The 114,927-nt window shown below is 60.4% G+C and carries 113 protein-coding genes and 1 pseudogene (1 of these 114 only partly in view); 23 read left to right on the top strand and 91 right to left on the bottom strand.

Annotation, left to right across the window (positions count from 1 at the left end):
- From KW849_RS28200 to ccmA, 6 genes are all read right to left on the bottom strand, one after another.
- Positions 1–952: the 5' end (the start) of a heme lyase CcmF/NrfE family subunit gene (locus KW849_RS28200; protein WP_218432744.1), read on the bottom strand. The gene continues 1,037 nt to the left of window position 1, outside the view; only the first 952 of its 1,989 coding nucleotides appear in the window; its start codon is at positions 950–952; its stop codon lies off the left edge, out of view.
- Between the two features lie 3 nt (positions 953–955).
- A complete protein-coding gene (gene ccmE / locus KW849_RS28195; protein ID WP_218432743.1) occupies positions 956–1,411 on the bottom strand; it encodes a cytochrome c maturation protein CcmE in 456 nt (151 codons plus the stop codon).
- Positions 1,408–1,584, bottom strand: coding sequence for a heme exporter protein CcmD (gene ccmD / locus KW849_RS28190; protein ID WP_007939192.1), 177 nt, complete (start codon positions 1,582–1,584; stop codon positions 1,408–1,410). The genes ccmE and ccmD overlap by 4 nt, the downstream gene beginning before the upstream one ends.
- On the bottom strand, positions 1,581–2,336 hold the full coding sequence (locus KW849_RS28185) for a heme ABC transporter permease (protein WP_218432741.1): 756 nt from the start codon (positions 2,334–2,336) through the stop codon (positions 1,581–1,583). Before KW849_RS28185 ends, ccmD begins: the two co-directional genes overlap by 4 nt.
- Before the next feature lie 89 nt (positions 2,337–2,425).
- Complete coding sequence (ccmB, locus tag KW849_RS28180) at positions 2,426–3,094, bottom strand: heme exporter protein CcmB (protein WP_007980754.1); 669 nt, start codon at positions 3,092–3,094, stop codon at positions 2,426–2,428.
- Complete coding sequence (gene ccmA, locus KW849_RS28175) at positions 3,091–3,726, bottom strand: cytochrome c biogenesis heme-transporting ATPase CcmA (RefSeq protein WP_108218669.1); 636 nt, start codon at positions 3,724–3,726, stop codon at positions 3,091–3,093. The genes ccmB and ccmA overlap by 4 nt, the downstream gene beginning before the upstream one ends.
- 199 nt (positions 3,727–3,925) lie before the next feature.
- Here ccmA and KW849_RS28170 point away from each other — a divergent pair, with 199 nt between their 5' ends.
- Both KW849_RS28170 and KW849_RS28165 read left to right on the top strand, forming a co-directional pair.
- On the top strand, positions 3,926–5,500 hold the full coding sequence (locus tag KW849_RS28170) for a flagellar hook-length control protein FliK (RefSeq protein WP_218432739.1): 1,575 nt from the start codon (positions 3,926–3,928) through the stop codon (positions 5,498–5,500).
- Entirely contained in the window at positions 5,497–5,826 is a 330-nt protein-coding gene (locus KW849_RS28165) for an EscU/YscU/HrcU family type III secretion system export apparatus switch protein (RefSeq protein ID WP_218432737.1), read from the top strand. Before KW849_RS28170 ends, KW849_RS28165 begins: the two co-directional genes overlap by 4 nt.
- Positions 5,827–5,856: 30 nt before the next feature.
- Here KW849_RS28165 and KW849_RS28160 read toward each other — a convergent pair whose 3' ends face one another.
- From KW849_RS28160 to KW849_RS27810, 71 genes and pseudogenes are all read right to left on the bottom strand, one after another.
- Positions 5,857–6,378, bottom strand: coding sequence for a hypothetical protein (locus KW849_RS28160; RefSeq protein ID WP_218432735.1), 522 nt, complete (start codon positions 6,376–6,378; stop codon positions 5,857–5,859).
- A gap of 275 nt (positions 6,379–6,653) precedes the next feature.
- Positions 6,654–7,046, bottom strand: a complete 393-nt coding sequence (locus tag KW849_RS28155) for a DUF2802 domain-containing protein (RefSeq protein ID WP_218432726.1) — start codon at positions 7,044–7,046, stop codon at positions 6,654–6,656.
- On the bottom strand, positions 7,047–7,532 hold the full coding sequence (locus KW849_RS28150; RefSeq protein ID WP_007980742.1) for a chemotaxis protein CheW: 486 nt from the start codon (positions 7,530–7,532) through the stop codon (positions 7,047–7,049).
- Positions 7,533–7,606: 74 nt separating this feature from the next.
- Positions 7,607–8,548: a CheW domain-containing protein gene (locus tag KW849_RS28145; protein WP_218432724.1), complete on the bottom strand. Its 942-nt coding sequence runs from the start codon at positions 8,546–8,548 to the stop codon at positions 7,607–7,609.
- A gap of 123 nt (positions 8,549–8,671) precedes the next feature.
- A complete protein-coding gene (locus KW849_RS28140; RefSeq protein ID WP_218432721.1) occupies positions 8,672–9,460 on the bottom strand; it encodes a ParA family protein in 789 nt (262 codons plus the stop codon).
- A gap of 43 nt (positions 9,461–9,503) precedes the next feature.
- Complete coding sequence (gene motD, locus KW849_RS28135) at positions 9,504–10,394, bottom strand: flagellar motor protein MotD (protein WP_108218661.1); 891 nt, start codon at positions 10,392–10,394, stop codon at positions 9,504–9,506.
- A 13-nt stretch (positions 10,395–10,407) separates the two neighbouring features.
- Positions 10,408–11,148, bottom strand: a complete 741-nt coding sequence (locus tag KW849_RS28130; protein WP_085716992.1) for a flagellar motor protein — start codon at positions 11,146–11,148, stop codon at positions 10,408–10,410.
- On the bottom strand, positions 11,148–12,272 hold the full coding sequence (locus tag KW849_RS28125; protein ID WP_218432719.1) for a chemotaxis response regulator protein-glutamate methylesterase: 1,125 nt from the start codon (positions 12,270–12,272) through the stop codon (positions 11,148–11,150). The genes KW849_RS28130 and KW849_RS28125 overlap by 1 nt, the downstream gene beginning before the upstream one ends.
- Positions 12,273–12,320: 48 nt before the next feature.
- The gene (locus KW849_RS28120) at positions 12,321–14,579 is read right to left on the bottom strand and encodes a chemotaxis protein CheA (RefSeq protein WP_218432718.1); all 2,259 of its coding nucleotides are present in this window, start codon (positions 14,577–14,579) and stop codon (positions 12,321–12,323) included.
- A 47-nt stretch (positions 14,580–14,626) separates the two neighbouring features.
- The gene (locus KW849_RS28115) at positions 14,627–15,415 is read right to left on the bottom strand and encodes a protein phosphatase CheZ (protein WP_218432717.1); all 789 of its coding nucleotides are present in this window, start codon (positions 15,413–15,415) and stop codon (positions 14,627–14,629) included.
- A 21-nt stretch (positions 15,416–15,436) separates the two neighbouring features.
- Positions 15,437–15,808: a chemotaxis response regulator CheY gene (locus KW849_RS28110; protein ID WP_003183998.1), complete on the bottom strand. Its 372-nt coding sequence runs from the start codon at positions 15,806–15,808 to the stop codon at positions 15,437–15,439.
- A gap of 168 nt (positions 15,809–15,976) precedes the next feature.
- Positions 15,977–16,717, bottom strand: a complete 741-nt coding sequence (fliA, locus tag KW849_RS28105) for an RNA polymerase sigma factor FliA (protein ID WP_218432715.1) — start codon at positions 16,715–16,717, stop codon at positions 15,977–15,979.
- Positions 16,714–17,544 carry a flagellar synthesis regulator FleN gene (gene fleN / locus KW849_RS28100; protein ID WP_008001746.1) on the bottom strand — a complete coding sequence of 277 codons (831 nt, stop codon included), beginning with the start codon at positions 17,542–17,544 and terminating at the stop codon, positions 16,714–16,716. The genes fliA and fleN overlap by 4 nt, the downstream gene beginning before the upstream one ends.
- Before the next feature lie 116 nt (positions 17,545–17,660).
- A complete protein-coding gene (gene flhF, locus KW849_RS28095; RefSeq protein ID WP_218432713.1) occupies positions 17,661–18,989 on the bottom strand; it encodes a flagellar biosynthesis protein FlhF in 1,329 nt (442 codons plus the stop codon).
- A gap of 11 nt (positions 18,990–19,000) precedes the next feature.
- Positions 19,001–21,130, bottom strand: a complete 2,130-nt coding sequence (gene flhA / locus KW849_RS28090) for a flagellar biosynthesis protein FlhA (RefSeq protein ID WP_218432711.1) — start codon at positions 21,128–21,130, stop codon at positions 19,001–19,003.
- 228 nt (positions 21,131–21,358) lie between these two features.
- Positions 21,359–22,498, bottom strand: coding sequence for a flagellar biosynthesis protein FlhB (flhB, locus tag KW849_RS28085; RefSeq protein ID WP_218432709.1), 1,140 nt, complete (start codon positions 22,496–22,498; stop codon positions 21,359–21,361).
- Positions 22,499–22,501: 3 nt separating this feature from the next.
- On the bottom strand, positions 22,502–23,284 hold the full coding sequence (gene fliR / locus KW849_RS28080; RefSeq protein WP_218432707.1) for a flagellar biosynthetic protein FliR: 783 nt from the start codon (positions 23,282–23,284) through the stop codon (positions 22,502–22,504).
- Between the two features lie 3 nt (positions 23,285–23,287).
- Positions 23,288–23,557 carry a flagellar biosynthesis protein FliQ gene (gene fliQ, locus KW849_RS28075; protein WP_007983364.1) on the bottom strand — a complete coding sequence of 90 codons (270 nt, stop codon included), beginning with the start codon at positions 23,555–23,557 and terminating at the stop codon, positions 23,288–23,290.
- Entirely contained in the window at positions 23,554–24,312 is a 759-nt protein-coding gene (fliP, locus tag KW849_RS28070) for a flagellar type III secretion system pore protein FliP (protein ID WP_218432705.1), read from the bottom strand. The genes fliQ and fliP overlap by 4 nt, the downstream gene beginning before the upstream one ends.
- Entirely contained in the window at positions 24,312–24,755 is a 444-nt protein-coding gene (gene fliO / locus KW849_RS28065; RefSeq protein ID WP_218432703.1) for a flagellar biosynthetic protein FliO, read from the bottom strand. Before fliO ends, fliP begins: the two co-directional genes overlap by 1 nt.
- Positions 24,756–25,202, bottom strand: a complete 447-nt coding sequence (gene fliN / locus KW849_RS28060; RefSeq protein WP_218432701.1) for a flagellar motor switch protein FliN — start codon at positions 25,200–25,202, stop codon at positions 24,756–24,758.
- A gap of 66 nt (positions 25,203–25,268) precedes the next feature.
- Complete coding sequence (fliM, locus tag KW849_RS28055; RefSeq protein WP_103394738.1) at positions 25,269–26,237, bottom strand: flagellar motor switch protein FliM; 969 nt, start codon at positions 26,235–26,237, stop codon at positions 25,269–25,271.
- A gap of 9 nt (positions 26,238–26,246) precedes the next feature.
- Entirely contained in the window at positions 26,247–26,750 is a 504-nt protein-coding gene (gene fliL / locus KW849_RS28050) for a flagellar basal body-associated protein FliL (RefSeq protein ID WP_218432699.1), read from the bottom strand.
- A 183-nt stretch (positions 26,751–26,933) separates the two neighbouring features.
- On the bottom strand, positions 26,934–28,292 hold the full coding sequence (locus tag KW849_RS28045) for a flagellar hook-length control protein FliK (protein WP_218432697.1): 1,359 nt from the start codon (positions 28,290–28,292) through the stop codon (positions 26,934–26,936).
- A gap of 99 nt (positions 28,293–28,391) precedes the next feature.
- Positions 28,392–28,751 (bottom strand): Hpt domain-containing protein, encoded by a 360-nt coding sequence (locus KW849_RS28040; protein ID WP_108218648.1) that lies wholly within the window; start codon positions 28,749–28,751, stop codon positions 28,392–28,394.
- Positions 28,752–28,781: 30 nt separating this feature from the next.
- Entirely contained in the window at positions 28,782–30,488 is a 1,707-nt protein-coding gene (locus KW849_RS28035) for a fused response regulator/phosphatase (RefSeq protein WP_218432695.1), read from the bottom strand.
- Positions 30,489–30,493: 5 nt separating this feature from the next.
- Positions 30,494–30,799, bottom strand: a complete 306-nt coding sequence (locus KW849_RS28030; RefSeq protein ID WP_218432693.1) for an STAS domain-containing protein — start codon at positions 30,797–30,799, stop codon at positions 30,494–30,496.
- Between the two features lie 130 nt (positions 30,800–30,929).
- On the bottom strand, positions 30,930–31,379 hold the full coding sequence (gene fliJ, locus KW849_RS28025; RefSeq protein WP_218432692.1) for a flagellar export protein FliJ: 450 nt from the start codon (positions 31,377–31,379) through the stop codon (positions 30,930–30,932).
- 6 nt (positions 31,380–31,385) lie between these two features.
- Positions 31,386–32,744, bottom strand: coding sequence for a flagellar protein export ATPase FliI (fliI, locus tag KW849_RS28020; protein ID WP_218432690.1), 1,359 nt, complete (start codon positions 32,742–32,744; stop codon positions 31,386–31,388).
- Positions 32,734–33,531, bottom strand: a complete 798-nt coding sequence (fliH, locus tag KW849_RS28015; RefSeq protein WP_218432688.1) for a flagellar assembly protein FliH — start codon at positions 33,529–33,531, stop codon at positions 32,734–32,736. The genes fliI and fliH overlap by 11 nt, the downstream gene beginning before the upstream one ends.
- Before the next feature lie 4 nt (positions 33,532–33,535).
- Entirely contained in the window at positions 33,536–34,555 is a 1,020-nt protein-coding gene (fliG, locus tag KW849_RS28010) for a flagellar motor switch protein FliG (RefSeq protein ID WP_007983391.1), read from the bottom strand.
- Positions 34,548–36,335: a flagellar basal-body MS-ring/collar protein FliF gene (gene fliF / locus KW849_RS28005; protein WP_218432685.1), complete on the bottom strand. Its 1,788-nt coding sequence runs from the start codon at positions 36,333–36,335 to the stop codon at positions 34,548–34,550. Before fliF ends, fliG begins: the two co-directional genes overlap by 8 nt.
- A gap of 16 nt (positions 36,336–36,351) precedes the next feature.
- Entirely contained in the window at positions 36,352–36,678 is a 327-nt protein-coding gene (fliE, locus tag KW849_RS28000) for a flagellar hook-basal body complex protein FliE (protein WP_108218641.1), read from the bottom strand.
- A 231-nt stretch (positions 36,679–36,909) separates the two neighbouring features.
- Positions 36,910–38,295: a sigma-54 dependent transcriptional regulator gene (locus KW849_RS27995; RefSeq protein WP_218432683.1), complete on the bottom strand. Its 1,386-nt coding sequence runs from the start codon at positions 38,293–38,295 to the stop codon at positions 36,910–36,912.
- Positions 38,296–38,300: 5 nt separating this feature from the next.
- Positions 38,301–39,512, bottom strand: a complete 1,212-nt coding sequence (locus KW849_RS27990) for a PAS domain-containing sensor histidine kinase (RefSeq protein ID WP_371319189.1) — start codon at positions 39,510–39,512, stop codon at positions 38,301–38,303.
- A 110-nt stretch (positions 39,513–39,622) separates the two neighbouring features.
- Positions 39,623–41,098: a sigma-54 dependent transcriptional regulator gene (locus tag KW849_RS27985; RefSeq protein WP_218432682.1), complete on the bottom strand. Its 1,476-nt coding sequence runs from the start codon at positions 41,096–41,098 to the stop codon at positions 39,623–39,625.
- A 172-nt stretch (positions 41,099–41,270) separates the two neighbouring features.
- A complete protein-coding gene (locus KW849_RS27980) occupies positions 41,271–41,567 on the bottom strand; it encodes a flagellar protein FliT (protein WP_218432679.1) in 297 nt (98 codons plus the stop codon).
- A 10-nt stretch (positions 41,568–41,577) separates the two neighbouring features.
- Positions 41,578–41,973, bottom strand: a complete 396-nt coding sequence (fliS, locus tag KW849_RS27975; RefSeq protein ID WP_218432677.1) for a flagellar export chaperone FliS — start codon at positions 41,971–41,973, stop codon at positions 41,578–41,580.
- 128 nt (positions 41,974–42,101) lie between these two features.
- Positions 42,102–43,538, bottom strand: a complete 1,437-nt coding sequence (fliD, locus tag KW849_RS27970) for a flagellar filament capping protein FliD (RefSeq protein WP_218432674.1) — start codon at positions 43,536–43,538, stop codon at positions 42,102–42,104.
- A gap of 82 nt (positions 43,539–43,620) precedes the next feature.
- Complete coding sequence (locus KW849_RS27965) at positions 43,621–43,974, bottom strand: flagellar protein FlaG (RefSeq protein ID WP_218432673.1); 354 nt, start codon at positions 43,972–43,974, stop codon at positions 43,621–43,623.
- Between the two features lie 72 nt (positions 43,975–44,046).
- Positions 44,047–44,898 carry a flagellin domain-containing protein gene (locus KW849_RS27960; RefSeq protein WP_057715895.1) on the bottom strand — a complete coding sequence of 284 codons (852 nt, stop codon included), beginning with the start codon at positions 44,896–44,898 and terminating at the stop codon, positions 44,047–44,049.
- 243 nt (positions 44,899–45,141) lie between these two features.
- Positions 45,142–45,408: a hypothetical protein gene (locus tag KW849_RS27955; RefSeq protein ID WP_218432670.1), complete on the bottom strand. Its 267-nt coding sequence runs from the start codon at positions 45,406–45,408 to the stop codon at positions 45,142–45,144.
- Entirely contained in the window at positions 45,405–46,697 is a 1,293-nt protein-coding gene (locus KW849_RS27950; protein ID WP_218432668.1) for a motility associated factor glycosyltransferase family protein, read from the bottom strand. Before KW849_RS27950 ends, KW849_RS27955 begins: the two co-directional genes overlap by 4 nt.
- A gap of 90 nt (positions 46,698–46,787) precedes the next feature.
- Positions 46,788–47,714, bottom strand: a complete 927-nt coding sequence (locus KW849_RS27945; RefSeq protein ID WP_218432666.1) for a ketoacyl-ACP synthase III — start codon at positions 47,712–47,714, stop codon at positions 46,788–46,790.
- Positions 47,715–47,940: 226 nt separating this feature from the next.
- On the bottom strand, positions 47,941–48,993 hold the full coding sequence (pseI, locus tag KW849_RS27940) for a pseudaminic acid synthase (RefSeq protein WP_218432663.1): 1,053 nt from the start codon (positions 48,991–48,993) through the stop codon (positions 47,941–47,943).
- Positions 48,986–50,491: a UDP-2,4-diacetamido-2,4,6-trideoxy-beta-L-altropyranose hydrolase gene (gene pseG, locus KW849_RS27935; RefSeq protein ID WP_218432661.1), complete on the bottom strand. Its 1,506-nt coding sequence runs from the start codon at positions 50,489–50,491 to the stop codon at positions 48,986–48,988. Before pseG ends, pseI begins: the two co-directional genes overlap by 8 nt.
- Complete coding sequence (pseF, locus tag KW849_RS27930) at positions 50,488–51,195, bottom strand: pseudaminic acid cytidylyltransferase (RefSeq protein ID WP_218432659.1); 708 nt, start codon at positions 51,193–51,195, stop codon at positions 50,488–50,490. Before pseF ends, pseG begins: the two co-directional genes overlap by 4 nt.
- Positions 51,192–51,368: pseudogene (locus KW849_RS27925) on the bottom strand (pseudaminic acid biosynthesis-associated methylase); the annotation flags it as partial. The pseudogene KW849_RS27925 and the gene pseF, both read right to left, overlap by 4 nt.
- Before the next feature lie 80 nt (positions 51,369–51,448).
- The gene (gene pseC / locus KW849_RS27920; protein WP_218432655.1) at positions 51,449–52,639 is read right to left on the bottom strand and encodes a UDP-4-amino-4,6-dideoxy-N-acetyl-beta-L-altrosamine transaminase; all 1,191 of its coding nucleotides are present in this window, start codon (positions 52,637–52,639) and stop codon (positions 51,449–51,451) included.
- 126 nt (positions 52,640–52,765) lie between these two features.
- Complete coding sequence (locus tag KW849_RS27915) at positions 52,766–55,690, bottom strand: TIGR00180 family glycosyltransferase (protein WP_218432653.1); 2,925 nt, start codon at positions 55,688–55,690, stop codon at positions 52,766–52,768.
- Between the two features lie 52 nt (positions 55,691–55,742).
- Positions 55,743–56,471, bottom strand: coding sequence for a cephalosporin hydroxylase family protein (locus KW849_RS27910; RefSeq protein WP_218432646.1), 729 nt, complete (start codon positions 56,469–56,471; stop codon positions 55,743–55,745).
- Positions 56,472–56,501: 30 nt separating this feature from the next.
- Complete coding sequence (locus KW849_RS27905; protein WP_150724443.1) at positions 56,502–57,167, bottom strand: acetyltransferase; 666 nt, start codon at positions 57,165–57,167, stop codon at positions 56,502–56,504.
- Positions 57,164–58,285, bottom strand: coding sequence for a DegT/DnrJ/EryC1/StrS aminotransferase family protein (locus KW849_RS27900; RefSeq protein ID WP_218432644.1), 1,122 nt, complete (start codon positions 58,283–58,285; stop codon positions 57,164–57,166). Before KW849_RS27900 ends, KW849_RS27905 begins: the two co-directional genes overlap by 4 nt.
- Positions 58,282–59,508, bottom strand: coding sequence for a class I SAM-dependent methyltransferase (locus KW849_RS27895; RefSeq protein WP_218432642.1), 1,227 nt, complete (start codon positions 59,506–59,508; stop codon positions 58,282–58,284). The genes KW849_RS27900 and KW849_RS27895 overlap by 4 nt, the downstream gene beginning before the upstream one ends.
- Positions 59,505–60,065, bottom strand: a complete 561-nt coding sequence (locus tag KW849_RS27890) for a dTDP-4-dehydrorhamnose 3,5-epimerase (protein WP_218432641.1) — start codon at positions 60,063–60,065, stop codon at positions 59,505–59,507. The genes KW849_RS27895 and KW849_RS27890 overlap by 4 nt, the downstream gene beginning before the upstream one ends.
- On the bottom strand, positions 60,062–61,144 hold the full coding sequence (rfbG, locus tag KW849_RS27885) for a CDP-glucose 4,6-dehydratase (RefSeq protein ID WP_218432639.1): 1,083 nt from the start codon (positions 61,142–61,144) through the stop codon (positions 60,062–60,064). The genes KW849_RS27890 and rfbG overlap by 4 nt, the downstream gene beginning before the upstream one ends.
- Positions 61,126–61,899 carry a glucose-1-phosphate cytidylyltransferase gene (gene rfbF, locus KW849_RS27880; RefSeq protein WP_108218616.1) on the bottom strand — a complete coding sequence of 258 codons (774 nt, stop codon included), beginning with the start codon at positions 61,897–61,899 and terminating at the stop codon, positions 61,126–61,128. Before rfbF ends, rfbG begins: the two co-directional genes overlap by 19 nt.
- Before the next feature lie 278 nt (positions 61,900–62,177).
- The gene (locus KW849_RS27875) at positions 62,178–65,771 is read right to left on the bottom strand and encodes a glycosyltransferase (protein WP_218432637.1); all 3,594 of its coding nucleotides are present in this window, start codon (positions 65,769–65,771) and stop codon (positions 62,178–62,180) included.
- A gap of 115 nt (positions 65,772–65,886) precedes the next feature.
- Complete coding sequence (locus KW849_RS27870) at positions 65,887–67,458, bottom strand: flagellar hook-associated protein 3 (RefSeq protein WP_218432635.1); 1,572 nt, start codon at positions 67,456–67,458, stop codon at positions 65,887–65,889.
- A 13-nt stretch (positions 67,459–67,471) separates the two neighbouring features.
- Complete coding sequence (gene flgK, locus KW849_RS27865) at positions 67,472–69,517, bottom strand: flagellar hook-associated protein FlgK (protein ID WP_218432634.1); 2,046 nt, start codon at positions 69,515–69,517, stop codon at positions 67,472–67,474.
- Positions 69,518–69,541: 24 nt separating this feature from the next.
- On the bottom strand, positions 69,542–70,828 hold the full coding sequence (flgJ, locus tag KW849_RS27860; protein WP_218432633.1) for a flagellar assembly peptidoglycan hydrolase FlgJ: 1,287 nt from the start codon (positions 70,826–70,828) through the stop codon (positions 69,542–69,544).
- 11 nt (positions 70,829–70,839) lie between these two features.
- Positions 70,840–71,928 (bottom strand): flagellar basal body P-ring protein FlgI, encoded by a 1,089-nt coding sequence (locus tag KW849_RS27855; protein WP_218432802.1) that lies wholly within the window; start codon positions 71,926–71,928, stop codon positions 70,840–70,842.
- Positions 71,929–71,955: 27 nt separating this feature from the next.
- Entirely contained in the window at positions 71,956–72,651 is a 696-nt protein-coding gene (gene flgH / locus KW849_RS27850) for a flagellar basal body L-ring protein FlgH (RefSeq protein ID WP_108218610.1), read from the bottom strand.
- 51 nt (positions 72,652–72,702) lie between these two features.
- Positions 72,703–73,488 carry a flagellar basal-body rod protein FlgG gene (gene flgG / locus KW849_RS27845; protein ID WP_150724431.1) on the bottom strand — a complete coding sequence of 262 codons (786 nt, stop codon included), beginning with the start codon at positions 73,486–73,488 and terminating at the stop codon, positions 72,703–72,705.
- Between the two features lie 45 nt (positions 73,489–73,533).
- Entirely contained in the window at positions 73,534–74,274 is a 741-nt protein-coding gene (locus KW849_RS27840; RefSeq protein WP_059181392.1) for a flagellar basal body rod protein FlgF, read from the bottom strand.
- A gap of 203 nt (positions 74,275–74,477) precedes the next feature.
- On the bottom strand, positions 74,478–75,074 hold the full coding sequence (locus KW849_RS27835; protein WP_218432632.1) for a cytochrome c3 family protein: 597 nt from the start codon (positions 75,072–75,074) through the stop codon (positions 74,478–74,480).
- Positions 75,075–75,083: 9 nt separating this feature from the next.
- A complete protein-coding gene (locus tag KW849_RS27830) occupies positions 75,084–75,575 on the bottom strand; it encodes a nitrate reductase cytochrome c-type subunit (RefSeq protein ID WP_218432631.1) in 492 nt (163 codons plus the stop codon).
- Positions 75,576–75,586: 11 nt separating this feature from the next.
- Positions 75,587–78,091 (bottom strand): nitrate reductase catalytic subunit NapA, encoded by a 2,505-nt coding sequence (gene napA, locus KW849_RS27825; protein WP_218432630.1) that lies wholly within the window; start codon positions 78,089–78,091, stop codon positions 75,587–75,589.
- On the bottom strand, positions 78,082–78,348 hold the full coding sequence (locus tag KW849_RS27820) for a chaperone NapD (protein ID WP_095058996.1): 267 nt from the start codon (positions 78,346–78,348) through the stop codon (positions 78,082–78,084). The genes napA and KW849_RS27820 overlap by 10 nt, the downstream gene beginning before the upstream one ends.
- A 37-nt stretch (positions 78,349–78,385) precedes the next feature.
- Positions 78,386–78,553, bottom strand: a complete 168-nt coding sequence (locus KW849_RS27815; RefSeq protein ID WP_218432629.1) for a periplasmic nitrate reductase, NapE protein — start codon at positions 78,551–78,553, stop codon at positions 78,386–78,388.
- A gap of 157 nt (positions 78,554–78,710) precedes the next feature.
- Complete coding sequence (locus KW849_RS27810; RefSeq protein WP_218432628.1) at positions 78,711–80,270, bottom strand: sigma-54-dependent transcriptional regulator; 1,560 nt, start codon at positions 80,268–80,270, stop codon at positions 78,711–78,713.
- A gap of 279 nt (positions 80,271–80,549) precedes the next feature.
- Between KW849_RS27810 and phhA the strand changes: the two genes are divergently transcribed.
- The 5 genes from phhA to KW849_RS27785 all read left to right on the top strand — a co-directional run bounded on the left by phhA (position 80,550) and on the right by KW849_RS27785 (position 84,923).
- On the top strand, positions 80,550–81,341 hold the full coding sequence (gene phhA / locus KW849_RS27805; RefSeq protein ID WP_108218607.1) for a phenylalanine 4-monooxygenase: 792 nt from the start codon (positions 80,550–80,552) through the stop codon (positions 81,339–81,341).
- Between the two features lie 104 nt (positions 81,342–81,445).
- A complete protein-coding gene (locus tag KW849_RS27800) occupies positions 81,446–81,802 on the top strand; it encodes a 4a-hydroxytetrahydrobiopterin dehydratase (protein ID WP_218432624.1) in 357 nt (118 codons plus the stop codon).
- Positions 81,802–82,995 carry an amino acid aminotransferase gene (locus tag KW849_RS27795; RefSeq protein ID WP_218432623.1) on the top strand — a complete coding sequence of 398 codons (1,194 nt, stop codon included), beginning with the start codon at positions 81,802–81,804 and terminating at the stop codon, positions 82,993–82,995. Before KW849_RS27800 ends, KW849_RS27795 begins: the two co-directional genes overlap by 1 nt.
- Before the next feature lie 443 nt (positions 82,996–83,438).
- A complete protein-coding gene (locus KW849_RS27790) occupies positions 83,439–83,624 on the top strand; it encodes a hypothetical protein (protein ID WP_108218605.1) in 186 nt (61 codons plus the stop codon).
- Positions 83,625–83,723: 99 nt separating this feature from the next.
- On the top strand, positions 83,724–84,923 hold the full coding sequence (locus KW849_RS27785) for an MFS transporter (protein ID WP_218432622.1): 1,200 nt from the start codon (positions 83,724–83,726) through the stop codon (positions 84,921–84,923).
- On the opposite strand, the gene arfB is transcribed toward KW849_RS27785, so the two are convergent.
- The 7 genes from arfB to KW849_RS27750 all read right to left on the bottom strand — a co-directional run bounded on the left by arfB (position 84,920) and on the right by KW849_RS27750 (position 92,568).
- Positions 84,920–85,333 carry an alternative ribosome rescue aminoacyl-tRNA hydrolase ArfB gene (gene arfB / locus KW849_RS27780; protein WP_108218603.1) on the bottom strand — a complete coding sequence of 138 codons (414 nt, stop codon included), beginning with the start codon at positions 85,331–85,333 and terminating at the stop codon, positions 84,920–84,922. The genes KW849_RS27785 and arfB overlap by 4 nt on opposite strands.
- Before the next feature lie 158 nt (positions 85,334–85,491).
- Positions 85,492–86,904 (bottom strand): amino acid permease, encoded by a 1,413-nt coding sequence (locus tag KW849_RS27775; RefSeq protein ID WP_218432621.1) that lies wholly within the window; start codon positions 86,902–86,904, stop codon positions 85,492–85,494.
- 870 nt (positions 86,905–87,774) lie between these two features.
- Positions 87,775–88,986, bottom strand: a complete 1,212-nt coding sequence (gene rluB, locus KW849_RS27770) for a 23S rRNA pseudouridine(2605) synthase RluB (protein ID WP_218432619.1) — start codon at positions 88,984–88,986, stop codon at positions 87,775–87,777.
- Between the two features lie 273 nt (positions 88,987–89,259).
- Entirely contained in the window at positions 89,260–90,231 is a 972-nt protein-coding gene (gene scpB / locus KW849_RS27765; protein ID WP_218432617.1) for an SMC-Scp complex subunit ScpB, read from the bottom strand.
- A gap of 11 nt (positions 90,232–90,242) precedes the next feature.
- Positions 90,243–91,001 carry a ScpA family protein gene (locus tag KW849_RS27760; RefSeq protein WP_218432798.1) on the bottom strand — a complete coding sequence of 253 codons (759 nt, stop codon included), beginning with the start codon at positions 90,999–91,001 and terminating at the stop codon, positions 90,243–90,245.
- A 60-nt stretch (positions 91,002–91,061) separates the two neighbouring features.
- Positions 91,062–91,691: an L-threonylcarbamoyladenylate synthase gene (locus KW849_RS27755; protein ID WP_108218704.1), complete on the bottom strand. Its 630-nt coding sequence runs from the start codon at positions 91,689–91,691 to the stop codon at positions 91,062–91,064.
- A 13-nt stretch (positions 91,692–91,704) separates the two neighbouring features.
- On the bottom strand, positions 91,705–92,568 hold the full coding sequence (locus tag KW849_RS27750) for a PHP domain-containing protein (protein ID WP_218432616.1): 864 nt from the start codon (positions 92,566–92,568) through the stop codon (positions 91,705–91,707).
- An 87-nt stretch (positions 92,569–92,655) separates the two neighbouring features.
- On the opposite strand from KW849_RS27750, the gene KW849_RS27745 reads away from it, so the two are divergent.
- The 6 genes from KW849_RS27745 (at position 92,656) to KW849_RS27720 (ending at position 97,006) form a co-directional block, all read left to right on the top strand.
- Positions 92,656–93,252 (top strand): septation protein A, encoded by a 597-nt coding sequence (locus KW849_RS27745; RefSeq protein ID WP_102699472.1) that lies wholly within the window; start codon positions 92,656–92,658, stop codon positions 93,250–93,252.
- A gap of 1 nt (position 93,253) precedes the next feature.
- A complete protein-coding gene (locus tag KW849_RS27740) occupies positions 93,254–93,553 on the top strand; it encodes a YciI family protein (protein WP_108218598.1) in 300 nt (99 codons plus the stop codon).
- Between the two features lie 123 nt (positions 93,554–93,676).
- Positions 93,677–94,090 (top strand): translation initiation factor 2, encoded by a 414-nt coding sequence (locus tag KW849_RS27735; protein WP_218432615.1) that lies wholly within the window; start codon positions 93,677–93,679, stop codon positions 94,088–94,090.
- A 7-nt stretch (positions 94,091–94,097) separates the two neighbouring features.
- Positions 94,098–94,775 (top strand): response regulator transcription factor, encoded by a 678-nt coding sequence (locus KW849_RS27730; RefSeq protein WP_218432614.1) that lies wholly within the window; start codon positions 94,098–94,100, stop codon positions 94,773–94,775.
- Between the two features lie 255 nt (positions 94,776–95,030).
- A complete protein-coding gene (locus KW849_RS27725; protein WP_218432613.1) occupies positions 95,031–95,480 on the top strand; it encodes a Spy/CpxP family protein refolding chaperone in 450 nt (149 codons plus the stop codon).
- 182 nt (positions 95,481–95,662) lie between these two features.
- Positions 95,663–97,006, top strand: a complete 1,344-nt coding sequence (locus KW849_RS27720) for a HAMP domain-containing sensor histidine kinase (protein WP_218432612.1) — start codon at positions 95,663–95,665, stop codon at positions 97,004–97,006.
- A gap of 32 nt (positions 97,007–97,038) precedes the next feature.
- On the opposite strand, the gene KW849_RS27715 is transcribed toward KW849_RS27720, so the two are convergent.
- Positions 97,039–97,605 (bottom strand): NAD(P)H nitroreductase, encoded by a 567-nt coding sequence (locus KW849_RS27715; RefSeq protein WP_218432608.1) that lies wholly within the window; start codon positions 97,603–97,605, stop codon positions 97,039–97,041.
- A gap of 121 nt (positions 97,606–97,726) precedes the next feature.
- Between KW849_RS27715 and KW849_RS27710 the strand changes: the two genes are divergently transcribed.
- Positions 97,727–99,181: a TrkH family potassium uptake protein gene (locus KW849_RS27710; RefSeq protein ID WP_218432606.1), complete on the top strand. Its 1,455-nt coding sequence runs from the start codon at positions 97,727–97,729 to the stop codon at positions 99,179–99,181.
- On the opposite strand, the gene KW849_RS27705 is transcribed toward KW849_RS27710, so the two are convergent.
- Positions 99,138–100,199 carry an AraC family transcriptional regulator gene (locus KW849_RS27705; RefSeq protein ID WP_218432604.1) on the bottom strand — a complete coding sequence of 354 codons (1,062 nt, stop codon included), beginning with the start codon at positions 100,197–100,199 and terminating at the stop codon, positions 99,138–99,140. The two genes, KW849_RS27710 and KW849_RS27705, sit on opposite strands and share 44 nt — an antisense overlap.
- Positions 100,200–100,358: 159 nt before the next feature.
- On the opposite strand from KW849_RS27705, the gene KW849_RS27700 reads away from it, so the two are divergent.
- Complete coding sequence (locus KW849_RS27700) at positions 100,359–100,670, top strand: DUF962 domain-containing protein (protein ID WP_218432602.1); 312 nt, start codon at positions 100,359–100,361, stop codon at positions 100,668–100,670.
- A 27-nt stretch (positions 100,671–100,697) separates the two neighbouring features.
- Entirely contained in the window at positions 100,698–101,288 is a 591-nt protein-coding gene (locus tag KW849_RS27695) for an HD domain-containing protein (protein ID WP_218432600.1), read from the top strand.
- 144 nt (positions 101,289–101,432) lie between these two features.
- On the opposite strand, the gene KW849_RS27690 is transcribed toward KW849_RS27695, so the two are convergent.
- The gene (locus tag KW849_RS27690; RefSeq protein ID WP_218432598.1) at positions 101,433–102,248 is read right to left on the bottom strand and encodes a UDP-2,3-diacylglucosamine diphosphatase; all 816 of its coding nucleotides are present in this window, start codon (positions 102,246–102,248) and stop codon (positions 101,433–101,435) included.
- 134 nt (positions 102,249–102,382) lie between these two features.
- On the opposite strand from KW849_RS27690, the gene KW849_RS27685 reads away from it, so the two are divergent.
- Positions 102,383–103,147: an AraC family transcriptional regulator gene (locus KW849_RS27685; RefSeq protein ID WP_218432596.1), complete on the top strand. Its 765-nt coding sequence runs from the start codon at positions 102,383–102,385 to the stop codon at positions 103,145–103,147.
- Between the two features lie 150 nt (positions 103,148–103,297).
- A complete protein-coding gene (locus KW849_RS27680) occupies positions 103,298–104,191 on the top strand; it encodes a DMT family transporter (protein ID WP_218432594.1) in 894 nt (297 codons plus the stop codon).
- Here the strand turns inward: KW849_RS27680 and KW849_RS27675 are convergent.
- The 4 genes from KW849_RS27675 to recQ form a co-directional block, all read right to left on the bottom strand.
- Positions 104,185–104,472 carry a SelT/SelW/SelH family protein gene (locus KW849_RS27675; protein ID WP_056721456.1) on the bottom strand — a complete coding sequence of 96 codons (288 nt, stop codon included), beginning with the start codon at positions 104,470–104,472 and terminating at the stop codon, positions 104,185–104,187. The genes KW849_RS27680 and KW849_RS27675 overlap by 7 nt on opposite strands.
- Positions 104,473–104,505: 33 nt before the next feature.
- A complete protein-coding gene (locus KW849_RS27670; RefSeq protein WP_218432593.1) occupies positions 104,506–105,753 on the bottom strand; it encodes a FimV family protein in 1,248 nt (415 codons plus the stop codon).
- A gap of 127 nt (positions 105,754–105,880) precedes the next feature.
- On the bottom strand, positions 105,881–106,315 hold the full coding sequence (locus tag KW849_RS27665) for a MarR family transcriptional regulator (protein WP_150724407.1): 435 nt from the start codon (positions 106,313–106,315) through the stop codon (positions 105,881–105,883).
- A 119-nt stretch (positions 106,316–106,434) separates the two neighbouring features.
- Positions 106,435–108,561, bottom strand: coding sequence for a DNA helicase RecQ (gene recQ / locus KW849_RS27660; RefSeq protein WP_218432592.1), 2,127 nt, complete (start codon positions 108,559–108,561; stop codon positions 106,435–106,437).
- Between the two features lie 373 nt (positions 108,562–108,934).
- Here recQ and KW849_RS27655 point away from each other — a divergent pair, with 373 nt between their 5' ends.
- From KW849_RS27655 to KW849_RS27635, 5 genes are all read left to right on the top strand, one after another.
- Positions 108,935–109,522 carry a YecA family protein gene (locus KW849_RS27655; RefSeq protein ID WP_095058966.1) on the top strand — a complete coding sequence of 196 codons (588 nt, stop codon included), beginning with the start codon at positions 108,935–108,937 and terminating at the stop codon, positions 109,520–109,522.
- 10 nt (positions 109,523–109,532) lie between these two features.
- A complete protein-coding gene (locus KW849_RS27650; protein ID WP_218432590.1) occupies positions 109,533–109,928 on the top strand; it encodes a YbaN family protein in 396 nt (131 codons plus the stop codon).
- 101 nt (positions 109,929–110,029) lie between these two features.
- Positions 110,030–110,737, top strand: a complete 708-nt coding sequence (gene lapG, locus KW849_RS27645) for a cysteine protease LapG (protein ID WP_218432588.1) — start codon at positions 110,030–110,032, stop codon at positions 110,735–110,737.
- A 22-nt stretch (positions 110,738–110,759) separates the two neighbouring features.
- Positions 110,760–112,700 carry a cyclic di-GMP receptor LapD gene (gene lapD, locus KW849_RS27640; RefSeq protein ID WP_218432584.1) on the top strand — a complete coding sequence of 647 codons (1,941 nt, stop codon included), beginning with the start codon at positions 110,760–110,762 and terminating at the stop codon, positions 112,698–112,700.
- Positions 112,701–113,186: 486 nt separating this feature from the next.
- Positions 113,187–114,677: a carboxypeptidase-like regulatory domain-containing protein gene (locus tag KW849_RS27635; RefSeq protein WP_218432583.1), complete on the top strand. Its 1,491-nt coding sequence runs from the start codon at positions 113,187–113,189 to the stop codon at positions 114,675–114,677.
- Positions 114,678–114,927: the final 250 nt, after the last annotated feature.

Raw genomic sequence — 114,927 nt, 5'->3', positions numbered from 1 at the left:
CCCCGCGCTCCGGATCGGACGCAAAGGCGTGCACCGAGGTCAGCACGCCGGAACGCACGAGGAAGGTTCCGAGCAGGCTCAAGGAGAATGCGGCGATGGCCAGCAACACGGTCCAGCTCTTGAACACGCCACGTTTTTCCGTGACCGCCAGCGAGTGAATCAGCGCAGTGCCCACCAGCCATGGCATGAACGAGGCGTTTTCCACCGGGTCCCAGAACCACCAGCCGCCCCAGCCGAGTTCGTAGTACGCCCACCACGAACCGAGGGTGATGCCGATACCGAGGAACGCCCAGGCAACGATGGTCCACGGACGCGACCAGCGTGCCCATGCAGCATCCAGGCGACCGCCCATCAGCGCGGCGATGGCGAAGGCGAAGGCCACCGAGAAACCGACGTAGCCCATGTACAGCATCGGCGGGTGAACGATCAGGCCGATGTCTTGCAGCAGCGGGTTGAGGTCGGCACCATCGGTGGGCATTTGCGGCAGGATTCGCTTGAACGGGTTGGAGGTCATGATCAGAAACAGCAGGAAACCGGTGCTGATCATGCCCATCACCGCCAGCACGCGGGCCAGCATGACCTGCGGCAACTGCCGGGAAAACACCGACACCGCGAAGGTCCAGCCGCCGAGAATCAAGGCCCACAACAACAGGGAACCTTCGTGGGCACCCCACACGGCGCTGAACTTGTAGTACCACGGCAACGCGCTGTTGGAGTTGTTAGCCACATAGGCCACGGAGAAATCGTCCGCCATGAAGGCGTAGGTCAGGCAACCGAAGGCAAACAGCAGAAAGGTGAATTGCCCCCACGCCGCCGGCTGGGCCAGGCTCATCCACAGGCGGTCACCGCGCCAGGCACCGAACAATGGCACCACCGCCTGGGCCAGGGCGAAGCACAGGGCCAGGATCATCGCCAGGTGGCCAAGCTCGGGAATAAAGATGCCGGATGTCATGGATCAACCCTCCTTCGCGGGCGTTGGAGCCGATTGACCGCTGTCTTTCAACGCCTTGGTCACTTCCGGCGGCATGTACTTCTCATCGTGTTTGGCCAGTACTTCATCGGCCACCACCACGCCATCGGCATTGAGCTTGCCCAGGGCGACGATGCCCTGTCCTTCGCGGAACAGGTCCGGCAGGATGCCGCGATAAGTGATGGTGACCGACTTGTTGAAGTCGGTGACGACGAACTTCACGTCCAGGGAATCACTGGAACGCTCCAGCGAGCCCTTCTCGACCATGCCGCCGGCACGAATGCGCGTGTCCTGCGGGGCTTCGCCGTTGGCGATCTGGGTCGGTGTGTAGAACAGATTGATGTTCTGCTGCAGGGCGCTCAGGGCCAGGCCGACGGCAGCGCCGACCCCGACCAGGATCGCGAGAATGATGACAAGACGCTTTTTGCGCAGCGGATTCACTGGCCGTTCTCCCGGCGCAGACGACGCGCCTCTTGTTGCAGATACCGCTTGCGGGCCAGGATCGGCGCCGCCACGTTGAGGGCCAATACCGCCAGGCAGATGCCATAGGCTGACCAGACATACAGGCCATGATGACCCATGGCGAGAAAGTCGCCGAATGAAGCAAAACTCATCGAGCGACCTCCAGGCTGTTTTCCACTTCGACTTTGACCCAACTGGTCCGGGCTTCGCGCTTGAGCACTTCAAGACGCATGCGCAGCAGCAGGACCGCGCCGAAGAAACAGTAGAAACCCAGCGCCGTCAGCAGCAATGGCAGCCACATCTCGGCGGGCATCGCCGGTTTTTCGGTGAGGGTGAAGGTCGCGCCCTGGTGCAGGGTGTTCCACCACTCCACCGAGTACTTGATGATCGGGATGTTGATCACGCCGACGATCGCCAGCACCGCGCAGGCCTTGGCCGCGCTGTCACGATTGCTGATTGCGTTGCCCAGCGCAATGAGACCGAAGTACAGGAACAGCAGAATCAACATGGACGTAAGGCGTGCATCCCAGACCCACCACGAGCCCCAGGTCGGCTTGCCCCAGATCGCCCCGGTGACCAGCGCCACCGCGGTCATCCAGGCGCCAATGGGCGCCGCGCATTGCAGGGCGACATCGGCCAGTTTCATCTTCCAGACCAGCCCGACGATGCCGCACACGGCCAGCATCACATAGATGGACTGCGCCAGCATGGCGGCCGGGACGTGGATATAGATGATGCGAAAGCTGTTGCCCTGCTGATAGTCCGGCGGCGCGAAGGCCAGGCCCCAGACCACGCCAACGCTGATCAGCAGCAACGCCGCGATGCTCAGCCAGGGCAGCAGTTTGCCGCTGATGCCGTAAAACCATTTGGGCGAGCCGAGCTTGTGAAACCACGTCCAGTTCATACTCTGTTTCCGTCACGGTTGCTCTTTACTATGAAGAGCCAGGGCCTGCTTTTTTTTTAAAAGAGTGGTCAAAATTTAACCAGACCTCATTATTCGCCGACGCTGATCTTCAGGCCAGCGGCTATTGCAAAGGGTGTCAGGGTTATCGCCAGGGCGGTCAGGCTGCCAAGCCACAACAGATAACCGGTCGCCGGCATCCCCTGCAAGGCAGCCTGCAAGGCGCCACTGCCAAGGATCAATACCGGGATGTACAGCGGCAGAATCAGCAGTGCCAGTAACAGGCCACCGCGCTTCAAGCCCACCGTCAGCGCTGCACCCACCGCACCGAGCAGGCTCAGTACCGGTGTACCGAGCAACAACGAAAGCAGCAACACTGGCAGACAGGCGGCAGGCAAACCGAGCATCAACGCCAGCAAGGGTGCGAGCAAAACCAGTGCCAGGCCGGAAAAAGCCCAGTGTGCCAGCACCTTGGCCAAAACCAGAAGAGCCAGGGGGTGCGGCGAAAGGACCCACTGCTCGAGCGATCCATCTTCGAAATCACTGCGGAAAAGCCCGTCCAGCGAGAGCAAGACCGATAAAAGCGCTGCGACCCAGACCAGCCCCGGAGACAAGGTTTGCAACAATTGAGACTCAGGACCGACCGCCAGCGGGAACAGGGAAACGACGATGGCAAAGAACACCAGTGGATTGGCCAGCTCCGCCGGACGGCGGAACAGCAGACGAGCCTCGCGGGCGACCAGCAGGCCGAAAACACTCATACGGCCCAGCTCCCCAGATCGATGTCGCGATAACCGGCCGGCATCCGGCTCAGCGTGTGATGAGTGGTCAACACCACCATCCCGCCGCGTTCGCAGTGGCCGGCCAGATGAGATTCAAGCTGTGCCACGCCCTGCTTGTCGAGGGCGGTAAAGGGTTCATCGAGGATCCACAGCGGCGGGCTGTCCAGATACAGGCGCGCCAGGGCGACACGGCGCTGTTGACCGGCTGACAGGGTGTGGCAAGGCACATCCTCGAATCCCCGCAGCCCGACTGCGGCCAGCGCCTGCCAGATCGCCTCATGGGTCGCCGGATGATGCAAGGCACACAGCCAGCTCAGATTCTCTTCCGGCGTCAGCAAATCCTTGATCCCGGCCGCGTGGCCGATCCACAGCAAGTTGCGCGCCAGCTCAAAGCGTTGCTCGTTCAGCGGCTGGCCGTTGAGCAGCACTTGACCGGCAGTCGGCTGCATCAGCCCCGAGAGCAGGCGTAGCAGGCTGGTCTTGCCACTGCCGTTGGGGCCGCTGATTTGTACCATTTCGCCACTGGCCAGTCTCAAATCGAGATTTTCGAAGAGCAGCCGAAGGTCTCGCTCACAGGCAAGGGCAACGGTTTGCAGAACAGGACTGGTCAAGGGTTCACGGGCCTTATACGGTTCAAGTCGGCACTGGCGCGGCCGTTAAAGAGATGCAGCATAGATGCAATGACGTCTTGTTCTAGAGAGCTGCGTCAAACAATTGCAAAGTTTTCGCCATTTTTGGATACAACGGCGCGGCATTATACATGCCAGGCCTTACTCTAAAGAGTGGATTTTCCTCAGGTTGTGACCGCGTATGACAGGCGAAATGAACATCCTCCCGCTACCGCAAACCGTCCCGGTGACATCACGCCCGCCGGTGGTCAGCGGTGAATTGCTCAAGTTGCTGACGCCGGTGGAGGGGCTGATCAGCGTCGGTCAAACCGCCCAGGCCGAAGTCTTGTCGCTCAAGCAGGCGGATCAGACTTTCCAGATGCTGCTCAAGGTCACCCTCGACAGCGGCCGCCAGACCACGGTCCAGACCACCAGCAATCAACCGCTGGCCCAGGGCACCACGCTGGTCGTCACCCAACCCTCGGCTGGCAGTCTGGCCGTGACGGTGCAACAGGCCATCGCCTCCAGCGTCGCCACCCTCACCCGCCTCGACACCGCGCAACTGCCCATTGGCACCCTGCTGCAGGGCAAAGTGCTGACCTCGCAAGTGCTGCCCCTGGTGCCCGGCCAGCCCATGGTGTTTCGCTCGATGGTGAGCCTGCTCAATACTGCACTGAGCGGCAGCACCCTGAGCATCGACAGCCCGCAGCCCTTGCGCATCGGCACCTTGTTGAGTGCACAGGTGCACGACAGCCAGACATTGAAGTTCGTGCCACTGAGCAGCCGTCAGGAACAACTGGCCGTGACCCGGCAACTGGTCGACCAGCAAAGCCGCCAGGGTTCGCTGGATGGCTTGCTCAAGCTCTTGCAAAACCTGCCGCCCTCGGACCAGACATCCGTTGAATTGCGTAGCGCCGCGAGCAGACTGCTCGCCGGCTTGCCGGATGTTCAGCAACTGAGTACCCCCAAGGGCCTGGCCCAGGCCCTGGCCAGCAGTGGCGTGTTTCTCGAAAGCAAACTGCTGACCGGGCAAAACCCGACGCTCGCACCGGACATGAAAGGCGACCTGCTCAAACTGGTTGCGCAATTGAGTCAGGGCTTGCCGGCCAACACCAGCCTCGGCGCGATCATCGCCGCCAATACCCTGGCCCAGGCCATGCCGAATTTTGTCCGCAATGCCCTGGGCATGCTCGGTCAGGTCAGTGCCAAACCCTCGCCGAGCGGTTTCCCGCTGCCCGAACGCCTGTTGCAAAGCGTCGATGCTGAAAACGACCTCGAACACCTGCTGCGCCTGGCCGCCGCCGCGGTTTCACGCCTGCAAAGCCATCAGCTGTCGAGTCTGGAACAAACCGGCGTAACCGCCGACGGACGGCTGATGAGCACCTGGCAGCTGGAAATCCCGATGCGCAATTTGCAGGACATCGTGCCCTTGCAGGTCAAGTTCCAGCGTGAAGACTCACCCGAAAAAGAACAGCCGAAGGAACGTCGCGAAGAACGCGAACCCAAGCAACAGCTGTGGCGTGTGGAACTGGCCTTCGCCATGGAGCCTTTGGGGCCGCTGCAAATCCAGGCGCAACTGATCAATGGCAGCCTCTCCAGCCAGCTATGGGCCGAGCGGCCCTACACCGCCAGCCTGATCGAAAGCAATCTGAGCGGGTTGCGTGACCGCTTGCTGTCCGCCGGCCTGAACGTCGGCGACCTGGACTGCCACCTCGGCACCCCGCCCCAAGGCCCGCAAACCCGCCTCGAACAACGCTGGGTCGACGAAACCGCATGAAAAACCCCAATGCCCCACGCCAGGCCATCGCCCTCAAATACGACGGCACCCACGCCCCCACCCTCACCGCCAAGGGCGACGAAGAGCTGGCCGAAGAAATTCTGCGCATTGCCCGCGACTGCGAAGTACCGATCTACGAAAATGCCGAACTGGTGAGATTGCTGGCGCGGATGGAGCTGGGGGACTGCATTCCTCAGGAGTTGTACCGCACGATTGCCGAAATTATTGCGTTCGCGTGGAATCTGAAGGGCAAGTTTCCCGAGGGGCAGAATCCGGATGCTCCGAGGGTGGAAAAGGATGTCACCGAACGCGGGGATGATTATTGAATCTGTGTTGGCTGCGATCTTTTGATCTATTCAGTTCTTGTGCAACTTACTCATCAACTCTGCCGGCGTCACGTCATCAGACCTGAAAATGCGCAAAAGCTTGAGACTGCGACCGACAATCAAACCATTGATAAGGCCAGCCCCCAGTGCCGACCATGCCGTCATCGGCAATTCATTGGCCATTTCCGGATACATCGCTGCCTGATAGCCAAGGTAATAACGCCAGGCAAAAAAGCCCCAATACACAATCAGCACCTTGATCGTGCCAGGCAGAACCAGATGTTCCCCCTCGCACTGCACATTGCTGTACGGAAAAAAGCGCAGTGCCAGCAACCATCCCGCCAATAACCCGATTACATAGGCCGAGAGTGGAATGACTACACCTTGGGAGATATTCAGCGAAGCCAGGGACAGGGTCACGAATATCACCGGCGTGATTTGCAATGACCTTTTCGACACGTGAATCTTGAAGCAGGCAATGACACCGTAATAAGTCAGGATCAGAAAAACCGCATAAACCCACAGCGGTGTACCGCGCACAATGTCGATCATAAGCCTTCCTGGCAGTGGATAGGTTTGAACAAGATGCTCAACCTACTGATGGCGGGTTGCGATCACAAGATAGCGGTATCTGAAAAAGCTATTGGCAGGAGGCCACGACGGCGTAGTACCCGTCTGAGGATAGAGAGTAATGCGTCGGATGATAGCTGCGCATTCGAAGACGCCATCGCGAGCAGGCTCGCGATGGAGGTATGAGCGCCGCGTTTCTCCAGGAAGCTCGTGTCATCGTTAACGACCATCGCGAGCAGGCTCGCTCCTACAGGCTGTCAGTTCTTGTGCAACTTACTCATCAACTCCGCCTCAGCCTGGGTCAAGCCGCAGGACTGGGTCAGTTCGTTGACGCTGGCGCCCATGCCGACTAACCGCGCTGCCTGAGCAAACGACAGGCTTGAGGGATCGCGTTGTTCCAGCTGGGCGAGTTTGTCCGGCAAGGGCGCAACGATCGCCCGCAGTTCATGCAAGTCTTCCCCCATGCACACATTACCGTTCTGGTAATCGTCGACACGCTTGGCCAGGTCCTTGATGCGCTGATCGCGCAGCGCATCACCCTTGGCCTGTTGCGCGGCGATCTGCTTTTGAGCGCGAATGTACGCCAGGAACATTGCCAGCGTGCCTGCCCAGAACAGGAACAGGACAATGACCGCAACCTCGAGAATCAATCAGATACTCTCCAGTTCCGACCATTCTTCTTCGCTCATCATCTTGTCGAGCTCGACCAGGATGAGCAATTCGTTGTTCTTGTTGCACACGCCTTGAATGAACTTGGCGGACTCTTCGTTACCCACGTTCGGCGCGGTTTCGATTTCCGACTGACGCAGGTAAACCACTTCGGCCACGCTGTCGACCATGATCCCGACCACCTGCTTGTCGGCTTCGATGATGACGATACGGGTGTTGTCGCTGATCTCGGCATTCATCAGGCCGAAGCGCTGGCGGGTGTCGATCACGGTGACGACGTTGCCGCGCAGGTTGATGATGCCCAGCACGTAACTCGGGGCACCCGGGACCGGAGCGATTTCGGTGTAGCGCAGGACTTCCTGGACGCGCATCACGTTGATGCCGTAGGTCTCGTTGTCCAGCTTGAAGGTGACCCATTGCAGGATCGGATCTTCGGAACCCTTTGCCGCCGTCGCCTTGTCATTCATACCCTGATCCCCTCAAGAAACCGCCCTGGCGGTGTGTGTTCCGTGCAACGCCATCGAGTGGCGTCGCCTGTTGTTTATTTAACGTGTGTCGGTGTGTGGTTCGGCTTGTTGCCAGACATGTGCTTTGCCCCGCCGCTGGCGATCAACTCGGCCAGCGCGGAAACGTCGAGCAAGGCACACATGTGTTCAATCACCGTGCCGGCCAGCCATGGCCGCTGGCCTCGGTGACTTCGCCATTTGATTTCATTCGGGTCCAGGCGCAACGAGCGGCTGACCTGATGCACCGCCAACCCCCACTCGTAGCCTTGCACCGAAATCACGTATTGCAGACCCTGCTTGAAATCGTCGCGATAACGGTCGGGCATGACCCAACGCGCGGTATCCAGCACTTTCAGGTTGCCCACCTGACTCGGCAGGATGCCCAGGAACCATTCCGGCTGGCCGAACAGCGGCGTCAACTCGTGACCGGCCAGGGAGTAAATCGAACCCAGGCACACCAACGGCACCGCCAGGGTCAACCCGGCGACATCGAACAGCAGGCATTCGAAGGGTTCGGCAGCCCAGGACGGACGACCGTCGGTTTGTACCGGTGGCGGCGTGTTCGCGGGTGGCAGATGCACTTCGACCACCGGCGCCACCAGAATCCGCTGCACCTCGACCGCCACAGGCTCTGGTGCTGGCGGCACTTCGGCGACAGACGCCACCAGTGTTTGCAGCAACGGCGCAATGGTCGATACCGGCGCCAGGACCGGTGCCGGCGCTTCGATCACGGCCACTGGTGCTTTTGCCACTGGCACAACGACGGGGGCAGCAGCCAATGCTGGTTTTTGCGCATCACGAGCCTGCTCTTCAAGCACGGCCGCCTGGAACTCATCCAGCGCAGCTGCAACCTCGACCACCTCGGGCAGCGCTTCAATTTCCGGTGGCAATTCTTCGGTTGCGTCCTGCAGCAAGTTGTCCAGATACGACTGCAGCGCCAGTTGCGGGCGCGACGTGACCTTCACCGGCCGATTCATGCGCACACCATCGTAGGAGCTGCCACAGGCTGCGATCTTTTGCTCTTGATCTTTTCAAGGACGCCACAAAGCAAGATCAAAAGATCGCAGCCTGCGGCAGCTCCTACAGGGATTGAATTCATCTCAAGCCACCTGCGGAACGAGTTGTGCCGCCAGCAGATGCTTGAGCAATGCGCGGTAAGCGAGAACGCCACGGCTCTTGCCGTCGAATTGCGAAGGCGTCAGGCCGGCGCGACTGGCATCGCGCAGGCGCGTGTCCACCGGGATGTAGCCTTGCCAGATTTCGTCGGGGAATTTGTCGCGCAGCACGCGTAAGGTTCCGAGGGACGCCTGGGTGCGGCGGTCAAACAGCGTCGGCACGATGCTGAACGGCAACGCCTGTTTGCGCGAGCGGTTGATCATCGCCAGGGTGTTGACCATGCGCTCCAGGCCTTTGACCGCCAGGTGTTCGGTCTGCACCGGGATCACCAGTTGCTGGCTCGCCGCCAAGGCGTTGACCATCAGCACACCGAGCAATGGCGGGCTGTCGATCACGGCGTAATCGAAGTCCTGCCACAGTTGCGCCAGGCTCTTGGCAATCACCAGGCCTAGACCGCTCTGCCCCGGCGACTGGCGCTCAAGGGTGGCCAGCGCGGTGCTGGACGGCAACAGGGAGATGCGTTCGTCACTGGTCGACAGCAGCAGTTGACCCGGCAGGCCTTGGGGCACGCTGCCCTTGTGCAGGAACAGGTCGTAGTTGCTGTGTTCCAGGCTGTCGGGATCGTAGCCGAAATAGCTGGTCATCGAGCCGTGGGGGTCGAGATCGACCACGACCACGCGCTTGCCCGCCTCCGCCAGTAAACCGGCTAAAGCGATGGAGGAAGTGGTTTTACCGACACCACCCTTTTGATTGGCGACTGCCCAGACTCTCATTCGGATTGTTCCTCCCGGCCGAACGGATCGACCGAGAAATAGCTCAACGTATTAATGCGGGCGACGGAGAATTGACGGCGCTCTCTCGTACCGGCGACTTGACCGGGGTCGGTGCAGTTTGTGTGCCAGCACGCTTCAATGCTGCATCCGGTTGCGCATGGGCGGTTCCGGTGCCGGTCAGGCTGCGACGCACATCGAGGTTGCGCGACACCACCAGCACCACGCGACGGTTGCGTGCGCGGCCTTCAGCCGTGGCATTGTTGGCCACCGGCTGAAACTCGCCGTAGCCCACCGACGCCAGGCGACCGGGGTTCACCCCCTGCATCGCCAGCATGCGCACGATGCTGGCCGAGCGGGCCGAGGACAGTTCCCAGTTGGTCGGGTACTGCGCGGTGCGGATCGGTTGGTCGTCGGTGAAACCTTCGACATGAATCGGGTTGTCGAACGGTTTCAGGATCGCCGCGACCTTGTCGATGATGTTGAACGCGATGTCGCTGGGCATGGCGTCGCCGCTGCCGAACAACAGGCTGGAATTGAGCTCGATCTCGACCCACAGCTCGTTGCCGCGCACAGTCATCTGGTTGGAGCTGATCAGGTCACCGAATGCCGCGCTGATGTCATCGGCGATGCTTTTGAGCGGATCGCTGGCGCCAGCGACACCGGCATCGACCTGGTCACTGTCCTTGACCAGCGGCTTGGCCGGGGTCACGGTCTTCGGCCGCTCGTCACCGATGGGGATCGGCTTGAGCGAACGATCGGAATCGGTGAAGACGCCGATCAGCGCTTCGGAAATGACCTTGTACTTGCCTTCGTTGATCGACGAGATCGAGTACATCACCACGAAAAAGGCAAACAGCAAAGTGATGAAGTCGGCATAGGAAACCAGCCAGCGTTCGTGGTTTACATGCTCTTCTTGCTGGCGACGACGGGCCATGAGTTTTTTTCCCTTAATCCATGAAGCCCTGAAGCTTCAACTCAATGGAACGAGGGTTTTCACCTTCCGCGATCGACAGCAGCCCTTCCAGCAGCATTTCGCGATAACGCGACTGACGCAACGCGATGGATTTGAGTTTCGCGGCAATCGGCAACAGCACCAGGTTGGCACTGGCCACGCCGTAGATGGTGGCGACGAAGGCCACGGCGATGCCGTTACCCAGTTGCGACGGATCACCCAGGTTGCCCATGACGTGAATCAGGCCCATCACCGCACCGATGATGCCGATGGTCGGCGCGTAACCGCCCATGCTTTCGAAGACCTTGGCCGCTTCGACATCGCGGCTTTCCTGGGTGTAGAAATCCACTTCCAGAATGCTGCGGATCGCTTCCGGCTCGGCGCCGTCGACCAGCAGTTGCAGGCCTTTGCGCGCGTAGTTGTCGGGTTCTGCGTCGGCGATGCCTTCAAGGCCCAGCAGGCCTTCCTTGCGGGCGGTCAGGCTCCAGTTCACCACGCGATCGATGCCACCGGCCAGGTCAACGCGAGGCGGGAACAGGATCCAGGCGAGGATCTGCATCGCACGCTTGAAGGCACTCATCGGCGATTGCAACAGCGCGGCGCCAATGGTGCCGCCGAGCACGATCAACGCTGCCGGACCGTTGGCCAGGGCGCCGAGATGACCACCTTCGAGATAGTTGCCGCCGATGATGGCGACGAAGGCCATGATGATGCCGATCAGGCTTAGAACATCCATCAGATACAGGCCTCGACCAAGTGCTTGCCAATGTCATCGAGGCTGTACACCGCGTCGGCGAGCTCGGCTTTGACGATGGCCATCGGCATGCCGTAGATCACGCAACTGGCTTCGTCCTGTGCCCAGATCGAACTGCCGCCCTGCTTGAGCATACGCGCACCTTCTCGACCATCGGCGCCCATGCCGGTGAGGACGACCGCCAGAACTTTGTCGCCATAGGACTTGGCTGCCGAACCGAAGGTGATGTCCACGCACGGCTTGTAATTCAGACGCTCGTCACCCGGGAGGATTTTCACCGCGCCGCGGCCGTCGACCATCATCTGCTTGCCACCCGGCGCCAGCAACGCCAGGCCCGGACGCAGGATGTCGCCATCCTCGGCTTCCTTGACGCTGATGCGGCAGAGCTTGTCCAGGCGCTCGGCGAAAGCCTTGGTGAAGGCGGCCGGCATGTGTTGAACCAGCACGATCGGTGCCGGGAAGCTGGCCGGCAGCTGGGTCAACACCCGCTGCAGGGCAACCGGGCCGCCGGTGGACGTACCGATGGCCACCAGTTTGTAGGCTTTGCGTTTCGGCGCGGGCGACGACGCAGTGGCCGCATGCGTACGCACCGGAATTGGTGCCGGACGCACGGGCGCGCTGCTGCCGTAACTGCCGACGCTCGAAGACGCAGGTGTTGGAGCGGGTGCGGCCACAGGGGCCGGAGCGCTGTAAGTGCTGACGCGACGATTGCTGCGCGAGATGCTCAGGATCTTTTCGCACAGCAGTTGCTTGACCTTCTCGGGGTTGCGCGAGATGTCTTCGAAGTTTTTCGGCAGGAAGTCCACCGCGCCGGCATCCAGCGCATCGAGGGTGACGCGGGCGCCTTCGTGGGTCAGCGAGGAGAACATCAGGACCGGGGTCGGGCAGCGTTGCATGATGTGCCGTACGGCAGTGATGCCGTCCATCATCGGCATCTCGTAGTCCATGGTGATCACGTCGGGCTTGAGGGCCAGCGCCTGATCGATCGCCTCTTTGCCGTTGGTCGCCGTGCCGACGACCTGGATATTCGAATCCGCTGAAAGAATTTCCGAGACGCGGCGGCGGAAAAACCCCGAATCGTCCACCACCAGGACTTTGACTGCCATAAACACTCCATTAGATGGAGCGAGGCCAGGCGCCTCGCTCCACCAGAATCAAATACGCCGTGTGGCGTAACGCTTGAGCATGCTCGGAACATCGAGAATCAGCGCGATGCGGCCGTCACCGGTGATGGTGGCGCCGGACATGCCCGGCGTTCCCTGGAGCATTTTGCCCAATGGCTTGATGACCACTTCTTCCTGGCCCACCAGTTGATCGACGACAAAGCCGATCCGCTGCGTGCCCACCGAAAGGATCACCACATGGCCCTCGCGCTGCTCTTCGTGAGCGGCGGAGCTGACCAGCCAGCGTTTGAGATAGAACAATGGCAGTGCCTTGTCCCGCACGATCACCACTTCCTGGCCGTCCACGACGTTGGTGGTCGACAGGTCGAGGTGGAAGATCTCGTTGACGTTCACCAGCGGGAACGCAAACGCCTGGTTGCCGAGCATGACCATCAGCGTCGGCATGATCGCCAGGGTCAGCGGCACCTTGATGACGATCTTCGAACCCTGTCCCTTGGCCGAATAGATGTTGATCGAGCCGTTGAGCTGGGAAATCTTGGTTTTCACCACGTCCATGCCCACACCGCGACCCGATACGTCGGAGATCTCGGTCTTGGTCGAGAAACCCGGGGCGAAGATCAGGTTGTAGCACTCGGTGTCGCTCAGGCGGTCCGCCGCATCCTTGTCCATCACACCGCGCTTGACCGCGATGGAACGCAGGACGTTCGGGTCCATGCCTTTGCCGTCATCGGAGATCGACAGCAGGATGTGATCGCCTTCCTGCTCGGCCGCCAAGATGACCTTGCCGCCCCGGGCCTTGCCCGAGGCTTCGCGTTCTTCCGGCGATTCGATGCCGTGGTCGACTGCGTTGCGCACCAAGTGGACCAACGGGTCGGCCAGGGCTTCGACGAGGTTCTTGTCGAGGTCGGTTTCTTCGCCGACCAGTTCCAGGTTGATCTCTTTCTTGAGCTGGCGAGCCAGGTCGCGAACCAGGCGCGGGAAACGTCCGAAGACTTTCTTGATCGGTTGCATCCGGGTCTTCATGACCGCGGTTTGCAGGTCGGCCGTGACCACGTCGAGGTTCGACACAGCCTTGGACATGGCTTCGTCGCCGCTGTTGAGACCCAGACGGACCAGGCGGTTACGCACCAGCACCAACTCGCCGACCATGTTCATGATCTCGTCGAGACGCGCGGTATCGACGCGCACGGTGGTCTCGGCTTCGCTGGCCGGTTTTTCCGCCGGTGGCGCGGCCGGAGTACGGGCGACTGCAGGTGCAGCGGCAGCAGTCGGCGTTTCGGCTTTTGGCTCGGGTGCCTTGGCCACCGGTTTCGGCGCCGCCGCCTTCGCGGCCGGCGCGGCAACGGACGCGTTCGATCCGCTGGCAACTGTCGCTTTGCCGACTTCGCTGAACTTGCCCTTGCCGTGCAACTCGTCGAGCAGCGATTCGAATTCGTGATCGCTGATCAGATCGCTGCCGGCCGCCGCAGCGGCTGGCGCGACAGGAGTCGGCACAGAAGCAATGGCCGATTCGAGCGCATCGACAGCAAAGTTACCCTTGCCGTGCAGTTGGTCGAGCAGTGCTTCGAATTCGTCGTCAGTAATATCGGAGCTGTCGCCTGCCGCTTTCGGGGCCTCTGGCGCAGCCGGCGTCGGGACCACCGCGTCAACGGCGAACTGGCCCTTGCCGTGCAGTTGATCGAGCAACGACTCGAACTCGGCATCGGTGATTTCGTCGCTGGCGGCCGCACCGCTGACCGGCACAGACATCGCCGCCGGCGCCTCGGCCTGAGCCTTGACGGCGTTCAGCGAGTCCAGCAGTTGTTCGAATTCATTGTCGGTGATATCGCCCGATTCGCTTTCAGCCACAAGCGCTTCGACCACGGCGGCGACAGGTGCAGCAGCCACCTCGTCAGCCGATTGCGGCTCGGCCAGACGGGCCAGCGCCGCGAGCAGTTCCGGTGTAGCGGCCGTGATCGGGCCGCGATCGCGGACCTCGCTGAACATGCTGTTCACCGCGTCCAGCGCTTCGAGAACCACATCCATCAGTTCCGGGTCGACGCGACGTTCACCCTTGCGCAGGATGTCGAACACGTTCTCGGCGATGTGGCAGCACTCCACCAGCTCGTTGAGCTGGAGGAAGCCGGCGCCCCCTTTTACAGTGTGAAAACCGCGAAAAATTGCATTGAGCAGATCCGCATCATCCGGACGGCTTTCCAGCTCGACCAGTTGCTCGGACAGTTGCTCTAGAATCTCGCCGGCCTCAACCAGGAAATCCTGAAGGATCTCTTCATCGGCGCCGAAGCTCATTAAGGGGGGTGCTCCTACAGGTCTAAAAACCTAAAAAACCTGAAACTCTAAAATCCCAGGCTGGATAGCAAATCGTCCACATCGTCCTGACCGGACACAACGTCTTCTCTTTTATCGGCATGAATCTGCGGACCTTCACCCTGAGAGAGATGTTTTTGCGGATCTTTTTCAGCAAGCATCGCCTCACGGTCATGTTCGATGCCCGCAAAGCGGTCCACCTGACTGGCCATCAGCACGAGCTTGAGCAGGTTGCTTTCGACTTCGGTGACCAACTGGGTCACTCGCTTGATCACTTGCCCCGTGAGGTCCTGGTAATCCTGGGCGAGCAGGATGTCGTTGAGGTTGCCCGACACCGCGCGATTGTCCGTGTAGCTGCGCGCGAGGAAGCCCTCGACCCGCCGGGCCAGTTCACGAAACTCTTCGGCGCCGACTTCGCGACGCATGAAGCGCCCCCAGTCCGCGCTCAAGGCCTGGGCTTCATCCGCCAGGCCATTGACCAGCGGCGTGGCATTTTCCACCAGGTCCATGGTGCGGTTGGCCGCGGCCTCGGTCAGCTTGACCACATAGCCCAGACGCTCGGTGGCGTCGGTGATCTGAGACACTTCTTCGGCTTGCGGCATGTGCGGGTCAATCTGGAAATTGACGATCGCGCTATGCAGTTCGCGAGTGAGCTTGCCCACTTCCTGATACAGGCCGCGGTCACGGGTCTGGTTGAGCTCATGGATCAATTGCACCGCGTCGCCGAACTTGCCTTTTTCAAGGCTCTCGACCAATTCGACGGCGTGTTTTTTCAGGGTCGACTCAAAGTCGCCCAATGAAGTTTCGTTATTGCCCATAGCTCCCCCGTGGCGCACTCATCAACCGATGCGTTCGAAAATCTTCTCGATTTTTTCTTTCAACGCCTGGGCCGTGAAGGGTTTGACCACATAGCCGTTAACGCCGGCCTGGGCCGCTTCGATGATCTGCTCACGCTTGGCTTCAGCGGTCACCATCAGCACCGGCAGGTGCTTGAGCTTTTCATCGGCACGCACGTGGCGCAGCAGATCGATACCGGTCATGCCAGGCATGTTCCAGTCCGTTACCAGAAAGTCGATGCTTCCGCTGTTGAGCACCGGAATGGCGGTAGTGCCATCGTCGGCCTCGACGGTGTTGGTGAACCCAAGGTCACGCAGCAGGTTCTTGATGATCCGCCGCATCGTTGAGAAGTCATCAACGATGAGGATTTTCATGTTCTTGTCCAATTCGACCTCCAAGCAGTCTTAAACGCGCCCAGCACCTGGGCGCGCCATTTCAATCAATCCGGCAAAGCACTCAATGACTGTCTGGAGCACAACAGATCGAAACCGGCGCAGTTCAATACCACACCGGCCTCGTTCACAGTGTCCCCCACACTGCCTTCAGCGCGCTCGCCACTCCCCCAAACGCCCCCGCAAACGGGCTGCGCACTGGCTGTGTAACTGGCTGACCCGAGATTCGCTGACCCCCAGGACCTCACCGATTTCCTTGAGGTTCAACTCTTCGTCGTAGTACAGCGCCAACACCAGTCGCTCACGCTCCGGCAAATTGGCAATCGCCTCCGCCAGCGCAGCCTGGAAGCGTTCATCTTCCAGATCGCGTGACGGCTCGATATGAGCACTCGCGCCATCCTCGTGCAGCCCTTCGTGTTCGCCGTCCTGCAACAGATCGTCGAAACTGAATAACCGGCTGCCCAGGGTGTCGTTCAAAATTCCGTAGTAATCATCGAGACTCAATTGGAGTTCGGCCGCAACTTCGTGATCTTTAGCATCACGGCCGGTTTTCGCTTCAATCGAGCGAATGGCGTCGCTGACCATGCGCGTATTGCGGTGAACCGAACGTGGCGCCCAGTCCCCCTTGCGCACTTCATCGAGCATGGCGCCGCGGATTCGAATGCCCGCGTACGTCTCGAAACTGGCGCCTTTGCTGGCGTCATATTTGGTCGACACTTCAAGCAGGCCGATCATCCCGGCCTGGATCAGGTCTTCGACCTGGACGCTGGCCGGCAGGCGCGCCAGCAAGTGGTAGGCAATGCGTTTAACCAGCGGCGCGTAACGCTCGATCAGCTCGTACTGCGCATCACGCGCCGATTTTTTGTAGAGGTAGTAACCGCTTGCTGTCATAGAACCGGTCCTGCTGTCTGCTGCACGAGGCGCTCGACGAAAAATTCCAGGTGCCCACGGGGGTTGGCAGGCAGTGGCCAGGTATCGACCTTCTGCGCGATGGCCTTGAACGCCAGCGAGCACTTGGAACGCGGGAAGGCCTCGTAGACGGCACGCTGTTTCTGCACGGCCTTGCGCACGCTTTCGTCGTAGGGCACCGCGCCGACGTATTGCAGGGCGACGTCGAGGAAGCGATCCGTGACCTTGGTCAACTTGGCGAACAGGTTGCGTCCTTCCTGCGGGCTCTGGGCCATGTTGGCCAGGACGCGGAAGCGGTTCATGCCGTAGTCGCGATTGAGCAACTTGATCAAGGCGTAGGCATCGGTAATCGAGGTCGGTTCGTCGCACACCACCAGCAGCACTTCCTGGGCTGCGCGAACGAAACTGACGACCGAGTCACCAATGCCCGCCGCGGTGTCGATCACCAATACGTCGAGGTTGTCGCCGATATCACTGAAGGCCTGGATCAGGCCGGCGTGTTGCGCGGGGCTCAGATGCACCATGCTCTGAGTGCCGGATGCGGCCGGAACGATACGGATGCCGCCTGGTCCCTGCAGCAGTACATCGCGCAGTTCGCAGCGGCCCTCGATCACGTCGGCCAGGGTACGTTTGGGTGTCAGGCCCAGCAGAACGTCAACGTTCGCCAGTCCCAGGTCGGCGTCCAACAGCATGACGCGCCGGCCAAGCTCAGCCAAAGCCAGGGACAAGTTCACTGACACGTTAGTTTTCCCGACGCCACCTTTGCCGCCGGTCACCGCGATCACCTGTACGGGATGCATGCTGCCCATGTTATTTCTTTACCTTGTCTTGCATAGACGGAGGCCACATTACTGGCTGCGCGTTCACAATCGGAACAATGCATGGCAGACCATCGATGTAGGTACAAAAACTGTTCATTACTACCTTAGCCAACCTGCTTGGTTTGGCTGTGGTAAATATCAGCGAACATGTCAGCCATGGCTTCTTCGCTGGGTTCTTCCTGCATTTGCACGCTGACGGCGCGACTGACCAACTGATGACGACGCGGCAGATGGAGATCATCCGGAATCCGCGGGCCATCGGTCAGGTAGGCCACGGGTAACTCATGACTGATGGCCAGGCTCAACACCTCGCCCAGACTAGCCGTCTCATCCAGTTTAGTCAGGATGCAGCCAGCGAGCCCACAACGCTTGTAACTGTGATAAGCGGCGGTTAGAACCTGTTTCTGGCTGGTGGTTGCCAGGACCAGATAATTTTTTGAGCGAATGCCACGACTGGCCAGACTTTCGAGCTGCATGCGCAGGGCCGGGTCGCTGGCCTGCAGGCCTGCGGTATCGATCAACACCACGCGCTTTCGCAGCAAGGGTTCCAGCGCCTGCACCAGGGACTGGCCCGGGTCGACGTGAGTCACCGACACGTTGAGAATGCGCCCCAGGGTCTTGAGCTGCTCCTGGGCACCGATGCGGAAGCTGTCCATGCTCACCAGCGCAATGTTCTGCGCGCCGTACTTGAGCACGTAACGGGCCGCCAGTTTGGCCAGGGTGGTGGTCTTGCCCATGCCGGCAGGGCCGACCATGGCGATCACACCGCCCTCCTCCAGCGGCTCGACTTCGGGGGTCGCGATCATGCGCGCCAGGTGCGCCAGCAACATGCGCCAGGCCTGACGAGGTTCTTCGATCTCGCTGATCAGCGCCAGCAGGTCGCGCGACAGCGGGCCAGACAGGCCAATGCGTTGCAGGCGACGCCAGAGGTTGGCCTGGTCCGGATGGCTGCCTTGCAGCTGATTCCACGCCAGGGACCCGAGTTGTACTTCCATGAGTTCGCGCAGGCTGTTGAGCTCGAATCGCATCGAGTCGAACGCCCGCGGGTCCATGCCACCGGACGCTGGCGCAGCGGCTGGTGCGGGGCGACGGGGCTCGGCATAAGTCGGCTCGATCAGCGGCTCGGCGGCGGTCAACGGCAAGCCGGCGAACAACTGACGGTTGGTGCTCTGGTCGCTCTCGCCATCGCTACGCAGGCTCAATTCGGCCTGGGCGTTGACGATCCGCGACTGCGTCTTGCGCAACTCGTCTTCGAGCTCCATGTTCGGAACCCGTGGCGCCAGCGCCGACAACTTGTAATCCAGCGCAGCCGTCAGCTCGACACCTCCGGCGATCCGACGGTTGCCAATGATGGCGGCATCAGCGCCCAGCTCATCGCGAACCAGCTTCATGGCCTGACGCATATCGGCGGCGAAAAAACGCTTAACTTGCATAAACCACTACCTCAGCCGTTGGGCCCTACTGTCGCAACGATGGTCACTTGCTTGTTGTCAGGGATTTCCTGGTAAGCCAACACGTGCAAACCCGGGACTGCGAGCCGGCCAAATCGCGAGAGCATTGCGCGAACCGGACCGGCCACCAGCAGAATCACCGGCTGACCTTGCATCTCCTGGCGCTGCGCCGCGTCGATCAGCGAGCGTTGCAGCTTCTCAGCCATGCTTGGCTCCAGCAGAACGCCTTCTTCCGAGCCTTGTCCGGCCTTTTGCAGACTATTGAGCAATATCTGTTCCAACCTTGGCTCCAGCGTGATCACTGGCAGCTCTGACTCAGTGCCTACAATGCTTTGCACGATTGCACGGGATACGCCAACCCGCACGGCAGCCACCAGAGCGGCGGTATCTTGACTCTTGGCGGCATTGTTGGCGATGGCCTCGGCAATGCTGCGGATGTCGCGTACCGGCACTTGCTCGGCCAACAGCGCTTGCAGCACCTTGAGCAGCTGCGACAGCGAAACCACGCCCGGCACCAGTTCCTCGGCCAGTTTCGGCGAGCTTTTGGCCAGCAATTGCATGAGCTGCTGCACTTCTTCGTGACCGATCAGTTCACTGGAATGCTTGTAAAGAATCTGGTTCAGGTGGGTAGCCACTACGGTACTGGCATCGACCACCGTATAACCGAGCGATTGCGCCTGGGCGCGCTGGCTGATTTCAATCCAGACCGCCTCCAGGCCGAAAGCCGGATCTTTGGCGGTAATGCCGTTGAGCGTGCCGTAGACCTGCCCCGGGTTGATCGCCAGCTCGCGATCCGGGTAAATCTCCGCTTCAGCCAGGATCACCCCCATGAGGGTCAGGCGATAGGCACTCGGCGCCAGGTCGAGGTTGTCGCGGATATGCACGGTCGGCATCAGGAAGCCCAGATCCTGGGACAGCTTCTTGCGCACACCCTTGATCCGCGCCAGCAACTGGCCGCCCTGGTTGCGGTCCACCAACGGAATCAGGCGATAACCCACTTCCAGGCCGATCATGTCGATGGGTGTCACGTCATCCCAGCCAAGCTCCTTGGTTTCCTGGGCGCGGGCCGGCGACGGCAGCAACTCCTGCTGGCGCTTGACCTCTTGCAGGGCCTGCACCTTGGCGACGTTCTGCTTTTTCCAGAACAGGTAAGCGCCGCCGGCCGCCAGGGCCGCCATGCTCAGGAACGAGAAGTGCGGCATGCCGGGCACCAGGCCCATGACCGCCATCAAGCCTGCGGCCACCGCCAGCGCCTTGGGCGAGGCGAACATCTGGCGATTGATTTGCTTGCCCATGTCTTCCGAACCGGAAGCACGGGTCACCATTATCGCGGCGGCTGTCGATAACAACAGTGATGGCAATTGCGCCACCAAACCGTCACCGATGGTCAACAGCGCGTACACCTTGCCGGCGTCGGCAAAGGTCATGTTGTGCTGGAAGATGCCGACCGCCATGCCACCAATCAGGTTGATGAACAGAATCAGCAGGCCAGCAATGGCGTCCCCCCGGACGAATTTGCTGGCACCGTCCATCGAGCCGTAGAACTCGGCTTCCTGGGCGACTTCCGAGCGGCGGGCCTTGGCCTGGGCCTGATCGATCAGGCCGGCATTGAGGTCGGCGTCGATCGCCATTTGCTTGCCGGGCATCGCATCGAGGGTGAAACGCGCGCTCACCTCGGAAATGCGCCCCGCACCCTTGGTCACCACGACGAAGTTGATGATCATCAAGATCGCGAAGACCACGATACCGACCACGTAATTACCGCCGATCACCACCTCGCCGAACGCCTGGATCACCTTGCCGGCCGCCGCATGACCGTCCTGGCCGTGCAGCATCACCACACGCGTGGAGGCCACGTTCAACGCCAGGCGCAACAGCGTCGCCACCAGCAGAATGGTCGGGAACACCGCGAAATCCAGCGGCCGCAAGGCGTAGACGCACACCAGCAGCACGACGATGGACAGGGCAATGTTGAAGGTGAAGAACACGTCGAGCAGGAACGGCGGCACCGGCAACATCATCATCGCCAGCATGACCAGCAGCAACAGCGGCACGCCCAGATTGCCTCGACTGAGGTCGGCAATGTTGCTGCGGGCACTGTTGATTAACTGAGAGCGATCCACCGGTTTTCCCCGTTCCTTTAAAGCAATCTTTTGACGCCTGAAGCGGGCGTAGGGCGGCTACTGCAAGAAGCTTTCCAACTTTTGCAGAGGGAGAAATAGAGAGTTTTTTCAGGGGGATATGTATTGCTGGACTGACGCCTTCGCTGGCAAGCCAGCTCCTACAGGGTTATCGCCAAACCTGTAGGAGCTGGCTTGCCAGCGAAGGGGCCATCAGCGACAGCGCGAAACTCAGGAATCGCGGCGCAAATCCGGCGGAATCGGCAGGTCATCCTTGAGCGGATCCGGTCGTTTACCCTTGCCCGCCCGGTACTGGCGGATCTGGTAGACGTAGGCCAGCACCTGCGCGACCGCCAGATACAGCCCGCCGGGAATTTCCTGCTCAAGCTCGGTGGAGTAGTAGATCGACCGCGCCAGCGCCGGTGACTCCAGCAGCAGGATCTCGTTGGCCGCCGCGATCTCACGAATCTTCAGGGCCAGGAAGTCGCTACCCTTGGCCAGCAATACCGGCGCATTGCCTTTTTCCGGGTCGTACTTGAGGGCCACGGCATAGTGCGTCGGGTTGGTGATGACCACGTCGGCCTCGGGAATGGCGGCCATCATCCGCCGCTGGGACATCTCGCGCTGCAGCTGTCGAATCCGCTGCTTGACCTCCGGCCGCCCCTCCTGGTCCTTATGCTCGTCGCGCACCTCCTGCTTGGTCATCAGCAGTTTCTTGTGGCTTTCCCAGAGCTGCACCGGCACGTCCACCACAGCGATCAGAATCAGCCCGCACGCCATCCACAAGGTGCTCCAGCCCACCACTTGCAGGCTGTGAATGATCGCCATGTCCAAGGGCTCATGGGCGATGCGCAGCAGGTCATCGATGTCCGATGACAACACCGCCAGCGCCACGAACAGAATGATGACGAACTTGGCCAGGGCCTTGAGCAGTTCGATCAGCGACTTGGTCGAGAACATGCGCTTGAGGCCTGGACCGGGGTTCAAGCGGCTGAATTTGGGCGCCATGGAACTCGCCGCGAACAGCCAGCCACCCAGGGAGATCGGACCGATGATGGCGGCCAGCACCAAGGTGATCATCACCGGCTGGATCGACCACAGGGCAATTTGCCCCGAACGCATCATGTAGGTGGCCATGTAGCGCTGATCAAGGATCACTTCCCGCGGCAGCGAGAAGTTGATGCGCATCAGCTCCATCATGTCCTGCGCCATGGCGCCGCCAAAAATCAGCAGCGCCGAGGCACCGACCAGCATGATCGCCAGGGTGTTGAGCTCCTTGGACCGGGCTACCTCACCCTTTTCACGGGAGTCCTGCTTGCGCTTCTCCGTGGGGTCTTCTGTTTTGTCCTGACCGCTTTCGCTCTCGGCCATGACTCAGCTCGCCCGTGCCATTTCGCGTAGTAACTGCAGGGCCTCGGAGGCCAGCGGTTGATACTGGTTGAGAATGTCCGCCAGCCCGACCCAGACGATGAACAGCCCTAGCACCAGGATCAGCGGGAAGCCGACAGAGAAAATGTTCAGTTGCGGCGCCGCCCGGGTCATGACGCCAAACGCGATGTTGACCACCAGCAGCGCGGTGATCGCCGGCAGCACCAGCAACAACGCCGAACCGAGCACCCAGCCGAGCTTGCCGGCCAGTTCCCAGTAGTGATTGACCATCAGGCCACTGCCCACCGGCAACGTGGTAAAACTCTCGGTGAGAATCTCGAACACCACCAGATGACCGTTCATGGACAGGAACAGCAGCGTCACCAGCATGGTAAAAAACTGCCCGATCACCGCCGTCGATACGCCGTTGGCCGGGTCGATCATGGAAGCGAAGCCCATGCCCATCTGGATGGCGACGATCTGCCCGGCCACCACAAAGGCCTGGAAGAACAACTGCAAGGAGAACCCCATCACCGCACCAATGAGAATCTGCTCGGCAATCAGTAACAGCCCGCTCAGATCCAGGGCATTCACCGGCGGCATCGGCGGCAGGCCAGGCGCGATGACCACGGTAATGGCCAGCGCGAAATACAGGCGGATGCGCCGCGGCAGCAGGGTCGTGCCGAACACCGGCATGACCATCAGCAAGGAGCCGACACGAAACAGCGGCAACATGAACGTCGCCACCCAGGTGCTGATCTGCGTATCGGTCAGCGCAAGCAGTGACATGGTTTAGCCGATGACCTGAGGAATGCTGCCGTACAACTGCAGGATGTAATCCATGAAGGTCTGCACCATCCATGGACCGCCGACGATCAGCGTCACCAGCATCACCAGCAGGCGCGGCAGGAAGCTCAGGGTCTGTTCGTTGATCTGGGTGGCGGCCTGGAACATCGCCACCAGCAAGCCCACCAGCAAACTTGGAATCACCAGGATCGCCACCATCATGGTGGTCAGCCACAGCGCTTCGCGAAAGATGTCGACCGCAACTTCCGGCGTCATGGCGAGACACCGCCGAAGCTGCTGGCCAGCGTGCCAATGATCAGCGCCCAGCCATCCACCAGCACGAACAACATGATCTTGAACGGCAGGGAAATGATCAGTGGCGAGAGCATCATCATACCCATGGCCATCAATATACTGGCCACGACCAGGTCGATGATCAGGAACGGAATGAAGATCATGAAGCCGATCTGGAACGCCGTTTTCAGCTCGGAGGTCACGAAGGCCGGCACCAGGATGGTCAGCGGCGCCTGATCCGGCGTCGCGATGTCAGTCCGTTTGGACAGGCGCATGAACAGCTCCAGATCGCTGGTGCGGGTCTGGGCGAGCATGAAGTTCTTGATCGGCACCTGCGCCTTGGCGACCGCATCCTGGGCGGTCAGTTTTTCCGCCAGATACGGCTGCAAGGCGTCCTGGTTCACCCGGTCGAACACCGGCGCCATGATGAACAGGGTCAGGAACAACGCCATGCCAGTGAGGATCTGGTTCGACGGTGTCTGCTGCAGGCCCAGGGCCTGGCGCAGGATCGAGAAGACAATGATGATCCGGGTGAAACTGGTCATCAGCATGACAAACGCCGGGATAAAACTCAGCGCGGTCATGATCAGCAGGATTTGCAGGCTGACCGAGTACTCCTGCGCACCCTGTGCATTGGTGCCCAGGGTGATGGCCGGGATCGACAGCGGATCGGCGCCGAATGCCAGTGGCGCGGCCAGCATCAGGGCCAGCGTCAAGACGATGCGTAGCGCACCCATTACTTCTTATCCTTCTGATCTTTACCCAGCATCTCCAACAGGCGCTGGGCAAATTCCGGCGTCGGCTTCTCGGTACTCGGCACTTGCACCGGCTCCTTGAGCACGTGCAGCGCAGCAATGTTGCCGGGGCTCAGGCCCAACAGAATCTGCTCGTTGCCGACCTGCACCAGCATCAGCCGGTCGCGAGGCCCCAGCGCGCGGGTGCCGACAATCTCGATCACCTGCCCCTTGCCGGCCGGACCGGCCTGCTGGACCCGCCGCAGCAACCAGGCGAGGAGAAAGATCAGCCCCAGCACCAGCAGCAAGCCGAACACCAGCTGCGTCAGTTGCCCAGCCACACCACTGCCCACCGCTGGCGCAGCAGCCGTGGCTGCCGTTGCAACCGGTTCGGCCGCCAGCACGCTGAACGGCATCGCCAGCACAAATCCAAGAACCTTTTTCACTCAGCGCAGCTTCTTGATGCGTTCGCTTGGGCTGATCACGTCCGTCAGACGGATGCCGAACTTCTCGTTGACCACCACCACTTCGCCATGGGCGATGAGCGTGCCGTTGACCAGCACGTCCAGCGGCTCACCGGCCAGGCGATCGAGCTCGATCACCGAGCCCTGGTTCAGTTGCAGCAGGTTGCGGATGTTGATGTCGGTGCTGCCCACTTCCATGGAAATCGACACCGGAATATCGAGGATCACGTCCAGGTTCGGGCCTTCAAGGCTGACCGGATCGTTGTTTTTCGGCACGCTGCCGAACTCTTCCATTGGCAGGCGGCTGGACGCGGAGCTGCCGGAATCAGCGGCCAGCAAAGCGTCGATGTCGGCCTGCCCGGCATCGCCGGTTTCTTCCAGGGCCGCAGCCCATTCATCGGCCAGTGCCTGATCGTCCTGGGTGTTCATATTGTCAGTGTCCTCGGCGAGCAAAAATTCAGAATTCGGTTAATCGCGAATGGGTTCGAGCGCCGGTCAACGGCGCTCGATCGGCTCGATCACTTGCAACGCCAGGTTGCCCTTGTGCGAGCCCATCTTGACCTTGAAGGCCGGCACGCCGTTGGCGCGCATGATCATTTCTTCCGGCATGTCGACCGGGATCACATCCCCCGGCTGCATGTGCAGGATGTCGCGCAGGCGCAACTGACGACGGGCCACCGTGGCACCGATCGGCACGTCGACGTCCAGCACGTCCTGGCGCAGGGCGTTGACCCAGCGCTCGTCCTGGTCGTCGAGGTCGGACTGGAAGCCGGCGTCGAGCATTTCGCGCACCGGCTCGATCATCGAGTACGGCATGGTCACGTGCAGGTCGCCGCCACCGCCATCGAGTTCGATATGGAAGGTCGACACCACAATGGCCTCGCTCGGGCCGACGATGTTGGCCATGGCCGGGTTCACTTCCGAGTTGATGTACTCGAAGTTGACTTCCATGATCGCCTGCCAGGCTTCCTTCAAATCGACGAACGCCTGCTCCAGCACCATGCGCACCACTCGCAGTTCGGTCGGCGTGAATTCACGCCCTTCGATCTTGGCGTGCCGGCCGTCACCGCCGAAGAAGTTGTCCACCAGCTTGAACACCAGTTTGGCGTCGAGGATGAACAGCGCGGTGCCGCGTAGGGGCTTGATCTTGACCAGGTTGAGACTGGTCGGCACGTACAGCGAGTGCACGTATTCGCCGAACTTCATCACCTGCACGCCGCCGACCGCCACGTCCGCCGAGCGACGCAGCATGTTGAACATGCTGATGCGGGTATAGCGGGCGAAACGCTCGTTGATCATTTCCAGGGTCGGCATGCGTCCACGGACGATGCGATCCTGGCTGGTCAGGTCATAGCTTTTGACGGTGCCGGGTTCGGCAGCGTTTTCGGTCTGTACCAGACCATCGTCGACGCCATGCAACAGCGCGTCGATCTCATCCTGGGACAGCAGGTCCTGCACGGCCATGTCGTGTTCCTACTGCAGTACGAAATTAGTGAAAAGCAACTGTTCGATCACCACTTTGCCAAGCTCTTTCTGCGCCACTTCCTGGACGCTGGCGGTGGCTTTCTGCCGCAGCATTTCCTGACCGACCGGCGAGGCGAGGGTCGCGAAGTCCTGCCCGGAGAACAGCATGACCAGGTTATTGCGGATCACCGGCATGTGGACCTTGAGGGCATCCAGATCCGCCTGATTGCGCCCAAGCATGGTGATGCTCACCTGCATGTAGCGCTGGCGACCGTTCTGGTTGAAGTTGGCCACGAAGGCCGGCGCCATCGACTCGAAAATCGCTGGCTGCTTGCCGACGGGAGCAGTTTGCGTCTCGGCGGAGGCAGGCTTGCTCTGAGCGCTGTGCATGAAGTACCAGGTCGCCCCCACGGACACACCGATCGCCAGCAGCAGGGCCACCACGATCACGATAATCAGCTTGAGTTTGCCTTTGGTTGCGGGGTCTTTTACTGCTGCGTCGCTCTTCGCCATGCCAATAATCCGTCACTAATCGGGTTTTCACAGTCGCACGGCAAGGCAAGAGCAAGTGTTATGCCATGTAGGAGCGAGCTCGCTCGCGAAGAATTCAAGAGCGCCGCGTTTAGCCAGTAAGCACGCGTTATCGTTAACGATCATCGCGAGCAAGCTCGCTCCTACAGGGGGTTTTGCGTTTGGTCAGGCGTAGTAATCGACCGCGCTGGAGCCGATCACGCGGGTGGTATTGGCAGCCACTTCAGCGATGCCCGGGGTGATGTCGTCATCCATTGAATCGAGGCGACCGCCGCTGGCGCCGGTCCCCCCCCTCTGGCTTTGTCGGGCCTGTTCCTGCCCTTGCTGCGAACCACGGGACTGGTCCGAAACGTTGACATCGACTTGCCCCATGCCCTGCTGCGCGAACATATCGCGCAAGCGATGGACCTGGCCATCCAGCGCCTCACGGACACCCGGATGCGCGCTCATGAACGTGACCTGGGTCTGTTGATCGGGAACCATGTTCACCCGAATGTCCAGCCGCCCGAGTTCAGCGGGCTGCAACTGGATGTCCGCGGCCTTGAGATTGGCGCTGGACAGGTACATGACCCGGTTCACCACCTCTTCGGTCCACCCGCTCTGATGCATGGCGAACGGCTGGTTCACCGGCAAGGCATCAGCGGTCTTTGGCGTGGCTGCCTGGGTCAGCGCGGCCAGACGGTTGGCGAAATCATCGACACGGGTGTCGCTGCTGGCGGACTTGAGGTCCTTCAGGCCGTCATCGATCAAGCCACTGAAAGCCTTGCCGTCGCCCTGACCGGTGCTGTTCTTGTCGCCCTGAACTTCCACCAGGGTCGCCATGCCGGCGGCAAAGTTTTGCGCCGGTGTCAGCTCACCGTCAGCCTGGGCTTGTGCCTGAGTCGGTGCCGCCTTGGGCTGCGCCTGGCTGGAAGCCGAAACGTGACCGCTCTGCTCCATGGCCAGGCGCACCGCCGGCAATGCATCGAGAGGATCGGTAGAGGGATCGAAATCGCCGTCGGTAGTGGCCAGCGCAGGAACGCTTGCAGCCGTAGCCGCGGCGGCAACCGGCGCATCAACGGCAGGTTGCACGGTGTCGGCCACGGCGGGTGCTACCGACGCCGGCACGACTGGCTGAAGGACTGGCAGCCATGAAGGATCAAGCGCCGGATCGAGCGGTGCGGTATCGACGACCAGCGTCTGGTCGGCATCTGACGCATCATCGTCGGCAGTATTGCCATCAGCCTGCACCGGCGTGTCGGAAGGCAAGGATTTGCCGCCATCGGCAACCACCGGTTCCCCGGCGGCAGACTGGTCGTTGCCAGCGTCTTTTTCTCCGGCGACATCGGCGCTTTTTTCGCGACTCGGCTTGACCGAGGTATCCGCCGACGCATTGGGCTTGCTCTGGGCCTGATTGGCATAGACATGAGCGAAGCTTGCGGCCTTGTCCCCGGGCTCAGCGGTCTGCGCCGGAGGATTGGCGCAGGCAGCTTGAGTCTTGGCCTGCCTGGAGGCCTGAAGCAGAATATTGGGGGTAACGGGCATGAAACGGTCTCCGCTGCACGGGCTCGTAAGTACAGTTGGACGAGTTAAATGCAAAGGTCGAGCCAGACTCACTCGAAGGAGACCAAATGAAGCGCAGACTCAGATTTTCGCAGTGCAACGCTGTCGTTCAGCTTCGTAAAGAGGCCGGATACCGGCGAATTCGTGGTCGATTTCGCGGACTAGTTCCTGAACGGCGGCCCATGGCGAACTTCTGGCCTGCTGTTCAAGCTGATGGCAAAGTTCGCTCAGCTTGACTGCACCCATATTGCTGCTGCTGCCTTTGAAGCTATGAGCGGTTGCAACGAGCAGTGCAACACTGTCAGCCGTTCGCAAAATGCTCAGGCGCTCCTCGGAGTCCGCAAGAAAGATACCCAGCAAATCCGCATAGCCCTCTTCCATCACTTCCTGCAATGTACTCAGCACGTCGCGATCCACATGCTTGTCGTTTTTGTCGTTCATTTGCTCACTCCTTGATCAAGAATGCGCGGATTACTGCGCAGCCTTCCAGATAAACTCCACATGTGCACTTCGACCATCGTCGGTCCAGCGGGCATTACGCCCCAACTGACGGATCAGACTGACCCCACGTCCCGACAGGCGGATGTCATCCACAGGTCTTTTCATCACCCGCTCGACATCGAAACCCTTGCCGCTGTCTTCGATGTGAATGGCCAGGCAACCGCCGTCGTCTGTTGGCGTCACCTGCAAATGCAACCGTACATAGCCTTCCTGAAGTTCGTCCAGACGGGTATTACGCTGCTGATAATAACGCGCAAAACCCGATGCATCGCGCTTGAGGCTCGAGTCCAGCCCCAGCACGCCATGCTCCAGCGCATTGGAATAGAGTTCCGCCAGCACACTGTAGAGCGCACCGCTCTGGCCCCGCAGACCATGCACCTCAAGCAGCAACTGCAACAGATAGGGCAACGGATTGAAGCGCTTGAGCGTGGCGGCGCGAAATTCGAAACTCACCGACCAGTCCAGCGGGCAGGACTGGCCGCTGTCGGAGTAGACCAACGCCGGCGGCGTGATCTGCGCCGGCTCCAGCAGGCTGATTTCGACCATGCTGACATCGTCGCGCGCTTCACCGCCGAACTGTCGCAGCGCATGCTCGATCTCTTCGAACAGCGCATCCGGCTGGCGATTGGCGGCAAACACCTGCTGCAATCGCTGCACGCCAAACAACTGTTCATTGGCGTCGCAAGTGTCGATCACCCCATCGGACAGGAGAAACACCCGATCCCCGAGCACCATGGGAAACACCTCGGTACGCTCATCGAAGGATTCCGGGCTCAGCACCCCCAAAGGCAGGTGCCGCGCCGCCAGCGGCGTTCGCTCGCCACTGGCAACACGATGCAGGTAACCGTCGGGCATGCCGCCGTTCCAGACTTCCACCGAACGACGTTGAAAACTCAGGCACAGCAACGTGGCGCAGCAGAACATGTCCACCGGCAGAATGCGCTTGAGCTTGGCATTCATCTCGCGCAGGATTTCCGCCAGGCCATAGCCCTTGGCGGTCATTCCGTAGAAGACTTCGGCCAGGGGCATGGCACCCACCGCCGCCGGCAGACCGTGGCCGGTGAAGTCGCCCAGCAGTACGTGCATGTCTCCGGCCGGGGTGAACGCGGCCAGCAGCAGGTCGCCGTTGAACAGCGCATAGGGTGATTGCAGATAACGGATATTCGCAGCGGCATTCAGGCAGCCGGAGTGCGCCACCTTGTCGAATACAGCCTTGGCCACGCGCTGTTCGTTGAGCAGGTAGTCGTGGTGCCGGGCGATCTGGTCACGCTGCTGCAGCACGGTGTCCTGCAAGCGCCGCAAGCGATCCATCGCCTTGATCTTGGCAGCGAGAATCACCTGGTTGTAGGGCTTTGCCAGAAAGTCGTCACCGCCGACTTCCAGGCAACGGGCCAGGGCTTCGCTTTCAGACAAGGAGGTGAGGAAGATGATCGGCACCAGGGTTTCCCCGGCCAGCTCCTTGATCTGCCGGGCTGCCTCGAAGCCGTCCATCACCGGCATCATCGCGTCCATCAACACCAGGTGCGGTTGTTGCAGGCGAAACACGTCGACCGCTTCGGCGCCGTTGGCCGCCGTCAGCACTTCGTGCCCCAGGCGGCGCAGGATGCTCGACAGCAACAGGCGATCGGCGGCGCTGTCCTCGGCAATCAGGATCGTCAGCGGCTCCAGTGGCTGCATGGCAATCAACTGATGTCGAACAGCTTGTCGAAGTTGGAGATGGCGAGGATTTTGCGCACGTCGGTACAGCTGTTGACGACGCGCACATCGGATTCGTCTCCACCGGAGTGGTCGCGCAACAGTAGCAGCATGCCCAACGCAGAGCTGTCGAGGTAGGTTGCATCTTTGAGATCCACTATGATGGACTCGGGTTTTTTGTTGAGTCGCTCATAGGACTGACGAAATTCCTGATGCTTGGTGAAATCGAATCGTCCTTTGACCGATATCGTCAACTTTTGCCCATCAGGGGACACTTCGGTAACGACTGACATGTCATGGCTTCCTTGTCATTGGGGAACTTGCTGGTACAAGGTGTAGCATTTGGTAAAGGTTGGAGCAAGGCATCACGACAAGAGCAAAAGATCGCAGCCTGCGTAGGAGCTGCCGCAGGCTGCGATCTTTTCAGTACGCATCCTGACGCGGCAAGCGCTGGGACAACTCATCCAGCAGTTTCTGTTCGCGCCGGTCTTCAAGCGCCCGCGCCTCATCGGCATAGCGCTGAACCAGCTTGCGCAAGCCTTCGACCCGGGCAAACGCCTGCTGCCAGGTGTCCCGGGCCTTGTTCAGGTTGTTCTGATGCCAGGCCAGGCTTTGCCGCTGCTGGTCGATGGCCGTGCCCAATTGCGCAAGAAAGCCCTGATAGCCGAGCAACCATTGGCCCGAGACGCCGCCGCTGCCGCGTACGATCCATTGTTCCTGATAGTCGAGACGGAAGGCTTCAAGGTCGGCGAGTTTGCTTTCGGCCAGGCGAACCTGCCCTTGAAAGTGCCCCAGGCGCTGGACCGCGGTTTTCTCCGCCTTCTCGGCCATTTCCACCACCGGCGCCAACCTTCCCGCCCGACTCTGAGCCATGACCGCTTAACCGCCTGCCGCGGGCGCGAAGATCGAGGCCAGATACGCCTCGCTTTCGCCCAGGCTGATGCTGTCGTTAAGGCCCTGGCGCAGGTATTTGACCAATTGCGGTTGCAGGGAAATCGCCAGGTCGGTCTCGCGATCTCCGCCGGCGACATAGGCGCCAACACTGATCAGGTCGCGACTCTGCTGATAACGCGACCACAACTGCTTGAAATACTGCGCACGGGCCATGTGTTCCGGCGACACCACCGCCGGCATCACCCGGCTGATGGACGCTTCGATATCGATGGCCGGGTAATGCCCCTCTTCGGCCAGGCGCCGGGACAGCACGATGTGCCCGTCGAGCACGCCCCGTGCCGAGTCAGCAATCGGGTCCTGCTGGTCATCGCCTTCGGACAGCACGGTGTAGAACGCGGTGATCGAACCACCGCCCTTCTCCGCGTTGCCGGCCCGCTCCACCAGTTTCGGCAGTTTGGCGAACACCGACGGCGGATAGCCCTTGGTCGCTGGCGGCTCGCCGATGGCCAGGGCGATTTCCCGCTGGGCCTGGGCGAAACGGGTCAGGGAGTCCATCAGCAACAGGACATTCTTGCCCTTGTCGCGGAAATACTCGGCGATGCGCGTGCAATACATCGCCGCGCGCAGACGCATCAGCGGCGCATCGTCCGCCGGGGACGCCACCACCACCGAACGCTTGAGCCCTTCCTCACCGAGGATATGCTCGATGAATTCTTTAACTTCACGACCCCGCTCACCGATCAGCCCGACGACGATGATGTCGGCCTCGGTGAAGCGGGTCATCATGCCCAACAGGACGGATTTACCGACGCCAGTACCGGCGAACAGGCCGAGGCGCTGACCGCGACCGACCGTCAACATGCCGTTGATGCAGCGAATGCCCACATCCAGCGGCTCGCTGATCGGTTCGCGCTTGAGCGGGTTGATGGTCGGGCCATCCATCGGCACCCAGTCTTCGGCCTTCATCCCCCCCTTGCCATCCAGGGCACGACCGGCGCCATCGAGCACCCGCCCAAGCATGCTCATGCCCATGGGCAGACGCCCCGTGTCGGATAGGGGAACGACACGCGCGCCGGGGGCAATACCGGCGACGCTGCCGACCGGCATCAGAAAGACCTTGCTGCCGGAGAAGCCCATCACTTCGGCTTCAACCTGTACCGGGTGATAGCTGTCGTCGTTGATGACCATGCAGCGGCTGCCCATGGCGGCGCGCAGGCCTTCGGCCTCGAGGGTCAGGCCGACCATGCGCAGCAAGCGGCCCTCAAGGATCGGAGCGCCGGCAAGCGTAGTCGCCTCGGCGTAACTGCCCATGCGCCTGGCGAAGCTGGTGCGCTCAAGGCGCATCAGGCACATCCGCTTCTGGCGCGGCAGCAGGCTTGCTGTCGACCGGTAGTTCCAGGCTCAAGTCCGGTGCGGCCGGGTGCAAGGACTGTTCGTGCAACTGGTCGAACAGCTTGTCCATCACCCGCGCGACACGGGTTTCGACTGTGGCGTCGATACGGCTGTGTTCGGTCTCGACCCGGCAACCGCCGGGCAACAACGACTCATCCTCGACGATGCGCCAGGTCTCTTCATGGCGTTCGCGCAGGGCTTTGACCTGTTCGAAATCCTGCGGATTGATGTACAGCCGCACATTGCCCACGCCCAGCGGCAAGAGCTTTAGAGCCTCGCGCATGACGTGTTCGATTTGCGTAGAGTCGATGGCCAGTTCGCGCTGAATTACCTGTTTGGTGATGTGCTGCACGAGGTCGACCAGCGACTTTTCAATCTGGGTGTCCTGCTCGGCGATGGGCTCGAACAAGTGCGCCATCAACTGTTCCAGCCCGGCAAGCTTCGGCGCCAGCGCCTGTTCGGCTTCCTGACGAACCTTGAGCGTGGTGCTGTGAAAACCTTCTTTTTCGCCCACGGCAAAGCCTTCGTTGTAGGCTTCCTGGCGAATGCTTTCGAGCTCTTCGAGGGTCAGCGGCTGGACTTCCTCCAGCGGCACTTCCTCCATTTCCGGCGGCTCGGGTTCCGGCGTTGGTTCCGGCTCGGGTTCCGGCGGGTCGAAGCTGGGCAGCGCCCAGGACTCGAAGCCACTGACATCCCTGGCCCGGATCAGGTCAGTAGGCGCTTCATCATGCTTGGCCATGGTGTTAGATCATTTCCTCGCCGCCCTTGCCGCCGAGAACGATTTCTCCGGCTTCGGCCATACGGCGGGCGATGGTGAGGATTTCCTTCTGCGCGGTTTCCACGTCGCTGACGCGTACCGGGCCCTTGGCTTCCAGGTCGTCGCGCAGCAGTTCGGCGGCACGCTTGGACATGTTCTTGAAGATCTTCTCCTTGACGCCTTCGTCCGACCCCTTGAGGGCCAACACCAGCACGTCGGAGGACACCTCGCGGAGCAGCGCCTGGATCCCGCGGTCGTCGACATCGGCCAGGTTGTTGAACACGAACATGAGGTCTTCGATCTGACCCGACAGGTCTTCGTCGACTTCGCGGATCGAGTCCATGAGCTGGCCTTCGATGGAGCTGTCGAGGAAGTTCATGATGTCCGCCGCACGCTTGATGCCACCCAGAGTGGTGCGCGAGGCATTCGAGTTACCGGAGAACTGCTTCTCGAGAATCTGGTTGAGTTCCTTCAGGGCCGCTGGCTGTACGGTGTTCAGCGAGGAAACCCGCAGGATGATGTCCAGTCGCACCTTGTGGTCGAAGTTGCCGAGCACTTCACCGGCCTGGTCCGGATCGAGGTACGCCACCACGATTGCCTGGATCTGCGGGTGCTCATAACGGATCACGTCGGCGACGGCGCGCGGCTCCATCCACTTCAGGCTGTCGAGGCCGCTGGTGTTGCCACCGAGCAGGATGCGATCGATCAGGCCGTTGGCCTTGTCTTCGCCCAGGGCCTGGGTGAGCATCTTGCGCACATAGTCGTCGGAGCCGACGCCCAGGCTGGTCTGGTCGCCGACGATATCGACGAACTCGCTCATCACCTGCTCGACCTGCTCGCGGTGCACATTACCCATCTGGGCCATGGCCACGCCTACGCGCTGAACCTCTTTGGGGCCCATGTGGCGCAGCACCTGGGCAGCGTCGGTGGAGCCCAGGGACAGCAACAGGATTGCGGCTTTGTCGACCTTGGACAGTTTGGCGGCAACGGCTCGGTTATCACTCATCTGCGTTAATCCACTCTTTCACGACCTGGGCCACACGACCCGGATCTTCTGCCACCAGACTCTTGATTGCGTTCAACTGAGCGTCATAGCCTTCGCTCGGGCTCGGCAGCAGGATGCTGGTCGGACCACCGAGGCTGACACGGTCGTTGGCCAGTTCGCCATCCAGACCGCCAATGCCACCCAACTCGACATCGCTACCCAAGCCAACAAGCTGCTTGCCCTTGCCGCCACCGGTGATGTTGTTGAGCACCGGACGCAGCACACCGAACACCAGCACCAGAATGAACAGCACACCCAGCACTTGCTTGACGATGTCCCAGAACCACGGCTGGGAGTAGAACGGAATTTCGGCAATCGCTTCACCGCGCTCGGCGGAGAACGGCATGTTGATCACACTGACACTGTCACCACGGCTGGCATCGAAGCCGACCGCGTCCTGAACCAGACGCGTGAAGCGCGCCAATTCATCGGCGCTCCATGGCGCCCGGGTGGTTTCGCCGCTGGCCGGGTTGATCTTGACCTGATCATCGACCACCACCGACACCGACAGGCGATTCAATCGGCCCTGTTGCTGCCTGGTATGGCTGATGGAACGGTCGAGCTCGAAGTTCCTGGTCGATTGCTGACGCTTGTCCGCCGGGTACGGTGCGAGCATCGGCTGACCGGTGGCCGGGTCCATGATCTGCTGGCCGTTGGCATCGATCAGCGGCTGGCCTGGCTGCACCATGCCGGCCGACGCAGTGGCGCCACCGGTGGTTTGCGGCGCAGAGGCCGGCGACGGTGGCTGGTTGCTCAAGGCACCCGGCACACCTTGCGGACCGTTGCTGGCGGTACGCTGTTCGTTGACCGACTGCTCGCTGCGCAGGGCCGGCTGGTCCGGATTGAACTGCTCGGAAGTCGACTCGACGGCACTGAAGTCCACGTCGGCCGAGACTTCAGCTTTGTAACGGTCGTTGCCCAGCACTGGCTGCAGGATGTTGTGCACGCGCTGGGTAAGCATGCTTTCCATGCGACGGCTGTAGTCGAACTGCTTGCCGGCCATGGTCAGTTCGGAGTTTTCCGCCTGATCCGAGAGCAGGTTGCCCTTCTGGTCGACCACGGTGATCTGCGACTTGCTGAGTTCGGGAACGCTGGTCGCCACCAGGTTGATGATGGCCACGACCTGGCCTGGCTCCAGGGAGCGACCGGAATACAGTTCAACCAGAACCGAAGCGCTCGGCTTACGCTCGTCGCGCACGAACACCGAACTTTTCGGGATCGCCAGGTGCACGCGGGCCCCCTTGACGTTGTTCAGGCTGGAAATGGTCCGGGCCAGTTCGCCTTCGAGGCCACGACGATAGCGGGTCGCTTCCATGAACTGGCTGGTGCCCAGTCCCTGCTCCTTGTCGAGGATTTCAAAACCGATGTTGCCGTCGCTGGGAGTGACACCAGCGCCCGCGAGCTTGAGCCGCGCACGAGACAGGTCATCGGCCTTGACCAGCAAGGCACCGGAATTGGGTTCGACGGTGTAGGGAATGTCGGCTGCGGCCAGGGTATCCATGACCTGCTTGGCGTCCATGCCGGCAAGGCTGCCGTACAGAGGCCGGTAGTCCGGCTGCTGGGACCACAATACCACGGCAAAACCAATCGCCACGCTCGCCGCCAGGCCGACCAACAGGCCCACCTGACGCAACATGGTCATCTCGGAGAGGTTTTCCAGGAAGGACAACCCGAACAGCGGCGGCTTGCCGTCTATTGGAGTGACCTTGGCCGGAACATTATCGGCGACTGCTTCTGCCATGACTCAATCTCGTCCTTTAAACCGGCATCTGCATGATGTCTTGGTAGGCCTGAACCAGCTTGTTGCGCACCTGGGTCAATGCCTGGAATGACACGCTGGCCTTCTGCGAGGAAATCATCACGTCTGTGAGGTCGACGCCGCTTTTGCCGATTTCGAAGGCACTGGCCAACTGAGAGGAAGCCTGTTGCGTGTCGTTCACTTTATTGACGGCCTGGCCGAGCATGTCGGAAAAGCTGCTGCCCGCCACTTCAGGGACGGCAGTCGATTTCGGCGCAGACATGGCATCCATTTGCATGGCGCGCATGTCGAGCATCAACCGATTGAATTCAATACCTTGGCTCATGGTCTCTCTCTTTGACGACCCGCAATTTTTTGACACTCACTCGGCGGGTAATGAGGTGTTAGCAACAAGGGTGCCAGCTCCATGGCCTTGTTTCACAAAAGCCCTTCCTTACGCCCCCCTCCTGTAGGAGCGAGCCTGCTCGCGATGGACTCAAGGCTGTCGCGCTTATCCTGCCGCCCCGCGATATCGTTCACGACCATCGCGAGCAGGCTCGCTCCTACACAGTAAAAATCAGGTCGCAAACAAATACGCTTCCACATCCATGCCGGCATCGCGCATCTGCGCCAGCTTGTAGCGCAGGGTCCGCGGACTGATACCCAGGCGCTCGGCCGCCTCTTTGCGACGACCGCGCTCGGCGCGCAAGGTATCGATGATCATCTGGAATTCACGGCGACGCAGGTCATCGCCCAGCGCACCAGCCGACTCGGATTCGACTTCCACGGGGCGTACCGGCGCCTGCGCCAACGCCGGCAGTGGCGCGCAAGCCACCGGCCCGGCGAGGCAGAAATCCTGCGGCTGGATCAAGCCACCCTGCTGCAGAATCAGCGCACGCTGAATCGCATTGTCCAGCTCACGCACGTTACCCGGCCACGGATAACCGATCAGGCACGCCTGAGCTTCGGGCGACAACCTGGCAGGCGAATGCTTCATTTTATTGACGTGCCTGGCCAGCAGTCGCTCGGCCAGCGGCAGGATGTCGGCGGTGCGCTCGCGCAACGGGCGCCAGGCCAGGGGAAACACCGACAGGCGATAATAGAGGTCCTCGCGGAAACGCCCCGCCGCCACTTCACCCGCCAGGTCGCGATTGGTGGTGGCGACCACGCGAATATCCAGCGCGATCGGTTTGCGCGCGCCAACCCTTTCGACCTCGCGCTCTTGCAGCACACGCAGCAATTTGGCCTGGAGCCCCAGGGGCATTTCGGAAATTTCATCGAGCAAAATGGTGCCGCCGTCGGCCTGCTCGAACTTGCCGGCTTGTGCGGCAATGGCGCCGGTGAAGGAGCCCTTCTCGTGACCGAACAAGGTCGCTTCGAGCATGTTGTCCGGGATCGCCGCGCAGTTGATCGCGATGAACGGCTGATTGGCGCGATGAGAATGCTGATGGATATAACGCGCCAGCACTTCCTTGCCTGTGCCCGACTCACCCGAGATCAACACCGTGGAATCGCTGCGTGCGACCCGCGCCGCCAATTCGAGCAACTGTGCGCTCGCCGGTTCGAATGCTATCGGCCCTTCGCCCTCGGTCCGGCCGAGACTGCCCAAGGCATGCCGCCCCACAAGATCGAGCAACGCCTTGGGCTCGAATGGCTTGACCAGATAGTCCGCCGCCCCCTGGCGCATCGCATCGACCGCGCGCTCGACCGCACCGTGAGCCGTCATCAGCAACACCGGCAACTGCGGCTGCCGCGCTCGCAGCAGGCCCAGCAACTGGTGGCCGTCCATGCCCGGCATATTGACGTCGCTGATCACCAGGCTGAAGGCCTCGCAGCCGACGGCAAGCAACGCCTCCTCTGCCGACCCCACCGCCTTGTAATCGTGCCCCGCGAGCAGCAGCGTATCAGCCAGTGCCTCGCGCAACGCGCGGTCGTCCTCGACCAGCAGAACCTTGATAGCCATCTGCGTCACTCCGCTCCTTGAGCGCTGCTGAACAACGGCAGGATCATCTGCGCGCAGGTGCCGCGGCCGAGCCGCGAACGCAGCTGCAATTCGCCCCGATGAGCACGCACCACCGCCTTGACCACGGTCATGCCAAGGCCTGTGCCGGTGGCCCTGGTGGTAAAAAAGGGTTCGCCCAATCGCGCCAGAACAGCGGCGTCGATACCGCTGCCACTGTCGCTGACGCACAGGCGCAGGTTGTTGCCGCGGGTGTAGAGGTGAATCTTGAGGCGCAATTGACCGGCACTGGCCTGAATGGCGTTCTCGATCAGATTGAGGATCGCGCCGACCAGGGTGTCGCGATTGCACAGCAACTCCCCCGAGTGACTGTCGCACTGCCAGCGGATCGGCAGATCCTGTACGTGGGTCAGCGCCGCCGCTTGCAACGATTGCATCAATTGGCCAGGCGTCACGCGGTCGGTCAGCGGCAACTCGCCCCGGGCGAACACCAGCATGTCGCGCACCTGGTGCTCGAGCTCGTGCAGGCGCTCCTTGAGGCGCCCGGCAAAGCGCTGCCGGGTCGCGACCGGCAGTTCTTGCTCGGTCAAATGACTGGCATACAGCAATGCAGCGGACAACGGCGTGCGTATCTGATGAGCCAATGAAGCGACCATGCGCCCCAGCGACGACAGACGCTCATGACGGGCCAGTTGATCCTGCAGATGGCGGGTTTCGGTCAGGTCGTTGAGCAACACCAACTGGCCAGGCTCGGCATCCAGCGAGCGCGTGGCGATCGACAGGCGCCGACCATCCTTGAGGGAGACTTCATGGCCATCGTCTTCGCGCGGCGCAAAACAGCGGGCAATGACGTGGCGCCACAACTCACCTTCCAGCGGCAGGCCCAGCAACTCGCACGCCGCCGGATTGGCTTCGCGCACGATGCCCTGAGCGTCAATGACAATGACACCACCGGGTAACAGATCAAGGAGGTTTTGCAGGCGGTTGGCCAGGCGTTCCTTTTCCGCCAGCTCCTGCATGCGCTGGGCGCTGACCACCGCCAGCTCCCCCTTGAGCTCGGTTACCCGGGCTTCAAGCATGCTGTAAGAGTCGGTCAATTGAGTGGACATCTGATTGAACAGTGCGAATGCCTGCTCAAGGCCCAGCCGACTCACCTGCTCTACGGACGACGGTTGCACCGAAGCATCAGGGACAGGAGACATCTGGGCGGCTTGGGGCATTGTGCTCTCTCGCTTGGCTGACCGTCAGTGAAACGGAACGTTGCGAGGGACGTAGCAATACCCGTGCCTAAAAAAAACTTCTTATAAATGAATGATTTGAAAAACAGGCGTCAATCATCCGCCTGTTCGTCTCCATCACGACGGCTCATGCCGTACTTGCGCATCTTTTCCACCAGCGTGGTACGACGGATACGCAACCGCTCGGCCGCGCGCGCCACAATGCCGTTGGCATCATCCAGCGCCTGCTGAATCAAGCCTTGCTCCAGACCACCGAGGTAGTCCTTCAGGTCCAGACCTTCCGGCGGCAGCATGGCATTGGCGGTGAAGTCCGTCGTATGGCCGTTGATGGCCACGCGCTCTTCCAGATCGCTGCGCAGGCTGTCGACCATCTGCTCGTCTTCATCATCGACGTAGCGGAATTTCTTCGGCAACTCGACCACGCCGATCACGCCGTAGGGATGCATGATCGCCATGCGTTCCACCAGATTGGCCAGTTCGCGGACGTTGCCCGGCCAGCCATGCCGACACAGCGACATGATCGCCGCCGAGTTGAACCGGATCGAACCCCGCTTCTCGTGCTCCATGCGCGAGATCAGTTCGTTCATCAGCAGCGGAATGTCTTCGACGCGCTCACGCAGCGGCGCCATCTCGATCGGGAACACATTCAAGCGGTAGTACAAGTCTTCGCGGAAGGTGCCGATCTCGATCATGCTTTCGAGATTCTTGTGGGTCGCCGCAATGATGCGCACGTCGACGCTCTGGGTCTTGTTGCTGCCCACGCGCTCGAAGGTGCGCTCCTGCAACACGCGCAGTAGCTTGACCTGCATCGGCAGCGGCATGTCGCCGATTTCATCGAGGAACAGGGTGCCGCCGTTGGCCAGCTCGAATCGACCGGCGCGGCTGGTGATCGCCCCGGTGAAGGCGCCCTTCTCATGACCGAACAGTTCGCTTTCCAGCAACTCGGCCGGGATCGCCCCGCAGTTGACCGGCACGAACGGCGCTTCGCGGCGCTTGGAATGGTAATGCAGGTTGCGCGCAACCACTTCCTTGCCGGTACCGGACTCACCGAGGATCAGCACGCTGGCATCGGTATCGGCGACTTGCTGCATCATCTGGCGCACGTGTTGAATCGCCCGGCTGGTGCCGACAAGACTGCGGAAAAGATTGGGTTCGCGATGACGACCGCGCTCGCGGGCCTGGTCGTACATCTCGCGATAGACCTGGGCACGGTGCAGCGAATCGAGCAATTTGCTGTAGCTGGGGGGCATTTCCAGGGTTGAAAGCACTCGACGACGCTGGTCTTCCGGCAGGTCAATGGAAGAATTATCGCCCATTAACAAAACCGGAAGGAACTCATCCCAGGTCGAGAGTGTCTTTAACAAGCCCAGTAGTGCACCAGGAGCATTGACCGTCCCGATGAGGACACAGATTACTTCACGACTTGATGACAAAGAGCTGACAGCCTGCTGCCAGTCATGGCTACCGCAGGGTAAATTTTCTTCACCGAGAAAATTTAAAATCACCGCCAGGTCGCGGCGGCGGACGCTATCGTCATCAATCAGCAGAATTTTGGTTTCACGCCACATGCAATAGCAACTTCCCTAGTCAACTCAATGCCCAAAATGCTGGGGCAAGCTAGACGCTTGCAGACACGTTATGCCTGAAGACGACTGAAATCTGGAACCAGCCACTAGTTAAGTCAAAAAACCGTGCACAGTCAAATTTATGGCGCACATATCTGGATTAACTTGGGGTTAATTATCCAAACAGATGGTAAACCTTTGCTGCGTTCCGCGCTTGCTGGATCTGAGACATTTCATCGACTATCGCCTGCCTCTCCCTCATCGCTACCTCAAGTAGCTGCTTGTAGACATACAACAACTCCTCAAGATTGCCACGCAGAACTTCTTCGTCCAGCGAAGCCTCGCTCAAGACGTCTTCCATGCAGGAACGGCAATCCAGGTCCAATTGACCGATAGCCTCCCAGTTGCGCTCGGCCAGAGCACCGACCAGCGCTTCTCGAGTTTGTTCTATTCGCTGCAATACAAGACTCATGGCGATCTCCCTAGAACTGCGGACCTGGCTCAGTAATGCCGTCCCAGCCTTCTTTCACCGTGCGCAGCAACCCCGCGACTTCATCGAGAATCTTCGGATCGCTGCTGATGTTCGCCTCGGCCAGACGCTTCATCATGTAGATGTAAAGACTGTCGAGTTCGCCCACGGCTTCGGCGCAATTTTCAAGATCCAGGCCTTCACGCAAGCCACCGATGATGCCGATCGCCTTGCTGATCGACACACACTTGCCGGGAATGTCCTTGCGCTCCAGCGCACCTTTGGCCTGAGCGATCCGGTCCAGGCCACCTTCCATGAGCATCTGTACCAAACGATGCGGACTTGCTTCGGACGTCTGGGCGTGCGCACCCACTTTCTGATACTGCCGAAGGGCTAACATTGGATTCATGTTCTACCTCATTACCACAATGACTCGTATAGCCAGCGTATCGTCTGCAAGACAGAAAACTTTAGAGCAAAAGACAAAAACCCGGCACACGCGAACATGCGCAGCCGGGTTCTTTCGTCAGCTCATGACTAGCTGTTGGACTTCTGGGCATTCAAGGAAGTGAAGAACGAGGTGATGTTCGTCGCCGTCGCTTTCATTTGCCCGACCAACAGGTCCATTGCGTTGTATTTGGCGGTCAATGTCTTGGTCATGTTGGCGACACGCAAGTCCAACGCAGCCTGCTGGTTTGAAAGATTCTTGCTCAGGCTCTGCAGGTTGGTATTGCGCTGATCCAGCAACCCGCCCGTCTGCACATAAGGCTTGATTGCAGTGCCCATGCGCGCCAGCAGGCCGTTGCTAGCATTGCTCCCGTTGAACAGCTGCTGCACCTGGCCGCTCATGCCGTTGATGGCCATCGTCTTGTTGAACGCCGTCGTATCGAACGCCAGGTTGCCGGTTTTCTCGTTCGTCATCACGCCGATCTGCGACAGCACGGCCAATGGACCGCCCGCCCCGGGAGCGGTCAGCACGCCACGGATATCGGAAATCAGGGTGCGCGACATCGAGTCGCCGGTAAACGCCGCCTGAACCGTCAGTTTGCCATCAGCATCCGCTGTCGCCTTGGACAGGGAATTGATGGTGTTCATCAGGGTGTTGTAGGAGTCGACGAACGACTGGATCGAGGTCTGCAATCCGGTGGTGTTGGTCGCGACGGTGACGGTCGCCGCAGCCGGCGGCGTACCCGGGCTCACGGACGCCAGGTTCAGGGTCAGGCCACTGACTGCGCCGGTCACCGTATTGCTCTTGCTGGTCACTGCCAGACCATCGATGGTCAGCGATGCATCCACCGCAACCCCGTTGACAGCCCCCGAACTGGTAGCCGTAGGGTTAGCGCCCATCGCTTGGGTACCGTCGATTTCAAGGCCGGCGATACCACTGACCGTCAGGTCGGACCCCGCGCCGGTCTTGCTGGAGCTGATCACCAGTCGCGACGCACCACTGCTGTCGGTCACGATGTTGGCAGATATACCATTACTCGCCTGCGCGGAGTTGATGGCATCCCGGGTGCTCTGCAGGGTCGCATTGGCTGGAATCGTGACATCGTAATCAGTGCCATTCTGACTGATTTTCAAGGTACCACTCGGAATGGCACTGGCCGCACCGCCGGCGAAAGAAGCACTGGCGACTTTCGAGCTGGTGGCCAGGTTATTCACAACAACGCTGTAGGTACCGGCAACGGCGGTGTTGTCGGAAGTCGCACCCAGAATCGACGGGGTACCCGAAGTGGCGGTATAGCCCGCAAACACAGGATTGGTCTTGCTACCGAGATTGGTCAGCGCCGTCTGAAAGGCCGTCAGTGCGCTTTTCAGGGAACCGACACCGGAAATCTTCAGCGTGTTGGTTTTGGTCTGAGTATCGATCTGCGTCTGTTTCGCCGATTTGTCGGCGTTGACCAGCGCAGTGACGATCGCACCGATATCCAGGCCAGAGCCTAAGCCCGTACCCGGTAAAATTGGACTTGCCATTTTTCGTCTCCCTTCAGGTTGCTGCCACTCTTTTGACCAATACCTGCGCCCAAGAACGTACAAACACTATTCATGCCAGCTATCAGACCTTGGCGTCGAACAATACGTGGCTCGCATTGCTCAGGCTTTCTGCCAGCTTGAGGGCTTCTGCGGAGGGGATCTGTCGCACGACTTCACCCGTTTCGCTTGCAATCACTTTGACGACGACCTTTCCGGACTGCTCGTCTATCGAGAACTCCAGATTGCGCTTGATCGACTGCACAAACTTTTCGATCTGCTGCACCGCCTGCTTCAGGTGGACGTCATCGGCATCCGGTTTCTTATCCGCCGCTGGCGTCACGCTGGCGGCTTCAGGCTTTTCCGGCGCTTTATCCGAAACGCTGCTCGCTGGCTGGGGAGCCGGATAAGACACGCCAAGCTTTACGCTCATCTCCATGCCCATCACCTCTTAACGTAAAAAGCGAGAGAGCGTGACCAGCACACTCCCCCGCTCAAACTCATTCCGAAATTACTGAAGCAGCTTCAGTACAGCGGAAGGCAGTTGGTTGGCTTGAGCCAGAACCGAGGTAGAAGCCTGTTGCAGGGTTTGCTGCTTGGTCAGGTTCGCGGTTTCTGCGGCGAAGTCGGTGTCTTGTACACGGCCTTGTGCAGCAGTGGTGTTTTCCACGATGTTCTGCAGGTTGGAGATGGTGCTGGTCAGACGGTTCTGCGAAGCACCCAGGTTTGCGCGGGTGGCGTTGATCGATGCCAGAGCAGCATCGATCGCGGTGATCGCGTTGTCGATGTTGGCAGACAGGGTAGCGGAAGTCGCACCGGTCAGAACAACAGTACCGCTGCCTACGGACAGGGATACGGCGTCGAACTTGGAGCTCAATACCAGGTCGATGCGGTTGGCCGAACCAGTGTTGGCGCCAACTTGCAGTTGCATGGTACCCGCCGTACCGTCCAGCAGGTTTTTGCCGTTCAGGTTGGTAGAGGCAGAGATACGAGTGATTTCGTCAGACATCTGAGCGAATTCGGAGTTGGTAGCGGTCTGGTCAGCAGTGCTGTTGGTACCGTTACGTGCTTTAACAGCCAGTTCACGCATACGCTGCAGAATGTCGGTCGAAGCTTGCAGCGCGCCTTCAGCGGTCTGGGCAACGGAGATACCGTCGTTGGCGTTCTGCACTGCCTGGTTGCCACCACGAATCTGTGCGGCCATGCGAGTTGCGATCTGCAGGCCAGCGGCGTCGTCTTTGGCGCTGTTGATTTTCAGGCCGGAAGACAGGCGAGCCATCGAAGTCGACAGAGCGTCGGTAGCACGGTTCAGGTTCTTCTGAACGTTCAACGACGTGGTGTTGGTGTTTACTGTTAAAGCCATGACGAATTCCTCGTTGGTTGGGTACTGCGGCTTCCGGCCCTGGCAACCGCCGGGTATGGCCTAGAGAACCTTCGTAATAGTTATCGTCGGGTTGGCAGGTTGCTTGAGGGCTTTTTTTAAAAAAAATGCCATCACCCTGCCACCCCCGAGAAAACAAGGGCTCAGCGCCCCTCAACCACGAAAAAATGACGCCATAAAACTGTCCAGCCCACAAACGCCCGCGCCAAAGCTGTTGCTGCCCCCTCAGTCCGGCAGGTTTTCGAGCAGCTCGATCAACTCATATTCCATGAAGTCGGCGAGCCCCAGCCAATCCTGGCGCTCCTGACAGGCCAGCATTTGCCTGAGCATCAAGGCCCAGGCCTGCTGGACATCCCGGGGAGCTTGCGCAAACATCCGCTGCGCCTCATCGAACAGATCAACCATGTTCAATGCCGCTTCGACATCACGCCCCAGGCGAAAAAGCCCTGCGCACTGCCGGTACTCATCGATGCCTTTCACTGGCGGCTTCATTGCACGAAATCCTGATTGAACTGCGTACCGGCAATCATTGCTCCAGCCCGACTGCTGTTGAAAAAAAGCACCCCGGGATGCCTGGCAATGTAACGCTCGAGCTCACACAGGTAACTGCGGAAATTCAGCTGTGTCTTGACCTTTTGCCCATGACCATCGTGCACCCAGTGCCTGGCCTGGTTCACTGGCGGCCCCAGGTCACCATCGTTCCAACCGGTATGGGTCCGGTTCATCGGAAAGGAAAAATCGGCACCGAAAAGCGTGATGCGCTGCGCGCCCATCTTCACCGCCAGATCGACCGCAGGATGGATCACGCTGCCGCTGACGTAGAGCTGCGCACGCGGCTGTTGCTCACGCAACGCAGCGTAGATCGGGCTGGCGGAATAACCGCCATAACGTTTGCCTTTCCAGGCTTTCAGCATGTGTGGATCGCTCAAAGGCAAGTACACCAGCGGAATGCCTTCGGAGCCCTCGCCCGGCAAGTGCAGCACGCTGATGCGCTGATCGATGCTCACGACCAGGTCAGGCTTGATTCCGTGCTCGCGAAGGGGCCGGTAAGCGGTATCTACGCTGATGAACAGCGGTCGCGGCGTTTGATTGCGCACCGCGGCCAAACGCTCGAAATTCCCTTCAAGGCTGGGCCCTGTGGCGATCACATAGATTTCACGCCCGGAACACGTGCCAAACAGCTGTGCCACATCATCATCGGCGAGCAGCACTTCGAGGGTGTCCTGCAAGCGCTGCTGAATGACGGGAGACTGCGGGTCGAACTCACGATTGTTGAAACTCAAGTGCACTTCGCTGACCAGGCGATCACGAATCTTCGCACTGAAGTCATCCGCCAGCAGCATCTCGGCAGGCAACGCAAAAAACGGTGTGCAGATGTCCGACAGATCGCCGGCATACAGCAATTGCACACGCGGATCGCCCAGCCACTGACGCTGATCGATCAACTGCAACACCAGCGCGAAAAGCGCGCCGTTGAGGATATGGACATAGAGCTTTTCAAGCCCGGCGCGCTCCAGCAAAACTGCAGGCAAATCGCCGAAGCCGATGCCGTAAACGTGCAGTTGTGCCTTGTCGAGCGGGAGGCTGGCGGCCTGCAAACGGGCCTCGCGCAGGCGATCATGGCGGCTGGTGAGCTGGATGCCACCCACACACAACGTAGAGTCCCGTCCTTCGATCAGGTCGACATCGACGGCCAGGCGATCTTCCGTATTCAATCGCGCATACAGCGACGGCCAGCGCCGCTGGATAACCTGAGCATTGTCTTCAAAGCATTCGCTCATGCTACCTCGCATTCCTTACAAGCAAAAAAGCGCTCAAGGTTAACCCTTGAGCGCTTTTTTGTACCGGCCTTTTTATGAAAAAACTTTCACTCAAGGGCGATAGATGATCGCCGAACCCCATGACAGCCCCACACCGAAACCGCTGAGCGCAACGCGCTTCCATTCGGAATCGAGGATATGCTTTTCCAGCAGCAATGGAATGCTCGAAGACACCGTGTTACCGGTCTCGACCATGTCCTTGATGAACTTCTGCGGGCATTCTTCGAAGCGCCGCGCGACCGCATCGACAATCGCCGCGCTGCCCTGGTGAATGCAGAACGCATCGATGTCGTCGGCGCTCAGTTGCGACTCGCCCAGCAACTCATGCAAATGCGCCGGCACCTTGAGCAGTGCGAAGTTGAACACCTGGCGACCATTCATGTAGAACACGCCGTCGGTAACTTTCAAATGTGGCGCGCCGGAACCGTCGGTGCCGAACTTGGCCTTGCCCAGTGCCCAGGTCGGGTTTTCACCCATCCAGGTCGCGGTGGCCGCATCGCCGAACAACATGGTGGTGTTACGATCTTCCGGGTCGACGATCTTCGAATACGGGTCGGCCGTGATCAGCAGGCCGTTCTTCAGGCCCGCGGCTTCCATGAAGCCCTTGATCGCATAGATGCCGTAGACGTAACCGGAACAGCCCAGGGAAATATCGAACGCGGCGACGTTGGTCGGCAGGCCGAGTTTGTCCTGCACGATGGCCGCGGTATGCGGCAGGCCTTCTTCGTCACCGTTCTGGGTGACGATGATCAACGCGTCGATGGATTCACGTTTCAGATCAGGGTTGCTGGCAAACAGCGCATTGGCCGCTTCAACGCACAGATCGGATGTTTCCTGGTCAACGCCCTTGCGTGGCAGGAAAGCCGAACCGATCTTGCCCAGGATGAATTCTTCATCCTTCTCGAATTTTGCACCTTGTGCGTAATTGTCCACGCCGGCTACAGGAACGTAGCTCGCAATGCTCTTTATGCCAATCATTACGGCTTCCCAATAATAAACAGCCCAATACCACCACCCGCAGGAATCGAGGGGCGCCGACAAACTTGGATTTCTGTCGCCCCAAGGCGACGGCCGGGAAGCGTGAAGGGCTATCACTGAACCCGATAAAGGGTCAGGCGCCATCTTCCCGGTCAATACAATACAGTGAAGATGCCCGTTATGACTCGCAGGTCACGCTATTTTGCCGAATCAGTCCGGCAATGGGTCATTCGACCAACGACCAGTCCAGTGGTGTTCCACGCTTGATAGCCTGACGGGCACGGCGTTCCAGGAGGCTTTGCGCATGCTTGGGCGCCAGCCCGAGACCCGGACGGATGGCTCGCAGATTTGTCGCATTGAAGGGCTCGCCGGCCTTCATATCCTGGGTGACATACAGCGATCGACGGTATACCAGGGATTGGCGTTCCGCCTCGGTGACGCCGTAATGCACGTGCCCCATGGCTTGCCAGGCGCGTTCGGTTTCGATCACCAGGCTGGCCAGCTCCGAGGGCTCCAGAGAGAAACTGGCGTCGACGCCACCGGCCGCACGCTCGAGGGTGAAATGCTTTTCCACCACCGTTGCACCCAGTGCCACCGCCGCCACGGAGACACCGACGCCCATGGAGTGGTCGGACAGCCCCACCTGGCAATCGAACAATTCCCGCAAATGCGCGATCGTGCGCACATTGCTGTTCGCGGGAGATGCCGGATAGGTGCTGGTGCATTTGAGCAGCACCAGGTCCTTGCACCCGGCTTCGCGGGCGGCACGCACGGTTTCATCGAGCTCGGCGATGCTGGCCATGCCGGTGGAAATGATCAGCGGCTTGCCCGTCGCGGCCGCCCGGCGTATCAGCGGCAAATCGGTGTTTTCGAAACTGGCGATCTTGTAGGCCGGCACGTCGAGGCTTTCGAGAAAGTCCACGGCGGTCTCATCGAATGGCGTGGAGAACGCCAGCAGGCCCAGTTCCCTGGCGCGCGCGAAAATCGGCGCATGCCATTCCCAGGGCGTATGGGCCTTCTCGTACAACGCGTACAACGAAGTACCGGCCCACAGGCTATTCGGGTCCTTGATGAAAAACTCGCCTTCGGCCAGGTCCAGGGTCATGGTGTCGGCGGTGTAGGTCTGCAGCTTCAATGCATGGGCACCGGCCTTGGCCGCGGCCTCGACGATTTGCAGTGCCATGTCCAGGGACTGGTTATGGTTGCCGCTCATCTCGGCAATGATGAAAGGCGGCACATCGGCACCGATCAGGCGCTCGCCAATCTTGAAGCTAGTCATCTGCGTGATCCTTCAATACGCGCGTGAACGCGCAGGCACTCGGGGTAAAACCGGCTTCGCGAAAGACCTTCAGCGACGGCTGGTTAGCGGGCAACACCTGGGCGGTGAGCGACTGAAGTTCCGGCCAGTGGGCCTTCACAAAGGTTTCCCCACGGGCCAGCAGCGCCCTGCCCCAGCCCAGGCCGAACCGGCCTTCGAACAGATAAATCGACACCTGGGCGGTAAAGCCACGCAGGTCATAACGCAGCACACCGACCGGACCGTCATCGGCCTCGGCAATCAACAGCAGCCGCCGGGGATTGTTCAGGCTCGTGGCCAGCCAGTTCTGATGCGCAGGCCATTCGATCACGCCGGTCTCCAGCGACCAGCGGCGCACGGCCTCGGTGTTGCGCCCGTCGAACAACAACTGCGCATCACCCAGGGTCGCCGGGCGCATCCTCAGCACCGCACCGGCCAGCGCCACCGCTACCCGCTGCGCACCCCGGCCATCGACAAGTTGTCGCGACCGCTGTGCCAGGCTCTGGCGCAAACCCTGGTTACCCGCGACAAAGCCAATGGCCAGGCGCAGCTGCTCGACACTGACATGCTCGCGAGCCCCCATGAACACATGGGCGCCCGCGGCCGCCATGACCTCGCCGTTGGCCTGCTGGTTGTTCGATACGGCGATGCAAATCGTCGGCAGCCCCATGGCCGCCCGCTCCCAACTGGTGCCGCCACCCGCCCCGACAAACAGGTCGGCTTCGGTCATCAATCGATAGAAGTCGCTGACAAAACTGTGCAGGCGCCAATGCGGGCGACTGGCCGCCAACGCCTGCATCTGCGCCCAGGCCGGATTACCCGCACCGGCGACAAAATCGACTTCCAGCTCGGCTAAGTCCGCCAGCGCCAGCATTGCATGATAGGTCTGCATGGCCGCGTCAAAACCACCGAAGTTCACCAGCACACGCCGGGCCTGGGGTTTGATTTCGATGGCCGGGCAACGAAACTCGTCGCGCAACATGGCAAACCTTGGACCGAACAATGTGCGGCAGCCCGGCGCCAGCAGCGAGGTATAAGCCTCTGGCGTGCCCGAAAGATTCTGGTTCAACAGCAAGTCGGCGCTGTAGGTCCGCGTGGCAAGGTCATCCACCACGGCAATCCATGGCGCAAAGCGCCGCGCAGCCGTCTGCCAGTGATGATCGAGGCCGTAGTGGTCGACAATGATCCAGTCGAACGCCGGCTGGTGTTCCAGCAGCGGCTCGAGCGCGGCGATGTCCGCCTGCCATGGCAGCATGGATTCGATGGCTTGCCGCGGGTCTTCGTCGTTGTAGCGCTCGGGCAGCGCGAAGGTTTCGAAACCTTCGGCCCGCAATGCCTCCAGTCGATGCCCCGGTAACAGACGACAGGCGAAAGCCACATGGCTGCCCTGCCGGCGCAATACGCGAGCCAGGCACAGGCAACGCGCGATGTGGCCGCTGCCGATGGTCGGCGAGGCGTCAGAGCGAATCAGCACCCTCATTGCAGTTCACCTCCGGCTTTCAGCGCGGCATACAGGTACTCCGCGCGTGTCCAGTCCTGCGGTGTGTCGATGTCCTGCACCAGATGACGCGGCAGGAGGACCGGCAGGCTGCTGGGTGAATACAACACCTCGCCACGCAGCCAAGCGTCGCTGCGGCCCCAGTAGAACTGCCCGGCATCCTGGTAGGAGACCGACAAATCCTGGGAGCGGGTGTCACGATACTGCGGATACAGTGCCGTCAATGCACCGCGATCATCAAGGGTCAGGGCTCGCTGAACCGGGAAACCGAAGTCGCACACCGAGAAGGCGAAGGACTTGTCGGGATGCCGTTCCAGCAGCCTCAGTCCCTGGACCAGAAATCGTGTTTGCAACAACGGCGCGGTCGCGTAGATGCAGCAGGCGCGAGCAAACTCGTCACCCTGTTCACGCAATGCTTGCAGGGCATGGGCGATCACCGCGGCGGTGCCCGTGAAGTCGTCGGCCAGTGCCGCCGGGCGCATGAAGGGCACCTGGGCGCCACAGTCCCGCGCCAGTCCGGCGATTTCTTCGTCGTCGGTGCTGACCACGATCCGGGAAAACAACCCGGACTCCATCGCGACCTGAATCGAGCGGGCAATCATCGGTACACCGGCGAACGGCTTGAGGTTCTTGCGGGGTATGCGTTTGCTGCCACCGCGGGCCGGGATGATGGCGACGTTGTTCAACGGCGTTTTTCCAGGACAAACCAGGTGATGTCATCCACCGGGAATTGCCGATCGCGGTGGTAGTCAAAACCGTAGTCGACCAGGTGCAGGTCGTCGTAGCGATCGAGCATTTCACCGGCAAAATCGCGTTTGAACAACTTGCCGCTGTTGCCGCGATATGGGGCTTCGACCGGCGGCTGTCCGACATTGCGCTCAACGTACCGATTGCCGAATTCGCCCTGCCAGAATATTTCCTGCTCGGTCAGTTCACGCATCACACATTTCCCACCCGCCGCAATGGCTGGATTATTTCGATCAGCTGCCGCATCTGCTCGACCACATAGTCCTGTTCTTCATCACTGAGCAACGGGTACAACGGCAGGCTGATGGCTTCGGCGTAGTAACGCTCGGCCTGCGGAAAATCACCTTCGGCGAACCCGAGATCACGATAGTAAGGCTGCAAATGTACGGGAATGTAGTGCAGGTTCACCCCGACCCCGGCGGCCCGCAAGCCCTCGAACACCTCACGATGCGTGAGATTGATCTGATCGAGTTGCAGGCGCACCACATACAGATGCCATGACGACTCGGCCTCAGGCTGCGCACTGGGCAGGGTCAGCGGCAGATACGCCAGCAAGCGCTCATACCGCGCCGCCAGTTCACGCCGACGCTCGATGAACTCATCGAGTTTGTTCAACTGCGACAAACCGAGGGCCGCCTGCAGGTCGGTAATGCGGTAGTTGAAACCCAGCTCCACCTGCTGGTAGTACCAGGGGCCGTGGCTGGGTCCGGTCATTTGCTGCGGATCCCGGGTCATGCCGTGGCTGCGCAAGCGTTGCAAACGCTCGGCGAATTCCGGGCTATTGGTCATCACCATACCGCCCTCGGCACTGGTGATGATCTTCACCGGATGAAAGCTGAACACGGTCATCGCAGCAAACTCGCCACACCCCACCGGGCGCCCGGCATAGGACGCACCGGCGGCATGGGCCGCGTCTTCGATCACCGTTATGCCATAGCGCCTGGCCAGTGCGGCAATCCTGCGCATGTCGCAGCTCTGCCCCGAGAACGCCACGGCCACCAGGACTTTCGGCAACCGGCCTTCACGCTCGGCCCGCTCCAGCTTGATGGCCAGCGCAGCGGCATCGAGGTTCCAGGTCAGCGGGTCGATATCGACAAAATCCACCTCGGCACCGCAGTAGCGACCACAGTTTGCCGAGGCGAGAAAGGTGTTCGGTGTCGTCCACAGCCAATCGCCCGGGCCAAGCCCCGCCGCCAGGCAAGCGATGTGCAGGGCCGCCGTGGCATTGCACACCGCCACGGCAAAACCGGCCTCGCAGCGTTCGGCCATCGCGCGCTCGAAGCGCTCGATGGTCGGCCCCTGGGTCAGCCAGTCAGACTGCAATACGCCGACCACGGCATCGATGTCCGCCTGATCGAGGCTTTGCCGAGCGTAAGGAATCATGCTGGCAACCAGACACGCACCAGCGCGCCCCGGATGATCTGACGCCCGAACGAACCGCTCCGGCCTGCGATGAAAATCGAATTACCGTTGAACATGCCTTGAATCCCTTATACCTTTTCGCCGGGCCTAGCCGAGCATCTGTGCCCAGTTCACCGAAGCACTTTCGCCAAGGGCAAAACCTTTGCCGCTCAAGGCCAGATTGGCGTTATAGGCCTGGTCCTGGGCAAAGGCTGACGCCCACTTGTCACGCAGCGCATCGAGGGCCTGCGGCACCTGTGGTACTTCCCCCGAATGAATGACCTGTACCAGCGGCGTCCACACGGTGAGGTAACCGGCCTGTCCGGCCCGCAGGCACAGGTCGACGTCGCTCAAGCCGTCGGCGAAGGTCACGCTATCGAGACCGTCCAGCTCGTCGAACAACGCTTTACGCACCATCAGGCACACCTTCGACACCGCCGAGTAGTTCTGCTCCAGCGCCAACCGGTGCAAGTAACCTTCGGCGTCGTGTTTTTCCCCGACAAAGGCTGAGCCCACATCACCGTTCATGCCGAGAATCAGGCCGGCCTGGGTGACCTTGCCGTCGCGGTCGACCAATTTGGGACCGACCACGCCGACTTCCGGACGCTGGGCGTGATTGAGCAGCGACTCAAGCCAGTTCGGGTTGACCACTTCACTGTCGGCGGCCAACAGCACCAGGTACTCACCCTGCGCCTGCTGGCTGGCCGCGTTGTACAACGCCACCTCGCTCAGGGTCTGGTCGGCACGCAGCACGCTGACTTTCGGATGCTGGTAAGTACCGAGCCAGTCATTGACCTCGGCCGACTGATTCGGGTTGAGTGCGATCAGCACTTCGTACTGGATGTAGCGGGTACGCAGCAACACAGCTTGCAGGCACTGTTGCAGCGCCGCCAGGTCGTCCCCGGCCGGCAATATGATCGACACCAGCGGGCGCTCGGTGTGGCGGTAATCAACCTGCCAGGTGCCCGGTACTGCCGACGTGATCTTGGCCTTGTAGCCACGATTGCCCAAGTGGCGCAGCAACGCCAGGCGCTCATCGGCGTTTTCTTCCAGTACCGGTGCCCGACTGATCAGCAAGGGTTCGTCCAGGTGGGCCAGCCCGTTGAGGCCGCCGTGCTCGATGATGCGCAGCAGCAGGTCGAATTCCAGGGCCTTGCTGAAGTCAGGCTGGTAGCCGCCGACTTCAAGGAACACTTCCCGCCGGATCAGCCAGTGACGCGCCATCAGGGCCGGCAGGCTTTGCAGCAAATCAAGATTGAAGCCAGGGCGGAACACGTCCACCAGAGCGCCTTCTGCAGTGCGCTGGATTTCGTCGGTGGCGACGGCGCGGCACTCCGCGGCAGACAGCAGTTCCAGGCTGGCGCGCAACAGGCCACCGGCGGTGAACTCATCGCCGGCCTCGGCCAGCAGCAACCAATCGCAGGTCGACTGACGCGCGCTCTGGTTCAGTTTGTCGACGTAGTTGCTTTGGGTCACCCGGACAAAGTGCAGGGTGTTCTGTGCCGTGGTCGCCGCCGGTGCTTCACCGGTGGTGAAGACCACGATCTTGAACGCCTTGCTGTGACCTTCGAGCAGGCTGTCGAGGCTGACCTGCAGCTTGTCGATATCGTTATCCAGGTCCAGCAGGAAAATCCCGAACTGTGGGCCACCGCCGTTGGCCGCCAAGTGCTGGACGATCAACTCGGTCTCATGGGCATCGGGCTGACGGGGTGCAAGCCACTTGAGCAATCGACCGGAGAGCATCTTGTCGAACGTCGCACCATTGCCCTCGACCGACACGGCCTCAAGACGTGCAGCCCAATCGCGCAGGGTCTGCGCCTCTTCGTCTTCGCCCAGCAGTTCCAGCTGAGCCACCAGATGCTTGACCACCGCGCGATTGAACACGTTGCTGTCGTGGGCCTGCCACAAACGGTCGACCACACTTTCCGGCGTGTCATTGTTATGCGCCAGCATCAAGCTCTGCTGACGGGTCCAGATACCCTCCAGGCCAGCCAATTGAACGCGACCGGCCGGCATGGCATGCAACAGGAATTCGAACTGGCTCAGCTGATCGAAAAACGGCTGATTGTAGAACGGCATTTCGACGTATTGCTTGGGGCCGAAACGACGCTCCGGGCCTTTCTCGACGCTCGTCCAGGCGGACTCGAAAATAAGCTCGGTGGTCAGTGCGCGACCGGTGCGCAAGCTATCGGCCAGGGCTTCAAAGCTTTGCAGCGCGAACTGCTGGCCTTGCTCCGGGTCTTCGTTTTGAACTTGAGTCGGCAGCCCGAAGAGGAACGCGGCAAAGGCCTCGCGTTCGGCGACCGACTTGGCATCGGCATGGGCCAGGGTGTGGAAGATCTCGGTGTTGTGGTCCGAATACCCGTAGTTCATTTCACGCACGACATACGGGATCGGCAGAATCCGCGCCTTGCCCCGCGCCAGCATGTAGTACGTGTGACCGATTTCCTGCCATTGGAAGGACGTATCCTGAGGCATTACCTGATACCAGTCACGTACCAGGTCGGTGCGCTGTACGGCATAGAAAGGCGGCAGGTACTGGTGCATGTAATCGAGCACACGCTCCTCGGCGTGTTCGGACGAATAGTCTTCGCAGACCTTCTTGTCACGCCGGAAGTAGCTGACACTGTTGGGTTGCGACAGGTACATCATGCTGTAGCCGTGGCACAGGCCGTAGTCGGGATTGACCTCCATGAACGCCACGGCTGCGCGCAGGGCGTCATGCACATGGAAGTCATCGTCGGCGGCGAACACCATGAACGGAGTGGTCACTTGCTCCACGCCAAAGGCCAGCTTGGCGCGAACGCCCCAGTAGCCAAACTGCGGGACATGCTGGTAATCCACATTTTCATACTGACCTGCCAGGCTTGGCTGGCCTTCGGCCGAAGAGTCCAGCACCAGAATCCTGCAAGGCAAGCCACTGTAGAAACGTGCCGCCCGGCGCAAAAATGCCGGCCGCTCGTGAGACATCAGCACCACGGTCAACTGTTCGTTGAGTGCCAACCCGTGTCCAGAATTGTTCTTGCCTTGCATACCTTTCCCCACAACGGCGTATCGCCGAAAAAACCCAACGATGTCTTGTCGATTACCGCACGCGACGCAAATAGCCATCCGGCGCGACGGTGATCAGCAGCTTGCTGTGAATGGCCGGGTCGATTTCAAAATCGCGGTTTTCTTCCAGGTAGGCCCATACCGCGGTTTTCGGGTTGTCGCCCTTGCCCCACGGGCGGTCCGGGAAGGCGTCTTCGGGCATGTCTTCCACCACGGTATCCATCACCACGCAGTAGCTGCCCACCGAGGTCATCGGCGCATAGGCCCGCAGTTCTTCCAGCACGTGCTCGTGGGTGTGGTTGGAGTCCAGGACCACCAGCACTTTCTTGCCTTCGATACGCTGGCGAACCTGCTCGACGATCACCGGATCGATACTCGAACCCTGGATCATCCGGATCCGCTTGCTCATCGGGTGCGCTTCGATTGCCTCACGGTTGTGCTGGCGGATATCGATGTCGACACCCAGCACTTCGCCGTGGCCGATCAGCTCCAGCATCGAGGCGTAAAACACCAGCGAGCCGCCGTGGGCGATACCGGTCTCGACGATGATGTCCGGCCGCAGCGCCCAGATGATCTCCTGCATGGCGACCATGTCCTGGGGGAACTGAATGATCGGGCGGCCCATCCAGCTGAAGTTGTAGGTGTACTTATGTCTGGCGGTCGTGCCAACCCAATCCAGCGACGTGGCTTGCAAGGCTTTGTCCTGTTGCAGGCCTTCGATGTTCTCTTTTACTTCTTCACGAAACTGCTCATGAGGATTCATTACAGACTCTCCGGAAATTAGTCGCGGTGGTTACTTGAAAACCCGACCGTCTTGAAAGGAAGCTGGATTGGTCTTGATGGTCCTGGCGGGGCTGCCCACCACAACCGCATAGTCTGGAACGTCTCTGGTCACCACGGCACCCGCACCGATGGTGACCCAACGACCGATGCGCAATCGCGGCAGGATCGTGGCGTTGGTGCCGATAAAGGTGCCGTCACCGATCTCGACACAACCGGCGATACAGACACCCGGCGCCATGAAAACCGAATGGCCGACCTGCCCTTCATGCCCGACGACGCTGCCGGCGCTGATACTGGTGTTGTCACCCAGGCTGACTTGCGCCTGCATGATCACGCCCTCTTGCAGATAGGTGCCGACGCCCATGGTGATCATCGTCAGATCGATGCCCGGGTGGATGAAGTTGCCCAGGGTGCCGCCGGCCTCGACGATCTCGCAGGTGGTCCGGTAACGCAGCGCCGTGCTGCCAGTGATCAAATTGACAAAGCGTGTGTCGGGGCCTTTCAGCTCGGCCACCTTGTCGGTGCCACCCACCACCGGCACGCCATGAAACAGCGTGCCTTGTTTCGCCGGATCGTTATCGAGAAAGGCGAATTGCACGTCCGGCTGGCTGCGTTGCAGGGTGAGGATCATCCGTACCGCTTCAGGATTGGCCGCCCCCAGCAGGTAAACCTTCATAGCCGGGTCCTTTTGAGTACCAGCGCGCGCAGCACCTCGATGACCCGGTGCTGATCGTCATCGGTCATGTCGTGGTAACTCGGCAGATTGATCGCGCGCTCCGGCAGCGCATGCGCCACGGGTGAGTCGGCCGTCAGTTCGCTGAACATCGGCAAGGACGACAGCGGCCAGAAGAACACCCGGGCGTCGATATCGGCGGTCTGGAAGGCGGCGATCAACATGTCCCGCGTGATCCCCAGCTCGCGATCAAAGACCACGGTAGGCATCCAGTAACCGTTGCGCGCGTGTTCGGGCTCAGGATTCATGGACAAGCCTGGCAACGACGCCAGCGCCTCGGCGTAGTGGGCGAAAATCGCGCGCTTGCGTTCGATCAACTCGTCGATCCGCTCAACCTGTGCGCAACCGACGGCGGCTTGCAGGTTGCTCATCTTGTATTTGAAACCGAGGAAATCCGGCCAGAACTGTTTGCTGCTGCCGGCCACCCGGCCATGGTTGGACAGGGTCAGTACGCGGTCATACAGGGCCTTGTCCGACGTCACGAAGATGCCGCCTTCGCCCGTGGTCATGGTCTTGGTGCCATGAAAGGAAAACGCGCCGAACGCGCCCAACGAACCGGCGGCCTGACCGCGCCATTGCGAGCCGATCGCCTCGGCGGCGTCTTCGATGACCGGCAGGCCAAACTCGCGACCGATGGCCAGCAACGCATCCATGTCGCAGAGATTGCCGTAGAGGTGCACCGCCAGAATCGCTTTGGTTCGTGGGGTGATAGCCTGGCGAACCTGCTGTGGGTCGAGGCACCAGCTGTCGGCCAGCACGTCGACGAACACCGGCGTCGCGCCCAGATAGGTGATGGGCGCGGCCGAGGCGATCCAGTTGGTATCGGCCAGGATCACCTCATCGCCGGCACCAATGCCCAGCGCCGCCATGCCCATGTGCAGCGCACCGGTACAACTGGACGTGGCAATCGCGTACCTCGCACCCACGTGCTCGGCAAAGGACTTTTCGAAGCGTGTCAGGTACTCGTAGCAGCGCGCTCCCCAACCATGGCGGACAGCATCGAGTACATAGTCAGCTTCAAGCTCACCGACACTGGGTTTGGTGTAATGAATTCGGCTCATCGAATGATCAACTCGGGAATGGCAATGACAAAACGACCGTCCCATGCACGAATGCCGGCAAAGGCCTGGGTGATCTCATCCAGCAGGTTCCACGGCAGTACCAGCACGTAGTCCGGCTTCTCGATGTCGATCCGCGCCGGCGACACGATCGGAATGCGGCTGCCGGGCAGGTACTTGCCTTGCTTGTGCGGGTTGGCATCGGCCACCCAGGCCAGCAGGTCCGGCTTGACCCCGGCGTAGTTGAGCAAGGTGTTGCCCTTGGCGGCGGCGCCGTAGCCGACCACGCGTTTGCCATCGGCCCTGGCCTGCAACAGGAAGCGCAGCAGGTCATGCTTGATGCGCTCGGCGGCGGGCGCCAGGGTCGCGTAGAACCCGGGGGTTTTCACCCCGGCGGCGAGTTCGGCCTGCAGCTGTTGCCGGACCGCCGGTTGCACGTCGCGACGCTCGCCGTCCAGCCGCTGCACGAACACCCGCAACGAACCGCCATGGGTCGAGAGCTGGCTGACGTCGAACACTTGCAGGCCATTGCGCTCGCACAAAGTCTGTACAGCGGTCAGCGACAGGTAGGAATAATGCTCGTGGTACAGCGTGTCGAACTGCTGGCCGGCCATCAGGGTCAGCAGCTGCGGGAACTCGAAAGTCGCCACGCCGGTCGGTTTGAGCAGGGTCGCGAAACCACCGAGGAAATCGTTGATGTCCGGCACATGCGCCAGCACGTTGTTGGCGGCCATCAGGTCAGCGCCCCAGCCTTCGCTTTTCAGCTGCGCGGCGGTGTCGCGACCGAAAAACACTTCACGAATCTCCAGACCCTTTTCCCGTGCCGCTTGCGCGGTGCTGCGGGTCGGCTCGACGCCCAGGCAAGGGATGCCGCGCCCGGCCACGTACTGCAACAGGTAGCCATCGTTGGCCGCCACTTCCACCACGCGGCTGTCGGCACTCAGGCCGAAGCGCTCGACCATCTCGGCCACATAACGCTCGGCATGGGCCAGCCAGGTGCTGGAGAACGAACTGAAATAGGCGTACTCGGCATCGAACAGGCTGTCGGCGCTGGTGTAATCCTCGGTTTGCACCAGCCAGCATTGCTGGCACACGGCAACCTTCAGCGGCACCCATTGTTCAGCCTGCTCCAGCTGGTCGCCACGCACGTAGGCGTTGGACGGCGGCGAGGTGCCCAGGTCGATCAGCGGCAGGGTCAGCGCAGTGGCGCAACCACGGCAGTTCATAGACGCACTCCGGCGAAATGTTCATCGAGCGCTGGATGACTGGCATCGCGCACCGACAGATTATTGACAGGCAGCGGCCAGGCAATCGCCAGCCGTGGATCGAGCACCGACAAACCACCTTCGTGTTCCGGCGTGTAGTCGTTGCTGTGCAGGTAAAGCAGCTCGGCGTCGGCGCTCAGGGTCTGGAAGCCGTGGGCGAAGCCGGCCGGAATCAACAGGCTGCGGCCATCGCCGGCACGCAGGTGTTCGGCGTGCCAGTGCAGGAAGGTCTCGGAGTCGGGACGCAAATCCACCGCGACATCCCAGACTTCACCGCGCAGGCAGGTGATCAATTTGGCTTCCGGCGCACGGGCATTCTGGTAATGCAGACCACGCACACTGCCGCGTTCGCGGGTGCAGGAATGATTGATCTGGCGGATATGAAACGCCTGTCCAAACGCACTGAGGCTGCCCTCGCAAAACAATCGGGAAAAGTGCCCGCGCTCGTCTTCGAAGCGTTTGTGCTGCACGCAGAACAAACCGTTCAGCGGCAATGTCTTCAGCAGAAATTCACTCACAGCGCGCCTCGGTACAGGTTCAATTGCGCCAGGCTGATGGCACGCATGTCCTCTCCGTTCTGCCATGCCAGATGCCAATCCAGGGTCTGGGTCAGGCACTGCTGCAACGACCAGCGCGGTTGCCAGCCGAGCAGTTGACGGGCGCGGCTGCTGTCCAGGCGCAGCAGGCCGGCCTCATGCAAATCGCTCGGTTCGATGCGCAGCCCGCGTGCTTGTGGCCAGCGGCTGGCGAGCAGTTCAACCACTTCACCAACGCTGCACATGTCCGCTTCGCCGGGACCGAAATTCCACGCCCCGGCGAATTGCGGGCCTTGCTCATACAGACCGCCAGCTAGCTGCAGATAGCCGGCCAGCGGTTCCAGCGCGTGCTGCCATGGGCGTACCGCCTGCGGATAGCGCAAGGTCACCGGTTCATCCGCCGACCACGCCCGCAGCACGTCGGGAATCAACCGCTCCGGGGCAAAATCGCCACCACCGAGTACGTTGCCGGCACGGGCCGTGGCCAATGCCAGACCATGCTCGGCATGCTTTTCAGGCGCAAAGAATGAGGCGGCATAGGATTGCGCCAACAACTCGCAGCACGCCTTGCTGCTGCTGTAGGGATCGTGACCGCCCAACGCTTCGTTTTCGCGGTACGGCCACAGCCATTCCTGGTTGGCGTAGACCTTGTCGGTGGTCACCAGCACGCAGGCACGCACGCCGCCGACCTGACGGATCGCTTCGAGCAGGTTGAAGGTGCCCATGACGTTGCTGGAGTACGTGCCCAACGGGTCGCGATAACCTTCGCGCACCAACGGCTGTGCCGCCAGGTGCAGGACAATTTCCGGCCGGGTCTCGGCGATCAACTCCAGCAAAGCGCCCAGGTCACGCAAGTCGCCACGCTGATCGTTGATGCCTTCATGCACCCGCGCCAGTTCGAACAGACTCGGCTCGGTGGACGGGTCGAGGGAAAACCCGCTGACTTCGGCACCCAGGTTTTGCAGCCACAACGTCAGCCAACTGCCCTTGAAACCGGTGTGGCCGGTGACCAGCACCCGCTTCCCGCGCCAGAATTGCGGGCTCAGTCCCATTGCTTCCATGGGGCCTCCCCGCTCTGCCACAACGCCTCGAGGTGGTTCTTGTCACGCAGGGTGTCCATCGGTTGCCAGAAACCGTCGTGCTGGAACGCCATGAGCTCGCCGCGCTCGGCCAGGCCATCCAGCGGACCGGACTCCCACGAGGTGTCGTCGCCGTCGATCAACGGCAGCACCTTGGGCGACAGGACAAAGAACCCGCCATTGATCCAGCCACCATCACCGCGAGGCTTTTCAGTGAAACCCAGGACCTTGTCGCCATCGCGATTGAGCGCGCCGTAGCGGCCGGGTGGCTGTACCGCGGTGACGGTCGCCAGTTTTCCGTGCTGGAGATGGAAATCCACCAACGCGCCAATGTTGAGGTCCGACACGCCGTCGCCGTAGGTAAAGCAGAACGCCTGTTCGTCTTCGAGATAGCGTCGGGCGCGGCGCAAACGGCCACCGGTCATGGTCTCTTCGCCGGTGTCGATCAGCGTGACGCGCCATGGCTCACTGTAGTTCTGGTGAACATCCATGCGGTTGTTGCACATGTCGAACGTGACGTCGGAGGTGTGCAGAAAGTAGTTGGCGAAAAAGTCCTTGATCGCATAGCCCTTGTAGCCAAGGCAGATCACGAAATCGTGGATCCCGTGAGCGGAGTACTGTTTCATGATGTGCCAGAGAATTGGCTTGCCGCCGACCTCGATCATTGGCTTGGGCTTGAGGTGCGACTCTTCGCTGATCCGCGTACCCAGGCCACCCGCCAAAATAACTGCCTTCATCCCTTCCCCTCTTGTTCGTCACAGGGCTCAGCCAAGCTGTATCAAGCTTTTGCGGGCCATCCGGGTTAAACCTGCCGCCGTTCAGGGCACGACCGGGCTCACCGGAAGTGCTCGTTTTATGGCGATATGAGGGGGACTTGCAGGAAACGCGCCAGCTCTTTCAATCCGTTGCCGGGCGATGCGTAGCGGGCATCTTCAACGCTGATTGCAAAATCTGGCGGCAAAAAAAGGCAGGCGACTCAACGTCGCCTGCCTGGTCGGGAAGGATGCGCGAACGATCAGTCCGCCAGCCAGCCGTTTTCCCAGTAGCGCAGGTTGTCGCCGCGCAGCACGTAGTCACGCAGCACGATCTCGCGCAACTCATCGCCCATGCGATAGCTGGCGTCCGGATCGGCCAGGTGCATGCGGATCGCTTGCAGCCATTCATCCGTGGAGTTGGTCTTGATCCGGGTGCACGGCAGGTAGCCGCGATAGGCTTGGGTTTCGGTGCAGATCACCGGGTAACCGCAAGCGCCATACTCCAGCAGGCGCAGGTTGCTCTTGCAGTCGTTGAAGATGTGGAACTCCAACGGCGCCAATGCCAGATCCAGGTTCAGGCTGGCCAGTTTGGCCGGGTACACATCCAGCCCGATCACCCCGTGAAACTCATGCATGTACGGGCGCAAATCGTCCGGGCACATACCGAAGAACACCCAGTCGACTTCATTGGCCAGTTCGCGAACCACATCGGCGATCACCGCCAGGTCACCGTGGTGGCTGGTGCCGCCGCCCCAACCGACCCGGGGCTTTTTCGAAGTTCTGCGCTGGCTGCGCAGATCGGTCCACAAGTGCGACGCCAACATGTTGGGCACCACGCGAATGTCGTGATGCATGTCCGACAGCGCATTACCCAGCGGCTCGGTGGAGACCACCACGCGATCGCACATGCCGATGGCGCGCCGCACCAGTTTTTCCATTTCATCCTTGCCCGGCATATTGCGGATATGCGCATTGCGGTGCGGAACGTTGATCACGAAGTCATCGAGCTCATAGATACGGCGCGCGCTGGAGTATTTTTGCAGGCTTGGGATTTCGTTGATCGGACCTTCGGAATAGCGCCCCTGCAGGATGATCACGTCAGGCGAATGACGCTCGACTTCGATGATGGTCGGCAGGTTGTAATGAATCCGCCCGTGCGCCCTGCCGGCGGCCTCCAGTTCGATCAGCGGCTGAGTGACCCGGTAGTGGCCGATGGCAGATGCGTTGACCGGCAACGCGAGAACCTTCGGTAGTTGCGCCCTGGAAAACGGACTCCAACCGGATCGCAGGCCGGGCTCGAGACTGAAGCTCGCCCCACCCAAACCCTGCAGCGCCAGGTTGGCGTTGTAGGCCGGATCACGGGCCACGATCGACAGCCAGCGTTTATAGAAAACTTCCTGCTCCTGCTCGCTCCGGGCCTGGTCACCCTCTTGCGCAACCACCGCTGGCTGCGCGCCCAAGGCCAGTTGCGCGTGAGGCGTCCAGACGACCAGATAACCTTCCTGGCCGACGCGCAAACACAGGTCCACTTCGTTGAGGGACTGCGCCAGGCCCTGCTCATCCAGGCCACCGACTGCATCAAAGACAGACTTGCGCACCATCAGGCAATCGCCGCCGACGGCACTGAAATTGTGAGCGACCTGCAAGCGGTACATGTAGCCCGCTGCGTGCAGCGTCTCACCATGGAATGGCACGCCGGCCGGCCCTTGCAATCCGAGTATCAGGCCGGCATGCAGCACGCGGCCATCGGGGTTGAACAGCTTGGCGCCTACCACGCCGACTTCCGGACGTTGTGCATGATTGAGCAGCTCACCCAGCCATTCGCCCTGGGTGATCACCGTGTAGGGGTTGAGCATCAGGACGTAGTCGCCAGCGGCCTGCTGCGCGGCGAAATTGCGCACCGCCGCCGCATTACCCTGCAACTCGCAGCGCAGCACCCGGATCCGCTCACTGCCCAATTGCGCCATGCCGGTGAACCAGTCGAGCGCCTCGGCGCTCTCGCTGCCGTTGTCCACCAACAGCAACTCGTATTCGCCGTAGGCCGTTTTCTCCAGCAGACTCTCGACGCAACGTTGCAATGCCAGGGTCTGGTCCTTGCTGACGATCACGATCGACACCAGCGGCCGGTCAGCATGCCGATAGTCGACTCGATTGAGCAGCGCCGAGCTGCCCTCACGAATGTCGTGAGCGACACCCAGGCGCTGCAAGTGCGCCTCGAGCAACCGCGGATTGGTGTCCATCACTTGCGGCAGCGACAGCCATTTGGCCAGGTCGAACGCCGACTCCAGCAGTACCTCCGAAATGTGCCCGACCACGTGCGTACCAGCACTCTCGACCATTCGCCACATCACATCGTGAGGCGCCAGTTCTCCGTACACCGAATCGAACCCACCCAGCGCCAGGAATTGCTCGCGCTCGAACGCCAGCGCTCGCCCCACGTAGGGATAGCTGCGCATCAGGTCCAGATTGAAGTCTGGCTTGAATGCAGGTTCGGCCGACTCACCCTGATGCAAGCCACCTTCGTCGCTGTACAGGCAAGTCAGCGTGCGCGACAACGCAATCCGCTCAGCCATGACCAGCAAGGCCGGCGCCACCAGGCGATCACCGGCGCGCAGCAGATAGAACCAGCCAATGCCTTCCAGTTGCGGCAACAGGGCGTTGATCTGCTGCTGCCAGTCGTCCTGCAACGGCAAGCGGAACACTCGCTCATCCAGCACCGCTTCTGTGCACGATGCCGACAGCACCAGTGTCAGTTCAGGGGCGTAATCCTGATCCGCCAGCGATTGCAGAGTGAGCTCCAGCGCCGAACGGCTGCCTTGCTCGTCGATGATGACCGGAACGATTTTCGGTCGGGTTGGCCAAGCCTCCAATGTATCCGCCAGCAACTCGCGCTGACCGTCGGTGAGCGTGCGGCACGCCAGCCACTGGGCATACAGTTGCGCAAAACTGACACTGGCGATGCCGACATGCCAGTCCTGGGTGGTCTGCTTGGTGCCCAGGGTCCTGCTCAGCGGCAACTCTTCCCAAACCCGCGGTGACTCGTCCACTTTCGTCAGTGGCACATAGCGCACCCAACCCTGGGCCGGCGCAGATTCGCCGCCACGCGCCTTGAGCATCTGCGACAGCCATTGCCGCTCGGTTTCGGCCGCGTCTTTCATCGACTGCTGGCTGCTCAGACGCTCGGGGTACAGGCGCTCGACGCCGAGCACATGATTGGACACCGCCAGATTGCCGCGCCGCATCAGGCAGACGTACAAGGCAAAATCGAGGGTCGCGACGAAGCAATGGCCGGGCTGCGTCAGTGCCGGGAACAGCTCGAGCACGTCAGCCCGCCGGAACATCGCGTTGCTGAAGCCGCCGAGGATGTTGACCGGGAAGTTTTCGAAGATCGCCAGCAGGTCCTCGCCCTTGAACACTCCGCCCACCGGGGACAGCGGAGTGTTTTCCAGGCGCGACGGCAGCGGCATGTCGTCGGCATCCCACAGCAGGCGCTGGGCCACGACCAGATTGACGTCAGCGCAGTCGATCAGCGCCTGGGCCTGACGCTCGATGCAGGCCGAGAACAACTGGTCGTCATCACACAGAAACTTGATGTACTCGCCTTGCGCCACTTCCAGGCAGGCTTGCAGGTTACCCACCAGCCCCAGGGTGCGCGGGTTACGCACATAGCGCACGGTCGCGCCCTGCTCGACCACCGAAGCCACGAAGTCTTCGATCTCGTGACCGCGACTGTCATCGCAAACGATGATCTCCAGGTTGCCATAGCTCTGGTTCACAGCCGTGTGCAAGGCACGACCGAAAAAGCTTGGATTGAAGGCGGGAATGACCAGGCTGACAAGCGGGAGTGAATTCACGGCGGGCTCACAGGCGGCGCGAGCCCGCCCTGAAAAGCGAGCCCTTTGTTACCGCAAAAAAGACGATAAGTACTGAAGGGGCAAGGCCATCGGGCGCCTGCGCGCCCGACCACCGTCAGATCTTGTTGAACAGGCCCAGCTGGGAAATCTTGCTGAACGCCAGCTGCGCAGCCTGCAACATGGTCTGCTGCAAGGTCAGGCGAGTCATGACTTCGGCCGGGTCCGAATCGCGAATCGACTTCTGGCTGGTGCTGTTCGCCAGGGTCAGGCTTTCGTTGGTCGCGGCCTGGTTATCCAGCGCCTGACCGCGAGCACCGATCGTGGTGATGGCCGAGCCGATCTGGTTGGCCGCACTGTCAATGTTGCCCATTCCCGACTCCATGGTGCCCAGAAACTTCTGTTTGGCCACCGGGTCGCCATCGACTGGCGTGTTCAGCGCGGTGATCATCTGGCCGAGAGTGTCGAGCACGTTCTGGGTTTGATGGTTATTGGACTCAATCACGAACTGGTCGCCGGACGCCGGGGCGCCACCGCCCAGGGCAAAGGTCACGCCCGCTGCGGTGGCGTTGCCGCCCGATACGGTGCCCGACGACACCGGTTTGCTGTCGGCGGTGATCGGCGCGGCATACAGGTCGAAATTGCTGGCGCTGGTGAACTTGAGGATCGCCCCGCCCGACGGGAAGGCGTTGGTGTAATCCGTCGGGTTGCTCACGCTGGAACCGGTGATGACCGCGGTCGACGCGTTACCGGCGCTGCGCGAGGTGTTGAAGGTGTCCGACGTGGAAGACAGGTTGAAGCTGTGACCGGCGATCACCGCATCCGGGTTGGTATCACCGGTTTTGAGGTTGATGTTCAGCTTCAGGTCAATGCCACGGAAACTGACCGTCTGGTTGGCGCCATTGGAGTTACTGATCAGGCCGTTCTGACTGGCTTCGGCGGTCACGTCGTTGCCCAGCGAGTCGGTGATCTTCAACTGGGTGCTGCTGAGGAAACTGACGGTGTAGGGCTGGCCGCCCGTGAAGCTCGCGTTGTAGGTGGAGCTGGTGCCGACCGTACCGTTGGACAACACCACGCGACCGTCATCCACCGCCGGAGCGGTCATGGTGGTCTGGGTGCGACTGGTGTTGATGGTCTGCTGGAACGCATTCCAGCCAGTGGTGTTGGTCCCGACCGTCATGCCATCGCCAATACCGAGGTCAATGGTGGTCTGGTCACCGTTGTAGCTGTAGGTGCCGTCCGAGTTCTGCGAGTAAGGCGCGGTGTCGGTTTTCGAACCGGAGAACACATAGTTGCCGTTGGCATCCCTGGCGTTCATCAGGCCCAGCACTTGTTGCTGGATCTGGCCCAACTCCGACGCGTAGGCCTTGCGGTCCGCATCGGTGGCAATGCCGTTGCTGGCGGCGAGGGCCAGTTCCTTGGCGCGCTGCAAAGCGGTACCGATGGAGTCGAGCGTCGTTTCCTGCAGGCTCAACGCATTCTTGGTGGTGCCGATGTTGGTGCCGTACTGTTCAAGCATCGCGCTCTGCTGACCCAGCTCCAGCAAACGACCGGCACCGATCGGATCATCGGCGGCGGTGTTGATGCGGGTCTGGCTGCTGACTTCGTTGCTGGTCGCGATGGCCTTGTTGAAGTTGCGCTGGTAGTTCGCAGCGGTGATTTCGTAATACTGGGCGGTGGAAATGCGCATGAATTACGACTCCTTAAAGGCTGTTGATCAGCGTGGTGAAAATTTCCTGCGCAGCCTTGATGATCTGCGAAGACGCGGTGTAGTACTGCTGGTACTTGACCAGGTTGCCGGTTTCTTCGTCCAGGTCGACCCCGGAGTTCGAATCCCGCGCCCCTTTGGCATTGGCCAGGATCGCCGTGGTGGCGTCGCTGTCGGACTTGCCTTGGGCAGCCTTGGCGCCGACGTTGGTCACCAGCTTGTTGTAGGCATCGGTCAGGCTGATACCCTTGCTCGCCGTGCCGGTGTCTACGGTCTGCCTGGTTTGCAGGCCGACCAGCGCCTGGGCGTTGCGGTTGTCCAAGGACGCCGCGCCGGTCAGGTTGATGGTGAAGCTTTCGCCGCTGGCGGGCGTGGCGCCGACCGTGGTCTGTACGGTAAACGTCTTCTGCACGGCCGGCGTGATACTGGTGTCCATGACCGGCGCACCGCTGGCATCGACCATGCCCACTTTCAGGTTCAGGGTGTTGCTCTGGCCGGGAACGATGGTGCCGGCACTGATCGAATTGCCCTTGGCATCGACCATGTTGTAGCTCTGGCTACCGCCGCTGGCCGCCCCGAACACCAGCTTGACCGGCGTCGAGTACTTGAGCGCGGCCTGCATTTCTGCCTGGGCCGCCGGGTTGTAGATATCGAGGGTGCTGGTCAGCGTCGGCTGGGTATAGGTGCCGGTGTTGTTGGCACTGGTCATGCCGGTCAAGGGTGCTGCGGCCGCGATTTTTTTCGGGTCGGTGAGCACGGTCTGGATACTCGCCGCCGCGCCACGGGTCGGTGTCACCTTGAACGAATCGCCGGCGCTCAGCGCACCGCCGTTGAGGTTCAGGCTGAAGCCGTCGATCACCGGGGCCGGGGTCGTCGTGGTGCTGAACGCGCCCAGGTCGGTACCGTCCGAGCGCTTGACGGTGTAGTTGGTGGCGCTGGTGAACGTCACCTGATAGTCGCTGGTGGTCAGCTTGCCGGTGTCCTTGATGGTGACATCCAGGTTGCCGGAGCCGGCACTGTTGCCCGCCGCCGCAATGCTGCGCTGGCTGACCAGGGCGGCACTGTTGATGTTGTTGAAGATCGCCGCGCCGAAATCACCGTTCTTGTCGATGCCTTGCGCCTGCTGGCTGTTGATCTGGTCTGCCACCACCAGCGCCACGCGTCCCAGCTCATTGAGCGAAGGGTCGAGCACTTCCTTGCGGTAAGTCAGCAGGCCACCGATCTCACCGCCGCTGACCACCGAGGTCACGTCGATGGTGCTGGAGCCACGGTTGAGCTGCAGCGCCATGCGCGATGGATCGCCCTGGCTCGGCACGGTTTGCAGTGTATTGGTGGTGTTGCCGACCACCAGTGGCTGACCGCTGCCGATGTAGACGTCGTAGCTGTTGCCGCGCTCGACCACCTGGGTACCGACCAGTTCGGACAGTTGGCGCACGGCTTCGTTGCGCGAGTCCAGCAGGTCGTTTGGCTGGTTGGTGCCGGTGGACAGCTCGGAAATCTTCTGGTTGAGCGTGGCAATCGTGGTGGACAGCTTGTTCACCTGATCCGCCATGTCGCCCAGGCTGCCGTTCAGGTTGGTGTTCTGATCGTTCAATTGCTTGGCAATCGAATTGAAGCGAGCGGACAAGGCCTGGGCACCGGTCAGCACCGACTGGCGGGACGTGTCGTCGGTGGCCGAGGTCGAAACGCCTTGCATTGAGGTGAAGAATTTTTGCAGCACACCGGTCAGCCCGGTGTTGGAATCGGAAAGCGTGGCGTCCAGCGGCGTGGCCTGTGCGTTGTACGACGTAGCTTCGCTGTCGAGCGAGGTCGCGGTGCGCAGTTGCGAATCGAGATAGGAGTTGTACACGCGGCGCACATCGGCCAGCGTCGTGCCGGTGCCGATGAACACGTTGCCATACTGAATCGAGCCTTTGGTGCTCTGCACAGACTGCTGGCGCGAGTACCCGGCGGTGTCGACGTTGGCAATGTTGTTGCCGGTCGTCACCAACGAGTTATGGCCAGCACTGAGCCCCGACATCCCGATATTGAGCAAACTCATGATTCAGACCTTATACCTTGTGCCTTATAAAGGCGTGGTGGAAACGCCCGCCGCAGCGTAGTTCTGGTAACTCGTCATCTGCTTGGCTATCTGCGAAATCTTGCTTGCGTAGTCCGGGTCGGTTGCGTAACCGGCCTTCTGCAACTCGCGTACAAACTGTTCTGGGTTATCGGCCGACTTCACGACATCTTGATAGCGATTATTGGTCTGCAGCAAAGTCACAAGGTCATGGAAACTGTCCTTGTAGGAATCGTAGGAGCGGAACTCGGCCGTCTCCTTGACCATCTGCCCGTTTCTGAATTCGCTGGTGATCGCCCGCGCCGAATTGCCCTGCCAGCTGTTGCCGGCCTTGATGCCGAACAGGTTGTGGCTGCTGCTGCCATCCTGCTGGCGCATGACCGACTTGCCCCAACCGGTTTCGAGGGCCGCCTGGGCCACCAGATAACGTGGATCGACACCGATCCGGGCCGCCGCTTCCTTGGCCATCGGCAACATGGTGTTGACGAACTGGTCGGCGGAACTGAAGGCTTTCTTCGGTGGCGCCAGAGGAATCTGCGCCATGGCGCGACCGTAAATCTGCATGCCGCCCGCGGAGGATTGCTGTGCGTTCGCCAGCCAGTCGCCGTTGTACAACGGCCCCGAACCCGTGTTCGTCGCGCGTTCAGGTAATGGTCTCTGGTTGATCGTTGTGGCCGTGGTCGTCACCGAAGGCACCAGCCCGGCCAACAGACGATCTGCCAGCTTCGGCGGCAATGCCAGGCGTCGCTGATTGATCAGCGCCATGTCATTGCGATGACCACCCTCACCCACCTCTTGCGGAGTTTGGATTGAACGCGAAGCCCATAACGGACGCTGGCCGTTGACCCGCGACAACGGCCCGTTGATTGCGACCGTGCCTGCCGCCACCGGCGTTTGCACGGCCGCCTTGGCAGCCTCTTGCTTGGCCAGCGACGCTGCCGCCGCCTCGCCCGGCGCCATCGGTTTGTTCTTCGACATCTGGCGCAACAGCACGTCTGCCAGACCAATGCCGCCACCCTCGCGGGACATGGAAACCGCCAGTTGCTGGTCGTACATTTCCTGGTACTGCTTGGCCGCCGGCGTGTTCATCGGATTGTCCTGCCCCAGCGCTTCGGTGGCCGAGCGCATCGACTTGAGCATTTCCCCAAGGAACAGCGATTCGAACTCCTGCGCCACCTTGCGCATATTGCCGTCGCTGTTCTTGTCGCCGACCTTGAGCTGATTCAGACGATTGAGGTCCGAATAGGAGCCCGAATCGCTGCGGCTGACCAGACCGCTCTTGCGCATATCCACGATGGCCGTCCTCAGATCACGATCAGGTCGGCTTGCAGGGCGCCGGCCTGCTTCAACGCTTCGAGGATGGCCATCAAGTCACCCGGTGCCGCGCCGACCTGGTTCACCGCCCGTACGATCTCGTCGAGGGTGGTGCCCGGGCCGAACTTGAACATCGGCTTGGCTTCCTGCTGGGCGTTGACCTTCGAACGCGGTACCACTGCCGTTGTGCCATTGGACAGAGGACCGGGCTGGCTGACGATCGGGTCTTCGGTAATGGTCACGGTGAGGCTGCCGTGTGTGACAGCAGCCGGGGAAACCTTGACATTCTGGCCGATCACGATGGTGCCGGTACGGGAGTTGATGATGACTTTCGCCACCGCCTGACCCGGATCGATTTCGAGATTTTCCAGGATCGACAGATAGTCGACGCGCTGGCTCGGATCGAGCGGCGCGGTGACGCGAATCGAACCGCCGTCGATGGCCTGGGCCACGCCAGGGCCGAGCATGTCGTTGATCTTGTCGACGACGCGTTTGGCCGTGGTGAAGTCGGAACGGTTGAGGTTCAGCGTCAGGCTGTTGCCCTGATTGAAACCGCTCGGTACTGCACGCTCCACCGACGCACCGCCGGGGATGCGACCGGCCGACGGAACGTTGACGGTGATCTTCGAGCCGTCTCGCCCTTCCGCATCGAAACCACCGACCACCAGGTTGCCCTGGGCCACCGCATAGACGTTGCCGTCGATACCCTTGAGCGGTGTCAGCAGCAAGGTGCCGCCGCGCAAACTCTTGGAGTTGCCGATGGACGAAACAGTAATGTCAACCTGCTGACCCGGCTTGGCGAACGCCGGCAAATCGGCACTGATCGATACCGCCGCGACGTTCTTCAACTGCACGTTGCCCGACCCCGGCGGCACCTTGATGCCGAACTGCGAGAGCATGTTGTTGAAGGTCTGCAGGGTGAACGGGGTTTGCGTCGTCTGGTCGCCGGTGCCGTTAAGCCCGACCACCAGGCCGTAGCCGATCAATTGGTTGGAACGCACGCCGGAAATGCTGGCGATGTCCTTCAGGCGCTCGGCTTGCGCGTTGAACGCAGCGGACAGCATCAAGGCGGCAACCATGAGGTGTTTAAGATTCAAACTGACCACCTAGAAAGGGAACAGCGGGCTGAGGAAGAAACGGTCGAACCAGCCTGGCTGACTCGCATCGGCAAACGAACCGGTGCCCGAGTAGGTGATGCGCGCATCGGCGACACGGGTCGACGACACGGTGTTGTCGGTAGAGATGTCATCGGCGCGCACCAGACCGGCAATCCGCACCAGCTCATCGCCGGTGTTGAGGGTCATCCACTTCTCGCCGCGCACCGCGATGATGCCGTTGGGCAATACATCGGCGACGGTGACCGTGATCGAACCGGTCAGGGTGTTACCCTGCGCCGCCTTGCTATCGCCCTTGGTCGCGCGGTCGCCTTCATAGCTGGCGTCAAGACTCAGGTCACCACTGCCAAACGGATTGTTGGTGTTGGGGGTGGAGCCGAACAGCGAGGTCAGGCCGATGCTGGCCTTGCTGTTCTTGCCAATTTGTGAGTTGGCGTTTTTGCTGGCCTGGGTCCTTTCGTTCAGGGTGATGGTGATGATGTCACCGATCCGGAACGCCTTGCGGTCGCTGTAGAGGTTCTGTTCGAAACCGGCCTGATAGATCGAGCCGTTGTTCGCCGCCGCCGGCAAGGGCGTGCGCGGCAACACCGGAGCGTAATAAGGGTCATTGGGCTTGGGCGTCGCAGGCACGCAACCTGCGAGCGCGGTGATCCCACTCAGTGCCAGAACAGATACATAGCGATGCATGACCCTACCTCACGGTGTTGCAGGCAGCCTCATGGCCGCACATAGACTTGATTACAGATTCTGCGTTACGAACGAGAGCATCTGGTCGGCGGTGGAGATCACCTTGGAGTTCATCTCGTAGGCACGCTGGGTGGTGATCATGTTGACCATCTCCTCAACGGTGCTGACGTTGGATGTTTCCAGGGTGTTCTGCAGCGTGGTACCGAAACCGGCCAGGCCCGGCGTGCCGACTTGCGGCGCGCCACTGGCGGCGGTTTCCAGGAACAGGTTGTTGCCCACTGCCTGCAGGCCGGCCGGGTTGATGAAATCGGCGGTTTGCAGGTTGCCGATCACCTGGGCAGCCGGGTTGCCGGCAATGGTGATGGACACGGTGCCGTCGCGACCGACCGTGAAGGTTTGTGCGTCGTTTGGAATGACAATCGCCGGCTCCAGGGCAAAGCCGCTGGCGTTGACGATCTGGCCGTTGGAGTCCAGGTGGAAGGTACCGTCACGGGTGTAGGACGTGGTGCCGTCCGGTTGCAGGATCTGGAAGAAACCACGACCGTCGATGGCCATGTCCAGTGGCTGTTCGGTGGTTTGCAGGCTGCCGGCGGTGAAGTTTTTCTGGGTGCCGACGATGCGCACACCGGTACCCAGTTGCAGACCCGACGGCAGTTCGCTGTCCTGGGTCGACTGGGCGCCTGGCTGGCGCTTGATCTGGTAGAGCAGGTCCTGGAACTCGGCGCGGTCACGTTTGAAACCCGTGGTCGACACGTTGGCCAGGTTGTTGGAAATGGTGGTCAGGTTGGTGTCCTGGGCGGACAGGCCTGTCTTGGCAACCCATAGAGCCGGAAGCATTCGATTCTCCTCGTGCGCCTGTTTTACGGCGCGACGTTCTGGTAATTAGCTGATCTGCAAGACCCGAGCCATGGCCTGGTCATCGTCTTTGGCGGTGTTCATCATCTTGATGTGCAGCTCGAACTGCTTGGACAAAGCCAGTACCGAGGTCATCTCTTCCACGGCATTGACGTTGCTCGACTCGAGGAACCCGGACACCAGCTTGACGCCGGCATCGGCCTGCGCCGGCTTGCCGTCCTTGGTGTGGATCGAACCATCCAGGCCTTTGGTCATGTTCTTGAGGTCCGGATTGACCAGCTTGATGCGGTCTACTTCAGCCATCACCCGGGGACCTTCGCCCATCGCACGGATGCTGATGGTGCCGTCCTCGCCGACTTCGATCTGCTGCTCCGGCGGCACGGCAATCGGCCCGCCATTGCCCATGACCGGCATGCCGTTGCCGGCGCGCAGCACACCCAGGGCGTCAACGTTCAGGCTGCCGGTGCGCACGTAGCTTTCAGCGCCATCGGGAGTCTGTACGGCAATCCAGCCGCTGCCTTGCACGGCAACGTCGAGGTCGCGGCCGGTTTCCACCAGCGAGCCAGGGGAGAAATCGGTGGCCGGCCGTTCGGTCATCGCAAACGCACGCGCCGGAAAGCTGTCACCGAACACCGGCATCGAACGGGCCTGTTCCAGGTCTTTCTGGAAGCCGTTGGTAGAGATGTTCGCGAGGTTGTTGGCATGAGCCTTTTGCGCCAGTGCATTCTGGCTGGCGCCGGTCATTGCCACATAAAGGTACTTGTCCACACTCTTTCCTCTGCCTGCCGGACGTTTGCCGTCCACTGCTGTGTTGCGCAGGCTGTAGCAATTTGCAGACCAACTTGCGCGCAGTGGCTCCAACCCCCTTGAAACCGGGGGTTGGAGGCTGATCAGAAGGGAAACGAACAATGGATCGCAGACGAAAAACCGGCGCGGTTATGCCGCTTGGCGGCAACACCGTGAAAAGTCGGCTACCAGCCTTTCACACCGCTCATGTCGGGCAATTTGTGGGCAATGCCTTTATGGCAGTCGATACAGGTTGCCTGTCCGCTGGCCAATGAGGTGGAGTGCATGTTGGCGGCGCGTTTGCCCTGACGTGTGAAGTCCATGAATTCGAAGTTGTGGCAGTTGCGACACTCCCGGGAGTCGTTGGCCTTGAGCCGTGCCCACTCGTGCTCGGCCAGCTCCCGGCGCATGCCCAGAAACTTGTCCCGGGTACTGATAGTGCCGAACAACGTGCCCCAGACCTCCTTGGAGGCCTGCATCTTGCGGGCGATCTTGTGCGTCCACTCGTGGGGGACGTGACAGTCCGGGCACGTGGCGCGCACGCCGGAGCGATTGGTGTAGTGAATGGTTTCCTGCAACTCGACAAAAACGTTGTCGCGCATTTCATGGCAGGACGTGCAGAACTTCTCGGTGTTGGTCGCTTCCAGCGCGGTGTTGAACCCACCCCAGAAAATCACTCCGGCGACAAACCCGCCCAGGGTCAGGAAGCCCAGGCTGTAATGCACGCTGGGCCGACGCAGCACCCCCCAATAATCCTTGAGCAAGGCAAGCAAAAATTTCATGGCCTCTCCTCAAGGTTTCGGCTGGCGGTTGATTTCGTCTTGCAACACTTGATCGATGTTTTTGAAGCTGTTGTTCACCAGTGGTTTCACATCTTTTTGCGGCACATGACACTGGTTACAGAAGTAGCGGCGCGGCGACACCGCCGCCAATGCCTGGCCGTCGCGGTCCATGTAGTGCGTGATACTGATCATCGGCGCCTGGGTGCGCGCGCTGTTGCCGCGACTGTGGCAGGTCAGACACTTGTTGCTGTTCATGTCGATGCCATACCCGCGAATGCTGTGGGGAATGGTCGGCGGTTGCTCGGGATAATTACGTTCACGCTTGAGGTCCTTGTTCTCGTCTTCCGCGATGGGTGGAGCGGGCAGCTCCTGAGTCAAGGTCCCGCCGCCCCGTCGACCATCTGGTGCCGGCGCATCCAGTGGGTAACCGGGTTCTGCCGCAAATGCCACGGGCAGCCACACCAGCAGAGCGGCAAGCAGGGACAGCGAACGATAGTTCATGAAAGCGCTCCTTATGCCGTCTTGATCAACTCAATCCTGACCGCGCATTTCTTGTAATCGGTCTGTTTGGAGATCGGGTCCGTCGCATCAAGCGTGACTTTGTTGATCAGCCTGTTGGCGTCGAAGAACGGCACGAACACCAGGCCTTGAGGCGGTTTGTTGCGTCCACGGGTTTCAATCCGTGCACGCATTTCGCCGCGCCGGCTGATCAGTTTCACTTCGCTGCCACGCCTGGCGTTCAAGGCCTTGGCGTCGGCCGGGTGCATGTAGACCAGCGCATCGGGGACTGCTTTATAGAGCTCTTCGACACGCTGGGTCATGGTCCCGGTGTGCCAGTGTTCAAGCACCCGTCCAGTGCTCAACCAGAACGGGAAGTCCGCATCCGGGGCTTCCGCAGGCGGCTCGTAGGGCAGTGCGAAGATGATCGCCTTCTTGTCGGGGTAACCGTAGAACTGCACGCCACTGCCCTTCTCGACATAGGGGTCGTAACCTTCGCGGAAGCGCCACAGCGTTTCCTTGCCTTCGACGACGGGCCAGCGCAACCCGCGCTCGGAGTGATAACGATCAAAGGGCGCAAGGTCATGACCATGCCCACGACCGAATTGGGCATATTCTTCGAACAGGCCTTTTTGCAGGTAGAAACCGAAATCCCGGGCCTCGTCGTTTTGATAGCCCTCAGCCAGTTGCTCAGCGGGGAACTCATCGACCTGACCATTCTTGAACAGTACTTCATACAGGGTCTTGCCCTTGTACTGCGGCGAACTCTCCAACAATTCCGCCGGCCAGACTTCGTCGGTTTTAAAGCGCTTGGAAAATTCGACCAATTGCCAGAGGTCCGACTTGGCGTCCCCCGGCGCCGAAACCAGTTGGTGCCAGAACTGCGTACGTCGCTCCGCGTTGCCGTAAGCGCCCTCTTTCTCGACCCACATGGCCGTGGGCAAAATCAGATCCGCTGCCTGTGCCGAAACGGTGGGATACACATCCGACACCACCACGAAGTTCTCGGGATTGCGCCACCCCGGCAACACTTCCTGCATGATGTTGGGCCCGGCCTGCATGTTGTTGCTGGCCATCGTCCAATACACATTGAGCACGCCGTCCTTGAGCATGCGGCTCTGCTGCACGGCATGGAACCCGACCTTTTCCTTGATGGTGCCCGCCGGCAGTTTCCAGATTTTTTCCGCCGTGGCGCGATGCTTCGGATTGGTCACCACCAGATCGGCCGGTAGACGATGGGAGAACGTGCCCACTTCCCGCGCCGTTCCGCAGGCCGAAGGCTGGCCCGTCAGGGAGAAAGGACTGTTGCCCGGCTCGCTGATTTTCCCGGTCAGCAGGTGGATGTTGTAGATCAGATTGTTGGCCCACACGCCCCGGGTGTGCTGGTTGAAGCCCATGGTCCAGAACGAAACCACTTTGCGCTTGGGGTCGGCGTACAGCTCAGCCAATGCCTTGAGGCGCTCGGCTGGCACCCCGGTTTCCTTCGCGGTGCGTTCCAGGGTGTAGGGTTTTACGAAAGCAGCGAATTGCTCAAAGTCGATGTCGGTCCAGGTGTTCGCTTTGTCGGCATTTTTGGCCTTCATTTCCAGCGGATTATCGGGACGCAAACCGTAGCCGATGTCATCCGTGCCTTTGGCGAATTTGGTGTGTTTGCTAACAAACTCCTGGTTGACCGAACCGCTTTCAATGATGTGGTTGGCGATGTAGTTGAGAATCAGCAAGTCAGTCTGCGGCTTGAACACCATCGGAATGTCGGCCAGTTCAAAACTGCGATGTTCGAAAGTGGAGAGCACGGCCACTTTCACATTCGGCTGGCTTAAACGGCGATCAGTCACCCGACTCCAGAGAATCGGGTGCATTTCCGCCATGTTTGAACCCCACAAGACGAATGCATCGGTGACTTCGATATCGTCATAACAGCCCATCGGTTCGTCGATACCGAACGTGCGCATAAACCCCATGACCGCCGAGGCCATGCAATGGCGTGCGTTGGGGTCGATGTTGTTCGAGCGGAATCCCGCCTTCATCAATTTGTTGGCCGCGTACCCTTCCCAGATCGTCCACTGCCCGGAACCGAACATGGCGATGGATTCCCCGCCCTTGTTCTTCAGCGCCTCCTTGTACTTCAACTCCATCACATCGAACGCCTGTTTCCAGGACACCGGGTGAAACTCGCCCTGTTTGTCATATTGCCCATTGGTCATGCGCAACAGCGGCTGAGTCAGCCGATCAACGCCGTACATGATCTTGGATAAAAAGTAGCCTTTGACGCAGTTCAACCCGCGATTGACCTCGGCTTTTACATCGCCGTGAGTTGCCACTACGCGGTTGTCCTTGGTCGCCACCATGACGCTGCAACCGGTACCGCAAAAACGACAGGGCGCCTTGTTCCAGTTCAGGGAAACCATATCTTGTTCGGTAATCAGGTTGCTGGCCGAGGTAAACACCGGGAGACCCGCAGCCGCTGCCGCGATTCCGGCAGCCTGGGCTTTGACAAACTCTCGCCGAGTCATAGGCATGTGCTTTCTCCCGTCACATCGAGAATCTCGTGATAAACCAGGGCGGCATTGAGCACACCTGGCAAGCGATTGATCTGATCGATTCGCTGAAGAATCTGGCTTTCGTGATCGGTTTCCAGCACAACCACCAATTTGCCGGCAGGGCTTTCCTGATGAAGCTCAACGCCCGTGAGCAAACGCAGGTTGGCTTTCACCGCCTCGAACAAGGCAGGACGGGCATGTACGACAAGACTGGCAATGTGCAGCGTCTTTTCCATAACCAGTACTCCCTGCTGAATTAGAGATGAATGTCGATCAGTTGGGGGCCCCTGGCGGACCGAGGAGCATTTGCAGAAACCAGACGAAAAAACCATAACCACCGACTATCGCCACCGATAACAGTGGAAACAGAACAATGATCAGGAAATAGAAGAGGCGAGTTTCTTTGCGAACTCGCCGAGTGGAGTCATCCATTGATGGCATGGTCAGCGCTCCTGCCAAACTTTTAGAAGAGCCTAGATGGCTTCCTCTGTAAGTTCCATGACTCAGGTCAATAGCAGAGGTTTTAGTGCTTTAAATGCGAACTTGAAGCGCTGGATAAATATTTACATCCGAAAATAATTCTTGCCTTGTTGAGTTATTAACGCTCCAGTTTGCTTATTTCATATTCACGCAACTTGTTGGCAATCGTTGTGTGGGAAACACCCAGTCGCTTGCCGAGCAATCGGCTGCTGGCGTGCTCCGAATACAGCCGCTCCAGCACCGCCTTCTCGAAACGCCCGACGATCTCGTCCAGCCCTCCTTCCAGCGAAAAATCGCCAAGGGGCTGACGCACGCCGTAATCCGGCAGACGAATGTGCTCGGCCTTGACCGTGCCGCCGTCGCACAGGGAAACCGCCTGGAACAGCACGTTCTCCAGTTGCCGCACGTTACCCGGCCAATGGTAGTGACTGAGCCGCTCAATGGCCGCCGGGGCCAGTTTCGGCAGCGGGCAACCGATCTGCCGACTGGCCTGATCGAGGAAATGCTCCACCAGCGGCGTCAAGCCGTCGAGGCATTCGCGCAGCGGCGGGATGTGCAGCGACAACACATTCAAGCGGTGATAGAGATCCTGGCGGAACTCACCGCGAGCGCACAGTTCAGACAGGTCGACCTGGGTCGCGCAGATCACCCGCACATCAAGGTAGACCTCTTCATCGCTGCCTACCCGACGGAAGCAACCGTCCTGCAAAAAGCGCAGCAACTTCACCTGCAAGCGCGGACTCATTTCCCCGACGCCATCGAGAAACAGCGTACCGCCCGCCGTCAGTTCCAGCAGCCCGAGCTTGCCCTCGGCTCGCGCCCCTTCAAAGGCACCAGGGCCGTATCCGAACAATTCCGTCTCGGCCATGGACTCCGGCAAACCGGCGCAATTGAGCGCCATCAACGGCGACTGCCCACGAGGACTGGCCAGATGGCAGGCCCGCGCCAACAATTCTTTGCCGGTGCCGGTTTCGCCTTCTATCAATAGCGGTGCATCGAGTGGCGCCATGCGCCGCGCTTCGCGCACCACCGCGGCCATTACTTTCGAACTTTGGAAGATGCTGTCGAAGCCGCGCAATTCCTGCTTGCGCACGTTGTAGATGCGCTCGCCAACCCGGTCGGCGCGGTGCAACGTCAGCACCGCACCGGCCATGGCTTCGCTGTCGTCGTGCTCCGATTGCAGCGGCGCGATGTCGGCCAGGAACACGTCACCCTTGACCTTGACCCGCAGCCCGTTGATCCGCGACTTGTTGGCCCGCACCAGTTCCGGCAAATCGAAATCCTCGGCGTACCGCGACAGGGGAATCCCCGGCACCTCGTCGACCCGCACCCCGAGCAACTGCGCCGCCGCACGGTTGGCCGCGACGATGGAGCCGCCCATGTCGATCGACAGCACCGGAAACTCCAGCGCACCGAGCAGTGCATTGAGCTCCATGTGCCGACGCTCGCTGGGCATCAGCCCTACACGCTTGACGCCGAAAACCCCGGCAATCGCTTCGAACTTCGGACGCAAGGCCTGGAACTGAATGTTGATCAGGTTCGGGCAATGCAGGTAGATGGCGTTGCCGTGCTCACCGCCCACCTCACCGCGGGCCACGTTGATCCCGTACTCCACCAGCAGATTGAGAATGTCGCGCAGGATGCCGATGCGGTTCTGGCAATGGACTTTGATACGCATGAAAAGGCCCAAACAGTGAAGGACGAGGCCAATGGCAGGGATTTTTCTGCGTGGGCGCTCAGATAGTCGTCAAGATTATGTGACAGACAAAGCATTTTTCAAACCGTGAAATCGCAATAACTGCGCGATCACGGCCAATACGTAACGAAAACTTTACGATTATTGAGGGTTTTTCCTACGCACGACGCCGGGCACCTGCTGCAACGGTGCAATTCATGGAGTATTTCTAAGTCCATAGCAGTACATAACAAGAACGAAATCCCTTAGCAGGAGAGCAGCATGAAGCAGACGCAATACGTGGCTCGCGAGCCCGATGCGCAAGGTTTTATCGACTACCCCGCCGAAGAGCACGCGGTGTGGAACACGCTGATCACTCGTCAACTGAAAGTGATCGAAGGGCGTGCGTGCCAGGAGTACCTGGACGGTATCGAAAAACTCGGTCTGCCCCACGACCGCATTCCTCAACTCGGCGAAATCAACAAGGTCCTCGGTGAAACCACCGGCTGGCAGGTTGCCCGGGTTCCGGCACTGATTCCCTTCCAGACCTTTTTCGAATTGCTGGCCAGCAAGCAGTTCCCGGTAGCGACCTTCATTCGTACCCGCGAAGAACTGGATTACCTGCAAGAGCCGGACATTTTCCACGAGATCTTTGGTCACTGCCCGCTGCTGACCAACCCGTGGTTCGCCGAATTCACCCACACCTACGGCAAACTCGGCCTCAAGGCGTCCAAGGAAGAACGCGTGTACCTGGCGCGCCTGTACTGGATGACCATCGAGTTCGGTCTGGTCGACACCCCGCAAGGCCAGCGCATCTACGGCGGCGGCATTCTGTCTTCACCGAAAGAGACCGTTTATTGCCTGTCGGACGAGCCTGAGCATCAGGCGTTCGATCCGCTGGAATGCATGCGCACGCCTTACCGCATCGACATATTGCAGCCACTGTACTTTGCGTTGCCAAATCTCAAGCGTCTGTTCGACCTCGCTCACGAAGACATCATGGGCATGGTCAAGCAAGCGATGCAGATGGGTCTGCACGCACCGAAATTTCCGCCAAAACCAAAAGCCGCGTGATCCGCCGCTTTTAGAATCAAGTGAGCCTGTCAGAAACCATCGCTTTGGATTAGCGTGGTAGCACTGAGGGCCGATTTCCCAACATTCGATTTCAGGAACACATCATGACCGCATTAACTCAAGCCCATTGCGAAGCCTGCCGCGCCGACGCCCCACAAGTCAGCGATGAAGAACTGCCGATCCTGATCAAGCAGATCCCGGACTGGAACATCGAAATACGCGACGGCATCATGCAACTGGAAAAAGTCTTCCTGTTCAAGAACTTCAAACATGCACTGGCGTTCACCAACGCCGTCGGTGAAATCTCCGAGGCCGAAGGCCACCACCCGGGCCTGCTGACCGAGTGGGGCAAAGTCACCGTGACCTGGTGGAGCCACTCGATCAAAGGCCTGCACCGCAACGACTTCATCATGGCCGCGCGCACTGACGAAGTGGCGAAGGACGCTGAGGGGCGCAAGTAATGCATTTCGACGCCATCGGTCGAGTGCCTGGCGACCCGATCCTCGGCCTGATGGACGCCTACGCGCAGGACCCGAACCCGCGCAAGTTCGATTTGGGCGTGGGTGTCTACAAAGACGCCCAGGGCCTGACGCCGATTCTCGAGTCGGTGAAGCTTGCCGAGCAGCGCCTGGTGGATCGCCAGTCCACCAAGACCTACATCGGTGGCCACGGCGAGCCCGCGTTCGGCAAGGCCATCAATGAGCTGGTGCTGGGTGCCGACTCGAAGCTGATCAACGCACAACGCGCCGGCACCACCCAGACACCGGGTGGCACGGGTGCGCTGCGCCTGAGCGCGGACTTCATCGCCCAATGCCTGCCGGGCCGTGGCGTGTGGTTGAGCAACCCGACCTGGCCGATCCACGAAACGATTTTTGCGACAGCCAAGGTCAAGGTCAGCCACTACCCGTACGTGGGCAGTGACAACCGTCTCGACGTCGACGGCATGCTGGCGGCGCTCAATGAAGCGCCCAAGGGTGACGTGGTGTTGCTGCACGCCTGCTGCCATAACCCGACCGGTTTCGACCTGTCCCAGGATGACTGGCAGCGGGTGCTGGAGGTCGTACGCAAGCGCGAACTGCTGCCACTGATCGACTTTGCGTATCAAGGATTCGGCGATGGCCTGGAGCAGGATGCCTGGTCGACCCGACTGTTCGCCGCCGAGTTGCCGGAACTGCTGATCACCAGTTCCTGCTCGAAAAACTTCGGCCTGTACCGCGACCGCACCGGTGCACTGATTGTCTGCGCGAAAACCGCCGACAAGCTCACCGACATCCGCAGCCAGCTCGCCAACATCGCCCGCAACCTGTGGTCGACGCCGCCGGATCACGGTGCGGCCGTGGTCGCGACCATCCTCGGTGACCCGGAGCTGAAAAACCTCTGGGCTGACGAAGTGGAAGGCATGCGCTTGCGTATCGCCCAACTGCGCAGCGGTCTGGTGGAGGCGCTGGAACCTCACGGATTGCGCGAGCGCTTTGCGCACATTGGCGTGCAACGCGGGATGTTCTCCTACACCGGCCTGTCGCCGGAACAAGTGAAGAACTTGCGGGACAACCACAGCGTGTACATGGTCAGCTCGGGCCGGGCCAACGTGGCGGGGATTGATGCCACGCGTCTGGATCTGCTGGCCGAGGCGATTGCCAAAGTCTGCAAATAACCCTACCCCCCCTGTAGGAGCGAGCTTGCTCGCGATGGTATTTCAGTCGACATCAACATTGCCTGACACACCATCGCGAGCAAGCTCGCTCCTACATGGATTTGTCTATACAACCCCATCCGTCGAAACAAATGGATATAAAAGTCCGTTTGTCATTTTCAGTGCGGTATCCTGCCCAGGCTTTTTTAAAGCGCGGATCTACCAGATCTATCAACAGACTTAGCGAGGAGCGCGACCATGCACGAGATTCCTAATCTCCCCTTCCCAAGCCTGCACGAACCTGAGCAGACGACCACGCAGCAAGCCGGAGCCCAACAGCCCCAGCCGAAAGAAGCCACTGACCGCCGCCAGGCTGACAGAGAAGACTGAAACACCCGCCGTACAGACCGTGTGGAAAGCGCTAACATGCGCTTTCCACACTGCCTGAAACGAGAACTCTGTCCATGACCGATGAATTCAGCGAAGCGCAGGCCAGCGTCCTGATCGGCACCGCCGAGAAAATGATCGAGATCTGGAATCGCCTCTCTCCCGAGAAACAAGCCGCCTTGCTCGCCCGCTTCGGCACCCAGGAAAATGCGCTGGCCGCCCTGGTCACCACGCAGCTGGTCGCTCCCGTCAAACCTGAATGACAGCGCCCGGCAAATAGTTTTACTTTTTCACAACCTGCGACCGTCCACACCGCTATCATAAGCAGCCTATCTATCCTGCTTTACCGTGGACCTTTACCCATGCCTGAAAACCAGCGCCCCCTGGCGGTCACGCTGCAAGTCGTTTCCATCGTCCTTTTCACCTTCATCGGCTACCTGAACATCGGCATCCCCCTGGCCGTATTGCCCGGTTACGTCCACAGCGACCTGGGGTTCGGCGCGGTGATCGCGGGCCTGGTGATCAGCGTGCAATACCTGGCCACCCTGCTCAGTCGCCCCTATGCCGGGAAGATCATCGACAACAAGGGCAGCAAACTTGCCGTGATGTATGGCCTGGCCGGTTGCGGCTTGAGTGGTGTGTTCATGCTGATCTCGGCCTGGACCCAAAGCCTGCCGGCCTTGAGCCTGTTCAGCCTGCTGATCGGCCGCCTGGTGCTCGGCAGCGCGGAAAGCCTGGTGGGCTCGGGCTCGATTGGCTGGGGCATTGGCCGGGTCGGCGCGGCGAATACGGCCAAAGTCATCTCGTGGAACGGTATCGCCAGCTATGGCGCGTTGGCCGTCGGCGCGCCCTTGGGCGTGTTGCTCGTTCATCGACTGGGCTTGTGGAGCATGGGTGTGAGCATTGTGTTGCTGGCCGTGCTCGGCCTGCTGCTGGCCTGGCCGAAAACCGCCGCGCCGATCGTTGCCGGTGAGCGCCTGCCGTTCATGCACGTGCTCGGGCGAGTCTTCCCTCACGGCTGCGGACTGGCCCTGGGCTCCATTGGTTTTGGCACCATCGCCACCTTCATCACCCTGTATTACGCCACGCAACACTGGGATAACGCCGTGCTGTGCCTGAGCCTGTTTGGCGCCAGCTTCATCGGCGCGCGCTTGCTGTTCGGCAACCTGATCAACCGCCTCGGCGGCTTTCGCGTGGCCATTGCCTGCCTGTCAGTGGAAACCCTCGGGTTGCTGTTGCTGTGGCTGGCGCCGGATGCCCATTGGGCACTGGCGGGAGCGGCGCTGAGCGGGTTCGGTTTTTCGCTGGTGTTTCCGGCGCTGGGGGTGGAAGCGGTCAACCTGGTGCCCGCCTCCAGCCGTGGTGCGGCGGTGGGTGCTTATTCGCTATTCATCGATTTGTCGCTGGGGATCACTGGGCCATTGGCCGGTGCGATTGCGGCGGGATTCGGCTTTGCTTCGATCTTCCTGTTCGCCGCACTGGCCGCGCTCAGCGGCCTTGCGCTCAGCGTCTACCTGTACCGGCAGGCGCCGAAGCAACGCGAAACGCGAGACGTGCGTTAGAAATCGACCTTGCCGCGCCCAGCCTTGATGTTGCCACGCTTGCTCTTGGATTCGAGGCGACGGGTCTTCGAACCGAGCGTCGGCTTGGTCGGACGACGCTTTTTCTCGACCTTGGTGGCACTCTGGATCAGTTCGATCAAACGCTCCAGAGCATCCGCACGGTTCTGCTCCTGTGTCCGGTATTGCTGAGCCTTGATGATCAACACACCGTCGCTGGTGATGCGGCTGTCACGCAGCGCCAGTAGCCGCTCCTTGTAGAACTCGGGCAAGGACGACGCCGGAATGTCGAAGCGCAGGTGCACGGCACTGGAGACCTTGTTGACGTTCTGCCCACCGGCGCCCTGGGCGCGAATGGCCGTCAACTCGATCTCGGCATCCGGCAGGTGCACGTTGTTGGAAATGACCAGCATGGAAAAGCGTCCGTATTCAGAACGTGCAGGATACCGCGAATGAGTGACAGGAACGCAGCAGAACCAATGTGGGAGCAAGCCCGCTCCCACAGGGTTTTGTGTGAACCTTGGAAACAACAAACCCGGCACTTGGCCGGGTTTGTTGTTTCTGCGCGGAGTTACTCCACTGCAACCTGCAAGGCACGCTGCGCACTGCGCTTGTTCTTGATGCCGTAGCAGACCCACATGAACACCAGCCACACCGGAATCGCGTACACCGATGTCTGAATCCCCGGAATCAACAACATCACACCGAGGACGAACACCACGAACGCCAGGCAGATGTAGTTCCCGTACGGGTACCACAGGGCCTTGAACAGCGGCGTTTGTTTGGTCTTGTTCATGTGCTGGCGGAACTTGAAGTGCGAGTAGCTGATCATCGCCCAGTTGATCACCAGGGTGGCCACGACCAGCGACATCAGCAGCTCCAGCGCGTTTTGCGGGATCAGGTAGTTCAGCAGCACCGCGATCAGGGTCACGGCAGCCGAAGCCAGGATCGAACGCACCGGCACGCCGCGCTTGTCGATCTTCGCCAATGCTTTCGGCGCATCACCCTGCTCGGCCATGCCCAGCAGCATGCGGCTGTTGCAGTAGGTGCCGCTGTTGTACACCGACAAGGCTGCGGTCAGGACCACGAAGTTGAGGATGTGCGCGGCGGTGTTGCTGCCCAGCATCGAGAACACTTGCACGAACGGGCTGCCGCTGTAGGAGTCACCGGAGGCGTTCAGGGTGGTCAGCAAGCTGTCCCACGGGGTCAACGACAGCAGGATCACCAGCGCACCGATGTAGAAAATCAGGATCCGGTAGATCACCTGGTTGATCGCTTTCGGGATCACGGTTTTCGGCTTGTCGGCTTCGGCAGCGGTGAAACCGAGCATTTCCAGACCACCGAAGGAAAACATGATGAAAGCCATGGCCATCACCAGACCGCTGACACCGTTCGGGAAGAAGCCACCGTGGGACCACAGGTTGCTCACCGCCGCTTGCGGGCCGCCATTGCCGCTGACCAGCAGGTAGCTGCCCAGGGCAATCATGCCGACGATCGCCACGACCTTGATGATCGCGAACCAGAACTCGGCCTCGCCGAACACTTTGACGTTGGCCAGGTTGATGGCGTTGATCAGCACAAAGAAGGCAGCTGCGGAGACCCAGGTCGGGATGTCAGGAGCCCAATAGTGGATGTATTTGCCGACCGCAGTCAGCTCGGACATGCCCACCAGAATGTACAGAATCCAGCAGTTCCAGCCCGACAGGAAGCCGGCAAAGCCGCCCCAGTACTTGTGCGCGAAGTGGCTGAAGGAACCGGCCACCGGATCTTCGACGATCATTTCGCCCAGTTGGCGCATGATCATGAAGGCGATGAAGCCGCAGATGGCGTAGCCGAGGATCATCGACGGGCCGGCGGATTTCAGTACCCCGGCCGAGCCGAGGAACAAGCCGGTACCGATCGCGCCACCGAGGGCGATCAATTGAATGTGGCGATTTTTCAGGCCGCGTTTCAGCTCGCCTGATTGCGGGTTTTGTCCACTCATGAAAAGGGTCTCACGCAAGGTTTGATGATGTTCAGTCGACGTTGCTGCTCAAGAAAGGCGTTAAGCGGCACCGATCAAACCCCAGCGCAGGCACCAGGAGTTCAGCGTATTTACAACGGTCATGCGTCACCTGTTTGTTTTTATCTGCGACGAAATCGAACCCGACACGCTCGTGACGCGACGGAGTGAACAAGGCGGATAGCCTTGAGGTTTGCGCAGGTGCGCAGGAGGTCACAGGTAAAACGCGGCGCATTGTACACCTGTAACCCCCTGCTGCCAGACCCGCTGGACAAGCGTGCCTATGGCCGGGATTGCCTGTGTCCGCCCCGAGAGGCTCGGGCGGCTGCAAAAAATGGGTCAGATCCTTGCGGATCATCGACGGAAAAGGCAGGAAAACCGCCCCTCGCAGAGAGATGGAGATGGATTGCGGCGTTCATTGCGCCTCCTTTTTGTTATGCACCTGCACGACAGGCATGGCACGCATGACACCCTGCTTGCGGTAGTGAAACAAGCGGTCCAGAGCGCTGGCAGAAGAATGGAAAGCGTTAGGACGTAAGAATTTTCTTACAGCATTCAAGGAAAGGCGATTCCATGGGGTTAACCACGGGATTTCGTCAGGTTTTCTTTACGGGGCGTAATTCTGGGTTTCCACTTCGGACATCCCGGTGCGGCGACTGGCGCTTTCGCGGGCAAGCCCGCTCCTACAGGAGACCGGGTTGTTTTGCAGAAATGCGATCCTTTGTGGGAGCGAGCCTGCTCGCGAAGACGGCCTCAAAAACGACATAGACATAAAACCAGACCCAAAAAAAACGCCAACCCGAAGGTTGGCGTTGTTCACTTGTCGCTTACAGCTTGAAGCTTACCGCTGCCTCACTCCGGCTTGCGACGACCAAAGCCCGGACGCTGGCCGGAACCGGCTGGTGCGCCACGGCGCTTGCCCGATGGCGCGTCGCCGTCGACCAGCTTGATCCCTGGGCGCTTCGGCGCAGGCTTGGCCGGGCGCTTGGTGTCGACCGGGCGATCGGCTACCGGCGTACCACGACCTTCGCCACGCTCCGTACGGCCGTTGGCCGGACGTGGCGTGCGTGGACCGCGTTCGCCGTCCTGACGGGCGGCTGGCTTGCGACCTGGACGCTCGCCTTCGATCTGCGGCTCGCGGTTTTCACGCGGGGCAGCAGGTCCGCCACTCGCTGGACGCAGGGTGCGCACGCGCTCGGTCCTGGCCATCGGCCGCGACGACTTGCGCTGCATCCGGTCGAGCTTGTCCTTGCTCTTGGCGTTGAGTTGCGGCATGGCCACCGGCGTCAGGCCAACTTCGGCGCTGAGAATGTCGACTTCGTACTGGCTCATTTCACGCCAGCGACCCATCGGCAGGTCGGAGTTGAGGAACACCGGGCCGAAACGCACGCGCTTCAGACGGCTGACCACCAGGCCCTGGGATTCCCACAGGCGACGCACTTCACGGTTACGACCTTCCATCACCACACAGTGGTACCAGTGGTTGAAACCTTCGCCACCTGGCGCCTGCTTGATGTCGGTGAACTTGGCCGGGCCATCTTCAAGAACAACGCCAGCCTTCAGGCGCTCGATCATCTCGTCGTCGACTTCACCGCGTACACGCACGGCGTACTCGCGGTCCATCTCGTAGGACGGATGCATCAAACGGTTGGCCAGTTCACCGTCGGTGGTGAACATCAGCAAACCGGTGGTATTGATGTCGAGACGGCCGATGTTGATCCAGCGCCCTTCTTTCGGACGCGGCAGCTTGTCGAACACCGTCGGACGACCTTCAGGGTCGACACGGGTGCAGATTTCGCCGTCGGGTTTGTTGTACATGATCACGCGGCGGACCGACTCGGCGGCCTCTTCACGCTTGATCACCTTGCCATCGATGGTGATGGCGTCGTGCATGTCGACACGCTGGCCAAGGGTGGCGTCTTTGCCGTTGACCTTGATGCGGCCGTGGCTGATCCAGGCTTCCACGTCACGGCGCGAGCCGACGCCGATACGGGCGAGGACTTTCTGCAGTTTTTCGCCTGCTGGGCCGATTGGCTGGTCGTCTTGCTGGTCTTTGATACTCATCTGGGCACCTCCCGGTGTGGTCTGAAAACTGGGTACTTGGGCGAAGGGATCGCCGAAGGGTCGCGAATCATACGCGCATGAGGGCGTTTGCGCATCAGAGACTAGCTGATCAAGGCAAGGTAATTTGTTTTTCCGCCGGCCGGTGGCACGCAGCTTTCTGTATACACAACTCCCTGTAGGAGCGAGCCTGCTCGCGATAGCGGCAGATCGGTCACCTCAATGTCGGATGTGCCAACGTCATCGCGAGCAGGCTCGCTCCTACAGGGGATCGCATCAATCGTCGAGCTGGCGGCGTTCTGCTTCAATGGCTTGCGCCAGGGCCTGCGCTTCGGCCTCTTCGTCCGACAGTTCTGGCTCGGGTTTCGTCTGTTCGAGCGCAGCTACAGCAGCCAAAAGCTTTTCCCGGGCTTCGGCAACGCCAAGGATGTCGTCTTCTTGCTCCGGTTCAATGTCCGGCTCAGGCTCAGGCTGTGCCGCTTCGACTTCTGGTTCGATAACCGACTGTTGCGGATCGAACTCAGGCGACACGCCATCACGCAGCAAATCGTCGAAGTCGGTCTTGATCCCCTCCTCCATGCTGTCCAGCTCCAGCAACAGCGTGTGGAAACTGGTCTCTTCCTTGGGCTCTTCCGGCTCGGCGCTGGCGTCGGCCAACTCTTGCAGACCGGCAGGTACGGGCGCGTCATCGAAATCGAGCACCGGATCCGGTTCCAGCTCGCGCAGTTCCGCCAGCGGCGGCAGGTCGTCGAGGTTTTTCAGGTTGAAGTGATCGAGGAACGCCTTGGTGGTGGCGAACATCGCCGGTTTGCCGGGCACGTCGCGGTAGCCGACGATGCGGATCCACTCGCGCTCCATCAAGGTCTTGACGATGTTGCTGTTGACTGCCACGCCCCGCACGTCTTCAATTTCGCCACGGGTAATCGGCTGGCGATAGGCGATCAGGGCCATGGTTTCCAGCATGGCACGGGAGTAACGCTGCGGGCGCTCTTCCCACAGACGCCCGACCCAAGGCGCAAATTTCTCGCGAATCTGCAGGCGATAACCCGAGGCCACTTCCTTCAGTTCAAACGCGCGGCCATCACAGGACTTGGCCAGAATCGCCAGGGCCTTCTTGAACACCGGCGGCTCCGGGCGCTCGCCTTCCTCGAAGAGTTCGAACAGGCTTTCCAGAGATTGCGGCTTTCCCGAAGCCAACAGAAAGGCTTCAAGCAAGGGTGCCAGATCACGGGGTTCAGTCAGGTTCATGTTTCGACTCGTTATTCGGCTCGGGCTCGCACGTGGATCGCGGCAAATGGCTCATTCTGCACCAGCTCGACCAGGGATTCCTTGACCAATTCAAGGATCGCCATAAAGGTCACCACCACCCCCAGGCGCCCTTCTTCAGCAGTGAACAGCTCGACAAACGGCACGAAACCTCCGCCCTTGAGCCGTTCCAGCACATCGCTCATGCGCTCGCGGGTCGACAGCGCCTCGCGGCTGACCTGATGGCTTTCGAACATATCGCCACGGCGCAACACCTCGGCCATGGACAACAGCAGCTCGGACAAGCGTACGTCCGGCAACAGCTTGCGTGCCCGGGCCTCCGGGGCATCAAGCCTGGGCACCACCACATCACGGCCGACACGGCTCAGGCCGTCGATACCTTCGGCGGCAGCCTTGAAGCGCTCGTATTCCTGCAAGCGGCGGATCAGCTCGGCGCGCGGGTCGTCCTCTTCATCCTCGACGGTTTCGGCTCGCGGCAGCAGCATCCGCGACTTGATCTCGGCCAGCATCGCAGCCATCACCAGGTACTCGGCGGCCAGTTCGAGGCGCACCGACTGCATCAACTCGACGTAGCCCATGTACTGGCGGGTGATTTCCGCCACCGGGATGTCGAGAATGTTGATGTTCTGTTTGCGGATCAGGTACAGCAGCAGGTCGAGGGGCCCTTCGAAGGCTTCGAGGAAGACCTCGAGGGCATCCGGCGGGATGTACAGGTCCAGCGGCATTTCCATGACCGCCTGGCCGTAGACCATGGCGAAAGGCAGTTCCTGCTGGGCTCCGGCCTGACTGTCGACGGGTTCTACTGCGGACATCTAGGCCTCGACCATGAACGGCGCAGGGTCGCCGCAGCCAACACGGATCACTTCCGGCTCGCCGTCGGCGAGATTGATCACGGTGGACGCCTTGATCCCGCCGAAGCCGCCGTCGATGATCAGATCGACCTGGTGTTCGAGCAGCTGGCGCATTTCATAGGGATCAAACATGGGGTCGGTTTCACCGGGCATGATCAGACTCACGCTCATCAACGGCTCGCCGAGCTGCTCCAGCAGTGCCAGGGCAATCGGATGGCTCGGCACCCGCAGGCCGATGGTGCGTTTCTTCGGGTGCAACAACAGTCGCGGTACTTCGCGGGTGGCGTTGAGAATGAACGTGTACGGCCCCGGCAAGTGGGCCTTGAGCAAGCGGAAAGTGCCGGTGTCGATCTTGGCAAATAGCCCCAATTGCGACAGATCGCAGCAAATCAGCGCAAAGTTGTGCTTTTCATCCAGCCCGCGCAAACGTCGCACGCGCTCCACAGCCACTTTGTCGCCGATCTGGCAACCAATGGCGTAGGAAGAGTCTGTGGGATAAATCACCACCCCGCCCTTGCGGATGATTTCGACTGCCTGTTTGATCAGACGCGCTTGCGGGTTTTCCGGATGAATCTGGAAAAATTGACTCACATTCTCTACCTGTTCAGACGGCGGCAATAACTGGGTCATGTTTGAATCGACACCATAGTGGTGGCAGATCCTCCGGGAGTGGCCGGTATTCACCGATCTCCGACCAGCCTCCAGGGCCATGAAAATCACTGCCGGCGCTGACCAGCAGACCGAACTCGCGGGCCAGAATGGCCAGGCTGCCCACTTGCTCGGCAGGCTGGTAACCATTGACCACTTCGATGGCGTGGCCCCCTGCTTGAATATAGTCGGCAATCAGGCGGCGACGCTTGCTTCGGGTGAATTCGTAGTGCCAGGGGTGTGCCAGGCTCACCCAGGCTTTGGCTGCGCGCAGGGTTTCAACGGTTTCCTCCAGGGTCGGCCAGTGTTGCTTGACGTCGCCCAGCTTGCCGGCACCCAGCCATTTACGGAACGCCTCGGCGCGATCCTTGACGAAACCTTCACGCACCATCCAGTCGGCGAAATGCGGGCGGGCCGGCGCGTTACCGCTGTCGCCCAGCTCCTGCTGGATCTTGCGGGCGCCTTCCAGCGCCCCCGGCATACCTTTGAGCGCCAGTTTGCGGCTGATTTCCTCGGAGCGCAGCCAACGGCCATCATGCAATCTGGCGATGGCCTCGACCAACGGCGCGGCGTTCACATCAAAACCGTAGCCCAATACATGAATGGTCGCGCCGCCCCAGGTGCAGGACAATTCGACGCCATTGACCAGTTGCATCCCCAGCGCGGTGGCCGCGTGGCGGGCTTCGTCAAGGCCTTCAAGGGTGTCGTGATCGGTCAGGGCCAGGACTCGCACGCCTTTCTCGAACGCCCGCGCCACCAGAACCGCAGGCGCCAAGGCGCCATCGGAGGCCGTGCTATGGCAGTGCAAATCAACATTCACAGGGCTTTGTAACCTCAAATCAGCTGGCGCTATCGCGCGACCATATGTTTGTTATTATGCCGCCACATCCTGCTTCTGGCTGCCACTGTGAAACAATTCATCGATTTCATCCCGCTCCTGCTGTTTTTCATCGTCTTCAAGATCGATCCACGGGTCGTCGACATCGCCGGTCATGAGCTCACTGTAGGCGGTATTTACAGCGCCACCGCGATGTTGATCGTCAGTTCCCTGGTGGTCTACGGCACACTGTTCATCAAGCAGCGCAAGCTGGAGAAGAGCCAGTGGCTGACCCTGATCGCCTGCCTGGTCTTCGGCAGCCTGACGCTCGCCTTCCACAGCGAGACGTTCCTGAAGTGGAAAGCCCCGGTGGTCAACTGGCTGTTCGCCCTGGCGTTCATCGGCAGCCACTTCGTCGGTGACAGCCTGCTGATCAAGCGCATCATGGGCCACGCGTTGACCTTGCCGGAGCCGGTCTGGACGCGTCTGAACATTGCCTGGATCGCCTTCTTCCTGTTTTGCGGTGCCGCCAACCTGTTTGTCGCGTTCACCTTCCAGAGCTACTGGGTCGACTTCAAGGTCTTCGGCAGCCTGGGCATGACTTTGCTGTTCCTGGTCGGCCAGGGCATCTACCTGTCCCGCCATCTGCACGATGCCGATACCACTACGCCAAAAACCGAGGACTGACATGCTTTACGCAATCATTGCCACAGACGTCGCCAACTCCCTGGAAGCCCGCCTGGCCGCACGGCCTGCGCACCTCGAGCGCCTGCAAGTGCTCAAGGGCGAAGGCCGCATCGTTCTGGCCGGCCCAAATCCGGCGGTCGACAGCAATGATCCGGGCGCGGCGGGTTTCACTGGCAGCCTGATCGTCGCCGAATTCGATTCCCTGAGCGCCGCCCAGGCCTGGGCCGACGCTGATCCGTACATCGCCGCAGGCGTCTACGCCAACGTTCTGGTCAAGCCGTTCAAGCAAGTCCTGCCGTAACGTTCTTCTCGCAATTGCCCCCACGCGATGAACCTTGTCGGTTCATCGCGTTCTCAATCGCTCATTATCCTCGTTTGCCGGCCGATAACCTGCCCAATACTCGTATTGGAATCAGGAGTCGCGATGCGCAAGGGTCCGTTGTGTCTGATGTTGGTCACGTTGTCGATCGGGGCGCCCGCCCACGGTGAGGAAAGTGTCGAGGGTGGCAATACGACGCCGCTTTCCTTGAGCGCCGGCGGCCAGATCACCGAGTTGCAACAACGCTTGAAAGAAAGCGAACGGCAACGGGAAGAACTGAGCAACCAATTGCAAACTGCCGATGGCCAACGCGAAAGCCCGCTGCTGGCCCGGTTGCGCCAGGAGAACCAGCGCTTGAAGCTGCAACTCAAGGAAGCCCAGGCCAGCAGTCCGCTGCCACGCCTGCTGACCGACCAGCAACAATGGTTTGTCATTGGTGCCGGGGTAGCGCTATTGGCTCTGCTCTGCGGTATCTTCGCCAGTGGAGCAAGTCGAAAACGTCGACAATGGCTAAATTGAGTGAGTCATGAGCGAGCTGTTACTTATTGATGATGATCAGGAGCTGTGTGAGCTCCTGAGCAGTTGGCTGAGCCAGGAAGGGTTTCAGGTACATGCCTGTCACGACGGCCAGAGCGCACGTCGTGCGCTGGCGGAATCCGCCCCGGCGGCCGTGGTGCTGGATGTGATGTTGCCCGATGGCAGTGGCCTGGAACTGCTAAAGCAGTTGCGCAGCGATCACCCGGATCTGCCGGTGCTGATGCTCTCGGCCCGGGGCGAGCCCCTGGACCGTATCCTCGGCCTGGAACTCGGCGCCGATGATTACCTGGCCAAACCCTGCGATCCACGGGAACTGACCGCCCGCCTGCGCGCTGTGCTGCGTCGTAGCCACCCGGCAGCGGTGTCCAGCCAGATGGAACTGGGCGACCTGTGTTTCAGCCCGGTGCGCGGCGTGGTCAGCATCGATGAGCAAGAATTCACCCTCACCGTCTCCGAAAGCCGCCTGCTGGAAGCCCTGCTCAAGCAACCCGGCGAGCCCCTGGACAAACAGGAACTGGCGCAGATCGCTCTCGGTCGCAAGCTGACCCTGTACGACCGCAGCCTGGACATGCACGTCAGCAACCTGCGCAAGAAGATCGGCCCACACCCCGATGGCCGACCGCGCATCGTCGCCCTGCGCAGCCGCGGCTACTACTACAGCCTCTGAATCCAAGCACGATCTGCAATCCCCCCTGTAGGAGCTGCCGAAGGCTGCGATCTTTTGATCTTTAGCGTCATCACTCACGCCGAAAATCAAAAGATCGCAGCCTGCGGCAGCTCCTACAGGGGAATCGGAAGTTTTGTCAGGTCAGCCGAAAATCATGTTTACCAAAGCTTTACCCTCCGCTGACCGCCGCTGACCTTGATCTGCGTAATCTGCACTCATCCGGAACGTACCGGGAACGAGACAAGGAGATACACCATGCGCAAGACTCTTATCGCTCTGATGTTCGCAGCTGCCCTGCCGACCATTGCCATGGCCATGCCTGAAGGCACCGGCCCGATGGATGGGCCGATGGACGGTTCGCGCCACGGCGGTCAGATGCACGGCATGCACGGCAAAGGCCCGTACAGTGAGCTGGACCTGAGCCGCGAACAGCGCGAGCAGATCCGCAAGATCATGGGCGAGCAGATGCACGAGCGTAAGCAACTGGTCGAGAAGTACCTGGAGAAACTCTCGCCAGCCGACCAGAAAGCCATGAAAGACGAGATGGCCGCGAACCACAAGAAAGCTGAAGCGGACGTGCGCGCCTTGCTGAAGCCGGATCAACAGAAGAAATTCGACGAGATCCAGAAAAAACAGGCTGAGCGTCGTGCCGAGTGGGCTGAGTTCAAAGCCTGGAAAGCGCAACAACCGCAAAAGGCGCAATAATGCGCTAACTCCGGACCCAACGACCAAGCATCGTTGGGTCTGATGTTTTTACTGTAGGAGCGAGCTTGCTCGCGAAAAACGAATAGACAACACGTGCTGCCTGATGCCGCGCGTTATCGTTGACGTCCATCGCGAGCAAGCTCGCTCCTACATAGAATTTTGTGTTTGCTTGAGGACTTTCCGTGCGTTCATTGTTCTGGCGTATCCTGGCCAGTTTCTGGCTGGCCATCGCTCTGGTTGCCGGGCTTTCCATCCTGCTCGGGCACATGCTCAACCAGGATGCCTGGATTCTCAGCCGCCACCCGGGCCTCAATACGCTGGCCGAACAGTGGACGCAAACCTACGAAAGCCAGGGCGAAGACGCCGCCCAGGACATTCTCCAGCAGCGCAAACGCCAGTATCACATCGATGTTCAGGTACTTAACGAAAGTGGCGATCCTGTGGTGCGCGGCACCTTCCCTAAACGTGCGGCGGCCTTTGAGGCGCGACAGAACGATAATGACCGGCGCCTGCCATGGCGGCGTCTGACCGATGAGTTCACCAGCGAAAAAACCGGTGACACCTACCTGTTCATCTACCGCATTCCGCACCCGGAACTGGACGCCTGGCACCGCGAGAGCCTGCTCTGGCCGCTCAGTGCGCTGGGGATCGCCCTGGTGGTGCTGACCCTGTTCAGTCTGCTCGTGACCTTTTCCATCACTCGCCCGCTCAGCCGTCTGCGCGGAGCGGTGCATGACCTTGGCCAAACCACCTATCAACAGAACAGCCTGGTCAAGCTGGCCAACCGTCGCGATGAGTTCGGCGTGCTGGCCAACGACTTCAACCGCATGGGCGCACGCCTGCAAAGCCTGATTGGCAGTCAGCGGCAACTGCTGCGGGATGTGTCCCACGAACTGCGTTCGCCCCTCGCCCGCCTGCGTGTCGCACTGGCGCTGGCCGAACGGGCCACTGCGCAAGAACGGGAGCAGCTCTGGCCGCGCCTGACCCGTGAGTGCGACCGACTGGAGGCGCTGATCAGCGAAATCCTGGTTCTGGCGCGGGTCGACTCCGATAACGCCGGTGCGGAAGAGGTGGATCTGAATGCCTTGCTCAATACCCTGCAAAAGGATGCGCAACTCGGTTCACCCGAGCAGCTCGTCCACCTTGAAGCCGAGTCGCAACTGAATCTGAAGGGATGGCCGACCATGATCGAACGGGCCGTCGACAACTTGCTGCGCAACGCCCAGCGCTTCAATCCGGTGGGTGGCCTGCCGATCGAAATGCAGGCGCTGCGTCAGGGTGAGCGGATCGTCGTGACCGTGCGCGATCACGGGCCCGGGGTCAGTGCCGAATACTTGAGCCAGCTCGGTGAGCCGTTCTATCGGGCACCGGGGCAGACCGCGGCTGGACACGGCCTGGGCCTGGCGATCGCCCGCCGCGCGGCGGAGCGCCATGGTGGCAGTCTGGTGCTGGCCAATCACCCGGAGGGCGGGTTCATTGCCAGCCTGGAATTGCCGTTGGCACCGGGGGCTGTCGTTCAGCCTTAACGTAGTGATGATGTAAAAAAGATTGTTGATTTTCAGGCTTTACCCGGCCAGGCGCTGACAAACTCGGTCAGATCGACCTTCTCGGCCACTCGCGGTTCTTTCTGCGGTGTGCCCAGATACAGGAAAGCAATCACCTGTTCCCCCTCCGTCAAGCCAAGCCCCTTGGCCACATGCGGCGAGTAAGCCAGGTCACCGGTACGCCACACCGCACCAATGCCCTGCGCATAGGCCGCCAGCAAAATCCCGTGGGCCGCACAGCCCGCCGCCAGCAACTGCTCGGACTTCGGATACTTGACGTGATCCTGCAACCGCGCAATCACCACTACCACCAGCGGCGCCCGCAGCGGACCATTGCGCGCCTTGTCGATGGCCGCTTCGCTGACTTCTGCGTCCGAAAGCTTCGCCGCTTCGGCCAGCAACTCGCCCATTTGCTCGCGCGCCGCGCCTTCCACCGTCAGGAAGCGCCACGGCTGCAAGTGACCGTGATCCGGGGCGCGCATGGCGGCGCCAAACAGCACTTCGCGCTGCTCGGCAGTGGGTGCAGGGTCAATCAGTCGTGGAACGGAAACACGGTTGAGCAAAGCGTCGAGAGCCTGCATCGGCTACCTCCTGAAAAATTTGTGCGGCTATTCTAGCGGCAACTGCGGCAGCAGTGCCGGTTTACATGCCCTGCCTCGCGGGTAGAATGGCGCCCTTTCCACTATCAGCCGAGCGGACCTCATGGCGTTGCCGACCTTACGGATCATTGGTTTCATCATCGGCATCTTCCTGATCACGCTGGCGATCTCCATGGTCGTGCCTATGGCCACGCTGGTCATTTTCGACCGCACCAGCGACCTGCCGTCGTTCCTCTGGGCGAGCATGATCACCTTTGTCGCCGGATTAGCGCTGGTGATTCCGGGGCGCCCCGAGCACATTCACCTGCGCCCCCGGGACATGTACCTGCTGACCGTCAGCAGCTGGCTGGTGGTGTGCATCTTTGCCGCGCTGCCGTTCCTGCTGACCCAGCACATCAGCTACACCGACTCCTTCTTCGAAAGCATGTCCGGCATCACCGCCACTGGCGCAACCGTACTCAGCGGCCTGGACACCATGTCCCCCGGCATCCTGATGTGGCGCTCGTTGCTGCACTGGCTCGGCGGCATCGGCTTCATCGGCATGGCGGTGGCGATCCTGCCGCTGTTGCGCATCGGTGGCATGCGGCTGTTCCAGACCGAATCGTCGGACCGCTCGGAAAAAGTCATGCCCCGCTCGCACATGGTGGCGCGCCTGATCGTGGCGGCCTACGTCGGCATTACCATTGTCGGCAGCCTGGCGTTCTGGTGGGCCGGAATGAGCCTGTTCGATGCGGTCAACCACGCGATGTCGGCGATTTCCACCGGCGGTTTCTCCACTTCCGACCAGTCTTTGGCCAAGTGGCCGGAGCCTGCGGTGCATTGGGTCGCGATCGTCATCATGATTCTCGGTGCCCTGCCGTTCACCCTGTATGTCGCCATGTTGCGTGGTAACCGTCGGGCGCTGATCAAGGATGAACAGGTTCAAGGCCTGCTCGGCATGCTGCTGGTGACCTGGCTGGTCCTGGGCACCTGGTATTGGTGGACTACCCAGCTGCATTGGCTGGAGGCGTTGCGGCATGTGGCGCTGAACGTGACGTCGGTGGTGACGACGACCGGTTTCGCACTGGGGGACTACAGCCTGTGGGGTAACTTCTCGCTGATGCTGTTCTTCTATCTGGGGTTTGTCGGCGGTTGCTCCGGCTCGACCGCGGGCGGTATCAAGATTTTCCGCTTCCAGGTGGCCTATATCCTGCTCAAGGCCAACCTTAACCAGCTGATCCACCCGCGGGCGGTGATCAAGCAGAAGTACAACGGTCACCGCCTCGACGAAGAAATCGTGCGTTCGATCCTGACCTTTTCGTTTTTCTTCGCAATCACCATCTGTGTGATTGCGCTGCTGCTGTCGCTGCTTGGCGTGGACTGGATGACTGCCCTCACTGGCGCGGCCAGTACCGTGTCCGGTGTCGGCCCGGGGCTCGGCGAAACCATTGGCCCGGCGGGCAACTTCGCCACCCTGCCGGATGCCGCCAAGTGGATTCTGTCGTTCGGCATGCTGCTGGGCCGACTGGAGATCATTACTGTGTTTGTGCTGTGTATTCCGGCATTTTGGCGTCATTGACCGCGTCAGGTGTTTGCATCAGCCGCATCCGGTACTCGCCGGGTGTGGCGTCGAACCAGCGGCGGAAAGCACGGAAGAAGTTGCTCGGATCGGCAAAACCCAGCAAGTAGGCGATCTCCAGCAAGGTCATGCTCGGTTGCGCCAGGTACTGCTCGGCCAGTTCACGCCGGGTATCGTCCAGCAGCACTTGAAAACTCGTACCCTCTTCCTGCAAACGCCGTTGCAAGGTGCGCTGGGACAGATGCAGCGTCTGCGCCACGGTGTCGCGCTTGGGCTCGCCCTGGGGCAACAGGCGACACAACACCTGCCGCGCCTGGTGGGTCACCCGGCTTTCGGAAAAGCGCGTCAGGTACTCGCCGGCAAAGCGGTCATGCAGCAAGGCCATCGCCTCGTTGGCCGTCGGCAGTGGCGCTTCCATGTCCGCGCGTTCGAAAATCAGCGCATCGTAAGGCGCGTTGAACAGCAGCGGTGCATGGAAGGCTTGTTTATAAGGTTCAAGGTTGACCGGCTCGGCGCCTTGCAGCAACACTTTGCGTGGGTGCAACGTACGCCCGGTCAACCAGCCGCACAGCGCCAGGGCACAGGCCAGTGAAGCTTCGGCGCTTTGCCGGGTCGGCGGCAGATGGTCGCCATGTACCGCCAGAATCAGCGCGTAGCCTTCGTCCAGCAGCTTGAAACTCAGGTCGGCACTTTCGGCGATGATGCGCTGATAGCGCACCAGACGCTGAAAGCCTTCGGCCAGGGTCTGGCTGGACATCAAGGCGTAACCGGCCACATGAAACTGCGCCGGTCGCACCACCTTGCCCATGTTCAGGCCGATGGCCGGATTGCCGGACAGCTCGACCGCACGCTGCCACAGCCGTGTCATGGAATCTTGCGGGAAGCGTGCATCGGGATCATCCAGTGCCGCGTAGTCGAGCCCCAGCTGCTTGAACAGAACCCGACAATCCAGGCCGTCCATCTCCAGCGCTTTGACAATCCCCATCGCCCAGCTTGCAGAAGTCGTTCGTTCGCTCATGGCGTTTTCTTACATGGTGGCCGAATGCTACGGCCATTGACCTAAGGATACTAAAGTGGCGCCTATTGTCACTGGCTGATGCCATTGATCACTCTAGACTCAAATAAGCTACCCGCAGAACAACTTGCAGCAAGAACAATAACCACAGAGATCGCTGTCGTGGAAAACGTCAAACGATTCAACAGCTTTGCAGAGTTCTATCCTTACTACCTCAGTGAGCACAGCAACAGCACCTGCCGCCGTTTACACTTTATCGGCACGACCCTGGTTATCCTGATTCTGACGCTGACCATTGGTCGCGGCGCATGGATGCTGTTGTGGGCCCTCCCTGTGGCGGGTTACAGCTTTGCCTGGGTCGGGCATTTCTTCTTCGAGAAGAACCGCCCGGCAACGTTCCAACACCCCTTCTATAGCCTGCTCGGCGATTTTGTCATGTACCGGGACATGGTTCTGGGGCGCGTTCCGTTCTAGCTGACATCCGTCACAAGAGAGTTGCCTATGAATGCCAATGCCCGCTTCACCCACATGAAGGATGGCACGCAGGAAGACTGGACGATCATCGCCGCAGACTTCAGTGCCTACGCGCGCCAATTGCCGACAAGGATTGTGGCGCACCTGAAGTTGCTGGAGGGTGATTTTGGCGGGTTCCCGGTGGATCGCCTGACCCACTCCCTGCAAACCGCCACCCGCGCCTGGCGCGATGGTCGCGACGAAGAGTACGTGGTCTGTGCCCTGCTCCATGACATTGGCGACACCCTGGGCTCCTACAATCACCCGGATATCGCGGCGGCGATTCTCAAGCCGTTCGTCAGCGCCGAGAACTTGTGGATGGTGGAAAAGCACGGGATTTTCCAGGGCTACTACTTCTTCCATCACCTGGGCATGGATCGGCATCTGCGTGAACAATTCCAGGAGCATCCGCAGTACCAGGCGACCGTCGAGTTCTGTGCCAGGTACGATGCAGCGGCGTTTGACCCGGCATATGACACGCTGCCGTTGAGCTTTTTCGAACCGATGATGGAGCGGTTGTTTGCGCACCCCAGGAACTCGATCTACAAGGCGGCGATGGAAGAGCACGCGCCGGTCTGACAGATCCAGCGGGACCGCTTCGCGGTCCATCGCGAGCAGGCTCGCTCCTACAGGTTTTGCGGCGTCCACAGAATATGTGTTCACTACAGATCTACTGTAGGAGCGAGCCTGCTCGCGATGAGGCCCCCACGGGCACAGTGATTATCAAGCCAGCTCGGCAACCCCAGCCGCCTTCGACTGCGCCTCGCGCGCCTGGGCATCCGCCAACCGGTACAGCTCGATCGAACCATCCCAATGCTCGATCAGCGCCGTGCACGACTCCACCCAGTCGCCGCAATTGAGGTAGTCCACTTCGCCGACCTTGCGAATCTCGGCATGGTGAATGTGCCCGCACACCACGCCGTGCAGCTCGCGTTTGACGCATTCATGGGCGATGGCTTCTTCGAAGTCGCTGATGAAGCTGACCGCCGTTTTCACCTTGTGCTTGAGGTAGGCCGACAGCGACCAGTAGCCGTAGCCATATCGCGCGCGCCAATGATTGAGCCAGCGGTTGAGGGTCAGGGTGAATTCGTAGGCCGAGTCACCGAGAAAGGCCAGCCAGCGATGGTAACGGGTGATCACATCGAACTGGTCGCCATGGATCACCAGCAGATGCCGGCCGTCGGCGGTGACGTGCACGGCTTCGTCCACCAACTGGATATTGCCCAGGATCAGCTTCGAATAGCGGCGCAGGAATTCGTCATGATTACCGGTGACGTAGATCACCTCGGTACCACGCTTGCTCATGGTCAACAGGCGACGGATGACGTTGGTATGCGCTTGCGGCCAGTACATGCCGCCGCGCAGTTTCCAGCCGTCGATGATGTCGCCGACCAGGTAGATTCTGTCCGCGTGGTAACTCTTGAGAAACTGCGACAGGTGTTCCGCCTGGCAATCCCGGGTGCCCAAATGCACGTCGGAAATCCATAAAGTCCGTACGCGTTGTTTACGGGTGGGTTTGGCGAGCTCGGCGCTGGTCATGGGCAACCCTCTGGCAAGTTTTACCAAGTCTGCCCCGGCCCGGTTAATCGTCCATGACAGCGTCAAGTCAGTCCTGTGACAGCGCTTGCAGGTCCGCTCGGTGTAGACTGGCGCCCTGAACCGGGAGACCTGCGATGAGACCGATCCTCACGCTTCGCCAATACAGCCAAGACCTGATCGTCCACAGCCACGAACACGCGCAACTGGTGTTCGGGCTATCGGGTGCGCTGGATTTCGAGGTTGACGGCCGTGGCAGCCAGGTGGTGCAGCAGAGTTTCGTGGTGATACCGTCGGCCGCACATCATGCGTGTGGCAGCCCCAATGGCAGCCGCTGCCTGGTGCTGGATGTGCCCGGCGAACAATGGGTTGCCCAGTCGTTGGGCGATCACGCCGAGTCCAGCCGGCGCTTGCTCGACAACGCCGGCCGACTGTCACTGGATGCCGGGCAAAGCCAATTGGTCAGTTGGCTGGCGAACAGTCCGGTCGATGATCCGCTGATTGCACAACAAGGCGCGGTGCTGCTACTGGCCAGTCTCAATAACGGCAGGCCCGACGCCGTCGGCGGTCGTCGCCTGCCCTATGCCGCGCTGAACGCGCACATCGATCAGTACGCGGCGTACCCGCTGCAAGTGGCCGACCTGGCCCGGGTGGCCGGCCTTTCCAGTGCCCGTTTGCATGCGCGGTTCGTGGCCGAATGCGGGCAGACGCCGATGGACTACATCCGCAGCCGACGCCTGCACATAGCTGTGGGCTTGCTGCGCAACTCGGCGCTGCCCATCGGCGAGATTGCCAGCCGCGTCGGCTACAGTTCCCAGAGTGCCTTTGCGGCGGCGGTGTTGCGCGAGTTCGGGGCATCGCCCGGTAAACTGCGGCGCGAGGCTGGCGACAAAAAACGCTAGCCTGCCGACAGACACAGCGGGGCCACACGGTTCAATGTAGGAGCTGCCGAGGGCTGCGATCTCTTGACGTTGTTTTTCAAGATCAAAGATCGTCCGAACGCGGCCCGAGCCTTCGGCAGCTCCTACATGATTTTACTGTTAAGGATTGCAATGACTCCCCGTACCGCCCTTGGCGCCCTGCATATCGGCGCATTGATGTTCGGCCTGACCGGCGTGTTCGGCAAGCTGGCCGCCGCGTCACCGGCGATCATTGTTTTCGGCCGCGCCGCGTTTGCCGTGCTCGCGCTGGCGTTTTTTGCACGGTTCGCCAGCCAGACGCGCTGGCAGAAACTCGAGGCCATGGACTGGCGTCGCCTGCTGCTCAGCGGCTTGTTGCTGGCCGGGCACTGGGTGAGTTTCTTCATTGCGGTGAAAGTCGCAGGCGTGGCAATTGCGACGCTCGGCTTCGCCAGTTTCCCGGCCTTTACCGTGATCCTCGAAGGGCTGATCTTCCGCGAGCGCATTCGCGCCAATGAGATCGTGCTGGTGCTTCTGGTGAGTGTCGGGCTGGTGCTGGTCACGCCTGATTTTGACCTGGCCAGCGGCGCCACCACCGGCCTGTTGTGGGCCGTGGGTTCCGGTTTGTTGTTCGCCCTGTTATCGCTGACCAATCGTGCCAGTTCCGGGCGCGTCCCGCCCGTGCAGGCAGCGCTGTGCCAGAACGTGGTGGTTGCCCTGTGCCTGCTGCCGGTGGCGGCGCCTCAATTGAGCGAAGTGCGTGCCATCGACTGGCTGTGGATCGGCCTGCTCGGTGTGTTCTGTACCGGTGTCGCCCACAGCCTGTTCGTCGCCAGCCTCGCGGTGATCAAGGCGCGCACCGCCGCCGTGGTGTTCGCCCTGGAGCCGGTCTACGGCATCACCGTCGCCTGGTTGCTGTTCAACGAAAACCCGACCCTGCGCATGTTGCTGGGGGGCGCGCTGATCATTGTGGCGATTGTGGTGTCCAGCAGGTTCTCGATTGGCACAAGCAAGAAAGCCGTCACAGCCGAGGCTGCGTCTCACTGAGTGCGGTCGTTGTGCCCCAGGTCGCGGTCCGGGTCGATCTGGTCACGGACCCGCTGCTTGAGCACTTTGGCCTCAGGAAAGCCACCGTCCGCCTTACGCTCCCAGATCTGCACGGCGTCACAGTAAATATGAAAGACCCCGCCAGTGCCCGGCACCAGGGAGACTTTGCCCAGGTCATCACCAAAGGTGCTGAGCAGTTCCTGGGCCAGCCAGGCCGCACGCAACAGCCACTGGCATTGCGTGCAATAGGTGATGATGATTTCCGGTTTGCTGACGGTCATGATGGGACGTGACTCCAGAGTTTGACGACGCCGCTATGATAGCCCGACCGAAGGCTGCCGAGACGGCGAAGCGGGTTGCGCCTCCAATTCGAACGCAGGCTCGATCATGGTCAGAGCAGCCGACTGCTGGTTCTCGTTTGGGCTGATCACGTCCCAACTCGACGCCATGGACAATTCCTCCAGGTTGAGCCGGTACTCATCGTCAGCGGCGGATTCGCCAGACATCGCCAAATCCGCAACCACCGCCACCGCGGCAGCGACCGGGATGGAATGACGGCTATCGACCCGTTCAAGCTCATCGTTGGCCGGCACCCCGTCGCGATGCACGGTAGCCGGTTGCATGACGGGGGGCCACATCACTGGCTCGGTAAAGAGCTCAGCCAGCGGTTCATGCTGCGACGGCAAAGCCTCTGATGTTGTGGCTCGATGCTGCTGACGGCGAACAAACCAGCCCAGCGCCAGCAATGCCATAAGCGCCGACATACCGGCAATCGGCAGCCAGCCAATCCCGGGGGTTTCAGCCATGGTGGGGGCTGGCGTCGCCACGTCAGAAGCAATGGGTTGTGCCTTTACCTTCTCGAGTTCCGCCAGTTGGGTTTGCAGTTCGGCCAACTGTTTTTTCTGGCCGGCGATCAGCTCATCCTGGCCTTGAAGCTTCGCGTTGAGCTCATCGACAGTGGTTTGCAAGCTGTGGTTTTGCAAGGTGCTGGCGGCCAGTTGTTCGACAGCGGGATCAACCACGGCGACGTCCGGTTCTGGCGTCGTCTTTGTCACGGGTGACGGCGCCATGTCCGGTTGGACACGGGGGAATGCGGACGTTGGGGACCGGAAAACAGGTTCATCGGCGGCAGGTACAACCCCTGGCGTACCCGGCGGATCGATCAGTACCGTGTACTCACGCAGCAATCGCCCATTAGGCTGATTGAGCTGCACGAGGAAATTCAGGAAGGGTTCACTGACCGGTTTGCCGGAGGTCACCTGGATCACGCTGCGATTACCGCGCAGGACCGGGGTGAACGTCAGGTTGTCGAGGAAAACCACCCGGTCGACCCCGGCACGGCTGAACTCGTCTACCGTTGCCAGGCTCACCGACAGTTCGTGCTCCTCCAGGCCAGCCGCATCCACCAGTGCGATATCGGCACGCAGCGGTTGATTCAGCGCCGAATGCAGGGTGATTTCACCCAGGCCCAGCGCAGGCGCCCATGCCGAATAAGTGACAGCGGCCCCGGCCAGTAACCACTGAGAACCACCGCGTAAAACCAATCGCCAGCACTTGAGCATGAGCATCCTTGAGATCTACAGAAACTACACGTACGCATTCGTACATCCGTTACGAACACGATATTGCCGAGTAGTTCTTATAGTCTGGCCAATGCGCTATCTCAAAAACCTGGCGTTCGGTTATGCCTCAGGATTTTTCAAGGTTGCCCAGGATGTGCCCGTGAACCCGCATGCACACCTTCAAGTCTGCCTCATCGACGCCTTCGAAAAGTTCATGACGCAGTTGCGTGGCAATGGTTTCAATTTGTTCGATCAGGGGACGCGCCGGCGCGCAGAGCACAATTTTCTTTGCCCGACGGTCTTCCAGCACGGCCTGGCGTTGCACCAGGCCCTGGCTTTCCAGGCTGTCGAGCAATCGGGCCAGGGTCGGTCCTTCGACGCCGACGCTTTGTGCCAGCTCGCGCTGGGTCGGAGCTTCGTCGAAACGCGCCAGGTGCAGCAGCACCAGCCAGCGCGCCTGGGACAAGCCCATGCCCGCCAGTCGGCGGTCCAGTTCGGCACGCCAGCCGCGGGACATCTGGGCCAATTGCATGCCAAAGCGGTGTTGATCGGTTAACGGCATAAAACACTCAAGATTAGACTGAAATAAATAAAAACTAATTATTAGTCAGCTAAGCATGAGCCTCGACTTGAGGCAAGGCTTGATCTGCACTGAATCGTTACATCAGCCCTACAGATGCCTCAAATCTCGAACTCCGACTGCAAGGCAGCCCGAACGCAGTACAAAACCCCTTCCGGCACTCGGCCCGCGAACAGCGCAGCGATCTCGGAAACCGGCGGCAACTCGCCCTCGCCGTCGAGGAAAGCGTCCTGCACTTCACCCATCAGGTCTTCAGGCAGATCCAGCGCCTGCTCCAACGACAATTGCTGCTTGCCAATCGCTTCGGCCAGCATGGTGTAGACGTTCTTTTCCGAGCACTGCAACTGACCGGCGATCTGCACCGGCGTCATCCCGGCCCGCGCCAACGTGATCAGTTCGTGACGTACGTCGGCCACCACTTTCGGCGCCTCGACCTGGCCGCCGAGCACCTCGAGGAAGGCCTCGCCATAGCGCTCCAGCTTGCGCGCGCCGACGCCGCTGACCGTGGCCATTTCCGCCAGCGAGGTCGGCTGACTGCGCAGCATTTCCAGCAAAGTCGAGTCGGGGAAAATGACATACGGCGGCACGCCATGTTCTTCGGCGAGTTTGCGTCGCAGAGCACGCAAGGCTTCCCACTTTTCGCGCTCCTCGCCGCGGACCAGTTGGCTCGCCTGGCTCTTGCTGCTTTTCGCAGTGGTTTGCGCCTTGAGATCACGGCGCAGCTCCAGGGTCACTTCACCTTTGAGTAGCGGCCGACACGTATCGCTCAGACGCAGACCGCCATAGCCCTCATGGTCAACATCGGCCAGACCGCGAGCCACCAATTGGCGGAACAGGGAGCGCCACTCGCCTTCGGCCCTCGCCTTGCCGACTCCAAACACCGACAGATGCTGATGGCCGAAGTTGCGGACCTTTTCGTTGTCCTTGCCGAGCAGTACATCCACCAGGTGCCCGACCCCGTAGCGCTGACCGGTGCGGTAGATCGCCGACAGCGCCTGACGCGCAGGCTCGGTGGCATCCCAGGTCTGCACGCCGTCGACACAATTGTCGCAATGCCCGCAAGGCTCGGGCATGTCTTCGTCGAAGTAGGCCAGCAGCGTTTGCCGACGGCAGCGGGTTTCTTCGCAGAGCGAGAGCATGGCGTCGAGCTTGTGCTGCTCCAGGCGCTTGTGGCGCTCGTCGCCTTCGGAGTTCTGCAGCATCTGCTTGAGCATCACCACGTCTTGCAGGCCGTAGGCCATCCAGGCATCCGCCGGCAGGCCGTCACGGCCGCCACGACCGGTTTCCTGATAGTAGGCTTCGAGGGATTTCGGCAAATCGAGGTGCGCGACAAAACGCACGTTGGGCTTGTCGATGCCCATGCCGAACGCCACCGTGGCAACCATGATCAGGCCTTCCTCATTGAGGAAGCGTTTCTGGTGGTGGGCCCGCGTGTCATTGGGCAGGCCGGCGTGGTACGGCAGTGCCGGGAAGCCTTGTTCACTGAGGAACACCGCTACTTCATCGACTTTCTTGCGTGAAAGGCAATAGACAATGCCTGCATCGCTGCGCCGCTCGGCGAGGAACGCCAGCAACTGTTTGCGCGGCTGTTCCTTGGGCACGATGCGATAAAAGATGTTCGGCCGGTCGAAACTCGACAGGAAGCGCTCGGCATTCTGCAAATGCAGGCGGGTGACGATTTCTTCGCGGGTACGCTTGTCGGCGGTGGCGGTCAGGGCTATGCGCGGCACATCGGGGAACATTTCCGCCAACTGGCCCAGTTGCAGGTATTCCGGACGGAAATCGTGGCCCCATTGCGACACGCAGTGTGCTTCGTCGATGGCGAACAAGGCGATGTTCAGCCCCTGCAGAAATGACAGCATGCGCGGCTGGACCAGACGCTCCGGCGCCAGATAGAGCATTTTCACTTCACCGCGGCGGATGCGGGCGGCGAGGTCGCGCTGCTGCTCGGCGCTGAGGGTGGAGTTCAACGCGGCGGCGGCCACGCCCAGCTCTTCGAGGGTAGCGACCTGATCGTCCATCAGTGCGATCAGCGGCGAGACCACTACCGCCAGGCCTTCGCGCAACAGTGCCGGAACCTGGAAGCACAGGGATTTGCCGCCCCCGGTAGGCATCAGGACCAGGGCATCGCCGCCACTGGCCACGCGCTCAATGATTGCACCCTGGCGGTCACGGAAACTGTCGTAGCCGAAGATGTCCTTGAGGACGCGTTGAGCCTGTTCGAGCATAAAAACTCCAAAAATCACCGAAACATCCCTGCAAGGCTGGTTCAGAACCATTAACGCTGCACTGATAAATCGTAAGTGCGCATTGCATGACGCCTCACATCTCAGCCGAGACGCCAGCAGGGCATCACAAAACGCGCGAGTATACCCGAGCCCTGTCAGGCAAAGGGTGCCGCTGATAAGTCAAACCTGATCCGGTAGGAGCTGCCGAAGGCTGCGATCTTTTGATCTTGTCTTTAAAAAGAAAAATCAAAAGATCGCAGCCTTCGGCAGCTCCTACGGGAAGGGACCACGGGCAAATATGCCGTGCGGCTGGCCCAAGCGCTCAAGAAGGCCTAGAATTCCCGCATCGAACATTCCCCAAGGTAGTCCTTTAATGTCCTTCGCTGAGCAACTAACCCGCCTGCAAGTCTTCCTCGACGCCGATGAACTGCATGACGAGGCGCTGGACTACGTGGCCGCCCACGGCTACCTCACCGCGCTGTCGATCTGTTCCGAAGTCGTTCCTGATCGTGAGTGGATCGATGCCCTCTTCGCCGAGGAGCCGCACTACAGCAGCGAAGCCCAGCGCGAAGAGATCGAAGCCACCCTGATTGGTCTCAAGGCGCACATCGCTCGCCAACTGGCCTCCGATGAAGAGTTCGAACTGCCATGCGACCTCGACCTGGGCGACGACCCGGATGATTCCGACCTGCGCGGCTGGTGCATCGGCTTCATGGAAGGCGTATTCCTGCGCGAAGCGGCCTGGTTCGAAAGCGCCGAAGAAGAAGTCAGCGAAATGCTGCTGCCGATCATGGTCGGTTCGGGCCTGTTCGACGAGCAGCCGGAGTTCGAAGACATCGCCAAAGATGCCAACCTGATGGACGACATGATCGTGCAGATCCCGGAAGCCCTGACCGCGCTGTACCTGCTGTGCAACGCACCAGACGAAAAACCGGCGATTCTCAAGCCTCGTCACCACTAAGATCCGGCCTATGGACAACCCCATAGGCAACCGCCTTCTGATGTTGCGCTACGTGCTGCTGGCCATCGGCTGGCTGAGCGTGGCGCTGGGGGTGATCGGGATTTTCCTGCCGGTATTGCCCACCACCCCTTTCCTGCTGCTGGCGGCCGCCTGCTTTGCCCGCAGTTCGCCGCGCTTCTATCAGTGGTTGGTTGAGCATCCCCGGCTGGGTCCTTGGATTCGCGACTACCTCGACGGCAAAGGCATTCCGCTCAAGGGCAAGGCCTACGCCATCGGCTTGATGTGGGCGAGCATCCTGTTCTCCTGCTATCTGGTGCCGCTGCCCTGGGCACGGGGGTTCATGTTGACCAGTGCGGTGCTGGTGACCTTCTACATCCTCAAGCAGAAAACCCTGCGCAAATCCTGAAGTCTCCCATAGCCATTTGTGGCGAGCCCCGTCCGACGACCTGCCCTGTCGAGCCCAAAACACCACCTAAACTCCACAAACCTACACTCGAGCAGCCAGACATGGCCCGCAGTCTGCGTAGTCCAGGATGGCCAGCGCTCCGACTTCGGCTCGGCGGCTGGATGCTGCTGGCCGGTTTGCTACTGACTGCATTCAACGGGGTCCGAGCCGACTGGGATTTTTCACGGATTCTGCAAACCGTTGAACAACGCTACGGCCCGCCGGGACCGGCGCGAGGCCGGATCGAAGCGTGGAGTCAAATGCTGCAGAGCACACGCAGCGCGCCCGAACCAGAGCAACTCAACGCGGTGAACCGCTTCTTCAATCAGCAGCTGAACTTTCAGGACGACACGCGCATCTGGCAACAGACCGATTATTGGGCCACCCCCGTCGAAGCCCTGATCAAGGGCGCCGCCGACTGCGAAGACTATGCCCTGGCGAAATACTTCAGCCTGCGCCGACTCGGCATTCCCAGCGAAAAACTGCGCATCACCTACGTCAAGGCCCTGAGTCAGAACCGGGCGCATATGGTGCTGACGTTCTACAGCACCCCCACGACCGACCCGCTGGTACTGGACAACCTGATCGGCGATATCCGCCCCGCGTCCCAACGCAAAGACCTGCTACCGGTGTACGCCTTCAATGCCGAAGGCCTGTACCTGCCGGGCAAGAACGGCGGCCAGCGCAGCAGCGACCCGAAAAAACTGTCGCGCTGGCAGGACGTGTTGAAAAAGATGCAAGCCGAAGGCTTCGACATAGGGGACGGCTGACCGCCATGGCAAGGAGCGATGTATGACACTGCGTAAACAGCTGTTCCTGGCCATCTGCCTGTTCCTGTTGGTGGCGTTCAGCGGCAATTTTTTTGCCAGCCTGGAAAGCTCCCGCGAGCAAACCCTCAGTCAACTGCGCGCCCACGCCCAGGACGCAGCCACCGCGCTGGGGCTGTCACTGACCGCACAGGTCGATGACCCGGCCATGATGGAGCTGATGGTCAGTTCGATTTTCGACAGCGGCTATTTCAGCAGCATCCGCATCATCAGGCTCAAGGATAAGCAAACCCTGGTGGAGCGCAGCGCACCGACGAAAATCGAAGGTGCACCTGACTGGTTCGTCAACCTGGTCGACCTGCGCCCGGAAGGTGGCGACGCCTTGATCATGCGCGGCTGGGAACAGCTGGCACGGGTCGAAGTACTGAGCAATCCGCAATTTGCCCTGGCCAAGCTCTGGGACAGCACCCTCGGCAGCCTGATCTGGTTGCTATTGTGCGGGCTGTTCAGCGCGGTGCTTGGAGGATGGATGCTGCGCCGGCAATTGCGCCCACTCGACAGCATGGTCCGACAGGCTGAAGCCATCAGTAAACGCGAATTTCTCAGCCTGCCGAAACTGCCGCGCACACCGGAGTTGAAACGGGTGGTGCTGGCGATGAACCAGATGGTCGAGAAGCTCAAGGCGCTGTTCGCCGAAGAAGCCGTACGCAGCGAAAAACTGCGGGCCGAATCCTATCTGGACAGCCTCACCGGCCTGGCCAACCGGCGCCTGCTCGACGAACAACTGGCCGACCATTTGTGCGTGTGTGAACAGAGCCGCGATGGCCATTTGCTGATGCTGCGGATCAACGACCTGAACGGGCTCAACCAGCGACTGGGTGGCCAACGAACTGACGCGCTGATCCGTGCCGTGGGCGAATTGCTCAAGCGCCTGACTCAATTGCCGGAGCGTCGCACCTGGCTGGCGGCGCGCAATCGGGGCGGCGAATTCAGCCTGCTGACACCGGGTCTGGACGCTGAAAATGCCGCGCGCCTGGCCGCCGATGTCAGCGTCAGCCTGGAGAACCTGCGCCTGACCGGCGCCAGCGATTGCATGCCCGTCGCCCACTTGGGCGTTGTCGCCTACCGCCCCGGAGAGCCGATCAGCAACGTACTCCTGCGCCTTGACCAGGCACTGACCGAGTCCCGGCAGCATCCCGAGCGCCCCTGGGTGCATTTGAGCCATCGTGACACGGCACCGAATCACTCCCAGCACGACTGGCGCACCTGGATCGACGATGCCTTGACCGAAGGCAAAATGCAGCTGTACTTCCAGCCCGTAGTGCAATGCGCCGACACCCGCCAGGTGCTGCATCACAAGGTGCTCGCACGCCTGCTCGACCCACAGGGCGAGGCGATTGCCGCCGGGCATTTCCTGCCGTGGATCGAGCGTCTCGGCTGGTCGGCACGGTTCGACCTGGCGATGCTCGAAGCCACGCTGGACGATCTGGTGCTCAACCGCAGACCCTTGGCACTGAGCCTGTCCGGCAGCACCCTGCGCGACCCGGAGCAATGGCGAACGATCCTCGACCTGCTGGACTCTCTGCCCGAACTGGCGCCACTGCTGACCCTGGAAATCGACGAGCGCCAATTGCCGCCCCCCGAAGAACTGCAGCGTTTGAGCCACAGCCTGCTTGCCAGCGGTTATCGCATCGGCCTGCAACACTTTGGCGGGCGCTTCAGCCAAATCGGCAACCTCACTCAATTGGGTTTGGCGTATCTGAAAATCGATGGGGCCTACATTCGCAACATCGACGAGCAGCCTGACAAGCGGCTGTTCATCGAGGCAGTTTACCGGACGACCAACAGCATCGATTTGCCATTGATTGCGGAGCAAGTAGAAACCCAAGGGGAGTTGGAGGTGATCAGGGCACTGGGGGTGTTTGGCGTAACGGGGCGCTTGATCGGATCGCCAAAGCCGATGTGAGGTATTTGAGGATAACCCGATCGACGGAGCCATCCCCAAACGCGTCAACTACATGGTTTATGGCTCCAGAAACAACGAAAGCTGGTCTTTGTGGAAGCAAGAACTCTTCCAACCTTCAACGCAAACTCACCACGTGTTTGGGCTGGGCAGATTATATTCCAAGTCATACTGCCGGTTGGAAAATTGAAGGCAGGATCGTTCTAAAAGTAACTTCCATTAAGATTTCACCGCTTTTTCCCAATATAAATACATTGAACCCAGTGATGAGCTGTCCGACTTAGCAACAATGCACATAATCGCCACTGTCAAAAATACCAGTTAAATCAGAATAAATCGCCACAAGAAAACATTTTATAAATTTTATACAAGTGACACCACCCACTTCCCGAAAACCAACAAACACCTAGTAATTATGACAGTAGCCACCGGAACCACTTCGAGTCTTAATTGACTTCGTTTCCCTCAACAGCAAATGGAGTCATCAACATGATCACCAAAACACCGAGTACCTCGGAGCTATCCCCTGATTCACCATTTGAAGTGACAACACCTGTAACTTTCGATGAAGTCCGCGATTCTAGCGATAATCTCGTTGGCGAAAATGGCACCACATACGATAAGACCCTGACCTTCAAGGGCACGTCCGAGGTAAATACCGCCCTCTGGTTGCGCGATAACGCGATCAGAATTACTGATATGACCAGCAATGCTTCCGGCATTTGGGAAAAGAATTTTACGCTGTCAGACTTCAAGCGCTACAGAATGTCCGCTTTGGAAAAACTCCCGCCGCAGAATAGCTCCCGAGATAAAACCTTTGTCCTGGCGACCGAAACACCCATTATCAATTCCGTCGCAGGCAAGGACGGTGCTATCGAAGACGGCGACATCTACGACGGCGATTGGGTAGAAATCACCGGCAACGCGCCCCCCGACGTTGAAGTAGAAGCCTTCAATGGCGACGCGACAACGAGCAAGAAAGCATTGGTTAATGCTGACGGGCTGTTCAAACTGACCTTGGATGAGCTGAAAACAGGGCCATACCGCATCAAGATCAAGGCACCGAATAACAAAGAGTCCACTGTGTTCATGTTTACAGTGGCCGCGAGCATGCCGCTGAGTCTTGACGATGTGCTGGAGGACGATGGGACCAGTGTGGAAGAGAGCGATACCACCATCCAGACAACCCTGACCATCAAAGGCAAGGCTCGGAAAAATGGTGAGCTGACATTGCTCGGTGGACAACCGGCGCCAGTGACAGTGACAGCGAATGATTCCGGAGTCTGGGAGCATACATTCAGGGATTTGCTCGTGAACTCCTACAGTCTGACCGCTCGAACCAACTATAGCCCAGTGGAAACGACTCTCCCGCGGACTTTCACCGTGGTACGGGACGTCGAACTTGGCCTGGACGAAGTTCTTGAATCCGAAGAGGGTCCCGCTGTCCCTGAGACCGGCACCACCTACAAAGATCTGTTGATCATCAAGGGCCATGCCCGCCCCGGCAAGAGCATTCAGCTACTCAATGGTGGCACTCCAATAGAAGGTGCCACCGTAACAACTGACCCCGAAAATGGCGCCTGGAAAATTCCGCTGAACGTGTCCGAAGGTGCTTACAGCCTTACAGCAAAAGCGAACTATGGCGAAGGGGACGTCACAGCGCCCCCATACACCTTTAGCGTGGAATCAACTGTAAAGCCGCACAGCACCCGTATCTACGATACAAACGGCCTGATCGAGGATAACGGTAGCACCACGCAAACCTATATTTATGTCAGGGGCGTTGCTGCTCCATCAGAAGCGATCAAGCTCAAGATCAACGGAGTCATTGATGAAAAGGCAGAACCTACAAATGATAAGGGAGATTGGGTCAAGCTCGTCTCTGGACTGACCCCTGGAACCCGGTATGCGATTAGCGCGGTAGCCCAGTACGGCGATAACGCAGAGTCTAATACATGGACCATTACTGTGCGCCAGTAAAGGACTCCAATGAGCGTTGATCAAAACTGAATGCAGGCAACAGAAAAAAACCGCTCAGTCAGGCTGTGTGAAAACCTGGCAATCTGCATCGCGGTTTAAGAGAATGCCCCGTATCGAAAGATACGGGGCATTAATGAGATGGTCACCCCCACACCCTGCGAGGGCTACGCTTTCGCAGGGTGTTTTGTTTTCGGAGGCCATCATCATGAGCGAGTCAGCGTTGATCGGTATCGATCTCGGCAAACACTGT

Origin of the sequence: Pseudomonas sp. PDM26 (assembly GCF_019219185.1) — a bacterium.
In the GTDB taxonomy this organism is placed as follows: Bacteria; Pseudomonadota; Gammaproteobacteria; order Pseudomonadales; family Pseudomonadaceae; genus Aquipseudomonas.
Note: the sequence above shows the minus strand (reverse complement) of the source record. Positions and strands in the feature narration are given on the sequence as shown.

Excerpts from the sequence above, each read along its gene's own strand:
- ccmD (WP_007939192.1), bottom strand. The coding sequence starts at position 1,584 with ATGAGTTTTGCTTCATTCGGCGACTTTCTCGCCATGGGTCATCATGGC.
- KW849_RS28185 (WP_218432741.1), bottom strand. The coding sequence starts at position 2,336 with ATGAACTGGACGTGGTTTCACAAGCTCGGCTCGCCCAAATGGTTTTAC.
- ccmB (WP_007980754.1), bottom strand. The coding sequence starts at position 3,094 with ATGAGTGTTTTCGGCCTGCTGGTCGCCCGCGAGGCTCGTCTGCTGTTC.
- KW849_RS28170 (WP_218432739.1), top strand. The coding sequence starts at position 3,926 with ATGACAGGCGAAATGAACATCCTCCCGCTACCGCAAACCGTCCCGGTG.
- KW849_RS28165 (WP_218432737.1), top strand. The coding sequence starts at position 5,497 with ATGAAAAACCCCAATGCCCCACGCCAGGCCATCGCCCTCAAATACGAC.
- KW849_RS28160 (WP_218432735.1), bottom strand. The coding sequence starts at position 6,378 with ATGATCGACATTGTGCGCGGTACACCGCTGTGGGTTTATGCGGTTTTT.
- KW849_RS28150 (WP_007980742.1), bottom strand. The coding sequence starts at position 7,532 with ATGAATGACAAGGCGACGGCGGCAAAGGGTTCCGAAGATCCGATCCTG.
- KW849_RS28145 (WP_218432724.1), bottom strand. The coding sequence starts at position 8,548 with ATGAATCGGCCGGTGAAGGTCACGTCGCGCCCGCAACTGGCGCTGCAG.
- KW849_RS28140 (WP_218432721.1), bottom strand. The coding sequence starts at position 9,460 with ATGAGAGTCTGGGCAGTCGCCAATCAAAAGGGTGGTGTCGGTAAAACC.
- motD (WP_108218661.1), bottom strand. The coding sequence starts at position 10,394 with ATGGCCCGTCGTCGCCAGCAAGAAGAGCATGTAAACCACGAACGCTGG.
- KW849_RS28130 (WP_085716992.1), bottom strand. The coding sequence starts at position 11,148 with ATGGATGTTCTAAGCCTGATCGGCATCATCATGGCCTTCGTCGCCATC.
- KW849_RS28125 (WP_218432719.1), bottom strand. The coding sequence starts at position 12,272 with ATGGCAGTCAAAGTCCTGGTGGTGGACGATTCGGGGTTTTTCCGCCGC.
- KW849_RS28120 (WP_218432718.1), bottom strand. The coding sequence starts at position 14,579 with ATGAGCTTCGGCGCCGATGAAGAGATCCTTCAGGATTTCCTGGTTGAG.
- KW849_RS28115 (WP_218432717.1), bottom strand. The coding sequence starts at position 15,415 with ATGGGCAATAACGAAACTTCATTGGGCGACTTTGAGTCGACCCTGAAA.
- KW849_RS28110 (WP_003183998.1), bottom strand. The coding sequence starts at position 15,808 with ATGAAAATCCTCATCGTTGATGACTTCTCAACGATGCGGCGGATCATC.
- fliA (WP_218432715.1), bottom strand. The coding sequence starts at position 16,717 with ATGACAGCAAGCGGTTACTACCTCTACAAAAAATCGGCGCGTGATGCG.
- fleN (WP_008001746.1), bottom strand. The coding sequence starts at position 17,544 with ATGGGCAGCATGCATCCCGTACAGGTGATCGCGGTGACCGGCGGCAAA.
- flhF (WP_218432713.1), bottom strand. The coding sequence starts at position 18,989 with ATGCAAGTTAAGCGTTTTTTCGCCGCCGATATGCGTCAGGCCATGAAG.
- flhB (WP_218432709.1), bottom strand. The coding sequence starts at position 22,498 with ATGGCCGAGAGCGAAAGCGGTCAGGACAAAACAGAAGACCCCACGGAG.
- fliR (WP_218432707.1), bottom strand. The coding sequence starts at position 23,284 with ATGTCACTGCTTGCGCTGACCGATACGCAGATCAGCACCTGGGTGGCG.
- fliQ (WP_007983364.1), bottom strand. The coding sequence starts at position 23,557 with ATGACGCCGGAAGTTGCGGTCGACATCTTTCGCGAAGCGCTGTGGCTG.
- fliP (WP_218432705.1), bottom strand. The coding sequence starts at position 24,312 with ATGGGTGCGCTACGCATCGTCTTGACGCTGGCCCTGATGCTGGCCGCG.
- fliN (WP_218432701.1), bottom strand. The coding sequence starts at position 25,202 with ATGAACACCCAGGACGATCAGGCACTGGCCGATGAATGGGCTGCGGCC.
- fliM (WP_103394738.1), bottom strand. The coding sequence starts at position 26,237 with ATGGCCGTGCAGGACCTGCTGTCCCAGGATGAGATCGACGCGCTGTTG.
- fliL (WP_218432699.1), bottom strand. The coding sequence starts at position 26,750 with ATGGCGAAGAGCGACGCAGCAGTAAAAGACCCCGCAACCAAAGGCAAA.
- KW849_RS28045 (WP_218432697.1), bottom strand. The coding sequence starts at position 28,292 with ATGCCCGTTACCCCCAATATTCTGCTTCAGGCCTCCAGGCAGGCCAAG.
- KW849_RS28040 (WP_108218648.1), bottom strand. The coding sequence starts at position 28,751 with ATGAACGACAAAAACGACAAGCATGTGGATCGCGACGTGCTGAGTACA.
- KW849_RS28035 (WP_218432695.1), bottom strand. The coding sequence starts at position 30,488 with ATGCAGCCACTGGAGCCGCTGACGATCCTGATTGCCGAGGACAGCGCC.
- KW849_RS28030 (WP_218432693.1), bottom strand. The coding sequence starts at position 30,799 with ATGTCAGTCGTTACCGAAGTGTCCCCTGATGGGCAAAAGTTGACGATA.
- fliJ (WP_218432692.1), bottom strand. The coding sequence starts at position 31,379 with ATGGCTCAGAGTCGGGCGGGAAGGTTGGCGCCGGTGGTGGAAATGGCC.
- fliI (WP_218432690.1), bottom strand. The coding sequence starts at position 32,744 with ATGCGCCTTGAGCGCACCAGCTTCGCCAGGCGCATGGGCAGTTACGCC.
- fliH (WP_218432688.1), bottom strand. The coding sequence starts at position 33,531 with ATGGCCAAGCATGATGAAGCGCCTACTGACCTGATCCGGGCCAGGGAT.
- fliG (WP_007983391.1), bottom strand. The coding sequence starts at position 34,555 with ATGAGTGATAACCGAGCCGTTGCCGCCAAACTGTCCAAGGTCGACAAA.
- fliF (WP_218432685.1), bottom strand. The coding sequence starts at position 36,335 with ATGGCAGAAGCAGTCGCCGATAATGTTCCGGCCAAGGTCACTCCAATA.
- fliE (WP_108218641.1), bottom strand. The coding sequence starts at position 36,678 with ATGAGCCAAGGTATTGAATTCAATCGGTTGATGCTCGACATGCGCGCC.
- KW849_RS27995 (WP_218432683.1), bottom strand. The coding sequence starts at position 38,295 with ATGGCTATCAAGGTTCTGCTGGTCGAGGACGACCGCGCGTTGCGCGAG.
- KW849_RS27990 (WP_371319189.1), bottom strand. The coding sequence starts at position 39,512 with ATGCCCCAAGCCGCCCAGATGTCTCCTGTCCCTGATGCTTCGGTGCAA.
- KW849_RS27985 (WP_218432682.1), bottom strand. The coding sequence starts at position 41,098 with ATGTGGCGTGAAACCAAAATTCTGCTGATTGATGACGATAGCGTCCGC.
- KW849_RS27980 (WP_218432679.1), bottom strand. The coding sequence starts at position 41,567 with ATGAGTCTTGTATTGCAGCGAATAGAACAAACTCGAGAAGCGCTGGTC.
- fliS (WP_218432677.1), bottom strand. The coding sequence starts at position 41,973 with ATGAATCCAATGTTAGCCCTTCGGCAGTATCAGAAAGTGGGTGCGCAC.
- fliD (WP_218432674.1), bottom strand. The coding sequence starts at position 43,538 with ATGGCAAGTCCAATTTTACCGGGTACGGGCTTAGGCTCTGGCCTGGAT.
- KW849_RS27965 (WP_218432673.1), bottom strand. The coding sequence starts at position 43,974 with ATGGAGATGAGCGTAAAGCTTGGCGTGTCTTATCCGGCTCCCCAGCCA.
- KW849_RS27960 (WP_057715895.1), bottom strand. The coding sequence starts at position 44,898 with ATGGCTTTAACAGTAAACACCAACACCACGTCGTTGAACGTTCAGAAG.
- KW849_RS27955 (WP_218432670.1), bottom strand. The coding sequence starts at position 45,408 with ATGAAGCCGCCAGTGAAAGGCATCGATGAGTACCGGCAGTGCGCAGGG.
- KW849_RS27950 (WP_218432668.1), bottom strand. The coding sequence starts at position 46,697 with ATGAGCGAATGCTTTGAAGACAATGCTCAGGTTATCCAGCGGCGCTGG.
- KW849_RS27945 (WP_218432666.1), bottom strand. The coding sequence starts at position 47,714 with ATGATTGGCATAAAGAGCATTGCGAGCTACGTTCCTGTAGCCGGCGTG.
- pseI (WP_218432663.1), bottom strand. The coding sequence starts at position 48,993 with ATGACTAGCTTCAAGATTGGCGAGCGCCTGATCGGTGCCGATGTGCCG.
- pseG (WP_218432661.1), bottom strand. The coding sequence starts at position 50,491 with ATGAGGGTGCTGATTCGCTCTGACGCCTCGCCGACCATCGGCAGCGGC.
- pseC (WP_218432655.1), bottom strand. The coding sequence starts at position 52,639 with ATGATTCCTTACGCTCGGCAAAGCCTCGATCAGGCGGACATCGATGCC.
- KW849_RS27915 (WP_218432653.1), bottom strand. The coding sequence starts at position 55,690 with ATGCAAGGCAAGAACAATTCTGGACACGGGTTGGCACTCAACGAACAG.
- KW849_RS27910 (WP_218432646.1), bottom strand. The coding sequence starts at position 56,471 with ATGAATCCTCATGAGCAGTTTCGTGAAGAAGTAAAAGAGAACATCGAA.
- KW849_RS27905 (WP_150724443.1), bottom strand. The coding sequence starts at position 57,167 with ATGAAGGTTTACCTGCTGGGGGCGGCCAATCCTGAAGCGGTACGGATG.
- KW849_RS27900 (WP_218432644.1), bottom strand. The coding sequence starts at position 58,285 with ATGAGCCGAATTCATTACACCAAACCCAGTGTCGGTGAGCTTGAAGCT.
- KW849_RS27895 (WP_218432642.1), bottom strand. The coding sequence starts at position 59,508 with ATGAACTGCCGTGGTTGCGCCACTGCGCTGACCCTGCCGCTGATCGAC.
- rfbG (WP_218432639.1), bottom strand. The coding sequence starts at position 61,144 with ATGGAAGCAATGGGACTGAGCCCGCAATTCTGGCGCGGGAAGCGGGTG.
- rfbF (WP_108218616.1), bottom strand. The coding sequence starts at position 61,899 with ATGAAGGCAGTTATTTTGGCGGGTGGCCTGGGTACGCGGATCAGCGAA.
- KW849_RS27870 (WP_218432635.1), bottom strand. The coding sequence starts at position 67,458 with ATGCGCATTTCCACCGCCCAGTATTACGAAATCACCGCTGCGAACTAC.
- flgK (WP_218432634.1), bottom strand. The coding sequence starts at position 69,517 with ATGAGTTTGCTCAATATCGGGATGTCGGGGCTCAGTGCTGGCCATAAC.
- KW849_RS27855 (WP_218432802.1), bottom strand. The coding sequence starts at position 71,928 with ATGGTTGCCGCCTTGATGCTGTCCGCTGCGTTCAACGCGCAAGCCGAG.
- flgH (WP_108218610.1), bottom strand. The coding sequence starts at position 72,651 with ATGCATCGCTATGTATCTGTTCTGGCACTGAGTGGGATCACCGCGCTC.
- flgG (WP_150724431.1), bottom strand. The coding sequence starts at position 73,488 with ATGCTTCCGGCTCTATGGGTTGCCAAGACAGGCCTGTCCGCCCAGGAC.
- KW849_RS27835 (WP_218432632.1), bottom strand. The coding sequence starts at position 75,074 with ATGAAATTTTTGCTTGCCTTGCTCAAGGATTATTGGGGGGTGCTGCGT.
- KW849_RS27830 (WP_218432631.1), bottom strand. The coding sequence starts at position 75,575 with ATGAACTATCGTTCGCTGTCCCTGCTTGCCGCTCTGCTGGTGTGGCTG.
- napA (WP_218432630.1), bottom strand. The coding sequence starts at position 78,091 with ATGCCTATGACTCGGCGAGAGTTTGTCAAAGCCCAGGCTGCCGGAATC.
- KW849_RS27820 (WP_095058996.1), bottom strand. The coding sequence starts at position 78,348 with ATGGAAAAGACGCTGCACATTGCCAGTCTTGTCGTACATGCCCGTCCT.
- KW849_RS27815 (WP_218432629.1), bottom strand. The coding sequence starts at position 78,553 with ATGCCATCAATGGATGACTCCACTCGGCGAGTTCGCAAAGAAACTCGC.
- KW849_RS27810 (WP_218432628.1), bottom strand. The coding sequence starts at position 80,270 with ATGCGTATCAAAGTCCATTGCCAGAACCGCATCGGCATCCTGCGCGAC.
- phhA (WP_108218607.1), top strand. The coding sequence starts at position 80,550 with ATGAAGCAGACGCAATACGTGGCTCGCGAGCCCGATGCGCAAGGTTTT.
- KW849_RS27800 (WP_218432624.1), top strand. The coding sequence starts at position 81,446 with ATGACCGCATTAACTCAAGCCCATTGCGAAGCCTGCCGCGCCGACGCC.
- KW849_RS27795 (WP_218432623.1), top strand. The coding sequence starts at position 81,802 with ATGCATTTCGACGCCATCGGTCGAGTGCCTGGCGACCCGATCCTCGGC.
- KW849_RS27790 (WP_108218605.1), top strand. The coding sequence starts at position 83,439 with ATGACCGATGAATTCAGCGAAGCGCAGGCCAGCGTCCTGATCGGCACC.
- KW849_RS27785 (WP_218432622.1), top strand. The coding sequence starts at position 83,724 with ATGCCTGAAAACCAGCGCCCCCTGGCGGTCACGCTGCAAGTCGTTTCC.
- arfB (WP_108218603.1), bottom strand. The coding sequence starts at position 85,333 with ATGCTGGTCATTTCCAACAACGTGCACCTGCCGGATGCCGAGATCGAG.
- KW849_RS27775 (WP_218432621.1), bottom strand. The coding sequence starts at position 86,904 with ATGAGTGGACAAAACCCGCAATCAGGCGAGCTGAAACGCGGCCTGAAA.
- rluB (WP_218432619.1), bottom strand. The coding sequence starts at position 88,986 with ATGAGTATCAAAGACCAGCAAGACGACCAGCCAATCGGCCCAGCAGGC.
- scpB (WP_218432617.1), bottom strand. The coding sequence starts at position 90,231 with ATGAACCTGACTGAACCCCGTGATCTGGCACCCTTGCTTGAAGCCTTT.
- KW849_RS27760 (WP_218432798.1), bottom strand. The coding sequence starts at position 91,001 with ATGGTCTACGGCCAGGCGGTCATGGAAATGCCGCTGGACCTGTACATC.
- KW849_RS27740 (WP_108218598.1), top strand. The coding sequence starts at position 93,254 with ATGCTTTACGCAATCATTGCCACAGACGTCGCCAACTCCCTGGAAGCC.
- KW849_RS27735 (WP_218432615.1), top strand. The coding sequence starts at position 93,677 with ATGCGCAAGGGTCCGTTGTGTCTGATGTTGGTCACGTTGTCGATCGGG.
- KW849_RS27730 (WP_218432614.1), top strand. The coding sequence starts at position 94,098 with ATGAGCGAGCTGTTACTTATTGATGATGATCAGGAGCTGTGTGAGCTC.
- KW849_RS27725 (WP_218432613.1), top strand. The coding sequence starts at position 95,031 with ATGCGCAAGACTCTTATCGCTCTGATGTTCGCAGCTGCCCTGCCGACC.
- KW849_RS27715 (WP_218432608.1), bottom strand. The coding sequence starts at position 97,605 with ATGCAGGCTCTCGACGCTTTGCTCAACCGTGTTTCCGTTCCACGACTG.
- KW849_RS27710 (WP_218432606.1), top strand. The coding sequence starts at position 97,727 with ATGGCGTTGCCGACCTTACGGATCATTGGTTTCATCATCGGCATCTTC.
- KW849_RS27705 (WP_218432604.1), bottom strand. The coding sequence starts at position 100,199 with ATGAGCGAACGAACGACTTCTGCAAGCTGGGCGATGGGGATTGTCAAA.
- KW849_RS27695 (WP_218432600.1), top strand. The coding sequence starts at position 100,698 with ATGAATGCCAATGCCCGCTTCACCCACATGAAGGATGGCACGCAGGAA.
- KW849_RS27690 (WP_218432598.1), bottom strand. The coding sequence starts at position 102,248 with ATGACCAGCGCCGAGCTCGCCAAACCCACCCGTAAACAACGCGTACGG.
- KW849_RS27685 (WP_218432596.1), top strand. The coding sequence starts at position 102,383 with ATGAGACCGATCCTCACGCTTCGCCAATACAGCCAAGACCTGATCGTC.
- KW849_RS27680 (WP_218432594.1), top strand. The coding sequence starts at position 103,298 with ATGACTCCCCGTACCGCCCTTGGCGCCCTGCATATCGGCGCATTGATG.
- KW849_RS27675 (WP_056721456.1), bottom strand. The coding sequence starts at position 104,472 with ATGACCGTCAGCAAACCGGAAATCATCATCACCTATTGCACGCAATGC.
- KW849_RS27670 (WP_218432593.1), bottom strand. The coding sequence starts at position 105,753 with ATGCTCAAGTGCTGGCGATTGGTTTTACGCGGTGGTTCTCAGTGGTTA.
- KW849_RS27665 (WP_150724407.1), bottom strand. The coding sequence starts at position 106,315 with ATGCCGTTAACCGATCAACACCGCTTTGGCATGCAATTGGCCCAGATG.
- recQ (WP_218432592.1), bottom strand. The coding sequence starts at position 108,561 with ATGCTCGAACAGGCTCAACGCGTCCTCAAGGACATCTTCGGCTACGAC.
- KW849_RS27655 (WP_095058966.1), top strand. The coding sequence starts at position 108,935 with ATGTCCTTCGCTGAGCAACTAACCCGCCTGCAAGTCTTCCTCGACGCC.
- KW849_RS27650 (WP_218432590.1), top strand. The coding sequence starts at position 109,533 with ATGGACAACCCCATAGGCAACCGCCTTCTGATGTTGCGCTACGTGCTG.
- lapG (WP_218432588.1), top strand. The coding sequence starts at position 110,030 with ATGGCCCGCAGTCTGCGTAGTCCAGGATGGCCAGCGCTCCGACTTCGG.
- lapD (WP_218432584.1), top strand. The coding sequence starts at position 110,760 with ATGACACTGCGTAAACAGCTGTTCCTGGCCATCTGCCTGTTCCTGTTG.
- KW849_RS27635 (WP_218432583.1), top strand. The coding sequence starts at position 113,187 with ATGATCACCAAAACACCGAGTACCTCGGAGCTATCCCCTGATTCACCA.